This window comes from uncultured Bacteroides sp., from assembly GCF_905207245.1.
Lineage (GTDB): Bacteria > Bacteroidota > Bacteroidia > Bacteroidales > Bacteroidaceae > Bacteroides.
In genome coordinates this window covers 57672-169086 of record NZ_CAJLKP010000003.1, presented here as the reverse complement: position 1 = coordinate 169086, position 111415 = coordinate 57672, and the positions used below count along the sequence as shown (strand labels likewise).

The 111415-nt window shown below is 45.9% G+C and carries 76 protein-coding genes, 1 tRNA gene and 1 pseudogene (1 of these 78 running past the window's edge); 23 read left to right on the top strand and 55 right to left on the bottom strand.

All coding sequences use genetic code 11. The features are described from left to right. The 8 genes from QZ135_RS02145 to QZ135_RS02110 all read right to left on the bottom strand — a co-directional run. Window positions 1–1797 (bottom strand): glycoside hydrolase family 3 N-terminal domain-containing protein (locus QZ135_RS02145; RefSeq protein WP_294605515.1); only part of this gene is annotated, 1797 nt, incomplete at its 3' end. Window positions 1798–1892: 95 nt separating this feature from the next. Beyond that, window positions 1893–3410, bottom strand: coding sequence for a RagB/SusD family nutrient uptake outer membrane protein (locus tag QZ135_RS02140; protein ID WP_294605513.1), 1518 nt, complete (start codon window positions 3408–3410; stop codon window positions 1893–1895). Window positions 3411–3455: 45 nt separating this feature from the next. Then, window positions 3456–6494: a TonB-dependent receptor gene (locus tag QZ135_RS02135; protein WP_294605511.1), complete on the bottom strand. Its 3039-nt coding sequence runs from the start codon at window positions 6492–6494 to the stop codon at window positions 3456–3458. Between the two features lie 221 nt (window positions 6495–6715). After that, window positions 6716–9544, bottom strand: a complete 2829-nt coding sequence (locus tag QZ135_RS02130; protein WP_294605509.1) for a triple tyrosine motif-containing protein — start codon at window positions 9542–9544, stop codon at window positions 6716–6718. 172 nt (window positions 9545–9716) lie between these two features. Beyond that, the gene (locus tag QZ135_RS02125) at window positions 9717–11087 is read right to left on the bottom strand and encodes a glucoamylase family protein (RefSeq protein WP_294605507.1); all 1371 of its coding nucleotides are present in this window, start codon (window positions 11085–11087) and stop codon (window positions 9717–9719) included. Between the two features lie 118 nt (window positions 11088–11205). Further along, window positions 11206–13554 (bottom strand): beta-glucosidase BglX, encoded by a 2349-nt coding sequence (gene bglX, locus QZ135_RS02120; RefSeq protein ID WP_294605505.1) that lies wholly within the window; start codon window positions 13552–13554, stop codon window positions 11206–11208. An 18-nt stretch (window positions 13555–13572) separates the two neighbouring features. Next, window positions 13573–15093 carry a RagB/SusD family nutrient uptake outer membrane protein gene (locus tag QZ135_RS02115; protein WP_294605503.1) on the bottom strand — a complete coding sequence of 507 codons (1521 nt, stop codon included), beginning with the start codon at window positions 15091–15093 and terminating at the stop codon, window positions 13573–13575. A gap of 67 nt (window positions 15094–15160) precedes the next feature. After that, complete coding sequence (locus QZ135_RS02110; RefSeq protein WP_294605502.1) at window positions 15161–18199, bottom strand: TonB-dependent receptor; 3039 nt, start codon at window positions 18197–18199, stop codon at window positions 15161–15163. A gap of 397 nt (window positions 18200–18596) precedes the next feature. On the opposite strand from QZ135_RS02110, the gene QZ135_RS02105 reads away from it, so the two are divergent. After that, a complete protein-coding gene (locus QZ135_RS02105; protein WP_294605501.1) occupies window positions 18597–19916 on the top strand; it encodes an ATP-binding protein in 1320 nt (439 codons plus the stop codon). Window positions 19917–19968: 52 nt separating this feature from the next. Here QZ135_RS02105 and QZ135_RS02100 read toward each other — a convergent pair. The 4 genes from QZ135_RS02100 to QZ135_RS02085 all read right to left on the bottom strand — a co-directional run bounded on the left by QZ135_RS02100 (window position 19969) and on the right by QZ135_RS02085 (window position 24758). Continuing rightward, a tRNA-Leu gene (locus QZ135_RS02100) sits at window positions 19969–20050 on the bottom strand. A 75-nt stretch (window positions 20051–20125) separates the two neighbouring features. After that, complete coding sequence (locus QZ135_RS02095) at window positions 20126–21151, bottom strand: S41 family peptidase (protein WP_294605518.1); 1026 nt, start codon at window positions 21149–21151, stop codon at window positions 20126–20128. Window positions 21152–21175: 24 nt separating this feature from the next. Beyond that, window positions 21176–22039: a DUF3316 domain-containing protein gene (locus QZ135_RS02090; RefSeq protein WP_294605500.1), complete on the bottom strand. Its 864-nt coding sequence runs from the start codon at window positions 22037–22039 to the stop codon at window positions 21176–21178. A 40-nt stretch (window positions 22040–22079) separates the two neighbouring features. Next, window positions 22080–24758 carry a DNA gyrase/topoisomerase IV subunit A gene (locus QZ135_RS02085; RefSeq protein ID WP_294605499.1) on the bottom strand — a complete coding sequence of 893 codons (2679 nt, stop codon included), beginning with the start codon at window positions 24756–24758 and terminating at the stop codon, window positions 22080–22082. A gap of 166 nt (window positions 24759–24924) precedes the next feature. Between QZ135_RS02085 and QZ135_RS02080 the strand changes: the two genes are divergently transcribed. The 4 genes and pseudogenes from QZ135_RS02080 to QZ135_RS02065 all read left to right on the top strand — a co-directional run bounded on the left by QZ135_RS02080 (window position 24925) and on the right by QZ135_RS02065 (window position 28110). Then, a complete protein-coding gene (locus QZ135_RS02080) occupies window positions 24925–25299 on the top strand; it encodes a hypothetical protein (RefSeq protein ID WP_294605498.1) in 375 nt (124 codons plus the stop codon). 49 nt (window positions 25300–25348) lie between these two features. After that, window positions 25349–25824 (top strand): annotated as a pseudogene (locus tag QZ135_RS02075) (ABC transporter ATP-binding protein); the annotation flags it as partial. Between the two features lie 102 nt (window positions 25825–25926). Further along, the gene (locus QZ135_RS02070; RefSeq protein ID WP_294605497.1) at window positions 25927–27468 is read left to right on the top strand and encodes a glycine--tRNA ligase; all 1542 of its coding nucleotides are present in this window, start codon (window positions 25927–25929) and stop codon (window positions 27466–27468) included. A gap of 21 nt (window positions 27469–27489) precedes the next feature. Continuing rightward, window positions 27490–28110 (top strand): FKBP-type peptidyl-prolyl cis-trans isomerase, encoded by a 621-nt coding sequence (locus QZ135_RS02065; RefSeq protein ID WP_294605496.1) that lies wholly within the window; start codon window positions 27490–27492, stop codon window positions 28108–28110. A 127-nt stretch (window positions 28111–28237) separates the two neighbouring features. Here QZ135_RS02065 and QZ135_RS02060 read toward each other — a convergent pair whose 3' ends face one another. The 14 genes from QZ135_RS02060 to QZ135_RS01995 form a co-directional block, all read right to left on the bottom strand. Continuing rightward, on the bottom strand, window positions 28238–30097 hold the full coding sequence (locus tag QZ135_RS02060) for a serine hydrolase (protein WP_294605495.1): 1860 nt from the start codon (window positions 30095–30097) through the stop codon (window positions 28238–28240). 269 nt (window positions 30098–30366) lie between these two features. Next, window positions 30367–31182 carry an N-acetylmuramic acid 6-phosphate etherase gene (gene murQ, locus QZ135_RS02055; RefSeq protein ID WP_009129560.1) on the bottom strand — a complete coding sequence of 272 codons (816 nt, stop codon included), beginning with the start codon at window positions 31180–31182 and terminating at the stop codon, window positions 30367–30369. A 23-nt stretch (window positions 31183–31205) separates the two neighbouring features. Continuing rightward, complete coding sequence (locus QZ135_RS02050; RefSeq protein WP_294605494.1) at window positions 31206–32057, bottom strand: ATPase; 852 nt, start codon at window positions 32055–32057, stop codon at window positions 31206–31208. 49 nt (window positions 32058–32106) lie between these two features. Continuing rightward, window positions 32107–33294 carry a heparan-alpha-glucosaminide N-acetyltransferase domain-containing protein gene (locus tag QZ135_RS02045; RefSeq protein ID WP_294605492.1) on the bottom strand — a complete coding sequence of 396 codons (1188 nt, stop codon included), beginning with the start codon at window positions 33292–33294 and terminating at the stop codon, window positions 32107–32109. Window positions 33295–33345: 51 nt separating this feature from the next. Further along, window positions 33346–36414: an FAD-binding and (Fe-S)-binding domain-containing protein gene (locus QZ135_RS02040; RefSeq protein WP_294605490.1), complete on the bottom strand. Its 3069-nt coding sequence runs from the start codon at window positions 36412–36414 to the stop codon at window positions 33346–33348. Window positions 36415–36583: 169 nt separating this feature from the next. After that, the gene (locus QZ135_RS02035; RefSeq protein ID WP_294605488.1) at window positions 36584–37816 is read right to left on the bottom strand and encodes a DUF1343 domain-containing protein; all 1233 of its coding nucleotides are present in this window, start codon (window positions 37814–37816) and stop codon (window positions 36584–36586) included. A 55-nt stretch (window positions 37817–37871) separates the two neighbouring features. Next, a complete protein-coding gene (locus QZ135_RS02030) occupies window positions 37872–39194 on the bottom strand; it encodes an MFS transporter (RefSeq protein ID WP_294605486.1) in 1323 nt (440 codons plus the stop codon). Window positions 39195–39222: 28 nt separating this feature from the next. Beyond that, window positions 39223–40608 carry a SpoIID/LytB domain-containing protein gene (locus tag QZ135_RS02025; protein ID WP_294605484.1) on the bottom strand — a complete coding sequence of 462 codons (1386 nt, stop codon included), beginning with the start codon at window positions 40606–40608 and terminating at the stop codon, window positions 39223–39225. Between the two features lie 79 nt (window positions 40609–40687). Continuing rightward, a complete protein-coding gene (locus QZ135_RS02020) occupies window positions 40688–41620 on the bottom strand; it encodes a DUF4922 domain-containing protein (RefSeq protein ID WP_294605482.1) in 933 nt (310 codons plus the stop codon). Between the two features lie 2 nt (window positions 41621–41622). Next, window positions 41623–43086 carry a glycosyltransferase family A protein gene (locus tag QZ135_RS02015; protein WP_294605481.1) on the bottom strand — a complete coding sequence of 488 codons (1464 nt, stop codon included), beginning with the start codon at window positions 43084–43086 and terminating at the stop codon, window positions 41623–41625. 33 nt (window positions 43087–43119) lie between these two features. Further along, a complete protein-coding gene (locus QZ135_RS02010; protein ID WP_294605480.1) occupies window positions 43120–44979 on the bottom strand; it encodes a PQQ-binding-like beta-propeller repeat protein in 1860 nt (619 codons plus the stop codon). A gap of 23 nt (window positions 44980–45002) precedes the next feature. Beyond that, window positions 45003–48134: a xanthan lyase gene (locus QZ135_RS02005; protein ID WP_294605478.1), complete on the bottom strand. Its 3132-nt coding sequence runs from the start codon at window positions 48132–48134 to the stop codon at window positions 45003–45005. A gap of 24 nt (window positions 48135–48158) precedes the next feature. Beyond that, the gene (locus QZ135_RS02000) at window positions 48159–49604 is read right to left on the bottom strand and encodes a sodium:solute symporter (protein ID WP_294605477.1); all 1446 of its coding nucleotides are present in this window, start codon (window positions 49602–49604) and stop codon (window positions 48159–48161) included. A gap of 32 nt (window positions 49605–49636) precedes the next feature. Beyond that, window positions 49637–50806, bottom strand: coding sequence for a DUF1343 domain-containing protein (locus QZ135_RS01995; RefSeq protein ID WP_294605475.1), 1170 nt, complete (start codon window positions 50804–50806; stop codon window positions 49637–49639). A gap of 178 nt (window positions 50807–50984) precedes the next feature. On the opposite strand from QZ135_RS01995, the gene QZ135_RS01990 reads away from it, so the two are divergent. Further along, window positions 50985–52091 (top strand): family 10 glycosylhydrolase, encoded by a 1107-nt coding sequence (locus QZ135_RS01990; RefSeq protein WP_294605473.1) that lies wholly within the window; start codon window positions 50985–50987, stop codon window positions 52089–52091. On the opposite strand, the gene QZ135_RS01985 is transcribed toward QZ135_RS01990, so the two are convergent. The 3 genes from QZ135_RS01985 to QZ135_RS01975 all read right to left on the bottom strand — a co-directional run bounded on the left by QZ135_RS01985 (window position 52069) and on the right by QZ135_RS01975 (window position 58763). Then, complete coding sequence (locus QZ135_RS01985; protein ID WP_294605471.1) at window positions 52069–53826, bottom strand: hypothetical protein; 1758 nt, start codon at window positions 53824–53826, stop codon at window positions 52069–52071. The two genes, QZ135_RS01990 and QZ135_RS01985, sit on opposite strands and share 23 nt — an antisense overlap. Window positions 53827–53946: 120 nt before the next feature. Further along, window positions 53947–55599 carry a SusD/RagB family nutrient-binding outer membrane lipoprotein gene (locus QZ135_RS01980; RefSeq protein ID WP_294605469.1) on the bottom strand — a complete coding sequence of 551 codons (1653 nt, stop codon included), beginning with the start codon at window positions 55597–55599 and terminating at the stop codon, window positions 53947–53949. Window positions 55600–55613: 14 nt separating this feature from the next. After that, window positions 55614–58763 carry a SusC/RagA family TonB-linked outer membrane protein gene (locus tag QZ135_RS01975; protein ID WP_294605467.1) on the bottom strand — a complete coding sequence of 1050 codons (3150 nt, stop codon included), beginning with the start codon at window positions 58761–58763 and terminating at the stop codon, window positions 55614–55616. A gap of 959 nt (window positions 58764–59722) precedes the next feature. Between QZ135_RS01975 and QZ135_RS01970 the strand changes: the two genes are divergently transcribed. The 5 genes from QZ135_RS01970 to QZ135_RS01950 all read left to right on the top strand — a co-directional run bounded on the left by QZ135_RS01970 (window position 59723) and on the right by QZ135_RS01950 (window position 72011). Next, the gene (locus tag QZ135_RS01970) at window positions 59723–60571 is read left to right on the top strand and encodes a hypothetical protein (protein ID WP_294605465.1); all 849 of its coding nucleotides are present in this window, start codon (window positions 59723–59725) and stop codon (window positions 60569–60571) included. Window positions 60572–61000: 429 nt separating this feature from the next. Continuing rightward, window positions 61001–64501, top strand: a complete 3501-nt coding sequence (locus tag QZ135_RS01965) for a TonB-dependent receptor (protein WP_294605463.1) — start codon at window positions 61001–61003, stop codon at window positions 64499–64501. Window positions 64502–64512: 11 nt separating this feature from the next. After that, window positions 64513–66393, top strand: a complete 1881-nt coding sequence (locus QZ135_RS01960) for a RagB/SusD family nutrient uptake outer membrane protein (protein ID WP_294605461.1) — start codon at window positions 64513–64515, stop codon at window positions 66391–66393. Between the two features lie 507 nt (window positions 66394–66900). After that, window positions 66901–70290: a TonB-dependent receptor gene (locus tag QZ135_RS01955; RefSeq protein WP_294605459.1), complete on the top strand. Its 3390-nt coding sequence runs from the start codon at window positions 66901–66903 to the stop codon at window positions 70288–70290. A 23-nt stretch (window positions 70291–70313) separates the two neighbouring features. After that, the gene (locus QZ135_RS01950) at window positions 70314–72011 is read left to right on the top strand and encodes a RagB/SusD family nutrient uptake outer membrane protein (protein ID WP_294605516.1); all 1698 of its coding nucleotides are present in this window, start codon (window positions 70314–70316) and stop codon (window positions 72009–72011) included. Between the two features lie 70 nt (window positions 72012–72081). Here QZ135_RS01950 and QZ135_RS01945 read toward each other — a convergent pair whose 3' ends face one another. Continuing rightward, window positions 72082–73089 carry an aspartate-semialdehyde dehydrogenase gene (locus QZ135_RS01945; protein WP_294605457.1) on the bottom strand — a complete coding sequence of 336 codons (1008 nt, stop codon included), beginning with the start codon at window positions 73087–73089 and terminating at the stop codon, window positions 72082–72084. 209 nt (window positions 73090–73298) lie between these two features. Between QZ135_RS01945 and QZ135_RS01940 the strand changes: the two genes are divergently transcribed. The 3 genes from QZ135_RS01940 (at window position 73299) to QZ135_RS01930 (ending at window position 76924) form a co-directional block, all read left to right on the top strand. Then, window positions 73299–75437 carry a cation:proton antiporter gene (locus QZ135_RS01940; protein WP_294605456.1) on the top strand — a complete coding sequence of 713 codons (2139 nt, stop codon included), beginning with the start codon at window positions 73299–73301 and terminating at the stop codon, window positions 75435–75437. Between the two features lie 9 nt (window positions 75438–75446). Further along, complete coding sequence (locus tag QZ135_RS01935) at window positions 75447–76157, top strand: tRNA threonylcarbamoyladenosine dehydratase (RefSeq protein ID WP_294605455.1); 711 nt, start codon at window positions 75447–75449, stop codon at window positions 76155–76157. A 107-nt stretch (window positions 76158–76264) separates the two neighbouring features. Continuing rightward, window positions 76265–76924: an ABC transporter ATP-binding protein gene (locus QZ135_RS01930; RefSeq protein WP_294605454.1), complete on the top strand. Its 660-nt coding sequence runs from the start codon at window positions 76265–76267 to the stop codon at window positions 76922–76924. An 18-nt stretch (window positions 76925–76942) separates the two neighbouring features. Here QZ135_RS01930 and QZ135_RS01925 read toward each other — a convergent pair whose 3' ends face one another. The 3 genes from QZ135_RS01925 to QZ135_RS01915 all read right to left on the bottom strand — a co-directional run bounded on the left by QZ135_RS01925 (window position 76943) and on the right by QZ135_RS01915 (window position 79764). Continuing rightward, window positions 76943–77131, bottom strand: a complete 189-nt coding sequence (locus QZ135_RS01925; protein WP_294605453.1) for a hypothetical protein — start codon at window positions 77129–77131, stop codon at window positions 76943–76945. A gap of 323 nt (window positions 77132–77454) precedes the next feature. Beyond that, window positions 77455–78390, bottom strand: coding sequence for a helix-hairpin-helix domain-containing protein (locus QZ135_RS01920; RefSeq protein WP_294605451.1), 936 nt, complete (start codon window positions 78388–78390; stop codon window positions 77455–77457). A gap of 3 nt (window positions 78391–78393) precedes the next feature. Further along, the gene (locus tag QZ135_RS01915) at window positions 78394–79764 is read right to left on the bottom strand and encodes a sodium-dependent transporter (RefSeq protein WP_294605450.1); all 1371 of its coding nucleotides are present in this window, start codon (window positions 79762–79764) and stop codon (window positions 78394–78396) included. A gap of 104 nt (window positions 79765–79868) precedes the next feature. Between QZ135_RS01915 and QZ135_RS01910 the strand changes: the two genes are divergently transcribed. Then, entirely contained in the window at window positions 79869–80270 is a 402-nt protein-coding gene (locus tag QZ135_RS01910) for a VanZ family protein (RefSeq protein ID WP_294605448.1), read from the top strand. Here QZ135_RS01910 and murF read toward each other — a convergent pair whose 3' ends face one another. The 3 genes from murF to QZ135_RS01895 all read right to left on the bottom strand — a co-directional run bounded on the left by murF (window position 80271) and on the right by QZ135_RS01895 (window position 85729). Beyond that, the gene (gene murF, locus QZ135_RS01905) at window positions 80271–81569 is read right to left on the bottom strand and encodes a UDP-N-acetylmuramoyl-tripeptide--D-alanyl-D-alanine ligase (RefSeq protein WP_294605446.1); all 1299 of its coding nucleotides are present in this window, start codon (window positions 81567–81569) and stop codon (window positions 80271–80273) included. Between the two features lie 101 nt (window positions 81570–81670). After that, window positions 81671–83692 carry a HAMP domain-containing sensor histidine kinase gene (locus tag QZ135_RS01900; protein WP_294605445.1) on the bottom strand — a complete coding sequence of 674 codons (2022 nt, stop codon included), beginning with the start codon at window positions 83690–83692 and terminating at the stop codon, window positions 81671–81673. A gap of 78 nt (window positions 83693–83770) precedes the next feature. After that, on the bottom strand, window positions 83771–85729 hold the full coding sequence (locus tag QZ135_RS01895; RefSeq protein ID WP_294605443.1) for an ATP-binding protein: 1959 nt from the start codon (window positions 85727–85729) through the stop codon (window positions 83771–83773). 125 nt (window positions 85730–85854) lie between these two features. Here QZ135_RS01895 and folP point away from each other — a divergent pair, with 125 nt between their 5' ends. The 4 genes from folP (at window position 85855) to QZ135_RS01875 (ending at window position 90606) form a co-directional block, all read left to right on the top strand. After that, window positions 85855–86748, top strand: a complete 894-nt coding sequence (folP, locus tag QZ135_RS01890) for a dihydropteroate synthase (RefSeq protein ID WP_294605441.1) — start codon at window positions 85855–85857, stop codon at window positions 86746–86748. 26 nt (window positions 86749–86774) lie between these two features. Next, window positions 86775–87539 carry a diadenylate cyclase CdaA gene (gene cdaA, locus QZ135_RS01885; protein WP_294605439.1) on the top strand — a complete coding sequence of 255 codons (765 nt, stop codon included), beginning with the start codon at window positions 86775–86777 and terminating at the stop codon, window positions 87537–87539. A 206-nt stretch (window positions 87540–87745) separates the two neighbouring features. Then, entirely contained in the window at window positions 87746–89287 is a 1542-nt protein-coding gene (locus tag QZ135_RS01880; protein WP_294605437.1) for a TldD/PmbA family protein, read from the top strand. Then, entirely contained in the window at window positions 89287–90606 is a 1320-nt protein-coding gene (locus QZ135_RS01875) for a TldD/PmbA family protein (protein WP_294605435.1), read from the top strand. The genes QZ135_RS01880 and QZ135_RS01875 overlap by 1 nt, the downstream gene beginning before the upstream one ends. A gap of 215 nt (window positions 90607–90821) precedes the next feature. Here QZ135_RS01875 and QZ135_RS01870 read toward each other — a convergent pair whose 3' ends face one another. Genes QZ135_RS01870 through QZ135_RS01855 form a run of 4 tightly spaced genes read right to left on the bottom strand, consistent with a single transcriptional unit; the run spans window position 90822 to window position 93902 of the window. Beyond that, the gene (locus QZ135_RS01870) at window positions 90822–91865 is read right to left on the bottom strand and encodes a GNAT family N-acetyltransferase (RefSeq protein ID WP_294605433.1); all 1044 of its coding nucleotides are present in this window, start codon (window positions 91863–91865) and stop codon (window positions 90822–90824) included. A gap of 37 nt (window positions 91866–91902) precedes the next feature. After that, window positions 91903–92817 carry a DUF2156 domain-containing protein gene (locus QZ135_RS01865; RefSeq protein WP_294605431.1) on the bottom strand — a complete coding sequence of 305 codons (915 nt, stop codon included), beginning with the start codon at window positions 92815–92817 and terminating at the stop codon, window positions 91903–91905. 54 nt (window positions 92818–92871) lie between these two features. Further along, window positions 92872–93567 carry an LrgB family protein gene (locus tag QZ135_RS01860; protein ID WP_294605429.1) on the bottom strand — a complete coding sequence of 232 codons (696 nt, stop codon included), beginning with the start codon at window positions 93565–93567 and terminating at the stop codon, window positions 92872–92874. Then, window positions 93564–93902: a CidA/LrgA family protein gene (locus tag QZ135_RS01855; RefSeq protein ID WP_294605427.1), complete on the bottom strand. Its 339-nt coding sequence runs from the start codon at window positions 93900–93902 to the stop codon at window positions 93564–93566. The genes QZ135_RS01860 and QZ135_RS01855 overlap by 4 nt, the downstream gene beginning before the upstream one ends. Before the next feature lie 321 nt (window positions 93903–94223). On the opposite strand from QZ135_RS01855, the gene pta reads away from it, so the two are divergent. The 3 genes from pta (at window position 94224) to QZ135_RS01840 (ending at window position 98041) form a co-directional block, all read left to right on the top strand. Further along, window positions 94224–95234: a phosphate acetyltransferase gene (pta, locus tag QZ135_RS01850; protein WP_294605426.1), complete on the top strand. Its 1011-nt coding sequence runs from the start codon at window positions 94224–94226 to the stop codon at window positions 95232–95234. 23 nt (window positions 95235–95257) lie between these two features. Then, window positions 95258–96460: an acetate kinase gene (locus QZ135_RS01845; protein ID WP_294605424.1), complete on the top strand. Its 1203-nt coding sequence runs from the start codon at window positions 95258–95260 to the stop codon at window positions 96458–96460. A 180-nt stretch (window positions 96461–96640) separates the two neighbouring features. Then, on the top strand, window positions 96641–98041 hold the full coding sequence (locus QZ135_RS01840) for an alkaline phosphatase (RefSeq protein ID WP_294605422.1): 1401 nt from the start codon (window positions 96641–96643) through the stop codon (window positions 98039–98041). A gap of 87 nt (window positions 98042–98128) precedes the next feature. On the opposite strand, the gene QZ135_RS01835 is transcribed toward QZ135_RS01840, so the two are convergent. The 7 genes from QZ135_RS01835 to efp form a co-directional block, all read right to left on the bottom strand. Further along, complete coding sequence (locus tag QZ135_RS01835) at window positions 98129–98338, bottom strand: hypothetical protein (RefSeq protein ID WP_294605420.1); 210 nt, start codon at window positions 98336–98338, stop codon at window positions 98129–98131. Between the two features lie 115 nt (window positions 98339–98453). Then, window positions 98454–99887: a polysaccharide deacetylase family protein gene (locus QZ135_RS01830; RefSeq protein ID WP_294605418.1), complete on the bottom strand. Its 1434-nt coding sequence runs from the start codon at window positions 99885–99887 to the stop codon at window positions 98454–98456. A 5-nt stretch (window positions 99888–99892) separates the two neighbouring features. After that, entirely contained in the window at window positions 99893–100657 is a 765-nt protein-coding gene (locus QZ135_RS01825; RefSeq protein WP_294605416.1) for a UDP-2,3-diacylglucosamine diphosphatase, read from the bottom strand. A gap of 104 nt (window positions 100658–100761) precedes the next feature. Continuing rightward, window positions 100762–101073: an iron-sulfur cluster assembly protein gene (locus QZ135_RS01820; protein WP_009129509.1), complete on the bottom strand. Its 312-nt coding sequence runs from the start codon at window positions 101071–101073 to the stop codon at window positions 100762–100764. Between the two features lie 73 nt (window positions 101074–101146). Then, entirely contained in the window at window positions 101147–101833 is a 687-nt protein-coding gene (gene radC, locus QZ135_RS01815; RefSeq protein ID WP_294605414.1) for a DNA repair protein RadC, read from the bottom strand. A 26-nt stretch (window positions 101834–101859) separates the two neighbouring features. Further along, window positions 101860–102849, bottom strand: coding sequence for a glycosyltransferase (locus QZ135_RS01810; protein WP_294605412.1), 990 nt, complete (start codon window positions 102847–102849; stop codon window positions 101860–101862). A gap of 235 nt (window positions 102850–103084) precedes the next feature. Continuing rightward, a complete protein-coding gene (gene efp / locus QZ135_RS01805; RefSeq protein WP_009129506.1) occupies window positions 103085–103651 on the bottom strand; it encodes an elongation factor P in 567 nt (188 codons plus the stop codon). A gap of 190 nt (window positions 103652–103841) precedes the next feature. Between efp and rpmH the strand changes: the two genes are divergently transcribed. Further along, complete coding sequence (gene rpmH / locus QZ135_RS01800) at window positions 103842–104003, top strand: 50S ribosomal protein L34 (protein ID WP_009129505.1); 162 nt, start codon at window positions 103842–103844, stop codon at window positions 104001–104003. 97 nt (window positions 104004–104100) lie between these two features. Here rpmH and QZ135_RS01795 read toward each other — a convergent pair whose 3' ends face one another. The 8 genes from QZ135_RS01795 to QZ135_RS01760 all read right to left on the bottom strand — a co-directional run. Continuing rightward, a complete protein-coding gene (locus tag QZ135_RS01795; RefSeq protein ID WP_294605409.1) occupies window positions 104101–104526 on the bottom strand; it encodes a rhodanese-like domain-containing protein in 426 nt (141 codons plus the stop codon). Next, window positions 104501–105190, bottom strand: a complete 690-nt coding sequence (locus QZ135_RS01790) for a NigD-like C-terminal domain-containing protein (protein WP_294605408.1) — start codon at window positions 105188–105190, stop codon at window positions 104501–104503. Before QZ135_RS01790 ends, QZ135_RS01795 begins: the two co-directional genes overlap by 26 nt. Before the next feature lie 8 nt (window positions 105191–105198). Next, on the bottom strand, window positions 105199–106356 hold the full coding sequence (locus QZ135_RS01785; RefSeq protein WP_294605406.1) for an acyltransferase: 1158 nt from the start codon (window positions 106354–106356) through the stop codon (window positions 105199–105201). An 87-nt stretch (window positions 106357–106443) separates the two neighbouring features. Then, a complete protein-coding gene (locus QZ135_RS01780; protein WP_294605404.1) occupies window positions 106444–107418 on the bottom strand; it encodes a D-alanine--D-alanine ligase in 975 nt (324 codons plus the stop codon). Continuing rightward, a complete protein-coding gene (locus QZ135_RS01775) occupies window positions 107415–108488 on the bottom strand; it encodes an RluA family pseudouridine synthase (protein WP_294605402.1) in 1074 nt (357 codons plus the stop codon). Before QZ135_RS01775 ends, QZ135_RS01780 begins: the two co-directional genes overlap by 4 nt. Before the next feature lie 49 nt (window positions 108489–108537). Then, window positions 108538–109179, bottom strand: a complete 642-nt coding sequence (locus tag QZ135_RS01770) for a PASTA domain-containing protein (protein ID WP_294605400.1) — start codon at window positions 109177–109179, stop codon at window positions 108538–108540. Window positions 109180–109366: 187 nt separating this feature from the next. After that, window positions 109367–110320: an acetylornithine carbamoyltransferase gene (locus tag QZ135_RS01765; protein WP_294605397.1), complete on the bottom strand. Its 954-nt coding sequence runs from the start codon at window positions 110318–110320 to the stop codon at window positions 109367–109369. Between the two features lie 76 nt (window positions 110321–110396). Next, a protein-coding gene (locus tag QZ135_RS01760) for a glutamate-5-semialdehyde dehydrogenase (protein WP_294605395.1) crosses the window boundary here: on the bottom strand, window positions 110397–111415 show its 3' portion. The gene runs 229 nt beyond the window's last position; the window shows 1019 of its 1248 coding nt (coding positions 230–1248); its start codon lies beyond the right edge, outside the window — the gene reads right to left on this strand; it ends in the stop codon at window positions 110397–110399.

Here is a 111415-nt window from a genome sequence, read left to right as displayed (position 1 = left end):
GCTCGGATTAACATCACCGAACAATACATCGCCAATCGCATAAGCCGCTTCACTTCCACCAAACCATACATTCAGGATGGCGGGTACGTTTTCCTGTTCCCAGTTCAGCGTTAGCGGGCGACCGGTGAATAGAGTCAGCACTACGGGTTTGCCCGTTTTCAGCAATGCTTCCAGCAGGATGCGCTGCACGTCAGGAAGATCAAGGTTCGTGCGGCTTGAACTTTCGCCGGTCATCTCGGATGATTCGCCCAATGCGGCTACGATTACATCGGCGCCGGCAGCTATTTTCAAGGCTTCATCCAGCAATTCCTTATCCGTGCGGTTGTCGCGGTTCAGCGAACGGCCGAACATGGTGGCGCGTTCTTCGTAAGCTGCGTCACTGATAAGATTGCTACCTTTGGCATAAGTGATGTTCACTTTGCCCGCCATCATTTCTTTCAGCCCTTCGTATACGGACGGATAATCGTTGAGGCGTGCGGCTACGCTCCAGGTGCCCGGCATATTGCTGCGGGTATTTGCCAAAGGACCGATAATGGCAACAGTTCCTTTCTTTGCCAGTGGCAATACGGGGTTCTGACCTGTTCCGGCAGGCTCATTCTTCAAGAGGACGAAGCTTTCGGCAGAAATCTTGCGGGCAACGTCGCGGTGCTCTTTTGTGAAGATGTCGCGTGCAGGACGTTTCAGGTCGCAGTATTTGTAAGGGTCATTAAACAATCCCAATTTATATTTTGCTTCGAGAATGCGGCGGCAGGCAGCATCCAGCGTTTCCATGCTAATCTTGCCTTCATCGAGAGACTTTTTCAGGGTTCCCGAGAAGCCTTCGCTCACCATATCCAAGTCCACCCCTGCGTTGAGAGCACGTGCACTGACGGTTTGCAGGTCACCGATGCCATGCTCCACCATTTCGGCGATGCCGGTGAAGTCGGTAACAACGAAGCCGTTGAAGCCCCATTGTTTACGCAATACATCCGTCATCAACCAACGGTTGGCAGTGGCTGGCACACCGTCCACCTCGTTGAAGGAAGCCATTACACTACCCACACCGGCTTTTACGGCAGCTTCATAAGGATACATATATTCGTTGAACATGCGATTACGGCTCATGTCCACCGTGTTGTAGTCACGTCCGGCTTCGCTGGCTCCGTACAAGGCAAAGTGCTTGACGCATGCCATAATTTCGTCATTACGTTTCAGTTGCTCATTTACATCCGTACCCTGGAAGCCTAATACCATTGCACGTGCGATGGCGCCTCCCAGAAATGGATCTTCGCCGTTGCCTTCACTGACGCGTCCCCAGCGTGGGTCGCGACTGATGTCTACCATCGGACTGAATGTCCACATAATGCCATCGGCTGAGGCTTCGGTGGCTGCAATGCGGGCGGATTTTTCGATGGCCGGCATATCCCAGGTACAGGATAATCCCAGGGGAATGGGGAATATGGTTTCATAGCCATGTATCACGTCCATGCCGAATAGCAAGGGGATGCCGAGGCGTGAATGTTCTATCGCCAGTTTTTGTACGTCGCGGATTTTTTCTACTCCTTTCAGATTGAGCAGTCCTCCTACAAGTCCTTGTTCTACTTTCTTGGCTACATCGCTGTTCTTGGCCTGTCCGGTGACAATCTCTCCGGAAACAGGCAGGTTCAACTGTCCAATTTTCTCTTCCACAGTCATTTTCTTCATCAATGCATCGATGAAACGGTCCATATCCTGCGGAGATTTTTGTGCCTGTACGGCAACGGCGCTAAGAAACGCCGCCGCCAACAGAACACTTGTTCTTCTGAAAACTTTCTTCATACACTTATATAAATTGAGAATTGAAAATTGAAAATTAAAAAATGGGGAGTTGAGCGTTAAGAACCAAAACTCTGAACCCTCGACTCCCGATTTTATTAATAGTTCGGATTCTGTACCAATACGCCTTTCGACTTATCTATCTCTGTTTGTGGAATAGGCAGATAAGCATTCTTATCCTGGTAGGTCTTACCGGCTGCTGCGAGTACTTCTTTGGCAGTGCCCCAACGTACGAGGTCATAGAAACGTCCCGGTTCGAGCGCCAATTCTACACGGCGTTCGTGCATGATGGCTTTGCGCAATTCAACTTTATCATTCGTAGTAACTTCGGGTAAGATGTCTTTATCCAGGCCACGGGCATGTGCGCGCACCATTTCCAGATATGTCTTGGCTTCGCCCGGCAGATTCTTTTCATTGGCAGCTTCGGCAGCCATCAACAATACGTCTGTGTAGCGGATAAGACGGATATTTACCCAGAAACCGCCTTTGGTATATTTCAGACGTAACGACGGCTCGGTGTATGCTTTTTTGTTGAAGTAAGCTCCCATAGCTGTGGAAACAGGCGACTCACCGTAAGGCTTATTGGTATTGGCTTCCGTGATAGGCTCATCGATGCTGCGGCGGAAGTAGAGCAGGGTAGCATCCTTGCGTGGGTCGCCCGGTTCGAAGGCTTTGCCAAGTTCGGTGGTAGCCATGTGCCATCCCCAGCCTAAGTTCCACTCACCGGAGCCACGTACGCCCTGAACTTCGCAGAACTGGCTACCAATGGTAAGGCTGTTTTTCAGTGCATCGGTTGATTCGCATTGCAGTTCGAAGATGCTGGAACCGCAGTTTTCACCTTCCACCGTAAATACCTTGTCCACCGGAGTATCGAGGTTATAAAGTCCCTTGCCGATAACTTCTGTAGAGAGTTTATACATATTGTCCCAATCATTACGTTGCATGTAAGCACGTGCATGCAGAGAGCGCACGGCACCCCATGTGACGCGGCCTGTATAATTGGCATCCCATTGCAACGGCAGGAGTTTTTCTGCTTCGGTCAGGTCATTGTCAATCTGTGAGTAAATCTTGTCGATACTGCTTTTGGCTACATTTGCTTCGGCAGAGTCCACTATTTTAAAGGTAATCAGAGGAACCTCGCCCCAGGCACGCACCAGATTGAAGTAGCAGTAAGCACGGAAGAAAAGGGCTTCTCCTTTGTTACGCATCGTCTCTGTGTCGGTCTTCCCTTCCTTTTCAATATCATCCAGCACCTCGTTGCATTGGAAGATAACCTTATAGTTCTGAGTCCAGTAAGCACCCATGGTTCCGTTGGAAGGAGTATATTCGAAGTCGTCGTACATGGCTGCCACATCAGCGCCGTCGCCTGCCGAACTACCTTTTTCCGAGTCCTCGCTGCGTGCCATTTCTATCATGAAAGAAGGAATGCCGGCAGTAATGTTATAGCTACGCATCAGATAGTACACATTATAAATCTTTCCGCCTAGGAGGGCGTTGGGAGCGTCGTCTTCCGTGAATTGTCCCAGTGGGTCGCGGTCCAGGAAGTCGTTGCATGAACTGAATGAGATGGCTGCGGAGCCAATCAACAGTGACAGGATATATTTTTGTATCTTCATGTTTTCAATGTTTAATGATTAATGTATAATTCTTCATTTTTCATTTTAGAAAGTAAGGTTGAAACCGAACGTATAGATCACCGGCATCGGATAGCTGCCATCGTCTACGCCGAATGCAATAGCCGTACCACCCAATTCGGGAGTATAACCGGTGTTATGCTTCCAGGTCTTCAGGTTCTGAACGTTAGCATACAGTTTGAGTGCCTGTACTCCGATTTTGGAGAGCAAGGTCTTGTCGAAGTTGTAAGCCAACTGTACGTTACGGATGCGGAAGAAACTGCCGTCCTCGATGTAATATTCAGAGTTCAGGTTGTTGATGGTATGCTTCATGTTGAGCAACGGTTGACTGTTGCTGGTGCCTTCGCCGTGCCAACGGTCCAGACGTTGTTTCATGAAGTTGAACTGGCTCCAGTTGTAGTTGTCCCATGTGCGGTAGATTTCATTACCGGCCTGTCCCATCATGTCGATGCCCAGCTCCCAGTTCTTGTACCCTACGTTGAGGTTGATGCCGTAAGTCACGTCCGGAGTCGGATTACCAATCATGGTACGGTCGGCAGGAGTGATTTCACCATTACCATCCACGTCTACGAATTTCAGGTCGCCCGGAGTTACGGTTGCCAGTGTATTTTTCGGTGAGTTGTCTATATCGGTCTGGCTCTGGTAAACACCTTCCACTTTGTAACCATAGAAGTAGCCGATTGGGTAACCGGCCATGGTGTAGCTTTGGCTCTTGTCGCCCGCGATGATGGAGTAACCTTCTTGTACAAGGCTCAATACTTTATTCTTAATGGTAGTCAGGTTACCGCCGATGCTATAGTTCCAGTCACCGATTTGGTCGCGCCAGTTGATAGCAAGTTCGATACCTTTGTTCTCGATAGAACCGAGGTTACCAATACCCGGCACGGTTCCGGAGATACCCGGTACTTCAGCGAGCAGGTCTTTCGTTGTTTTCTTGTAGTATACACCTTCCAGATGTAAGCGGTTGCGGAAGAAGTTGGCTTCTGCACCTACTTCCCATGCTTCCACCTTTTCCCATCTCAGAGAGGCATTGGGTAGGTAAGAAAGCTGATAACCGGGATAAACGGCAGAGGGAGTTCCGAATACAGCAGAGTATGCATTGCTCAGCAGAGGTTCTGCGGGATAGGCTTTGTCCAGATTCTGGTTGCCCAGTGTACCCCATGAACCTTTCAGTTTCAACATATCCAGCCAGGTGATATCTTTCATGAAAGCTTCTTCGCTCATCAGCCAACCGGCACCTACCGAGTAGAAGTTCTGCCATTGGTTACCTGTATAAGAGAAAGCTGAAGAACCGTCACGGCGGAACGAACCATTGAATAAATATCTGCCTTTGTAGTTGTAGAGGATACGTCCCAGCATGGATACGGTGGCGCGTTCCCATTGTGTGCTCTCGTTGGTGGCAGTACCTGCGTCACCAATGCTGACATACCATTTATCAGAATTATCAGGAATTACCAGACCTACACCTTGTGCGCGGGCAGCTCCCAGTTGTTCCAGTTTGTTGAAATAGGTAGTGAAACCTGCGGTAGCCGTCAGGTTGTGTTCACCCCATGTGTTGGTGTAGGTCAACAGATAATCACTTTGCGTTTTCATTTCTGTCTGTTTTGCCTGACTGACACCGGTTTTACCATCGCCCAGCGTAACCACACTTCCTTCTGCACTGGCATCATATACCTGGATGATAGGAGTGTACTTGCGGCTGTTGTTCGATGCGTAATCCATAGAGAACATAGCTTTGAACTGGAAATGTTTCAGGAAGTCCCATTCAGCATATACGTTACCCGAACCACGGTAGTTTTCTGCTTTCGTGGTATTGGCTTTCAGGTCAACATCCACCATCGGGTTGTTCATCTGCGCTTTCTGGAATTCGGGCAGGGTAGTGTAGAGACCATATTGGTCGTTGAACACCGTAGCTACCGGAGTGGCACGAACGGCGGTGGTTACAGTCTTGGTATCGGCGGGTAATATGCGTGCGCCGTTGAACTGGAAACCAACTCTGAAATTATCAGTCAGTTTATATTCATTGCTGACACTCAAAGTGATTTTGCTGTACTTCTCATTCTTGATGTTACCTTGTTCGTAGGCATAACCTGCACCGAGGTAGAAGCTGTGCTTCTCCGAAGCGCCTGTGATGCTGACGTTGTTGTTGGTAATGAATCCTGTTTGGAAGATTTCGTCCTGCCAGTTGGTGTTTCCGTTCCAGCCTGTGAAGTCGAATTCGGGACTGCCTTCATTTCTTAACTGCTCGTTATACAGTTCTTTGAAGCCGGCTGCATCCACCATTTCAATCTGGTTGGGTACACTCTTGAAGCCGAACGAACCGTTGATGTTTACGCGGGTCTGTCCCACTTTGGCCTTTTTGGTGGTGATGATGATAACACCGTTGGCACCACGCACACCGAAGATGGCGAGTGAAGACGGGTCTTTCAGGATTTCCATAGACTCGATGTCCTGCGGGTTCAGGAAATTGATGTTGTCATTAAACAAACCGTCTACTACATACAAAGGCTTGTAACCGTTGATGGAGTTTGTTCCACGTACACGGATTTCGGGGTCTTCACCGGCCTTACCGGAGTTGATGACCTGCACACCGGCCACTTTCCCTTGCAGGGCGGATAGTGGATTCGCAACCGGTTTGTTGGCAATCTCGTCACCTTTAATGTTGGTGATGGAGCCTGTAAGGTCACGCTTCTTGGCACTACCGTAACCGATAACTACTGTTTCGGCAAGCATCTGCGAATCATCTTTCAACTGGACGTTGATGACATTCTGGTTGCCTACTTTGATGCTTTGTTTTTCCATACCTACGTATGAGAATTGGAGGGTGGAACCCGGGGTAGCCTTGATGGAATACTTTCCATTCATATCGGTCACCACACCGTTGCTGGTGCCTTGCACTACAATAGATACTCCGATTAACGGCTCGTTGAATGAATCGGTGACAACACCGGTCACGGTTTTTTCTTGAGCGAATACAGTGGTGCCGGAAAGTAGGAGGCACACTAATAGAAATAAACTTTTAAGCCATGAGGCTTTCTCCAGGGGAAGAAGTGTTTTTTTCTTCATTGCATTAAATTTTTAGTGGATAACTCAGTTCTGATTCAATCCCTCGCATCTGATTTCTGCGAGAATTAAATCTGTGGGCAAAAGTATGAATGGAAATAGACCAGGCACAAAAAAGAGGTTCACCACCAATACATATCCCTATCTTTTAACAAATGAATGACTACACTTTTACTACTCAAAACAAAATAAGCCACTCGTTTTGAGTGGCTTATCGTTTTGTGTCAGTCTATACTTAAGAAGTACTCATTCAGGTTTTGAGTAGGTTGCAAATTGAATTTTTTCCGTAATCGGTATCGGTTATTCTCCACCGCTCGCACTGAAAGGTTCATCAGGGAGGCAATGTCTTTGGTTTCCATGTTCAGTTTGAGGCAGGCACACAGGCGCAGGTCATTGTTTGTGAGCTGCGGGTGCATTTCTTTCAGGCGTTTGAAGAAATTGCGATGCTTCTGTTCGAACTTGATAAGGAACATTTTCCAGTCATCTTCCGTATCGAGGTTATTGGCGAGTAAGGTGTTTATTTTTTGATAGAAAGGTATCAATCCTTTTTGCGTATTCCGGGCGCATATTTCATCAACAATCTCTTTCAGTTTCAGTATCAGTTCATTCTTATGGATGATGAAAGATGTTTGGGTGAAGAGTTCGGCATCCTTTTCCTCAATCTCATTTTGCAGTTGTTCGTTCAGTGAACGCAGGTATGCGGCTTCCTGAGCTTTCATGCGACGCAGATGTTTAATCTGTAAACGCCGTTTCATCAGATAGAAAGTAACACACAGGGTGATGATAATGAATCCGCAGCAGGTGAGGTACCACCAGATGGTATTATACCAGGGAGGAAGAACTTCGAATGTCAGGAGGGTATCGGGTGAATAGTTGTTCAATCCGTCTGTGGTGCGAAGTCGTAGCGTATATGTCCCTTGGGGCAGACGGGCATAGGATATGCTGTTCCGCCGCTCGGAGGCACTCCAGGTACTATCTACTTCTTCCAACTGGTATTGTACGAAGAGATTGCCGGCGAAAGCGGCATTGACGGAGAAGCCCACGGTGACTGTATTGTCTTTGTAGGGAACATGGATAGGTTCGCTAAGGTCTACATAACCTGTGTACGTTCCTGTTCCCGTGTGAACAAACTCCAGGTTGGGTGCAGATAGCTCCACTGTCTGGCGCTTGCTGCGGTAAACATTATGAAGGATAAAGCCTGCATCCAGACAGATCAATGACAAAGAGTCGTTGAGTACAGCGGCATTTTCATAGGCGGTGACCAAGGAAAGATTATCCGCTTCTATTTTATATGCTTCCTTGATACGGGCAATGTAACCGTCATAGAAGAAGAGGTAGACGGAAGAGCCTGTAGTAGCCCAACTTTCTTCGCTGTTGAAGGGGATAATGCGTTTAAGATTGTGTATGTCTTTAAAGCATTGGTTCAGGTGTTGTTCCAACTGCAGGTCGTCATTCCCCTCATTATATATATAGAACCGGTCATCACCCAGGAACAGGATGCGTCCGCCTGATTTGAAGAGTCGCAGGTGTTCGGGTAGCAAATTATCCTCTTTCTTACCATAATACGTATAATAACGGAAGGCGTTCAGCTCATCATTCAGGCGGCATTTATAAACACCCCGGCTGGTAGTCTCTAACCATATATTCCCCAAATGGTCTACTTCGGCATTGGATATGGGGTCGGATATTTGTCCCATGGAATTCAGTTCTCCGGTGGACTGGTTCAGTATGAGAAGGTCTTTGTAGGTGACGATGATTTGTATTTGTTTTCCGTTGATGGTTGCTTCCAGGGTGCGGAAGACCCCGGTATTGATGCGGTAGGGCTGGCGGATGCGCAAGTCGGGGAGGATTTCGATCAGGCCGTTCGTGTGGCCGCAGAATAATCGTCCATCCATTTGCTGGAAAGACCATACTTGTCCCTGGGTGCCTTCTATCAATTTGAGAGAAGAGAACATATCCAGATCGTCAATTTTCTTCTGAGCCGTATAATAGATGCCCTGATTGGTGCCGACAAGCAGATTGCCGTGCCAGATGGTGGCATCGTAGACAGCACCGAATCCGCCGTCGGTAGAGCGGTAATAGCTTAATCCGTCGGTATAGCGGATATAGGCGAGTCCACGGTCCATAGCTGCCCAGACGTTGTTCTGATTGTCTTCATACAAGGACAGAATGGTGTTGTTCTGCAATGAGTTGGCAGAAGAGAAGTGGTTCAAGATATTCCCTTGGGTATCTACTTCATATACGCCACTAAGCTGTGTACCCAGATAATACGTGTTCCGCTTGGAAGAATAGATGCCGCAATTTAATTCTTGCCCTTGCAGTTGGCGTGAGAGGGAAGGGTTCCAGGGGATGAAGGTTTTCTTATCATAGATGTAGATTTCTCCGGTAGAGGTTCCTATCAGGTAGCGGTTTGTACCATAGGGCAGAATGACGCGGGTAATGGTACCGTTTAAAAAATCGCTTCCGGGTATTTTGTTGAGTGACAGATGGTTCAGTTGGTAGAGCGGACCGTACATTTCTTGTATCCAGTATTCATCGCGCACTTTCAGTAATAACAGCAGGTCGGTAGGCCCATCTACAAGGGTGAGCGTTTGATGGTCGTACATATAGACATGGCTGAAAGATTGAAAGTAGACTTTATCCTCCACTATCCAGATGCGCCAGAAACTTTGGTTGTCAAGTGCGTTGTTTTCTTTGAGCAGTCCTTTCAGGGAAGTGTATTTCAGTTGTCCCGACTGGTCACGGTCCCAGCGTCCCAGGTCTTCGGAGCCACCGCTGTAGATGGTCTGATGATCGGCTACGGCTATGGCACGCACAATGTTGGCGTCCGGTGTCTGGAAGAGTCGCCATTCCATACCGTCGGATTCCAGCAGACCGATAGCATTGCCAAAGTACATGATACCTTTTTCATCCTGTCCGATAGACCAGTTCTTGTTGGCTCCGTGATATTTGTCACGTGACAGGTTGGTAACATATGGTTTCTGATTGGCAGTTATCGTGGTGCAAGTGAAGAGGGACACAAAGGTGACGAATATATACTTTAGGATGTCCATAACAGGTTGAATAAAGGTTAGCTAAGGTCACGACCTTACAGTTGTTCTTGCGACAAAGATAATTAATTTCGGGTTTCAATGAAAATAAAATTCTCATTACGATGAGAAAGTTTTCTCACCGTGATGAGAATAACTTCTCATCGTAATGAGAAAACTTTTTCCTAATGGGGTTTTATTGGAATCCCAACTTCTTTAATCCAGCCTGTACATCCGGATGGCTCATGAAAAGTTTCCAGAGTAGTCCGGTGCGATAATTCTCTATCATTACGGCTATCGGGCCTTGGTCGATGGCGAGATACCGTTTGGGATACCAGTTCTCTGTTTCGCTGAAAGCATCGTAGAAACCGTAAGGACCGAAGACTTTGTCGCCCATTCCATAGAGGTGGCGCATCACGGCGAGTGATTGCTCCGGGGTATAGACGATGGACGAGAGGGCGGCAGTGGGGGAGATGACACCGTGGTCGTCCTTCTCATTCGGCATGTGGGCAGCGTAGCCGTTGACGGAGTAGCTGGCGGTCAAGCCCCAGCAGTCAACGCCGAAACCTTTCCAGTGTTTCGGGTTGCGGACACAGTAGGCACGGTTGACGAGCGTCAGGTTACGCATTTCATCAAAGTAGCTGGCGCAGTATTCATCTTTCAATCCTGTGGGATTGAGACCGAGAAAGGAATAGTGGGCCCAGAAGAGGGGACCGGCTTCACAACCTTGGTAACGTAAATGAAGTTCGATGCCTTCCACTTTATGGGGTTCGACGATGGCGCCGTTCTGTGCCCAGCCATCATGATAGACGGCGGCAGGGACTCCGTGAGTAGGTGAGGCGGCGGCAAGGATGTACATGATGAGGCATTCGTTGTAGCCGTGAACGGGGAAGTTCATGGCCCAGCCGTATTCGGGGCTCCAATGCCAGTAGAGCACATTCTGGTCGCCTTGGCGGTAGAAATTCCAGTCTACATCGCGCCAGAGGGTATCTATGCGTTGGGCAAGGGCTTGTTCCTTTGTTGTCAGGATGCTGTCTGCCCGGGAGGAATCTTTTCTATTTCCGATAGCATTGGTGTAATATTGATGTACGGTAAGTAATCCTTGCATGAGGAAAGCGGTTTCTACGAGGTCACCGCCGTTGTCTTTTTGTCCGAAGGGTTTTACTTTTCCGGTATTTCCATACCACCAATGGGGATAGGCTCCGTGGAAGCGGTCGGCTTTTTCGAGGAAAGAGACTATCTTTTCCATGCGGTCGAGACCTTCGGTGCGAGTGATGTAGCCACGGTCGATGCCGGAGAGCAGGGCCATGATGCCGAAGCCGCTACCGCCGGAGGTAACTACGTTCTGGTCTTTTTCGGGATAGATGCCATCCATGTGGATACGTTCGGGAGCAAGACCGCTGTTGGGTTCGGCACCATCCCAGAAATAGTTGAAGGTGGTCCGTTGGACGGTGTCCATAAGGGCATCGTCGGTAAGTTGAACAGTGCTTCCTGTTTTCGGATTCTTACAGGCTCCGGGGAGGAGCAGGAAGAGGAGAAGAGGAAGAAAAGACAGGGTTTGTTTCATATATATAAAGGTATTAAGAATGAAGAACTAAAAATGAAGAATGAAGAATTACCTTGCGGCATGCTTGTATAGCGCAGCCAAATTCTTCATTCTTCATTTTTAGTTCTTCATTTAATTATCATTTAAGCGTCAGCCGTGCCGTCTTCACCGCCTGGCTGTTTCCGCCAATCATGATGTCAAAGTCGCCCGGTTCTGCTATGTAGTTCAGGTCATAATCATAGAAACGGAGCAGGTCACGGGTTATCTTAAAGGATACCGTCTTGCTTTCTCCGGCGCGGAGGAAAATTTTATTGAAACCTTTCAGTTCGCGCACAGGGCGGGTGATGCTTCCTACAAGGTCGCGGATGTAAAGTTGCACCACTTCTGCACCGTCATGCTTTCCGGTATTGGTTACGGTGACTACGGCTGTCACGTAACCATCTTTTCCCAGTGCCGGCATGCTCAGGGCAATGTCGCTATATTGGAAAGTAGTGTACGACAAACCGTAACCGAAAGGATACAATGGCTCATTGTCCACATCCAGATAATTGCTGCGGAACTTTTCGAACCATTTACCTTCCGCCAACGGACGTCCGGTATTCTTATGATTGTAGAACAAAGGTATCTGCCCTACATTCTTCGGGAAAGTCATCGTCAGTTTACCGCTCGGATTAACATCACCGAACAATACATCGCCAATCGCATAAGCCGCTTCACTGCCACCAAACCATACATTCAGAATGGCGGGAACATGCTCCTCTTCCCAAACAAGCGTCAGTGGACGACCGGTGAAGAGTGTCAGCACAACGGGTTTTCCGGTTTTCAGCAAAGCCTCCAGCAGAGTGTGCTGCACGTCGGGCAGACCGAGTTCTGTGCGGCTGGAACTTTCACCGCTCATTTCTGATGATTCTCCCAGTGCGGCTACGATTACATCGGCACCGGCAGCTACCTTCAGGGCTTCATCCAATAATTCTTGGTCAGTGCGATTGTCGCGGTTCAGTGAACGGCCGAACATGGTGGCACGTTCTTCATAAGCTGCATCACCGATAAGGTTGCTTCCTTTGGCATAAGTGATGTTTACTTTGCCTGCCATCATTTCTTTCAGACCTTCATAGAGTGAAGGATAATCGTTGAGGCGGGCTGCTACACTCCAGGTGCCGGGCATATTGCTGCGGCTGTTGCCGAGGGGACCGATGACGGCGACGGTGCCTTGCTTCGCCAGGGGGAGAAGGGGGGAAAGTTGACGAGGAGACGAGGAGACGAGTTGGCGAGGGGCTACGCTGTCATTCTTGAGCAATACAAAGCTTTCGGCAGCTATCTTGCGTGCCTCGTCGCGGTGTTCTTTGGTAAAGATATCCCGCTTCGGACGGTTCACATCACAGTATTTATAAGGATTATCAAATAGTCCCAGTTTGTATTTCGCTTCCAGTATCCGACGGCAGGCAGCGTTCAGTGTAGCCATCCGTACTTTACCTTCTTTGATAGATTTCATCAATGTACCCACGAAACCTTCGCTTACCATATCCATATCCACTCCGGCATTCAGAGCAAGGGCACTAACGGTTTGAAGGTCACCGACGCCATGTTCTATCATTTCAGAAATACCGGTGAAGTCTGTCACCACGAACCCTTGGAAGCCCCATTTGTCGCGGAGTAAGTCAGTCAGCAGCCACTTGTTTCCGGTAGCCGGTATGCCATCTATTTCATTGAATGAGGCCATCACACTGCCCACACCGGCTTCTACGGCTGCCTCATACGGGTACATATATTCGTTGAACATCCGGTTGCGACTCATGTCTACTGTGTTATAGTCCCGTCCGGCCTCTCCGGCACCATACAGGGCAAAGTGCTTGACGCAAGCCATGATTTCATCGTTGCGGCGTAATTGGTCTTGCAGATTGGCACCTTGGTATCCGTATACCATTGCCTGTGCGATAGCTCCTCCCAGGAAAGGGTCTTCTCCCGAACCTTCGGAGACACGTCCCCAGCGTGGGTCGCGACTGATGTCTACCATCGGGCTGAATGTCCAGGAGATGCCGTCGGCACTTGCTTCGACGGCTGCGATGCGGGCGGATTTCTCAATGGCTGCCATATCCCATGTACAGGATAACCCCAGTGGGATAGGGAAGATCGTTTCGTAACCGTGTATCACGTCCATACCGAACAGTAGGGGAATGCCGAGGCGTGATTTCTCTACCGCCAGCTTTTGCACTTCGAGGATGCGGTCCACCCCTTTCAGGTTGAAGAGTCCGCCCACCATTCCTTTTTCAATCTTTGTGGCTACATCGCTGCTCTTTGCCTGTCCTGTGGTGATGTCACCCGTGACAGGTAGGTTCAACTGACCGATTTTCTCTTCCACGGTCATTTTCTTCATCAGTGCATCGATGAAGCGGTCCATGTCCAGTGGAGACTTTTGTGCCTGTGCGGCTGATATGCTCATCAGGGCACTCAGCAGTAACAGGCTTGTTTTTTTGAATATTGCTTTCATATATTTCTATTTATATCATTAATAGTCAGGATTCTGTACCAGTACCCCGTTCGATTTATCTATCTCCGTCTGTGGCAATGGCAACAATGCGTTCTTCGGCTGATAATTCTTCCCGGCAGCCTGAAGCACTTCCTGTGCGATGCCCCAACGTACAAGGTCATAGAAGCGGTCGGGTTCCAAAGCTAACTCTACACGGCGTTCGTGGCGGATGGCTTCGCGCAGTACGTTCTGGTCAAGAGATTCCACTTTCGGCAATACACCTGTCAGCGTGCCGCGGGCATGTGCACGTACTTGTTCCAGATAACTGCTTGCTTCACCCATCAGTCCTTTTTCGTTGGCTGCTTCGGCTGCCATCAGGAGCACGTCCGGATAACGGATGATGCGGATATTTACCCAGAATCCCATGCGGGTATACTTACGGCGCAGTGCGGGGTCTGTGTAAGCCTTCTTGTTGAAGTAAGCACCCATGGCGGTGGATACGGGCGATTCACCGTAAGGTTTATTTGTATTTTCCGGTGTGATAGGGTCTTCATTGTTGCGGCGGAAGTAGAGCAAGCTGGCATCCTTGCGGGGGTCGCCTTCTTCAAATGCTTTCCCCATCAGTGTGGTAGCCATGTGCCAACCCCAGCCCAGATCCCAGTCGCCGGCTCCGCGCACGCCCTGCACCTGGCAGAACTGGCTGCCGATGCTGGCATCTTCTTTCATGGCGTCGGTGGCTTCGCACTGCAACTCGAAGATGCTTTCGCCACAGTTCTCACCTTCTACGGTGAAGACTTTGTCCACCGGAGTATTCAGATTGTAGATACCGGAAGTGATGACCTCGGTGGAAGCTGTGTACATATTCTCCCAATCGTTGCGCATCATGTAAGTGCGTGCATGCAGCGCGCGTGCAGCACCCCAGGTGAGGCGTCCCGTGTAGTCGCTGGTCCACCGCAATGGCAGACACTCTTCGGCTTCGGTCAGGTCTTTGTCAATCTGTTCGTATACCTTCTCTGCAGTGGTCTTGGGCACGTTGGCATCAGAGGCTTCCACTACTTTAATGGTTACCAGAGGCACTTCGCCAAAAGCGCGTACCAGGTTAAAGTAGCAGTAGGCACGGAAGAAGAGTGCTTCGCCACGGTTGCGGATGGACTCTGTGTCACCCTTATTATCGCTTTTGGCAATGTCGTCCAGAATTTCGTTACATTGGTAGATGATTTTATAGTTCTGGCTCCAGTAGGCTTCCAACGGGCCATTGTTGGCTGCGTATTCGAAGTCATCCCACATGGCTGCTTCGTTACCACCGTCGCCGGCGTCACTACCCTTCTCGGAATCCTCGCTTCGCACCATGTGTACCATGAAAGCGGGGATACCGGCGGTGATGTTATACGAGCGCATCAGGTAGTAAACATTGAATATCTTTCCGCCTACAAGGGCGTTGGGATCATCGTCTTCCGTAAATTGTCCCAGTGGGTCGCGGTCCAGGAAGTCATTACAGGAACTGAATGAGAGGACGGTTGCGCCAATCAACAGTGACAGGATATATTTCTTTATCTTCATAATCTTTGTTTTTTTAAGTCTGATTTGAGTGTATGCCGCAAGGAAACCTTGCCGGGGCGCTACGCCCCTAAAAAGTCAGGTTAAAGCCGAACGTATAAATGGCCGGCATCGGATAACTGCCGTCATCCACTCCGAAAGCTATGGCACTTCCGCCCAGCTCCGGCGTATATCCGGTGTTATGCTTCCACGTCTTCAGGTTCTGTATGTTCACGTAGAGCTTCAACGCCTGCATGCCGATTTTAGAAATCAGCGCCTTGTCGAAGTTGTAAGCCAGAGATACATTACGGATGCGGAAGAACGAACCATCCTCTATATAATATTCAGAGTTCATATTGTTGATGGTATGCTTCGTGTTTAGCAACGGCTGGCTGTTGCTTGTACCCTCTCCATGCCAACGATCCATGCGTTGCTCCATGAAGTTGAACTGGCTCCAGTTGTAGTTGTCCCATGTACGGTAAATCTGGTTGCCGCCTTGTCCCATCATATCCACAGCCAATTCCCAATTCTTATAACCTACTCCGAGCGTGATGCCGTAAGTGACATCCGGCGTAGGATTACCAATCATCGTACGGTCTGCCGTAGTGATTTCACCGTCACCGTTCACATCCTTGAACTTTAGGTCGCCCGGAGTGACGGTTGCCAGTTTGTTCTTCGGCGAATGCTCAATCTCTTCCTGGGTCTGATAAACGCCTTCCACCTTGTAGCCGTAGAAGTATCCGATAGGATAGCCCGCCATTGTGTAGCTCTGACTCTTATCCCCAGCTATGATGGAGTAACCTTCCTGCACGAGGCTCAATACTTTATTCTTGATAGTGGTCAGATTGGCTCCGATGTTATAGTTCCAGTCACCAATCTGGTCGCGCCAACTGAGGGCAAGTTCCACACCCAGATTCTCGATAGAACCCAGATTACCGATGCCCGGCACTGTTCCGGAAATACCCGGTACTTCTGCCAGCAAATCTTTCGTTTTCTTCTTGTAGTATACTCCTTCGAAGTGCAGGCGGTTGCGGAAGAAGTTGGCTTCTGCACCTACTTCCCAGGCTTCTACTTTCTCCCAACGGAGATTCGGGTTAGGCAGATATGCCAACTGATATCCCGGATAGATGGCGGAGGGAGTACCGAATACGGCGGAATAGGCATTTGTCAGTAACGGTTCTGCCGGATATGCCCTGTCCAGGTTCTGATTACCCAACGTACCCCATGAACCTTTCAGTTTCAACATATCCAGCCACTCGATACCTTTCATCCATTCTTCCTCGCTCATCAACCAGCCCAGACCTACGGAATAGAAATTCTGCCACTGATTACCTGTGTAAGAAAATGCGGAAGAACCGTCACGACGGTAGGAACCGTTGAACAGATACTTACCTTTATAATTGTAGAGGATACGTGCCAGCACTGACACAGTGGAGCGTTCCCATTGCGTACTCCCGTTGGTTGCCGTAGCTGCATCGCCGATGCTCACATACCATTTATCCGAATTATCCGGAATAACCAGGCCTACACCTTGCGTGCGGGCTCCGTTCAGATTTTCGAGCTTATTATAGTAGGTAGTGAAGCCGGCTGTAGCCGTCAGACTATGATCGCCCCATGAGTTGGTATACGTCAACAGATAGTCGCTTTGTACCTTCATCTCTGTTTCCTTTGCCTGGCTCACTCCGGTCTTCCCGGTGCCCAATGTGGCTATATCTCCTTCGGCACTGGCATCATACACCTGGATAATCGGTGTGTAGGTCCGCGTACTGTTCGATGCATAATCCAATGAGAACATTGCCTTGAACTGGAAATGTTTCAGAAAGTCCCATTGACCGTATATGTTGCCCGAACCACGGTAGTTTTCCGCCTTCGTGGTATTGGCTTTCAATGCAACATCCACCATCGGGTTGTTCATCTGTGCCTTCTGGAAGCCGGGCAATGAAGTATATAATCCATATTCTTCGTTGTAGACCGGAGCTACCGGAGCTGCACGCAAGGCAGTGGCGACACTCTTTGTATCAGCCGGCAATATACGCGCGCCGTTGAACTGGAAACCTACTTTGAAGTTGTCCGTCACTTTGTAGTCGTTGCTGATATTCAATGTGATTTTACTGTATTTCTCATTCTTGATGTTACCTTGTTCGTAAGCATAGCCTGCGCCGAGGTAGAAGCTGTGCTTTTCAGAAGCACCGTTGATGCTGATGTTGTTGTTTGTGATAAATCCTGTCTGGAAGATTTCGTCCTGCCAGTTGGTATTGCCTGTCCAGTCCGAAAAATTATATTCCGGGTTGCCTTCGTTTCTCAACTGTTCGTTATACAACAACTTGAAACCTTCGGCATCCGTCATTGCAATCTTATTCGTGATAGCCTTGAAGCCGAACGAACCGTTGATGTTTACGCGCGTCTGCCCTTCTTTGGCTTTCTTGGTGGTGATGATGATAACACCGTTCGCACCACGTACACCGAAGATGGCGAGTGAGGAAGGGTCTTTCAGGATTTCCATGGATTCAATATCCTGCGGATTCAGGAAGTTGATGTTGTCATTGAACAGCCCGTCTACTACATACAGCGGTTTATAACCGTTGATAGAGTTAGTGCCGCGTACACGGATTTCCGGGTCGGCTCCTGCCTTTCCGGAGTTGATGATTTGTACACCGGCCACTTTGCCTTGCAGGGCGGACAGTGGGTTGGCTACAGGCTTATTGGCAATCTCATCGCCCTTGATGTTGGTGATGGAGCCTGTGAGGTCACGCTTCTTGGCACTACCGTAACCGATGACCACTGTTTCGGCAAGCATCTGCGAGTCTTCTTTCAGTTGTACATTGATAACGCTCCGGTCGCCTACCTTGATACTCTGTTTCTCCATACCTACGTATGAGAAATCGAGGGTGGCACCTGCCGGTACTTGGATAGAGTAATCACCATCCAGTCCGGTTACTACGCCGGTATTGGTGCCTTGTACTACAATAGATACACCTATCAGCGGTTCATTGAATGAATCGGTAACGACACCGGTCACGGTCCGTTCCTGAGAAAAAGCAGTGGTACCTATCAGTAGGAGACACACCGCTAAGAATAGATTTTTAAGCCTTAGGGCTCTCTTCATAGGAGGGTTCAGGTTTCTCTTCATTGCATTAAATTTTTATGTGAATGATTTATTGCATCAGAACAATGAAAATGGAAAAAAGATTTCAAGGGCTTTTAAATCCTGGTTTTTTAACACAATCGGGGAGGATTACTGATAAAAAGGAAGGAAACAAGGGTACGAGTTAACAAGGGGACAAGGGGCTGCGCAATGCTTCTATGCCGCATGGAACCTTGTTTCTTTGTCAACTCGTCCCCTCGTCAACTAATTCAAAACCGTTCGGTAATGAACCAAATGATAAGCTACATTATTAATATCTTATATCCTTGGATGTAGGCATAAAAAATAATACCTTTGTATTATAGTAATAACTGTTACGGTAATGTCCATTACTATAATTATAGAAAATGTAGTGTGTTTATTGACTAAAAAATGGTGTATTATGAAGTTTTATGATCGTGAAGAAGAACAGGAATTATTAGATAATATTCGTGAAGCGTCTCTGCAAGAGTCGCAAATGACTGTCCTATTCGGACGAAGACGAATTGGAAAAACCCAATTGGCACTGCAAAGTACGGCAGGTAGTCTGACTCTTTATTTCTTTGTTGCACGTAAAGCGGAAACCTTGCTCTGCCAAGACTTTGTGGATGAAGCGGAGAGAAAGTTAGGATTGCCTATTGGTAATTATATATCCTTTGCCAAGCTGTTTCACCATTTACTTGTCATCTCTCGTGAACGTCCTTTTAATCTTATTATTGATGAATTTCAAGACTTTCAGCGTACTAATCCCTCTGTTTTCAGTGAGATACAGAGAGAGTGGGACTTGAATAGGGGAATGTCGAGAATGAACCTCATAGTCAGTGGCTCTATTTATTCGTTAATGCACCAGATTTTTGAAGACCGGAAAGAACCCCTCTTTTCTCGTGCCGGGCAAATGATACATCTGAAACCATTCAAGGTAGAAGTACTGAAAGAAATATTAGCCGATCACAATCCTTCGTATCAACCAGAAGACCTTCTGGCACTTTATGCCTTTACAGGAGGAGTAGCTTGGTATGTTAGCCTGTTTATGACGAATAAGGCATATACCAAAGATAAAATGATTGGTCTGTTGACACGTTCCAATTCTCCTTTTCTGAATGAAGGGAAGAATTTGTTGATTGAAGAATTTGGACCGGATTATTCTATCTATTTTTCTATATTAGAATGCATAGCTGGCGGAGATTATACTCGTGGAGAGATAGAGAATCGTTTAGGAAAAGCTGAAATAGGTGGTTATTTGGCTAAGTTGGAAAACTATTATTCATTGATAAGTAAGAAGCGTCCTATTTTTGCCAAAGAGAACTCAAAGCAAGTACGATACTGCATAGCTGATAATTTTCTTACTTTCTGGTTCCGTTTTATTTATCGTTATCAAGGGTATATAGAATCTGGTGCATTGAAGTTGGTGGAGAATGTAATTCGTAGAGATTATAATACTTTTTCAGGAGGTATGTTGGAGCGCTACTTCCGTGATAAATTTATGCAGTCTGGTCTATATACTAATGTGGGGATGTATTGGAACCGAAAAGGCGAAAATGAGATAGATCTTATTGTATTGAATGATTTGGATAAGACAGGTGCCATTTATGAAATAAAAAAAGATGAAGCCCGATATAGTGGTACTGTATTGGGAGAGAAAGTTGCGAATCTGATGGAGGCAGAAAAAGAGTTGAAGAAATACAACTGTAGTTTAGGAAAGCTTTCATTGTTAGATATGTAGGTATTTAAAAAGCCTCCGGAAAACTTAATTCCGAAGGCTTTTTTAATCTATGTGCGGGTGATAGGACTCGAACCTACACGCCTCTCGGCACCAGATCCTAAGTCTGGCGCGGCTGCCAATTACGCCACACCCGCAGTGGCTTTTTTGTTAAGCGTCGGCAAAGATAGAAAGATTTTTCTTTCCAGCAAACACTTTGGTGCAGAAAGTAATTATTGGGTAACTTTTAAGAGTTCTCGTGCCCGTTCAATGATAGCATCCTTTTCAAGATCGTTTTCATCCATATCTACTTTTTCATCCGGGTCAATACCAAATTCGATATGTTGCTTCTTGGCATCCAGATGTGGGCTGGCAGAGAAACGCACTCCCCAACCATTAGGCAACTCTGACGAGAAAGGCAGTCCCGATCCGCCACCGGTTTTGTCCCCTACCAGCGTGACATTAGGAAAATAGCGCATGGCATTCACAAAATCATTCGTAGCACTATATGAATGGCGGTTAGTGAGAAGCATCACCTTCTTTTGCCAGCGGATACTATTGGATGGTTCCAGATAAATGGGTTCAGGCTCGGAGAAATCACTGTGCCCTTTTCCGGTCTTATGCTGAATGTATCCCGTCAATACTTTCTCGTTTGTGAAACGGGAGGCAATGCGCGTAGAATAAGTCAGGTTTCCTCCACCATTGTTGCGTACGTCGAAAATCAATCCGTTGCATGGAGCCAGATAGGAGAGTGCCTCATCCAGGTTGCCGTTTCCCACACCATCGGAGAATGACTCATAATAAATATACCCGATGTTATCTTCAAGAATCTTGTATTTAAGGCCACCGGCAATGCGGTAAGTCTTTCCAAGATATTTCCGCTCGATGATGCCTTCGTTGAAATTGCGTGGATAATCCAGATACCAATCCCAGTAGCGGGCCATATTTGAGGAACTGTAGAGGTTGACGTGTCCGTCTTTCAGTTCTGCCAGCATACTGTCGAGCACTTGGAATAACCCGTCATTGGGCATATTGGGCGTAATGAGTGGCTGATATTTATCATGGATTGCATCCCAGTCTACCTGTTTGTAGTCCAGAAAACAATATTTCTCGTCGATAATCTTCCATAAAGCTTCGAAGTTGCCTTGCGGGGAATTGTTATACTCTTCTTCCCGGATACAACTCGATAGTAAAGGCAGCAACATGAAAAGTATTCCAAGCCACCCTAATTTAATATGATATGTTCCTTTTCTTTTCATCATTCTATCACTTCCTCCCGATAGTCACTTTTTTCTTTTGTCGCGAATGAGAAACAATTCCTTTACGAACCCTACCATGAACACATGCGAATAGGTATGCGTCTTTATGTCATTTACCTTGGATTGCTGTGCATCCCACAGGTAGGCAAGGCGCATTTTTGCTCTTCCTACCGGGAAATCTACGGTTAGCATCTGCCGCAAGGAGGGCTGGTTATGCAGGGAAGTGAAGTTTATCACTCCGTTCCAATTGCCTAGCGTAAATATTTCGTAGTACGATTGCCCGTAATTGGGAGAGAACATGACGCCCATGAAAGGCAGGTTAATCTGATAACGCAAAGAAATCGGATAGTTCTTAATTCGCAAATCCCATATTGCCATTCCCGATGCATCCAGGTTGATGTAAGCACGCGCCTGTGCCGGGTTGTTACCGTTGCGCAGACTGTATACAAAACCACCGTTCAGATCAATAAGTCCTCCGGCAAGTAATTTAAAGTTTGGAGTAATAGGGAAATTGTAATGTAATCCGTAGTTCCAGTTGGCCAGCCCGGAGAACATATTGTTATTGTCCACACGGTTATGGGTATAACCAATGTCTGCCTGGAAGAAACTTTGCAAGGATACATTGCCATTCATCCACTTGGTCATGCGCATGCTTTCACGGGAAATACGGAAGTCGATACCCTTGTATTCCTGTGGTGACAGATAAGTGTCGAATACATTGGCATAGCCTACGCCATACATGGTGGCCCGGGTTACAAAGCGTGTTCTTGCCGAAGAGTCGGCCCTCAGTTCCTGTAGCGCCCTTTCTTCAACGCTTTGCGCTTTTACGCTTCCGCCCGGTCCGAACAGCAGGCATGCGGCTATTATACCTATTCTATATAAACTCATTAATATAGTTGCTTATCACTAATCACTAATCGTTAATCACTTAGAACAGTTTCATCTGCCCCGTTATTTCATCCCGGATGTCGTCTTCGCTCTTGCCATGATCGGGGTCCAGGATTTCGGGTTCTTCCTCTTCCTGTTCCTCCGTTTCTTCCGGAGCTTCGGGCTGTCGTGTCGGTTCCAGTTCATTCACAGTCTCCAGTGTAAAGGTAGTAATACGCTTACCTTTTGCCTTGAAGCCTTTCACGGCAATAAATTCGTCTGCTTCTATAATTAGCGGCTCACGGAAACTGTCATGACCACCGAATATGACTTCCAGACGCGGATAACATTCGTCTGTCAATAAAATCAGCCTGCTGTTTTTATTTTCTCCCAGATAGTTCTGCTTACGGTTGGTTGCTTCCATGCAGAAACGCTTGATGTAGGGCAGATTCTGCTGGTCCGCATCATAAAGCACGGCAGTCCATATCTTGTTCGCGTCAAACTTTTCCAGTATGCGGATATTGGGCTCATAATGGTTGCTGAGGTCGAAGTTGGTGATGTAGAAATCGCCGTTGTCATGTACCACCAGGATGCTGTCTTCACTTTGGAATTCTCCCAGATATTCACCACGTCCGTCGTAGTTGAGGCGAAGCACATCACGGTCGAACCATACTTTGCGTCCGCCCAATGTGGAGCCACCGCGTTGTTTCAGGGCAATCTTATGCACCGGCAGCTTGGTCAGGATATTACCCCTTGCCTGGCGACCCTTGATGCTGACTGCACTGAAGTCTTCTTCAAAAATAATGCGGCGCACGCGGGGATTGGGTTTCAGTGTCACCTTGATGACTTCCGCTTCACCGTTGGGATTGGCGGTGAAATACATGATGCGTGAGTCGGGTGTGCCTTGCGTCACATCATATTCGCGGTCGCGGATAATACTTGTTACGGCAAACCGTTTGATGTATTGTGTCCCTTCTTTTCCGTCGCGATAAACCACATTGTATATGGTGCGCTTATCGTTCTTCTTGAATACATTGGCATAGAGAATATTCTTTCCAACGAATTTCTTGTCGGATACGGGAGTAACCAAATAACGTCCGTCGCGGAAGAAGATGATGACATCATCAAGGCTTGAACAGTTGCAGAGGAATTCATCTTTCTTCAAAGCTGTGCCGATAAATCCTTCTTCGCGGTTGATATATAATTTCTCGTTGGCTTCCACTACCTTGCTTGCCTCGATAGTATCGAAGTTGCGCAACTCCGTACGGCGCGGGAAGTTTTTGCCGTATTTGTTTTTCAACATCAGATACCAGTCCACCGTGTACTCTATGATGTTTGCCAGATGGTGGTTTATCTCCTCTATATCTGTTTTCATGCGGGCAATGAGCTCTTCCGCCCTGTCGGAGTTGAACTTGAGGATACGTCCCATCTTTATTTCCATCAGCTTAAGGATATCCTCTTTGGTCACTTCGCGGATGAATAGAGGGTAGAAAGGTGTCAGGCGCTCATCAATGTGCTCGCAGGCTGCATCCATGTTCTTGGCTTGTTCAAATCCCTCGTCCTTATAGATGCGTTCTTCGATGAATATCTTTTCCAGTGAAGCGAAGTGTAGGCTTTCCAGTATCTCGTCTTTACGTATCTCCAGTTCGCGGCGTAGAAGAGCCAAGGTATTGTCTACCGATTTTCTCAGCACATCACTCACAGTGAGGAAGTGCGGTTTCTGGTCATCGATGACGCAGCAGTTGGGCGATATGCTTACTTCGCAGTCCGTAAAGGCATATAAGGCGTCGATTGTCTTATCCGAAGATACGCCGGGAGCAAGGTGAACCAGTATCTCTACATTGCCGGACGTCAGGTCTTCTACCTTCTTTATCTTGATTTTGCCTTTCTCGCTTGCTTTCACGATGGAATCGCAAACACTGGCTACCGTCTTACCATAGGGAATTTCCTTGATGGCAAGCGTCTTGTTATCAATCTTTTCTATCTTGGCACGTACGCGTACAGCTCCGCCTCGTTCGCCATCGTTGTATTTGGATACGTCGATGCTGCCGCCCGTCTGGAAATCCGGATAGAGTTTGAATTCCTCTTCGTGCAGATAGTTGATGGATGCATCACAAAGTTCATTGAAATTGTGGGGAAGTATCTTGGATGAAAGACCTACCGCAATACCTTCTACGCCCTGTGCCAATAGCAAAGGGAATTTTACAGGCTGGGTTACCGGTTCTTTGTTTCGTCCGTCATAAGAAAGTTTCCATTCGGTGGTTTTCGGGTTGAACACTACATCGAGGGCAAACTTCGACAGGCGCGCTTCAATATAACGGGGAGCGGCGGCGCCGTCACCCGTAAGTATGTTACCCCAGTTTCCCTGGCAATCAATGAGCAAATCTTTTTGTCCCAATTGCACCAGTGCATCACCAATGGAGGCATCACCGTGCGGGTGAAACTGCATAGTGTGCCCCACGATGTTTGCCACCTTATTGTAGCGCCCATCTTCCATTCGCCTCATGGAGTGCAGGATACGTCTCTGCACAGGCTTCAAACCATCATTGATGTGGGGTACGGCACGCTCTAGAATAACATACGACGCATAATCCAGAAACCAATTCTGGTACATACCGCTAAGCTGGTATTTTGCTTTTACGTCCTTCGTGTCAGCGGGTTTATAATCCGAATGTCCTTCGCTCCCTGCCGGGAGTTCCTTTTCCAAATCGTCTTTCGGTGCTTCAAAGTCTTCGCTCATATCTGTTTTGGGAATATCTATTCTGAATAATCACTGTATTTCTCAGTCGAACGCAAAAATACAAATTTTCTCGGTAAATCCTGCAAATGAAGGTCTTTTAATTATTGGAGGATGATAGTGTGTGCCGCGATGAATACTGTCATTCGGCTTTTTTCCGGCATTCCGGATGACGCAGTTCGGTATTCTGATAGCTTGCCCGATAGCTTACATCTTCCTGTATAATTGGCTGGATGGCTTTGTAGTAAAAACGTCTCCGAGTCCTTGGGTATTTCTAATGGCCGGTGTCATATCCGCATTGGTTGCACTGTTAACGGTGAGCTATCAAAACCTGGAGAACGGCAACGGCAAATCCTATAGAATTATTAAAAACAGAATAGGTACCTGCACCGTACCCGGAATGTATCTGAGACGTACTTGCTCCGTACTTTCTTCGGTTAGGAGTACCTCTGAGCGAAGAAAGTACGGAGTATGTACGGAGCAAGTGCATCTTGGGTGCGGTGTGGATAGGGTAAAAACAGGAATTAGCAGTTGTACAGATTAAACGCCAGAATCCGATGTACTTGTAGCTCTCATGGGGCCTTTGGACTGTGATGAAAGAAAGTGAGCGCACCGATATCCGTAAAGGAAAAATAGGTTTCGTTTTCCAGAGTTTCAACCTTATCGAAGAGATGAATGTATTTGAGAACGTTGAACTGCCGCTTACTTACATGAAAATCAAACCTTCCGAGCGTAAACGCAGGGTAGAGGAAACTCTGAAACGGATGAGCATAGACCATCGTGCCGGCACTTTCCCACCCAGCTATCCGGTGGACAGCAGCAACGTGTAGCTATTGCCCGCGCCGTAGTAATTAACCCCATGTTGATACTTGCCGATGAGCCGACCGGTAACCTCGACTCCCGCAACGGAAAGGATGTCATGGAGCTTCTTCTTGAACTGAACCGTCAGGGAACTACGATTATCATGGTGACCCATTCACGTCACGATGCTTCGTATGCCCACCGGGTTATCAATCTGTTCGACGGGCAGATTGTGACGGAAGTGCAGAGCGAGAGTTTATTGCGATAAGATAAATTAATACCCCGCCTGCCCGACTTATGATATAAATCCCTATCTTTGTGGCGTTTTTTAATAAAGAACAGGATTAAAATTAATAGATATAACAAAAAAATGGCACAAGAAGACGTTTTTAAGAAACTCGTATCACACTGTAAGGAATACGGTTTCGTATTCCCCTCCAGCGACATCTACGACGGATTGGGAGCAGTGTATGACTACGGTCAGATGGGTGTGGAACTGAAAAACAACATTAAACAATATTGGTGGCAGAGTATGGTGTTGCTGCACGAAAACATTGTCGGCATCGACTCCGCTATCTTCATGCACCCCACTATCTGGAAGGCTTCCGGACACGTAGACGCATTCAATGACCCATTGATTGACAACCGTGACTCTAAAAAACGTTATCGTGCCGATGTGCTGATTGAAGACCAACTGGCTAAGTACGACGATAAAATCAATAAGGAAGTAGCTAAAGCTGCTAAACGCTTCGGAGAATCTTTTGACGAAGCACAGTTCCGCAGTACAAACGGCCGCGTATTGGAACATCAGGCTAAACGTGATGCTTTGCACGAACGTTTTGCCAAGGCGCTTAATGATAATAACCTTGATGAGCTTCGCCAGATTATTCTGGATGAAGAAATCGTTTGCCCCATCAGCGGTACAAAGAACTGGACGGAGGTTCGTCAGTTCAACCTGATGTTCTCTACTGAAATGGGGTCTACTTCTGATGGTGCCATGAAGATTTATCTGCGTCCGGAAACAGCTCAGGGTATCTTTGTAAACTACTTGAATGTACAGAAGACCGGTCGTATGAAGATACCTTTCGGTATTGCACAGATCGGTAAGGCTTTCCGTAACGAAATTGTTGCCCGTCAGTTCATCTTCCGCATGCGTGAGTTCGAGCAGATGGAGATGCAGTTCTTCGTGAAGCCGGGCACTGAACTGGATTGGTTCAAGAAGTGGAAAGAAATCCGCCTGAAATGGCATAAGGCACTGGGCTTTGGTGACGACCATTATCGTTATCATGACCATGATAAATTGGCTCATTACGCCAATGCTGCTACAGATATCGAGTTCCTGATGCCTTTCGGCTTCAAAGAAGTGGAAGGTATCCATAGCCGTACGAACTTCGACTTATCTCAGCATGAAAAGTTCTCCGGTAAGAATATTAAATACTTTGATCCTGAAACGAATGAAAGTTATACTCCGTATGTTATTGAGACTTCTATTGGGGTGGACCGTATGTTCCTCAGCATCATGTCTGCTTCTTATTGTGAAGAACAACTGGAGAATGGAGAAAGCCGCATCGTATTGAAATTACCTGCTGCGCTTGCTCCCGTGAAGTTGGCTGTGATGCCGTTGATAAAGAAAGACGGTCTGCCCGAAAAGGCCCGTGAAATCATCGACTCATTGAAGTTCCACTTCCACTGCCAGTATGATGAAAAAGATAGTATCGGTAAGCGTTACCGCCGTCAGGATGCCATCGGTACTCCGTTCTGCGTGACTGTTGACCATCAAACTCTGGAAGATAACTGCGTGACACTGCGTAACCGTGATACGATGCAGCAGGAACGCGTAGCTATTGCTGAACTGAATAACATCATTGCAGACCGTGTCAGCCTTACGTCATTGCTGAAGACATTGCAATAAGTAATACAATAAATTATCAGAATGAAAAAAAGACTCTTAGTATTTCTGCCTTTCCTGTTGCTCACCATGGGTGTGTTCATCTCTTGTGAAGAGGTGGAAGAAGAAGGGAAGTATTCGAATTGGCAAGAACGTAATCAGGCATTCATCGATTCAATCAAAGTGGTTGCAGGAGATAATTATGTTGTTACTCTGGAGCAATTGGAGAAGATCCAGGTGGGTGAGATGTTCTATATAAAAAATGAGTTTATCAGTACAGATAATCATCCTCAATACATATATTGCAAAAAACTTGTGAAAGATATGTCTGGGCAGCGTCCGCTATATTTAGAGCCAATTAGCGTCCAATATTATGGTACACTAATTAATGGCACTAAGTTTGATGGTACTTTTACCGGTTATAGTGCAATAGATCAAAATATCCCTAACCCGCCAAAGAACGAACCAACAGATTTTGATTCGCCAGTTACATTTAACTTGGCTTCATACACTACTGGATGGAAACAATTCCCGCAGTATATGCATACTGGTGAGCGTTGGATGGTTTATATTCCATGGGATTCAGCATATGGCTCTGGTGGCTCTGGAAGTGTTCCGGGATACTCCTTATTAGCTTTTGATGTGATATTGGTGGGTGTAGAATAAATTAGTTTTTAGTAATTCTTATATAATGAGAGGTTATTGCTTACTGGCAATAACCTCTTTTTTCTTTTAGGAATACTCTTTTCAATTGAAAATGTGTTTCATTATGTTTGAAAGCTAATCAGAATTATCACATTTTCTTCTTTAACGCCTTCACCCAAATCTTATATCCTTCTTCATTCAGATGCAATCCGTCACTGGTCAACTCAGTGCGCAGTACATTCGTCCCTTTCTCCGTGAATAGAGGGAAGAGGTTGATGAATGTAATCTTGTGTTCTTTGGCTAAAGCTTCCAGTTGTGCATTGATTTCGGGAACCATATCGGTTTTTCCGGCAAGTCTCTTGTATCGCCCGAAACTTTCATTGAAAGGCAGGAGACTTTGCAGATAGAGTTTTGTGTCGGGAGATTCACGCTGGATACGCTCTATGGTCATACGTATCATGTTGACAATGCTGTCGGTAGTGAGGTCGTGTGAAATGTCGTTGACACCGGCAAGGAGGAAAAGCTTTGCGGGATGTCCCGGGAGTATCTGATGCAGACGGTCGTAGATGCCCATCACTTCATCGCCGATAATTCCACGGTTGCGGATATTCTTTTTGTTGAGGCGGGCGTTCCAGTCACCACCACCTTCTGTAAGGCTGTTGCCTACCATAACGATGTCTTTGGAAGTGATGGTGGGTTCATCCATGAATTGGAGGAAACGCTTGTAATAATGCTCCGTATAGATACGTGGGATGGGGTAGATGGATGCAGCCACGGCATTGGATACCAGCGAACGCAGGCGTACTACGCTGTGTCCGTCCTCGGGATGCACGGCGTTGATGAGCAGGATAACCGAAGTGTCATTGTCCGGGTCTATTACGATGGATGTGCCGGTATATCCGGTATGACCGTAGGTGTTAGGACCGAAGTAATCTCCGTTGTTGGAAGCATAAGCAGTGAAATTGTCCCAACCTAAAGTGCGGCCTAATGAGGCGGTGGCACGGGGAACGGTACTTAGGGCTTTCACACCCAGCGGGCTGAGGATACGGTGTCCGTTCCACTCTCCGCCGTTTTGCAGGGCGGCACAGAGGAGTGCGATGTCTTCGGCACAGGAGAATACGCCGGCATTACCGGAGATGCCACCATTCATGATGCGGGCTAGCGGGTCGTGTACTTGTCCGCAGAGGACACTGCCGTCGGGTTGCTTCTCGGTGGGGGCGATGGGGCTATGCCAGTCTCCATTGGTAGAGGAGGCCCAATGGGCATCTGCTGTATTTATCCATTTCCCATCTTTATCACGTTTGCAGGGCAGGTAATCGGTATGGTTCATACCCAGAACATCAAATAGATTTTCGCGGGCGAAGTCACGCAAGGACTGTCCGCTAACGGTTTCGATGATACGTTGCAGGGTGATGTAGTTGAGGCAACTGTATTGAAAGTCGGTCTGAGGCTTGAAGTCGCGGCGGCAGTTGGCAATGTATTCTATTAATCCATCGGGATTGGGGGAACTGTATTGCTTTTCCAACTCGGATGTCGGAGCATAAGGAGGAAGACCGGAAGTATGCGTCAACAGGTCGGCGATGCGGATGACTTTTTTATCTTTTCCATCTTCGCTTACCCAATTCTTGAAGCCGGGAATGTAAAGGCTGACGGGGTCCAGGAGGCGGAGCTTTCCACGTTCTGCCAGGATGTGGGTACAGATGGCGGTGGACATGGATTTGCTGCATGAGGCCATATCGAAAATGGTGTTTACGGTCATAGGCTCGGTGTTGGGATACACACACTTGTTACCATATGCTTTGAGGTAAGCCATTTTTCCGTTGCGTACCACGGCTAGTACGGCACCGGGAATGTCCTTATTGGCGATGGCGGTTTCTATAGCTTCATCAGCATACATCAAATGACGGGAATCCATGCCGACTTGTTCGGGGGCAACACGTTGCAAGGTTTGTGCATTGGCTTGCAGGGCAAGCAATGCAAGGAAAAGGAAGGAGGGGATTAGTTTCATAATATTGGGTGTTATCAATGAATCAGAGAGTTAATGATATTGAATGATTTGGAAGACTAACTTCATTCCCCTCCTCCAGTCGGAGGAGGGGTACCCGAAGGGTGGGGTGGTAGGCGAGAAAAGAATTCCTTATTTTATGATTAATAGGTATTTTATTGTTTACCTACCACCTCCCCCTACGGGTACTCCTCCTCCCAGGAGGAGGAGAATTAAGTTACTTCTTTAAACAGTTTTCTTTAAGTTACTTCTTTAAGTTATCTTTTTAGGATTCATTTTCCTCTGTAGGCATCTACCGCCTTCTTCACCGAGCCGTGCATCAGCAGCAGTGCTTTCGCCTTACCATAGTCCAGACCAAGTTCTTCTACAATCATGCGTGTGCCACGGTCCACTAACTTTTGATTGCTCAATTGCATATTCACCATTTTGTTGCCTTTCACACGGCCCAGTTGTATCATGACGGAAGTGGTAATCATGTTCAGTATCATCTTCTGTCCTGTACCCGATTTCATGCGTGAACTCCCTGTCACATATTCCGGACCGACTACCATTTCGATAGGCACATCTGCTTCGGCCGCCATTGGCGAGTCGGGGTTACTGGTGATGCACCCTGTGAGAATGCCGTGCTCACGAGCTTTCTGCATGGCGCCAATCACGTAGGGAGTGGTGCCGGATGCTGCAATACCGATGACGGTGTCTTTGTCGGTAATGTTACGCTCAATGAGTTCTTCCCAACCTCGGCGAGTGTCGTCTTCCGCATTTTCCACCGGGTTGCGCAAGGCGGTGTCACCACCTGCTATCAGTCCGATAACAAGAGTCGGTGGCATACCGAATGTAGGTGGTATCTCCGATGCGTCCAATACTCCCAGGCGTCCGCTGGTGCCGGCGCCCATATAGAAGATGCGTCCACCCTGTTTCATGCGCGGAACGATCAGGTTTACCAGTTTCTCAATCTGCGGAATAGCTTTCTGTACAGCCAATGCCACTTTCTGGTCTTCTGTGTTGATGTCCTCTAATATTTCGCGGACAGATTTCTTCTCTAAGTCGTTGTAGAGCGAAGGTTGCTCTGATATCTTTATGAATGCCATGATGATGATTTAATTTTTAATTTTTAATTGTCAATTGTGCTGTGATATTTAATCAGGCCTTCCATCGGACTTTTGAGGATGGTGCCCAATTGAATGCCCATTTCTTGTGCTGCTTCGGCAAGCACTTCTTTGTAATGGAATGCTACGGAACCGATGAAATGCACTTTGCTATGTTCATAGTCATACTGCATGACATTTCTTTTCAGGAAAGCCTTGAAGCTATTCAGTACAAGCATGCGCACACAAGGTTCGTCCAGATTCTGTGCAAGGAAGGGGGATAGGCTTGCAAGGAAACGATTGGGGAACGGCTTGCGGTATACACGGTCGATGATGTCCCCCGGTTCCAGATTGAACTGCTTGAGAAACTTCTCTTTCAGTTCCGGCGTCATCTGGTTCTTTAGAATGTCGCCTACCAGCAATTTGCCCAGACAGGCGCCACTACCTTCGTCACCGAGGATAAAACCCAGGGGAGAAACATTGGCTCCTATATGTTTGCCGTCATAATAACACGAGTTGGAACCTGTGCCCATGATGCAGGCTATGCCCGGTTCATGTCCGCAAAGTCCGCGGGCGGCGGCAAGCATGTCTGTATTCACTTCTACTTCGTCGCCGGATACCCGGATATGCCGGGTGATGGCACGGTGCACCATTGCAATTTTGTCGGGGAAGCCACAGCCGGCGCCATAAAAGTACACAGCGTCGAAGGCATTAGTTGTTAACTGGGGCAGCAGCGCTGTCGCAATTTCATTACTGATTTCCTCTTCCGACTGAAAGAAAGGATTGGTACCTTTCGTGAAAATCTGCTGGATGAGTTTACCATTCTCTACAACGCACCAATCGGTTTTTGTAGAGCCACTGTCTGCTATTAATATCATATCGTTCAATTTTAGTTGTTTACTATGTTGGTAACTCCGCTACTCCTTCTTATATCTTGATGTATATTTTCCGTTTATACAATTGATAGCCGATGCACCAGTTGATGGCTACGAAGAGCAATGCGTAAGCCAGTGAGCCGCCGGTTTCACCAAATACGGGCATAAGTACTATCTTATATAAGAATCCGTGTATGCTGATGCTGGCTTCACCCCAGGGGAACCTGATGCTGCCAAACAGGATGCCGAGCACTCCGCCCAGAACATACATGAATAGCGGGTTGACGCCGAAAGCTTCGAAGAAGGTGCACCATTTCTTATATCCTTTCACGTCGATGATCCAGATGAGTAGTGCAAGGAAGCTGGAGGCCAGTCCGCAAGTGGTGAGGACGAAAGTAGGAGACCAGATTTTCTTGTTGATGGGGCAGCCGTAGCTCAGCAGGAAGCCTGCAAAGGTAAGGATGGTGCCTATCAGGAATAACTTGATGAGATGCGAATTGAGCAACTCCTCACGGCTTTGTGCCTTGTTGCCGTCCAGCATCATCCGGCCTACGCAGAAGCCCAGTAATACGTGGGCGATGGAAGGAATGGTGCTTAAAAGTCCTTCGGGGTCGATGCCGTTATCTTTGTACATGTGGGCGGGGGTGAGGATGGCACGGTCCACTATGGAGAGTATGTTGGTTTCGTTATAGGCGAAGCCGTTGCCGCACATCAGCAAGATAAAATAACCTATCAGCAAGGTGGCAATAAGGTAGGGGATATGCCGGTGCTTCATGGTCAGGGCAATGATGGCGGTGGCGCCGTAGCATAAAGCGAGGCGTTGCATGACACCCAGAATGCGGATGCGGTCGAATGTCCATACAGCTTCCCAGAGTTGGGCGCCGAAGCCGATACCTTCACTGGGGTTCGTCCAGTAGTAACAGAACTTGGAGAACCAGCCGATGGCAAGGCCGATGAGGAAGATGATAATAGTACGTTTCAGTATCTTCATGGCGGCGGCGTGGCTGAACTCGAAGTTGTACTTCTTCAAGGAGATATAGGTGGAGATACCCATAATGAACATGAAGAAGGGGAAGACAAGGTCGGTTGGGGTGAGACCGTTCCATTCAGCATGGCGCAGAGGGGCATATATATGTCCCCAGGTGCCGGGGTTGTTTACCATTATCATGCCCGCGATGGTGACACCGCGAAGGATGTCGAGGGCAAGAATGCGTTTGTTGGTTTTTGTTTGACTGCTCATGATAATAAGTGTGTTAAGTTATTAGTTATCGATTATCTGTTGGTAATGGGGTTATTCTTTGTTTTCCGCTTTCTTCGTGCATTGGTCTACAAGGTAGGCAATGGAGACGTAAGGAATGCCGGAGTTAGTCGTCAGCCCTATTTCGCAGGTACGGCTGTTGGAGTAACCGATGGCAACACCGGAGGCTTCTATCTGCGGACGGAGCTTGCGCAGAGCATATGAGTTCAATTCGGGATGGGTGAAGCCACGGTCACCGGCAAAGCCACAGCAACCCACTTCTTCGGGAATGATGACATGTGTGGAGCAAAGCTTGGCCAGAGAGATGATGGTGTCTGCCAGTCCCATCTTGCGCATGGAACAGGTGATGTGCAGGGCTACGGGGCGGTCGGTCTGAGTGAAGACCAGACGGTCTCGCAGAAAGGTGTAGATGAACTCGGCGGGTTCATAGAGTCTCATCTTTTTGATGGTTTCGCGCATGCGGTGCAGGCAGGGACTTTGGTCGCAAAGCACAGGGTATTTGCCTTGCTCACTGGCTTCCCAAAGGGAGGCTTCAAGTTCGGCGGCTTTACGGTCGGCGATGTCGAGCATGCCTTTGCTTTCCCAGATGGTACCGCAACAGAGCTTGTCCATATCTTTGGGGAAGATAACTTCATAACCGCCTTTTTGGAGGAGGGAAATCATCTTGTTGACCAGAGGTTGCTCTACAGGGGAGCGCTTAGGGAGGCCCATGGTTTGGTTGATGCAACTGGGGAAATAAACTACTTTATCAGCTACGAGTGACGAGCTACCAGCTACAAGTGCTGCGCTGTCATTCTGCATAGCACTCGTAGCTTGTAGCTCGTAGCTTGTAACTTTATAGCTTTTTGGCATGGCAGGCGTCCACAAAGGTATTCCCAATACATTATGCATACCTTTCGTGATGCTGCTCATGGCTTTTGTTCCTAATACGGAATGTCCGAAATTAGCTAATGACAGCACAGGGCGTAACGCACTTTTCACACCTGCGAAATGATTGGCAACGAAATCGCCTGCTTTATATCCGAGACTGCCTTTCGGCAGTAATTCCTGACGGATGATATGAGTCAGGTCGCCTGTATTGATATTCATCGGGCAGGACATGGAACAAAGACCATCTCCTGCACAGGTCTGGTTGCCCGGATAGCGATATTGCTTTTCGAGTAATGCCAGACGTTCCTGATTTTCTCCGCTTTGTTTCAGACGCGATATTTCCCGTTGTAATACGATACGCTGGCGGGAAGACAGGGTAAAGCCGCAAGATAAACAATTCACCTCGCAGAAACCGCATTCGATGCACTTGTCAGCTGAAAGAGCTACGAGTGACGAGCTACCAGCTACAAGTGCTGCGCTATCATCCTGCATAGTACTCGTAGTTTGTAGCTCGTAGCTCGTAGCTCGTAACAGCGGTAGCGGCTTGAAATTCTTGATATGACATTGCGGGTCATCATTGAAGATGACACCCGGATTGAGTAGGCATTTCGGGTCGAACAACTGCTTCACAGCCTTCATAGCCTCAAAGGCTGCTTCCCCCCATTCATATTTCACAAAGGGGGCCATATTACGCCCGGTTCCATGTTCGGCTTTCAGCGAACCGTCGTATTTATCGACTACCAGTGATTTTACGTCATTCATCAATTCTTCATACCGCTTCACTTCGGCATCGGTACTGAAGGACTGGTTGAGGATGAAGTGATAGTTTCCTTCCAAGGCATGGCCATAGATGCAGGCATCATCATAGCCGTGGCGGGCGATGAGTTGCTGCAAGTCGGCGGTAGCTTCGGGCAGGTCTTCGATGTGGAAAGCTACGTCTTCGATGAGACAGGTAGTTCCCGGCTGGCGCGTGCCACCTACGGAGGGGAATATGCCCGAGCGGATAGCCCAATACTTGGAATATTCTTCCGGACGGTCGGTGAAGTGTACGGGGACGTAGGTGCTGAAAGCTCCCAGACATGCTTCGATAGCCGATATGTTTTGTTCCAGTTCTTCACGGGTGCGGGCTTTGGTCTCGGTCAGCACAGCGGTGAGCCCAGAGGGGTCGGAGACCTCTTGCTTATACTTTATATATATGGGGTCGTCTACAGAAGAAAGACTCTTATAGTCCAGCAATTCGGCACCCTTCACAATCAATGAAGAATGAGGTATGAAGAATGAAGAATTACCTTGCGGCGTAATTGCGCAGCCTAATTCTTCATTCTTCATTCTTACTTCTTCATTAGAATGAAGTTCTTTCATCGCTACTACAGCCCGGCAGGCATCTTTTATACTCTTGAAGTAGAGCATTGCACTTGCCTTGTGCGGATAGTCGTACTCTGTGCGCATGGTGACTTGCGAGAGGAATGCAAGCGTACCTTCCGACCCCACCATCAGATGGGCGATTATATCGAACGGGTCGTCGAAGCGGACGAACGGCAGCAGGTTCAGTCCGGTTACGTTCTTGATGGAATATTTGTATCGGATGCGTGCCGAGAGTTCTTCGTTGGCACGTATCTCATCACGCAGTTCGCAAATGCGGTTGAGGAAATCGGTATGTGTGGCTTCGAAGGAGGCACGGGAGATGTCATCCCCTGTGTCCAATATGGTGCCGTCAGCCAGTACGATGCGGGCGGAAAGCAACACTTTGTCACTGTTGGCATGTGTGCCGCAGTTCATGCCCGAGGCGTTGTTCATGACGATGCCGCCCACCATGGCCGATTGCACTGAGGCGGGGTCCGGAGCAAACTTGCGCCCGTAGGGTGCGAGAATCTCATTGACCCGCTGACCGATGATGCCCGGTTGCAGCGTAATCTGTTCGTGGTCGGGAGAGATGCTGTACTTTTCCCAGTGTTTTCCGGCTACTATCAGGATAGAGTCACTAATGGCTTGACCGGACAAGCTGGTTCCTGCGGCACGAAACGTCACAGGCAAGCCGTAGCGGTTTGCCAATCTCAACAGGTCGGAGATTTCTCCTTCGCTGTTGGAACGAATCACGATTTGAGGAATGAGACGGTAGAAACCCGCATCCGTTCCCCATGCCAACCGGCGCAGTTCGTCGGTATATATCCTTTCTTGCGGGATGACCTGGGAGGCATCGTGCAGAAAGGCCATGTAGTTGCTCTTTGCCATATTGTATATTAATTTAACTTTCCTTTGTCCCCTGCCAGAATATACTGTGGAAGGGGATGAAATGAGTATACGACCGAACCCCATTAAGTATACGACTGAACCCTATTGACTATACGACTGAATAGGGTTCAATCCTATCCTTTTTCGGTACTACATCTTTCTTGTCCTGTTATTTGTATAAGTAGTATTGCTTCGACAGCTTGCGGAAGTCTTCTGCATCCTTATACCAATAATCGCGTACATCTTCCCAACGGTTGCGCTGTGAGAACCGCTTGCGTATCTCCTCCGAACCACTCACCATGTCGAACATCCGGAAACGTCCCTTGTCGGCATGGTCAAATACGGCGCGGTCAGGATAGAGTGCTGCTATCTCTTGCATCACCAGGAACTGGATGTCGCTCAACGGTGCTTTCTGCACATCCATGATATGTACCTGTACGCCTTGCAACAATTCGCCTTTTCCTACAGAGTAGAAAGGTTTCAGGTACATCGGCCTGAATATAACACCCGGCACGTTCAATGCGTTCAGGTTCCGCGCCAGTTTTTCAGCCTCCACCCACTGGACGGCGAACATCTGGAACGGTATGGTATAACCTACACCGATAGACATATATCCCAACTCACCCAAAATACCGCTTACGGGATAGAATATCGCCGAGTGCGGATGCGGGATGTGCGGGGAAGAGGGTACCCACTGCAGGCCTGTCTGCACATAGTCCATCTTGCGTTTCCAGCCTTTCATCTTCACAACGTGCAGGTTGCATTGTGCTTTCATCATTTTCTCTCCGTTCAGCATCAGTGCCAGTTCGCCGCAAGTGAGCCCGTAAAGGTACGGAATTTTAAACTGGCTGACAAAAGAAATGCAATTGTCTTCTACAAGATTGCCTTCTATCTTCAATCCGCCTACGGGATTGGGGCGGTCCAGAACGATGAATTCTTTACCATTTTCGGCAGCAGCCTCCATAGCCAGTCCCATCGTGCTGATATAGGTGAATGAACGGCAACCTATATCCTGGATGTCGTATACCAATACGTCAATGTCTTTCAGCATTTCCGGTGTAGCCTTGCGGGTTTTGCCGTAAAGGGAATATACGGGGAGCCCGGTGTTGGCATCCTTGATGTCCGTCACATGGTCGCCTGCATGCACGTCGCCGCGTACGCCATGTTCCGGTCCGTAGAGGGCTACCAGGTTCACATTGGGGGCTTCGTGCAAGATGTCGATGGTGGATTTCATCTGGTTATCCACTCCGGTAGGGTTGGTAATCAGACCTACGCGTTTGCCTTCCAGACACTTGAAGTTTTGTTCTTTCAGTACTTCAATGCCGGTCTTTATCTTAATCTTTTGCGCCTTCATTGCACCACAGAGGACGCAGAGGACACAGAGGAGAATATACTTTTTCATGATTTATGATTTGTAATTTATAATTTCTTGCTTATCACTTACCGCTTATTACTTATCACTTCTTCCCGTATGCCGGGTCAATCTTCCTATCGGCAAACACTGTAACCACGATGGTGGCGGCACAGCAGACAATTACTATCCAGAAGAAGTTGATGTAGCCGACTGCTTCCTGAAGGTAACCTGCAAACATGCCCGGAATCATCATACTCAAGGCCATGAAAGCAGTGCAGATGGCATAGTGCGACGTTTTGAACTCACCTTCGGAGAAGTACATCATGTAGAGCATATAAGCAGTGAAGCCGAATCCATAGCCGAACTGCTCGATGGCAATGGCTGTGGAGATGGCAAACAGATTGTCGGGTTGGATGATGGCGAGATAGACGAATGTCAGGCAAGGCAACGTCATGCATGCTGCCATCCACCAGATGGATTTCTTCAGTCCGATGCGCGATGCAAACAATCCGCCCAGAATACCGCCTACGGTGAGGAATATCACTCCGATAGTGCCGTATACAATACCTACTTCCGCCGTGGAAAGTTCCAGGCCTCCCGCTTCTTTGGAAGCTACCAGGAAAGGCATACACATCTTGATGAGGAATGCTTCGGGCAAGCGGTAGAGCAGCATAAAGGCGATGGCCAGCCATACTCCGGATTTAGTGAAGTAGGTGGCAAATGTGCGCCCGAATTCTTTGAATATGGCTTTTGCGCTGGCTGTGCCCGGTGTCAGGACGGACTTGTCGGTAGCAGGCTTGGGTATTGCAAAGAGGTGATAGAAAGTCACCAGACTGAAGATGACGGCTGTAACCAGCATCGTGATAGTCCACGACAGTGGGATGTTTTTGTACTTCAGCTCGATGGCACCGGCAATGGCTACGAGCACTCCTTGCCCGAAGATGGATGCAAGGCGATAGAAAGTGCTTCGGATGCCGACGAATGCCGCCTGGTCGCTCTGCTTCAATGCCAGCATATAGAAGCCGTCGGCGGCAATATCGTGTGTGGCGGAGGCGAATGCCGTAATGATGAAAAGAAACAATGTAATAGTGAACATACTGATGGGAGTTGTTCCGGCTGCTATCATTGCTTCATCCGGTTTCGGAATGGACAGTGTCAACAGAATGAATGCTATCGACATCAGGATTTGCATGGAGACAATCCACCATCGCTTGGTCTTGATGATGTCGATGAACGGGCTCCAGAAGGGCTTGATGGTCCAGGGTAGATACAGCAAACTCGTAAACAAGGCCATCTCTCCATTGGGAACGCCCATCTTGGCAAACATCAGTACCGAGATGTTATTGACAATGAAGTAGGGGATGCCTTGTGCAAAGTATAAGGTAGGTACCCATGCCCACGGTGATATTCTTTTTGTACTGTTCATGATATTAATAGGTTATTGTTTTGTTAGATTATTCATATAGTTTGTCGATACTTGCACCGATGTAGTAGTGCAGCAGTATCGCGTCATACTTATAGCCTTGTTCACCCATAACGGCAGCTCCTATCTGGCAAAGACCTACGCCGTGTCCCCAGCCGGCTCCGGTGAGGATGAAGCGTCCCGGGATGCCTTCTTTGCTGATATCTTCTTTATCTACAACAAATGCGGAACTGTACAGGTGTGAAGTAGACAATGTGCGACGTATTTCCAGCTCCTTGCCGATGGTAAGCGTTTTCTTAGTCCCTACGATTTTCAGTTTCCAGAGACGGCCGGAGGTACCACGGGCTACAGGGATGAGGTCGATGATTTGCCCGTAGTCCACGCCGGAGCGTTTCAGTATCAGGGCGGATAATTCATCCTGGGTGTATTCCACTCGCCAACGATAGAAGTCGGTAGTCTCCTGGTCGTAGTTATTCAGTACCTGGGAGAGGACTTTCTTGTCTGTGGTGTTGCAGAAGGCTGGCGGTGAGGTGCGAATCCACGTTTCAGCTTCCTGTTCATTTGTCAGATCGGCTACGAGTGACGGGCTACCATCTACCAGTGCTGCGCTATCATTTTGCATAGCACTTGTAGCTTGTAGCTCGTAGCTCGTAGCTATCCTGTCGCGTTGTTTGGTGAGATAGGGATACTTCACATTTTCCCAGCAATACTGAAACTCTTCGAATGCACCGCCGCAGCATTTGGAGAAGCGGGCATCGCATATCTTGCCGTCGAACGTCAGAAGTTGTCCACGGGTGGCGGCAATGGCTTGCTTTACGATTTCAGTGGAAGCGCGGGTAATGCCCTGGTAACGTTGACAATGATCGTCGGCACAAACATCGAAGCGGGTATGGGCATCGCGCTCATACCATTTGATGAATTCCTCTGTGCACGCGGGCGAATCATTATTCGCTTCTACAGTGTTGTGGGGACCTTGATTGGTCTGCATGTTTGCCAGCAACCAACTGCGCGAAATGACTGCATGGGCTTTTAGTAATTCCAGCGAAGCTGTTGCACTCATTTCACTGGAGATTACGCTTGTCAGGTAGTCTTCCACGTGGATGACGTTGATACCTGTCAGCTTATTATCTTCTACGATAATCTTTAGGGCACCCAGGAAACGCTGGTCTTCCTTGCGTTCCCAGTGGAAATTGATACCGATGGTGACATCCAGCAATTCAAAGGCATCGGTAGCTTCGTTCACCGGTTCGAACAGGAGTTCTTCATAAAGGCGTCCGTTCCACAGTATCTTGCCTTCGTTGTAGGTCACCACTTGTTTACCGCTGATTTCCATGCCGTTGATGCGGTATGGATTCAGCAGGATAAACTCTATCTGCGGTTCGAACAATATGCCTACGTGTACTTTGGGCTCTTTCATATATAATCGTATTTTAGTTGACAAGTTAACAAGATACAAGGACAGTGCCTTGTCAACTTGTTAACTGAGGTCTTGTTAACTATATTTTCTCCTTGATGCGTTGCCGTACCCGGTGGAAATCATCGGCAGAAAGACATACCTCACTCAGAATTTGTACCACATCTTCGGCTGTTATCTTCAGAAAATCCTTTTCCACCGGAGTGATAAATACTCCACCAAGATCAACGGAAGCGGGGCTGCTTAATAAGTTTGCCTCTCCCTCAGCCGTATAACAAGCCGGACGATGCTTTTCACGCGGGAATACACATACTATCCATTTCCCGTCTTCATACCATGCCAATACGTTCATCATCGGTTCATCATCTTCCGGTTTGATGTCCAGTGAATGATAAATGATATCGAACAGCGCAGCAGCATGTTTTTTATTGGCAGACTCGATGACAAGCGTGGTTCGTGGTGCATCGTTCAGATACCAGAGGGTGGCTTCGCCGTAATCCACTACTTTACCCGCCACTTGTCCGCGCCAGTCCTTTTCAATGGGCATGAAGCCCTTGTTGCCGGCCTGGAAGTGTGCATGGTCGGGAGCGGATGCACCGCATTTAGGACCGTTATAAAATATCGTGTAATCTGTCAGCGCCTGCGCCAATGCCAGCATATCATTGAAACGGACAGCTATTCGCTGGTCTACGTGTGCCACTTCCGGTATCGTCAAGTGGCGGGGAAAGATGGGGAACGGATTGACCAGAACATTGTAGTGTCCTTCGAACGGGATGCCTTTCTGTACCGGAGGCAAATTGGCAGGACATAGGAAGCATTTACGCTCCTTGATGGACTTGGCGTCTACTTTTGCTCTTGAAGAAACGATGCGTGCAGGGTTGAACTGTACCTTGTAGGGGATACCGTTTACGTCCAGTTCCTTCACTTGCACACCGCTAAGGGCGGCATAGTTGTTATGCGCCGTTTCCCAAGTGTCAAGTTGGCTGGTCAGGAGATCGTTTATCGTCTGGTTCATAATTATTGCTTCTTATTCATTGCTACACGTGCCTGGAGTTCCCATGTGCGGATACGGTCTTTGTACAGATTGTGACCGTTCATCTTCACAATGTCCAGTGAAGCATCCGAGTTATCGTCCCAGCGGCGGCACAGATAAACTACATCGTACACACGACCGATTTGATACTGACGGGAGAAGTTCAACCCCAGTGCATAGTCTTCACCATAGCTGGTATTCGGAACTTTCACTTCGCGCAGCACCGGAGTATAGAAAGCGCGTGGAGCACCCAGGCCGTTGATGCGCAGTGCATTGTTGCGTCCGTTCTCCGGTGTCCATTCTTTGTGGTCGATGATGCCCGGGGCAATCATATTCATATTGAAGTCTGTCATCATATATGTACCCACCACCATGGCACAATTCTGTTCGTAGAAGGCGCGAACCATGGTTGTCAGTGTATTTTCATCCTTATAAACATCGTCACTGTCCAGTTGTACGGCAAACTTGCCGCACTTGGGATGATGCACCCCCATGTTCCAGCAACCGCCGATACCCAGGTCATTGCGTTCGGGAATGATGTGGATGAGGCGTTCGTCACTCTTGAATTCGTCGATGGCTTCCGTCGTTCCGTCCGTTGAATGATTGTCAATGATAATCAGATTGAATTTGAAGTCTGTTTTTTGTTTCAGCACTGAATTGATGGCATCACGAATGGTGCGGATGCGGTTGCGTACGGGGATAATAACCGAGGCTTCATATTCGAAGTTGTCCGCAGAGAACTCTATCTGTTTGAATTCGGGGGGCAGATAGCCACCTATTTCTTTCAAGTGTTGTGTACACGCCTGTTCCATTTCAATCTGACGGGCACGGTTTCTCGGGTCTACATAGTCGAATATCTTTTCACCACTCTTGCGGGTGTCGTCTTCGATTTCGCTGTACAGGTATTCGTTGATGTGTACCAGGCTTTCTTGCTGGCTCAGCTTCAGGCGCAAGTCATAGAGTCCGGCAAATTTATATTGTCCTTCCTTCATGCGGGAAGCTGCTTCCTTGAAAGCATCCGTACGGAACAGGAGCACAGAGCCGAAGTCGAAATCATCACGCAGTGAACCGAACTGATAATCGATGACCGGAGCATTGGTTTGCTTGCCTTCCTTCACTTGGTAGCGGTCGGCATAGACCATGCCTGCGCCACTGTCTTCGGCAATGTGCATCATACGTTCCAGGGCAAACAGCCCCAGTTCGAGCGTAGTGTATTTAGTATAGATCAGCGTATACTCTGCATCGGTATGTGCGGCAATCTCCCTCATGGCGTCGCTGGACTGCATTGACTGCGTATGCAATGTGCTGCATCCAGGCAGATTCTCCGTAACGTCCGGCATAGCAAGCAAATAAATATTATTCACTAAACCGGTTGCTTGCAGACTCTTCACTGTATTTTCCGCCTGAATAATTCCCGCGAAAGGAACAAAACAATTAATCTTATTCATATTCTGTCAGTATTATTTTTTAATTTTTAATTCTCAATTTTTAATTTTAATAAGTCCCACTTCCCCGCTGGTAGCTGTGAACAACACCTGTCGGGCATTCAGTGGTACTACGGTGCTGATAAGCGAGTTGCCTATCTTATGTTTCCACAGCACTTTGCCTGTCTTGGCTTCCAGAGCGAATATCAACCCCTCTTTAGTACCGCCGAACATGGTACCGTCTTTTTCCACTTGCATGGACGGAGCATGTTCGTAGCCGAAGCCGACATTGCTTGCCCACAACTTGCGGGGTTGGTCGCCTTTGGTTGCATAGCACACAATGCTGTCGTTCATGGTCTTGCTATACACCTGTTCACCATCTTCCGATAAACCGATGGTTTCGCGTACCATAGACTGGAAGGTACGCCATACGGTTTCTCCGTTTTCTATGTTAATAGCTGTCATTGCGCGTTGCGGGTCGGTAATGAACACTTTGCCATCTGCAGCTACGGGCCATACGGCAGCAGGAGAGAAGTGCATACGGGTCAGACCGCCTGTCCATTTCCATAATTCCCTGCCATCTGCCTTGTTCAGTGCATAGAGGGTATTGTCCCATGCTCCGAAGATAATTTTATTCGCAGTTACCAGTGGTTTCGTTTCAATGTATCCCTTCACGCCGGTGTATGCCCATATCACTTTGCCTGTATGGATATTGATGGCTCGGAAAGTGTGGTCGCTGGCACCGATATAGGCAATGCCGTTCTCAATGGCTACCGCCCCCAATACAGGCTCTTCGGCTTTTACGGTCCATAGCAGGCTACCGTCTTTACTGTTCAGACCATAGATGTTACGGTCGGCAGAACCAAATACAACGATACCGTCTGTTACTGCCGGAGTGCCTACAATGCGTTTACCGGACTGGAAGTCCCACAGTTTCTTTCCATTCTTCAAAGCGTAGCAAGTCAGATAGCCCATATCGTCTCCCACAAATACCTTATCTTTTTCTACAGCCGGTGAGCAATAGATGCCTGCACCGGTTTGCACTACCCATTGTTCCTTAGCGTTTGGATATTCCTTGTTTACTGAAAAATCAGGGTACTTTTCTGCCTTTCCATTGCGGTCGTAGTATTGCTTGGCCAGTGAGAAGGAAGCCCATTGTTGTTTCGGTTCGCCGATGCGTTGGGTATGGACGAGGATAGAATCTTGGGTTATGTCGTAGATGCCATATCCCGGCTTTCCGTCTTTGTCACGCAGGTTGCTACGCATCAGGATACCCGGAATGCCGTCGTAACGCAGATCGCGGTTACGGTGATAGTGTCCGCCGATAAACAGACGAATGTTGTAGGGGCGTACAGCGTCAGTTACTTCATACCAATTGTCCACATCTCCCTCTATCAGCGGGTAGTGGGTGACAAGTATCACGGGCTTATCCTTCCCGAATTTATCCATTTCTTCCGTCATCCAGCGGATGTCCTGCGGAACTACATGTCCGTTAGCCATGCGCATCAGCGGGCCGGAGTTGAAACCGAGGAACAGGATCCCTTTGTGCTCAAACTCAAAGCGTTCGCCACCAAAGATTTCTTCGAAGGCGGTGCAACCGGAATCGCTCCATTTTGTTTCGTGGTTGCCGAGGACGATGTAGTACTTGGCTTTCAGCAAATCCAGTGTTTCTTTTACTCTCAGCATAGTGGCACGGTCGCCTTCTTCGGCGATGTCACCTGTTATTAAAACAAAGTCTATACTGTCTGTCGCATTAATTTGCGCCACGGAGCGCAACAGGTCTTCTGTCGGGTTGGGGTTGTTGGGGCTGAAATGGATGTCCGTTATTTGTGCAAAACGGAATGTGCCATGTTGTGCCTGCATCGCAAACGGTAGCAGACACAGCAACAGGAACATTATTAAAAGTCTTCGTTTCATAGATGATGATTGGTTTTAGTGTATTATTGGTTTGATGGGATTGTTCCTTCATTAAAGAATGTCAGGATGGCATTCATCAATGTTTCTCTTTCAGCAGTGGTGCGCAGAGCTTCGAATGGGAAGCCCAGTACACACGTTTTATAGTCACCTTTGTAGGCTACACCGGCACTCAGGTTGTTCTCTGAGTAACGCATTACGGTGTATGCATCTTTTGTGGCAGGTTCGATAGCATCCGGTGATTCTACCACGTAGCTATCGGCATTCAGTTCGTTGTGGTATGTATAGTTGCCTGAAAGGGCGGGGAACGGGGAAGCTACACATTTCACCTTACCCTCTGTAGCTGCCTGCCCCACACGCCATTTATATTTCAGGACTTCTGTTGCAAATTTCTTATCGACTTCCTGAGCCGGAGTGAGACGGTTATCCCAGAGGTCGGTGCCTACATAAGCTCCCGAGACGAAGATGTTTCCGCCTTGCCTGCAATAAGCAGCGATGGCTGCCTGCATTGGCTGACTGAATGTCTTGAACTCCAGCGGCTTCACTCCGCCACGTCCCATTTTGGTCTGGCACTCCTTACCAAGTATCAGGTCTACATATTTGTAATCGGTCAGATTCATTGTTTTGTTCTCTACGCTTTCATCGCTGCAAGATATGAAAGAATATCCGGCTTTCAAAATGGCGGCTCCGTGAACAGCAGGATAATCGAATGTATTTCCGGCAATTACTTTGTCTTCATAATTACCGTAGCTGTCGCCGAAACCGGAAGCATCATCATCCATCCAAGGGATGGAACGGCGATACTCTTTCATTTTACCAATGTAGCTGATATCTTTGAGATAAGGTACTCCGTGATCTAAGTCGTCCAGAAAACCTGCAAGCAAGGTGTCAGCCGGAGCGGGAGCGGCAAAATCTGCCGGAGCGCTGATTCGGTCGAAGCCATTTACTACCAGTACAGTGCCCTTCTCGTTGAACGCACGTCCGGCAGAAAGAATTTCCGACGGGAAGCTTTCACCACCTTTATTGACGGCAGTCACTTTATAGCTGCATACCATTCCGGCGGGGAGGGCGGTGCGGTAGGTATTCTTATCCACCAGTACACCGTTATCAAAATCACCGTCTCCGATGCGGGTGTAGACAATATATTTCTCCGCATTTGCGGTTGGTTCCAGTGGGTCGGCAACGGGTTGCCAGGTCAGTTCTATCTCATTTTCGCCTATCATGCGCAGTGCCATATGGTCTACGGGTAGGGGTTGAACAACATAGTCCATATGGTATTGTGAACAGATGAACTGTAACATACCTTTATAGATGGCGCGGCTTACTGTGAAGCGGAAGCGGGGATCCAAGCCATAACGCATATCTGCAAAGTTCTGATGAGACAGTAACTCCAGCAACATGGTCGGTACGCGGGGAACACGTGCTTCGTAGTATGATTGGTTCCACATACCACGGCGCGTCCAGTTCGGTTCATATAGAGTGCGGATATCGCGCACGATATTTGATTGGATGAGATCCGTCATATCGTGCCCCAGATATCGGGATGCTCCGTTGGCATATTCTTCATTGTAGACATTAGTATAATAGATACCCAGTGTTCCGATGATGGAGTCATTCAATGTAGTTCCTGCGTCGGAGTGGAAAGCAAAAGCCATATCCACCGGAATATTCAGTCCTTGTTCCGTAGGATTGACGGAAGAACCTCCGGCCAGATAATTCACCCAGATGCCACGACTTTTGTAATCATCGGTATAGTCATTCTTTCCATGACTGTCGGAATAAATACTGTCGGGAATTCCTGCCCATTGGAGCCAATAACGCGCTGCCTCGCAGAAGCGGGGGTAACCGCTTACTTCAGGAAGTGACAAGTTACGAACTACAAGAGACGAGTGTGCTGCGCTTTCATTCCGCACGGCACTTGTAGCCTGTAGCTTGTAGCTCGTAGCTTCCGAGTCCTGGGAACTCTTTATATTTTCCGTAGCACCTTCATCAGAGATGCGGCGGGCGATGTTTCCCATACCACCGCCAATTTTCACGGCATCAGCAGTGACGATACGGCCGGCTTTATCCGAACGATTACTTAAAACAACTTTGCAGGCATCATTTCTTCCTGCATCAAGGCCGAATGTTCCCAGATAAATCCAGGTGCCGCCTCCCATTTGCTGGTTGACTTTGAATTGAGATACCCCACCTTTATGGTAAACGGTGTAAAGAGCATCGTCCGTACTGTTAGGCAATGATTTATAAGAAACATATACGGCATACTGTCCGGTAGCCGGAAGTTCCGGTATCCATTCGGCAGTGCTTTCTTTGTCTTTTTTCCCTTTGACGGTTTCAATAGTGCGGAAAGTACCTTCGCGGAACGGATTCTCAAAATCAACATACTGGTTGCGCAAGTGTGCAAAGCCTTCGCCTGTACCTTGTATCCAGTTCTTGTCGCCTATCTTTTCCGTATACACGGAACGACTGTTGAGGCAACCGTCGTTATCCACAATTATTTCAGCCGTCTGGCTATCTCGTTCGCGGGGCATCAGTACATTGGCACCTGCATTTTCCAGCATAGGGACCAGGAAGGGGAGTACATAACTTTGTGTGTATAAATCCTCTACAGTCTGGAAGATGCGGGCACGTTGCCATTCCCAGCGTGTCAGTTTGGACTCATAATAGAAGCCGTGGCTTTGCCACAAAGCGATGTGACGGTTCCTTAGCCCATTCGTGGGGGGGTAAGGTGCAGAAAGATCCGTCACTAAAGGCTTTGTCCCGGCGGGATTGAATGTTTTGGCTTTTTTGTCCTTTTTACTGCGTAGCGCTTGGGGAATAAGTTCTTCAATGCTACGTTTGTTTGTGCGGATTTGCAGGTCGTATTTGGAATACTCTGCCGGAAGTAGTGCTTTCACACCTTGATAAATCTCTGTTACGTTATTTTCCCGGAAAGGAATATAAGAACAGTTCATGTTAGCAAACAGTTGCAGGGTATTCCCTTCAACAGCAACAGAGTCAATCCGGATACGTCCAACGGAAACTTCTTTCCGTGCGGTGGCATCCAGGAATCTACCGATTTCCTGGCGGACATCCGTTGGAAGCTCTTGCGCGCCTCCCATCAGGGGGATGAGGGAGGCGGTGAGCAAAGTGAACAAAAAATGAAGTCTTACATTCATGATGATGTATTAAGTTAATTGTTACTACTTATCTTTTTTTATCAACAAGCAGAGTCCGATGAATGTGAACAGAGCGTTGAATATCAGCAGCTCGTAACTGAACTGATAGCCATTGAACCAGGCTTCCGAATTCTTATGCAGAATGAAGCAAAGGACAGGGGAGAGGATTGCTACCAATGGGATATATTTGTCACGAACTTGTTGTTTCATGAAGATGCCGAATGCGAACAAACCAAGAATTGGACCGTAGGTGTAGCTTGCAAGGATATATACGGCGTCGATTACGCTGGTATTATTCAATAGATTGAACACGAATATAGTGATACCCATAATTACCGCCATGCCCACATGCACGCGTTTACGTACTTTTACGATTTCTTCTTCTGTTTTCCCCTTTGTGCCCAGAATATCCACGGTGAATGAGGTGGTCAAAGCTGTCAATGCTGAACCTGCCGCGGAATAGGCGGAAGATATCAATCCGACAATGAACAGGATGCCTACGATGGCTGGGAAATAATCACCGGTAGCTATTATCGGGAAGAGTTCATCGCTCTTTTCTACTTGAATGCCTTGATTGCTTGCGAAGATATAAAGCAATACGCCCAGCATCAGGAACAACAGGATTACGAAGAACTGGGAGATAACGCTCGTAATCATATTCTTTTGCGAGTCCTTGAAGTTCTTGCAACTGAGGTTACGTTGCATCATGTCCTGGTCCAGCCCTGTCATAGCAATCATAGTGAATGCTCCGGCAAAGAATTGCTTGAAGAAATATTGTTTACTGTTTACATCGTCGAAGAAGAAGATACGTGACATATCACTGTCTGTGATGGTACTAATCATGCTGCTGAAGGATAGGTCCAGGTCGGAAGCAATATAACAGATGCAGAGTACTACAGATACCACCAGACAGAATGTTTTCAGCGAATCTGTCCAGATCAGGGATTTTACTCCGCCCCGGAAAGTATAGAGCCATACTAATGCTACCGTGATTGCTACATTCAATATGAAAGGTAATCCGAAAGGTTCGAATACCAGCAGTTGTAGCGTCAGACACACAAGGAACAAGCGTACTGCGGCACCCAGCATCTTGGAGATGAAGAAAAACCATGCTCCCGTCCGGTAAGAAGACATACCGAAACGGTCTTCCAGATATTCGTAGATGGACACCAGATTCATCCGGTAAAATAGTGGTGTCAGTACGAATGCAATAATTAATTGTCCTGCAACGAATCCTAATACCATTTGCAGATAACCGAAACTGCTGGCGGCCACCATACCCGGTACGGATACGTACGTCACTCCGGAGATACTGGAACCGATCATGGCAAATGCCACAACATACCAGGCTGATTTACGGTTACCGACAAAGAAGCCGGCATTGTCGGCTTTTCTGCCGGCGATGTAAGATATGGTGAACAATATCACGAAGTAAGCGGCAATGGTGATGATTACGGATATCGGGCTCATGCTAATTTATAGATTAATTATTACTGGTGAATTTAATTCTCGTCGTAGAGCAGATACGGTTTACGTTGTACCTTAAATTTCTCTACATCGTCTTTCCACATCGCTTTGATTTCATCGGCGCTTTTTCCCGCCTTAATCATTTTCCGTACATAATCTCTTCCTACCAATAACTCAAAGAATGGACGGAAGAAGTGGTCGTCCAGATTCAGATTACGGTATGCGTCGATAACATAGCTCAAATCTACTCCCCGTTTCCAAATTTCTTCATCACTCATGTTACTCAGATTTACTCCATGACATAGCTTGTTCAGTTGGGGTGGATTCTTAGCTCCCGGAATACTCTTGGGGGTGAAACTATAACTGTACCCGGTCATGTTGGGATGTCCATACACCTGGAATGGGAGTGAAGTGCCTCTGCCCAGACTGACAGGAGTTGCCTCGAAAAAACAAGTGGATGGATACAAGTATATCGACTTCATGTCCGGCAAGTTGGGAGACGGGGGAATCGGTAGCCGATACTTCGTCTGGTGTGTATAATTCTTACATTTGGTAACAGTCAGGTCACATTTGCGTGCACCGGGTAACCAACCTTCTCCATTCACCATTGATGCAAGCTCTCCCAAAGTCATTCCATGTACTATAGGAATCGGTAACCAGCCTACACCTGATTTATATTTCATATCCAGAATTGGACCATCTACATAATGTCCGTTTGGGTTGGGCCGGTCTAATATCAAAACCTTCTTGTTATATTCCGCACACGCGTCCATCAGCCTGCACATGGTAATATAGTAAGTGTAGAAGCGCAACCCGACATCTTGAATATCTACAATCAGTATATCGAACTTCTGCATGGAAGTTTTGCTTGGCTTTTTATCCTTACCATCGTAAAGGGAAAGGATAGATACACCTGTTTTTGAATCTACTGAGCTGGATACATGTTCGCCTGCATCTGCATCTCCGCGAAAACCATGTTCCGGTGAAAAGATGGCAACGATATTAAACTTGTTCTCCATGAGGATATCCAGCAGATGTTTATCTCCTATCATTCCTGTATGATTGGAGAATATTGCAACTCGTTTGTCCTTCAGGAGAGGAAAATACTCGGAAGTTTGTTCGTCACCTAAAATGACGCGGTCTTTTTGCGCTTGGCACAATAGGGCACTGCATAGTAAAAAAATAAATAGCGGAAGTTTCTTCATAATAGTACTATTGTTAAGGAGGACATTCGTTGCAACAAAGATAGATTTTATTTTAATATCAAAAACACTTATTTTATTATTTTTAGCATTATAATTAATAATTTGCAAATAATAAGTTATTCACCTTATTTATATAGAAGAAGTGCTATCTTTGTTGAAAACCTAAAAAATCATCATCATGAAGTTTACTTATTTATTTGTAGCACTTGCGTGCTTTTTCAGCTTGGCTGTTCAGCCGTTATCAGCTGGTAAAAAGAAGAAAGTTCAAAACCTGGAACAAAAGATTGCTTTGGGAGTATGGGACGATGTGGACAAGAATGCCTCGGTGGAATCTCTGATTCTCTGGATGAAGCCTTTCGATGAGGCTGGTATCAAACATTACTATATGTGTGGCTCTCCGCAGGAGGTGGCACGTTATATTGAGGCCGCCAAATCTTATAAGGGGGTAAAGGTACATGCCTGGATATTTACGGTGAATGCTCCGGGGGATTCTGTGGCGTTGGCACATCCCGAATGGTTTGATGTGAACCGGATAGGGTATAACAGTCATGAGTACGATCCTTATGTGAAGCATTATAAGTGGTTAAGTCCTTCGGTGCCGGAAGCCCGGCGGTTTATGAAAAATAAGGCTGCTTCTTATGCTGCCCTGGACGGGCTGGCCTCTGTGCATCTGGACTTTATCCGTTATAATGATGCTGTGCTGGGGCGGCGTTTGCAACAACATAAGTTCAAGATTCAGCAAGATACCTATCGGGCTGAGTATGATTTTGGTTATCATCCGGTGGCAATAGAAAAATTCAAAAAAATATTCGGTTATTCTCCATTGGATTTGCAGGCTCCGTGGATGAGTCCGGAATGGTTACAGTTCCGTTTGAATGAGGTTACTTCCCTGGTGAATGAAATAGTGGAAGCTACCCATGCCGAAGGAAAATTGGTTTCGGCGGCTGTATTTCCTTATCCTACCCGTGCCCGCATGACGGTTTATCAGGACTGGCCCACTTGGAAGATAGATATTGTCTGCCCAATGAATTATCAATCGTTTTATTCTGAAAATTTGGAATGGATACCGTTCAGCATTGAAAACGGTTTGCGCGAGACTTTCCATAAAAATAAATATGTATCAGGATTATTTGTTCCCGATATTACTGCCGAAGAGTTATATAGGGCTGCAAAGCTGTCTATTGAGGCTGGTGCAGACGGAGTGAACTTCTTCAATGCGCGCTCCTTGTTGAAAGATGGCAAGTTGGAAGTGGTAAGTAGGATTAATCAGGAATATAATTTGTGATTGTCATCGGGCTAGCTTCATCACTGAATAATTTGTAAAATACGGGGTCCTGGAGTAAGGTTTTCAATGAATATAGTTTGCCATCTACTAGGACCTCGTCACGTATTAATCTGACGCCGTGACTGTAGTCCACATAGCCAATATTATGTGCTGCGCTCAATGGTTGAATGGGGGTGCCATCAGGATAATGCCATCCGTAGATAAACAACCTGCCTGGTTCATTAGCTATTCGGTTAGTGATGACGATATCTTTTTTATGTCCGGCAATTAGTGTTCCCGGAGTTTCACCGACTATTTGACGAGTTATTTCAATAATAGAATCATGACGGGCAAATATAGGGATAGTCATCATCGTAGAATCCGGAATCATAGGATGAGGTTCTACTTTCAACGTGCTATGGTGATGAATCAAATCAGATAATTTCCGTGTAGGTAATATTGCTCCATATAAATTTGCCAATTTCTGGGCTGTAAGCGGCAGTATCGGAATACGAAGAAAATCTGTATCTGTACCTATCGCCAGAAAATCCGGTAACATACAAAATGTAACTTCATGCCAAATACCTCTAGAATCTTGTAAACTATCTGTCAGATATATGGGTTGGCGGAATAAAGTCGGAATATTCCCTTCTGAAATCTCTTTATAGACTACTGAATCACGTTCTTCCGCTGTCATGCCTATGGTCTGGCGGACAAATTCCTTTCCTGTGGCAGCTTCTTTTCTCCGAGGAGGAAACTGAAAAATATGAGGCTTCACTATTGAATCCTGACGATAGGAGTCATAAGCTCTTTCTTTCATAAACTGGTATCCTGCACTTTCATACTTGGTACCGGAAAAGACAGATTGGATATATCCGTTCCGTTCTACGAGTATCGTATGATAAATCTGGCGTTCCGGATTCTTTCTGGAATAAAACTGGATTCTCCGGTTATCTGCGGTAAAATAGATGATGCTGTCATTTTCTATCTTGTTCCATATCAGCCGTTTCATATTCTTTTTCAGGTATCGTTGCATCAGATATGTTCTGTGCCAGGTTCCGCCTTTTCTGGAGACGAATGGTTTTCCATCCAGCAATGCGTTGGCGTCATCGTAGCAAGCTACAAATAACTTGTTGTCTGGAGAAGTTTCCAACCATTTTTTTAGTTTGTGTCCATATCGCTCGTTATCCCAATTATAATTACTGTCGATGAATGAGATTTTCTTTACATAGTTGGGGATTTCCGAATTAGCATCCATAAAACCGAAGATAAAATTACCTCCTCCGCTATGGCTGTTTAGCTCTATATGCGGATGATATTCGGAGAAAAGAGAAAGGAGGTATTCTACTGTTTTCTTGATTTTTTCGTCTCGCATCGGTTCTACTTTTCTCCAACTTCCCCAACTTTTAGTATTGGCTTCCAGGTAAACGGTTACGAAGTTGTATTCTTGGTTTGTGGCTCTTATAAACCGTGTTTGTGCTCCTATGTGTTGTATGTGATAATGCCAATCATCACTTTTTGCCGGCATTTTTCCTATGGTCCAGTCCGTACTGTTGCCATTTGGCAAGGCATATAGCACAAGTTTTGTTGGCTTGTTCTTGTCAAATTCTGCTTCTGAAGGGGCATTGATATGAATTTTGATTCCCGGAGTATATACAAAAGATATTTCCTGCTCCCGAAAGTAAGGGCTCGTCACGAATCCCAGGTCAGAAAGTGAGGAACACCATATAAAGATTGCGAGAAGAATGTTTTCCATGTTGTTTCAGAATAAGAAATTATATGTGCAACAAAGTTAGATGAAGTTTTGACATTCACAATAAGTACATAAAAAATGCGTAGTTGAGCGACTCAACTACGCATTTATGAGGTTCAGGTTTTAGTTAACATCCCACCATACATTGTTTTGTATGCTGTTATTTCCACCCATGCGACTTTCAGCTTCTTTCACGTTAGTTGCATTCACTGTATACTCTGAAGAAGGATAATATATACGCTTGATATAAGCGTTTGGCGTATTATTAGCTTGGTCGGAAGGGTTCATGTTGAATACACTTGAACTTACACTTGCGAATGGCATGAGCGTAGGTTTGTGGAACTGGCGATGGTCGGCCCAAGTCTCAAAGGAACATTCCTGGAACTGAGCGATATATTTCTGGGTAAGAATCTTATCCAAGGCTGTATTATTACTTCCTGTAATATCGTCATACTTGGCTGTGGTTCCATAATAATTCGGAGAAGTTGAAGCCAGATAGTTTGTAATATTACTTTCCGGAACGCCGAGCTCTGTCATGCTTGAACGTACGCCTGCTTCATAATCGTTTTTTGCATCACCGCTAATAAGTCCCAGTTCAATAGCAATAGCCTTCAGGAAGCATAGTTCGCTGTACTTAAACAAAGGATACTTTCTATCAATAGTTTCATAATACCAAGGGCCGATTTTAGAGAAATCGCTTACAAACTGACCGTTATCCATAGCAGCGCCTACACCGGAAGCCACATGTCCCGGGTCTGTACCGTCCCAATTGCCGTCCATGCTTGCCGTTGCAGTAGCTTCAATAATACCTGCAGGTTCAAAGTGAATAGGAGCACGAGGGTCAACAACAGCCGGGGCATTTTTGGCAGCAAGAATATTTTCAGTAATGTTTTTGTTAGCCTCACGGTCGGCTACAGTCGGCCATGCCAGTCCGCCTATGCCTTGCACGAGACGCTTATAAGCTGTTGACATGTGAAGTACGGAAGAACCTTTATGATAATAAATAGGGTTTTGGGCAAATTTATCTTCACCTTGTGTCAGATAAGCAGCATCAGCGTCACTGCTGAATACACCTGCCGAGATGGCGGCAGCAGCTTCCGTTTTTGCCTTAGCGGCATCTACATCAGAGATGCGGACAGCCATGCGCAACCGGATAGAGTTGGCAAACTTCTTCCATTTGGCAGCGTCACCGCCATAAATGAGATCATAAGAGCCCACATTATTAGCGGCTGACTCATCCAATTTGCTTACAGCGTCTTTCAATTCGTCAAATATAGCATAGTAGATCTCTTTTTGAGTATCATACTTAGGCTGATCGATGTCGTTGGCTGCTTCAGAGTAAGGTACATCACCCATACAGTTGGTTAAACGCAGAATGGCATAAGCTTTCCAGATACGTGCCATTTGAACGACATTGGTATGAACCGGATTGCTTTCATTGGCTCGAATCAGAGAGTTGGCATTGGTCAGTACAGTATAGGTCAACTCCCATATATTGTCCACATAGCGCGAGTCTATGTTATAGTCGGAAGCTGAAAGCCCATCGTTAGCCGAGTATTCACAGAAAGTGCTGATCATCAACTGATCTATCTGTTGCCACTGGTTAGCATAAGGAATACCACGCCCTTGTATGAATATCAATTGGAATTTGGGGTCTACTGAACCCGGAGTAGGATTGTTGGGATCGGTATTCATATCATCAAAATCGCTGACACAGCCCATGAGAGTCATTGAAAGACCGACAATGCTTATAATAGATTTAAATAACTTATTCATATTCTTTCCTTTTTTTAGAATGTAACGTTAAGATTGAAGCCAAATGAACGGGTAGAAGGCAAAGCTGCCGTTTCAATACCCTGTCCGTTACCGGTAGAGTATGTACATTCAGGATCGAATCCCGGGAGATTATTGTACAAGAAGCATACGTTGTTGGCTACAGCACTTACTTTAATACCGCTGATTATTGTCTTGTTGAACCATCTGTCCGGCAGTGTCCAAGAGAAGTTCAGTTCGCGAAGGCGTACATTGGTTGCGTCGTAAATGTAGTTCCCGATATTTCCATAGAATTGTCCCCAATAAGCGGTAGGACTAAGTTCTACAGTATTAGCAGCTCCTGTATTCACATTCACACCCTGAGAAATTAATCCTTTACCTGTTGAATAATATTCTTCACGTCCGGCAACGGTTTCTTTTGTCTGGCCATTGGATTGCAGACGCATCATGGATTGCAGATATACATCACCACCATAACGTACATCAATCAGGAAGCCGAAAGAGAAGTTTTTCCATCTCAGTGAAGAACCGATACCTGCAGTCCAGTCCGGATTCATATTACCGGAAACACGGAGGGTAGGATCTACTATGTACTTACCATCATCGCCCACAAGACGGTTCCCTTTGTTATCATATTTGTAACCATTCGTATATATCTGTCCATAAGGTTCGCCTACCTTGGCCATCACATAGCAGTTCTGACCCATAGGACGGGCTAATGTAATGGATTCTACTCCTTCGTAAAGTTCTACTACTTCAGAAGAGTTCTTGGCAAAGTTAACCCAAAGATTCCAGTTCCAGTCGCGTGTGCGAACAGGTGTAGCGTTCATCTGAAGTTCCCATCCCCAGTTGTCAACACGTCCGGCATTGATATACTTAGCGCTATATCCTGAGGTAATAGATGATGGCATAGATATAATCTGGTTATATGCACGTTTGTTATAATACGTAACGTCGAATCCTAAGCGGTTATCAAGGAATCGGATGTCAGCACCGAACTCTGTTGATTTGATAATTTCCGGTTTAAGGTTGGCGTTTGCTTTGGTAGAAGGCTCGGCTACTCCCATCTGTCCTCCTGCCATGTTCGAAACTGTAGATAATACAGATAATAGCTGATATGGGTCGGTGTCATTTCCTGCTTCTGCATAGGAAGCGCGTAGTTTAGCAAATGAAATCCAACTGGGCACATCCACTTTAAATTTGGTCAGCATGTCGGTTACCACCCAGCCTAGAGAAAAGGAGGGATAGAAGAAAGAACGGTTGTCTTTCGGCAATGTGGAAGACCAGTCGTTGCGTACAGTTACATCAAAGAACAGATAGTTGTCCCATGCCAATTGCCCTAATGCATAAAGGGATTGAACTTCCTTTTCCGATTTATAGGTAGATGTCGTTTTGGACTGTCCATTCTGAATGGTGTAAAGCTCAGGGATATTCAAGCCTTCGGCTGTAGCATGAAAACTATTATATTGACGGTTCATCAAGTTGCCACCAACGGAGAGCATTCCAGAAAACTTGGAACTTGCAATATTTTCTTTCTGAGCTGTGACCAGGAAGTCGGCATTGTATTCAGCCATGTTGTATTGGCCGGTTGAGAAGCGCCCGTCTTTGTAACCTGCACTTGAAATCAAATCATGGCGTATCCATTTTTCTGTTTTTTTTCCGTAAGTGTCACCACCGAAGCGGATCATGGCTTTCAGCCAACTACTAACCTCATAAGACAGTGATGCGAAACCATTAATACGGTTGGTAACATCCTTATTACCGCTAAGGGAGGTCAGTGCATACGGGTTGTTAACCACTGTAAGCATACTGGGGTACCAGTCGATGATCTTTCCGTCCTTGTCAAAAACGTCTTTCATCTCATGTAGATTGATGCTACGAGGTGTATAAATGAGGGCGAATATAGGATTGAAACCGGATGCCGATAGCTCGGGGCGACCTTCACCTTTTTGATAAGTATAATTCAATTTAGCATCAAGAGTCAGGTTTTTAATGATTTCGCCGCCAGCACGGACAGAAAAGTTTGTCTTATTTAACTTGTTATTCGGAATAACTCCTTTACGTGTCGTATTAGACAGACCTACGCGATAGTTCATTTTACCGGCAGAACTCGTTATGTCAAGGGAGTTACTCCAGGATGTACCTGTATCCATGAAGTCGGAGAAATCATTGTTTTTAGCTTCCATGGGGCGGGTTTGGCCTGTCCAGTCAGTAACAACAGTACCCATTTTGGGACCCCAGGAGTTACGAGAGGTGGCAACATAAGCACCGTCTGTACCTTGTCCATATTCATTCTGGAACTCTGGCTGAATCATTACATTTTCAAAAGTCAGGTTACTGTTGTAAGAAACTTTAGTTTTTCCTCCTTGTCCTTGCTTCGTAGTAACGAGGATTACGCCGTTACCACCACGTGATCCATAAAGGGCTGTAGCTGAGGGACCTTTCAATACAGAAATTGATTCAACATCGTCCGGATTCAGCATGGATAGTCCATCGCCGGTATCCGAATATCCTGCGCCCCAAGAATTTGTATTTACGTCGTCAACACCCTGTGAATTATCAAACGGAACACCATCTACTACAACCAGTGGCATGTTGTTGCCGGATATGGAGTTGTTACCTCGGATGACAATGCGGTTTGAACCACCGGGAATAGAGGTCGAAGAGATGTTCATACCGGCAATCTTGCCATTCAGAGACGTGGCGATGTTTGCAGTACGGTTTTCAATAAGGGCATCGCCTTTTACATCTTGTACCGAATAACCGAGTGCTTTCTTTTCACGTTTCATACCTAGTGCAGTAACCACCACTTCATCGAGAGCATAGTCTGTACCGCTTAATTGTATTTTATAGGTTGTATTGTTCGTAACGGGAATTTCTTGTGCATCAAATCCTATAAAGGAGACGATAAGAGTTTTCCCATTGGATGGAACGTCGAGAGAGAATTTTCCGTCTATATCAGTTGCTGTGCCGATACCTGTGCCTTGCACAAGAACTGTTGCTCCGATAATAGGTTCGCCTTGAGTATCAGTAACAACTCCGGTAATCCTTTTTGAATTCTGTGTACTTGACGAAGTGGTATTTTGTGCACTTACACTCATTCCAGGAAAGTAACCGCCACTCATAAGCATTAGGCTGGTTACTGATAGAATAAAAAGTTTTTTCATTAACATAGATTTAATAAACAATAATGGTTAATAGTCTAGAATTACATCATACTTTTGAGTGATTCACTTTGCAATGTCTCATTTTGAAATGTAACAGTTTAGTTGTCACTCAAAGTAGAGTCAGAGGCCGTTTACACAGCTATCACATTACCAATATCTAGGAACAGTACACTAATTGTTAGCGTGGTGAGGAGCTTGTTGTTTGTTAATCCTCGTCTTTTGTGATCTTCATTCATAAAAATAGTTGATGATTTTGTTATTACTTAAAATGGTATTCTCAGAAATAAGGTGGAAATGGACAGTTGGAATAGCTGAGACTATTTTTCTGTCAGGTAAGTCTTTGTTTCATAGGCTCTTTTTTTATTTTACAGGTTTAACTTATTTTATGCCTCTCTTTCTTAAATTACGTGTTGGATAAGTTCCAAGAGGACTTGGTGTGGATATGATTAAAAAATAGCCATACTGTGGCTTTGATTTATCTAAAACTTATCTGGGATGCACTTGCTCCGTAGCTTCTCCGTACATTCTCCACTCAGAAGTACCTCTGAGTGGAGAATGTACGGAGCAAGTATAGCCCAGGTAAGAATCGGGTAGAAATCAGATGATGAGAGAGTGTCTTTTTTCGAGTAGTAAAAACGAACTCTTAATGTAGCTCGTTTTATACGGAAAAAAATCTTTTATCCCTCCTGAAGGCATTTCTTGAGGCAATTATCCAAGGCTACACCCTTTCCCCTGGATGACTACACCATATGGACGTGATAGCTATACCCTTTATAGCAAAAGGTGTAGCCTCAGATAATGGATGTTTATCACGTCAGAATACAAGTAGCATTTGTCGGTATCCAACTCTGCAACCAGCTCAACCAGGAAAGGAGCTATAAATTGAAGTTTTGAGAGCTTTTATCTTGATATATAAAAAAAAACTATATATTTGTATCCAATTCTAAATCCAGCTGCGTATGAAACTGATTGCAGAAAGTGGTTCGACAAGAACTGAATGGGCCTTGGTTGAAGATAATCATTTGATACAACGTGTTTTTACTGAGGGCCTTAATCCTTTCTTCCAAACCCGAAGAGAGATCAGCCGAAGTGTGCGTTTAGGTTTACCTGAAACTTTTTTCAAAAGAAAACTGGAACAAGTATATTATTATGGAGCCGGTTGTACTTCTTATGAGAAAAAGAATGTATTGGGTGCCTCTTTAGTAGCACAGTTTAAAACCCCAATCCAAGTAGAGAGTGATTTACTTGCGGCTGCTCGTGGGCTATTTAAATGTGAAGCTGGAATTGCCTGTATTTTAGGTACCGGATCTAATTCTTGTTTTTACAACGGAAAGATTATTGCAAAAAATGTAAGGGCAGGCGGGTATATATTAGGTGATGAAGGTAGTGGGGCTGTGCTAGGCAAACACTTCCTATCAGATGTTTTGAAAGGTTTAGCTCCTAAAGAAGTGATGGCTGACTTCTTTGAAAAGTTCCGTATTAGTCCCAATGAAGTAATGGAGTCAGTTTACAATCGTCCATTCCCTAATCGTTTCCTTTCTACTATCTCTTATTTCTTAGCGGACTATACAGATGACAATTATGTATATGGGTTGATAACAACCAATTTACGTAATTTCTTCACAAGAAATGTGTGTCAATACGATTATATGAGTTATCCTATCCGCTTCGTTGGTTCATTAGCCTATAGCTATGCTACAATTCTCAGAGAGGTAGCTCATGAATTTGGCATCGAACTGGATGTAATTGAAGAAACTCCTATGAGTGGCTTAATCGAATTCCACTCATTAAATATTGAAGAACCTTAATATATGTATATAAAGCATATTAAAAGAGGCCTTGCCTCCTTTGAATAGCAAACATATAAATATAAAGTTAAATAAATGCAAAGGAATGTTCTTGATATTAAATTATAATATATCTTTGCTAAGAAGAAACGAAGAAATTGTGTTTCATCACCTTTGTTAATAACGAGTTTATCTCTTAAAACAACCAGCTAAAGTATAACAGTCTTTAGTGTATTTTAATTTTTGACCAGTGACTAATTTGCTAAGTTCTCTTGGAACCGTAGTTAAAATGAAGTAGAGATAATATATAAGTTAAACCTAAAATTGAGAAAACGCCTATGGAACAGAAACTTACCTGACAGAAGCAATAGCTCTGGCTATTACTGACTAATCCTTACCCTTAATTTTCGAGAAAACTATTTTAATTAACAACAAAATCATCAATCTTTTATGAATGAAGATCGCAAAAAACGAGGACTAACAAATGGCAAATTCCTCACGGCAGTAGCAATAAGTGCACTGTTTTTGGGTAGCGGCAATGCTATGGCCACCCAAACTGCGGAAAATAACTCTCATGGAGTAACAGAACAACTACAATCAATAACTATTACCGGTTTGGTTGTAGATGCAAAAGGTGAACCGATCATTGGTGCCAGTGTAGTGGAAAAAGGCACCACAAATGGCGGTATCACAAATCTTGACGGTAAATTCTCATTAACGGTAAAGACCGGAGCAACTTTAAAAGTATCTTATGTTGGTTATCAGACGCAAGAAATAAAGGCGGCCAGAACAATGAAAATTGTGCTGAAAGAAGATGCAGAATTGTTACAGGAAGTCGTTGTTGTTGGTTATGGCGTGCAGAAAAAGGAAAATCTAACCGGTGCAGTTGCATCAGTAGATGTAAACAAAACATTGTCCGGTCGTCCTATTGCTGACGTGGGACGTGGTTTACAAGGTACAACTCCTGGTTTATCAGTGGTAATTCCAAGTGGTGAAGTTGGTTCTGACCCAACAATTAAAGTACGTGGACAAATAGGTTCTTTGGATGGTGGCTCAGCCCCACTTATTTTGTTGGATAACGTAGAAATTCCTTCTATCCAGATGGTTAATCCAGATGATATAGAAAGTATCTCAGTTCTGAAAGATGCTGCTTCCGCTTCTATTTATGGTGCAAAGGGGGCATTCGGTGTTGTATTGATTACAACCAAAAAGGGTGCCAGACAAGAAAGTGTCAACGTGTCTTATCAAGGAAATTTCTCCTGGCAAAACATTTCCAAGAAGATGGAAATGGCTGGTATAGATGGCATGGAATATACAGTAGAAGCTTTTGAACGCGTAGGTGGAACAAAGGCTGGTGCATTCTGGCTGGTAGATCGCACAAGTTTTGAAAGGGCTAAAGAATGGCAGCAGAAGTATGGCGGCAAGATTGGCTCGAATGATCCCTTCGTTTATGGACGAGACTGGTACAGAGGTGCCGATAAAGGTAAATATAGTATGAGAACATTCGACCCGTATGACTATATGATTAAGGAATGGACGCCATCTATGACGCACAACTTGTCAGTAAACGGAAAGAGTGGAAAGACTACATTTAATATTGGTTTAGGCTATTTGTCGCAAGATGGCTTGATGAAGCCGGCCAAGCATGATGATTTTCGTCGTTGGAATGCTTCCGTACGCTTGAGTACAGAATTTAATAAATACGTAACTCTACGTGCCGGCGCCATTTACTCCAAACGTGATAAGAGATATGCTTATGCGACTTCTTCTACTACAGCCGACCCTTGGTTATATCTTTACCGCTGGGGACCTTCAGTTCCGATGGGATACAATGAAGATGGTCTGGAACTTCGCAGTCCTGCATCAGAAACCCGTCAGGCTAACACTGCCAATATCGAAAACAGTTATTCGAATATAAACATCGGTGCAACTCTTAATTTAACTAAAGACTGGAAATTTGATATTGATTATACGTATGCTAACGAGCAGGAAATCATTAATCGTCCCGGTACCCGCTATACAGCATTGAACACTTGGGGATCCGCCATTGAAAAACTGGATAGTAATGGGAATCAAATCTATGTGGATGAAAACGGAAATCCGGTATCAGTTGGTGCAGCAGGAGCAATGCCAGCTTACACTTTGAGTAATTTTGAATATACAAGTTCCGGCGCGAACCCCGACCATATTTATCGGAAGACTACTAATGCGAACCGTAATACTTTAAATATCAATACCAACTATAACTGGCAAATTGATGACAACAATAACCTGAAAGTATTGCTCGGTATGAACCGTGTGACATGGGATGAAAAATACAGTTGGAACCAGACTACTAAATTGATGGACTTGGATAATCCTCAGTATGATTTGGCCTATGGCACTCAAACCGGAAGCGGTGGTAGCGCTTGGGATGGTCAACTTGGTTTTTATGGTCGTGTTAACTATGCATTGTATGATAAATATCTGTTGGAAGCAAACTTGCGTTATGACGGTACATCCAAATTCCCAACAGATCTGCAATGGCGTTGGTTCCCCTCATTCTCTCTGGGATGGCGTGCCAGTGAAGAAGCATTCATGCAGTGGGCGAAACCAGCTTTGTCTTCTTTAAAATTCCGCGGTTCCTGGGGTACTATCGGCGACCAGACTGTAAGCAATAAACTATATGTTTCCACAATGTCTACCGGGCAGAGCGCATGGATTGGCGGCGACGGCAGTAAGGTAGGATATGTTGGAACTCCAACAGCTATCATCCCGACTATTACATGGCAGGATATCACTACACTCGATATTGGTTTGGATGCACGCTTTTTCAACGGTGAATTAGGGTTTACATTCGATTGGTACCAGCGTGACACTGAGAACATGATTGTGCCGAGAGGAAATGTTTCTCTTGCATTTGGAGCCGGAGCTCCGAAAGGTAACTTTGGTTCATTGAGAACAAAAGGTTGGGAAATTGCAGTTGACTACAATCATAGATTTAAGAATGGCATTGGTGTCAATGCAATGTTTACTTTGTCCGATGCTATCACAGAAATTACTGCTTACGGTGATACCAAGAGCGTAGATAGCTGGTATGTTGGTAAGAAATACGGTGAAATTTGGGGTTATGAGACAGAAAGATTGTATCAGAAAGATGATTTCGTATACAACCCTGATGGCACTCATCAGAAAGTATGGCTGAAAGGTGGCAAAGTTTACGATACCGAGCAGGCCGGAGCTAAGAAAATGAATAAACTCAGTGACCCGAATGCAGCTTACCAGGATTATCTGCAAGGTGGCGACTTCGTATTCGGTCCTGGTGACGTGAAGTATAAAGACCGTAATGGCGATGGTGCTATTAACGATGGTAGTCGTACTACCGACGATCATGGTGACTTGAAGGTGATTGGTAACTCTACACCGCGCTTTGAATATGGTTTTCGTGTAGGAGCCGACTATAAAGGTTTCGACTTCTCCATGTTCTTCCAAGGCGTAGGTAAACGTGAAATCTGGGGTGCAGGCTTCCTTGCAATACCAGGCTACAATTCTGCCGATGGTGCTATGCCTCAGGCCATTGCCGGAAATTTCTGGAAAGAAGACCGCACGGATGCTTTTTATCCGCGTGCATGGAATTTAGGTGGACCGTCGCTGGGTAACGCAGGATATAGCTATAATATGCTGAAACAATCCCGCTATCTGCTGGACATGTCTTATCTCAGAATTAAGAATATTACATTCGGATATACTCTTCCTGTAAATATCAGCAAGAAGGCTTGGTTGCAGAAAGCACGTATTTACGTTGCGCTTGAAAACTTCTTCACCTTTGACCACTTGAATGATCTTCCTATTGACCCGGAAGAAATCTCCGGTTACTCAATGTTTAATGCAGATAACTATAACTCTGGTCGTACTGGTGTAGGAACTCCGACATTCAAGAGTATGTCATTTGGTATTCAGTTGAACTTCTAAAACTATTAAATATGAAAAAATATATATTTGCATTATTCTCAGCTGCGGCACTAATGTTTGCCAGTTGTGACGATGTGTTGGATCGTCCGCAGTTGAACAACCCGCAGGATGACAATTATTGGAGAAATGAAACGGACCTTCGTTTGTTTGGAAACGGTTTTTATACTAACTATTTTGTCGGATACAACAGTAGCTGGGGTACCGCTTATGCTCCTTTGCGTGGTTACAACTTCTCTGACGACGTAGCTACCACAGGTAAGCAAAGTTCATTTGAGAATGCAATTCCTTCCAGCCGTGGCGGTAGCGCGGAGGAGGTAGCATGGTTAGGTTCTGCCTTTGCCGGTTCAAGTTGGAACTTCGCCTGGGTTCGCAAAGCCAATCTTTTCCTCGACCGCATTGAAACGGTTGCTAAACCGAAAATAACCGAAGACACTTATAAACATTGGAGTGCAGTAGCACGCTTTTTCCGCGGCTTCGAGTATTGTCGTTTGGTATGTGTATTTGGCGATGTTCCTTATTATGACAAGGTGTTCAGCGAGTCCGATGAAAAAGAAATGTTCAAGAATCGCTCTCCTCGTGCAGAAGTAATGGACAAAGTATATTCAGACTTTGAATATGCGTTGCAGAATCTGCGTCTGGATGATGGTGCTCAATACTTGAACCGCTATATTGCTGCCGGTTTCATCAGTCGTCTGATGTTGTTTGAGGGAACTTGGCAGAAATACCACAATGGCGACCAGGCTTTAGCAAAGAAGTATCTGGAAATGGCACGTGATGCCGCTGACTTGATTATAGCTTCCGGTAAGTGGGAGATAAGCAGCGAGTTCCGCGGTTTGTTTGGTGCGCAAGACTTGAAAGGACACAAGGAAGTGTTAATGTATCGCCATTATGATGCAGCTTTGAGTGTAACACACCATGTTGCTTCATATTCTAACGGACAAGAAAGTCAATCACCAGCTTCTAATTTGGCATTGGCAAAATCATTCCTTTGCAATGATGGTAAACCTTACTTGGCATCCGACGTGGAAGATGCTGATGTGTTGGACATTGCACACATGATTAAAACACGTGATCCACGCTTTGAAGCAACTTTTGCCAATAAGGCCAAGATCGAGTCTGCCACATTGCTGTATGCAACTAAGTTCATCGACCGTGTAGGTCCTTCACTGGCCGATCCTAGTTCTGTTGCAATTTATGCAAGTATGACTAATACGAATGATTATCCGGTGATGCGTTATTCAGAAGTTCTGTTGAACTGGCTGGAAGCTAAAGCAGAATTGGCTTTGAGCTATGGCGGTGAGAAGGTAACGCAGGGTGATATTGATATATCGGTAAATAAATTGCGTAGCCGTCCTTTGGATAAACCTGCTGTAGATAATGGTGTCGAGCAAACTGCTCCTATGAAATTGGCAGATATTACAGCAGACTTTGACCCGGCTAGAGATAAGGGAAGTGTTAAGGTTACCGGAGATTATGAAGTTGATCCGTTGATTTGGGAAATCCGCCGCGAACGTCGTATGGAATTTGTTTTTGAGCATTCACGTATATTAGATTTGAAACGCTGGAAAAAACTCCATTACATGGATAATGCAACTTATCCTGATACGAAGTTAGGATTGTGGGTAAACATCAAGGAAGAAGTTCCCAGTTATCTGGACAAAAATAAGGATGGTACATGGCCCAAGAGACAAGTAATGAAAGAAGATGGTACAATTATTACTTATGATGGAACAAATGGTGATGCATTGGTAGGTTTTTATTTGCCGCTAAATGCTTCTAATCGTGATGGATTTACGGAACGTTCTTATTTGGCACCGATTGGACGTGCTCAGATTAACCAGTATAAGGAAAAAGGCTATACATTGAGCCAAACAAAAGGCTGGGAAGAATAGTACATTTTATTAGTTAACTGGCAAGCGCCCGCTTTTCACAAAACAGAGTGAAAGGTGGGCGCTTTTTATTCAAACTTCACTTGGCTTTAGCAATAAACTCCTTCTTTCCGAAACCATTCAAAGCAAAGCCTATCATGTTTTTTTCAACATTGCAAATAATATGATTATAGCTAATTAGGTGATCATTAATTAAATGGTCATCTAATTAGCATCAGCATTTTCTGCCCGATTCATCCGTCTCATCTTATTATTTAAGTAAAGAATGAAAGCCTTTTAAGTTGCATATTATTACCATTGGAAACTCAGCAATGTTCTCTTGGAACTTGGTATATATCTAAAAAGAACAAGAGAGATAAAATATAAGTTAAACCTATAAATATAGAAAACGCCTATGGAACAGAAACTTGTCTAACAGAAGAAATAGCTAAAGCTATTCCTATACTGACTATCCTTGCCCTAATTTTTAGAGAGAACTATTTAATTAATAACAAAATCATCAATCTTTTTATGAATGAAGATCGCAAAAAACGAGGACTAACTAACAATAGGTTCCTCACGGCAGTAGCAATAAGTGCACTGTTCTTAAGTAGCGGTAACGTAATGGCTGCTCCAACTGCCTCGGACAATGTTTCAGAAGTAACAGAGCAAATGCAATCTATTACCGTTACTGGTTTGGTTGTAGATGTGGCAGGCGAGCCTATTATCGGTGCCAGTGTGGTGGAAAAAGGTACTACTAATGGAATTGTAACCAACGTTGACGGTAAGTTTACTTTGAGTGTTAAGTCGGGCGCTACTTTAAAAATATCATTTATTGGCTACCAATCACAAGAAGTAAAGGCAACCTCAACTATGAGAATCATCTTAAAAGAAGATACTGAATTATTAGATGAAGTGGTAGTGGTTGGTTATGGTGTACAGAAGAAAGCTAACTTGACAGGGGCAGTGACCACTGTAGACTTGAATAAGACTATGGCAGGCCGTCCTCAACAAGATGTATCCAAAGCATTGCAAGGTGCGGTTCCCGGTTTGAGTATCACCACGGAAAATGGTGATATCAATGGAAGCGCCTCGATGCGTATTCGTGGTGTGGGTACGTTGAGTAACTCCGAAAAGAGTAATCCGTTGATTGTGGTGGATGGCGTTCCGATGGATGATATATCTTTCTTGAATACGCAGGATATTGAAAGTATTTCTGTATTGAAAGATGCTGCTTCTACCTCTATTTATGGTACGCGCGCGGCTTTTGGTGTTATCTTGATTAACACAAAGAGTGCCAAACCGACGGAAAAGGTTACCATTAATTATAGCAATAACTTCGCTTGGGATCAGGCAACTTACTTGCCCAATTTCCCGGATGTTCCCACTCAGCTTCTTTCCGCACTGGAGGCCAAAGCTAATGCCAATCAATATGAAGTTGAACTCTTCGGTATGTATTTCGATAAATTGTTACCTTATGCTCAAAGATGGGCACAGCAGAACCGTGGAAAACTGAAATATGGTGAAATGAGGCCTTATCAGAGTGACAGTAATGTTGGTGATTATGCAATAATCGACGGAACTCCTTACTATTATGCCGACTGGGATGTTCAGGATATCTATTATAGCAAAGCTGCTCCTTCGCAGAGCCACAACATTTCTGTTCAGGGAACTTCCGGAAAGACTAATTACTATCTTTCTTTTGGTTATGACGAGAAAGAAGGTATCATGAAAGTACGTCCCGATGAACTGAAAAAGTATAATGTATCGGTGAATGTAACTACCAACCTGTACGATTGGTTGCAAGTAGGTGCACGTGTCAACTACTCTCGTAAGGCTTATCAGCGTCCTGATGTCTACAGTAGTACTTACCAGACTCTTTGGCGCTGGGGTTCGTTCTTTATTCCTTCAGGTACTATCGATGGTTATGACACCCGTCTTATGGCCATGCGTAAGCAGGCGTCCGACCGTCGGGAAATCACTGATCTCACCCGTATGAATGCATTCCTGAAAGCTGAGATTGTGAAGGGTTTAACTCTGAATGCAGATTTCACTTATGCTATTCAGAACCTGAATAGTGGTTCGGAAGATTTCTCGGTTTATGGTGTTGACTGGTCGGGAATGCCTACTCCTAAATACATTGTAACTAAGAGCAACTCGGCAATCTGGCGGGATAATTCCAAGCAGAATACCTGGACGCTGAATGTGTATGCCAACTACGCCAAGACTTTTGCCAAGGCTCACAATCTGAATGTAATGGTTGGTGCCAATGCGGAAGAGGTAGATTATACTTATCTGTATGGATACCGCAAAGGGCTGTATGATGAAGCATATCCCGAATTGAACTTGGCGAGCCAGGATGGACAACAAATAAACTGGTCGCACACTTCCCGTGCATCAGCCGGTTACTTCGGGCGTATTAATTATGACTACAAGGGCATCTACTTGTTGGAGTTGAACGGACGTTACGACGGTTCTTCCAGATTCCCGCATACTGATCAGTGGGCTTTCTTTCCTTCTGCTTCTATCGGTTACCGTTTCTCTGAAGAAGCTTTCTTTGCACCGCTGAAAAAAGTTATCAGCAATGGTAAGTTGCGTGCATCTTATGGTGAAATCGGAAATGAAGCCATCGGCGACTATATGTTCGAAGCAATGATTACCCAACGTGAAAATACATCTGCTTCAGGATATATTTATTGGGTAGACGGCAATGGGGCTAACGCCAATAGACTGACTCAATACAATATGCCTAAACTGGTGTCGAAATCTCTCACTTGGGAACGTATCCGCACCACTGATATTGGTATCGATTTGGGTTTCCTGAACAATGAACTTACCGTAGGATTCGATTGGTATCAACGTGAAAACCGTGATATGCTTGCTCCTGCTCAGGTTCTGCCAAACAGTGTAGGCGCTACTGCTCCTTACGATAATGCCGGTACTCTGCGCACACGTGGATGGGAGTTGAACCTCGATTGGCATCGTAAATTCGGTGAATTCAATGTGTATGCCAACTTCAATCTTAGTGACTCCAAGACAAAAGTGACGAAGTGGAGTGATGACTCTAAACTGCTCAGTTCTTATTATTCGGGTAAGAATTATGGGGACATCTGGGGATTCGAAACAGACCGTTACTTTGAAGAATCAGACTTTGCCGGTCAGAATGCAGATGGTAGCTGGAACTATAAATCGGGTATTGCCAATCAGAGTGCACTTGAACGGGCTCCATTCCACTATGGTCCGGGCGATATTAAGTTCAAAGATTTGGATGGAAGCGGTGCAATTGACGGTGGAAAAGGAACCGCTGACGACCACGGTGACTTGAAGGTTATCGGTAATTCACTTCCTCGTTACGAATATGCTTTCCACCTTGGTGGCAGTTGGAAAGGCATCGACTTGGACTTGTTCTTCCAAGGCGTGGGTAAACGTTCCGATTGGACTATTTCTTCTCTGAATTTCCCGATGATGCGTGCAGCCGACTTGGCTATTTATGATAACCAGACAAGCTATAACAGAGTGCTCTATACTGATGATTGGAAAACGATTACCGGTTATGAAATCAACCAGAATAATACCTATCCCCGTTTATATCCGGGTAATGAAGCAAAAGGTACCGTATCGGGCATTGCAAACGGTTCTAACAACTACTATCCGCAAAGCCGTTACTTGACCGACATGTCCTATCTTCGTCTAAAGAATGTAACCCTCGGTTATACTTTGCCGAAGGAATGGACCCGCAAAGCTTTCATCGAAAAGGCGCGCATCTACTTTAGCGGTAGTAACCTCTTCTTGCTTTACAAGGGTAGTGACCTCCCCGTTGACCCGGAAATCAGCACTGGTGACGGTCTCTCTTATGGTGGCTGGGGACGTACGACTCCTATCACCCGTACCTTCTCATTCGGTATTCAGGTAACCTTATAATAACCATTAAAACAATAAGAATGATGAAAAAAATATTCATATACGCAACAATAGTATTGATGGGCTTGACGAGTTGTAATGACTTTCTCGACAAGGCACCTCTGGATGCCTTTACCAATACTTCTGCATATTGGAGCAATACAAGCAACCTTGACAACCAATGCAATACGTTCTATAACAATTACTCGGGTTATGGAAATGGCAGCGGTGGCGGTTGGTTCTATTTTAAGACGCTGAGCGATGACCAGGTGGACTATCAGTCAACCGTCTGGACTTACACAAGTGTAGTTGCTACTTCTACAAACTGGTCTGCTCCTTTTACTGAAATCCGCCGTGCTAATTATATCATCGAAGGATTGCAAACATCTACGCTTGATGATGCAGTGAAAGCTAATTATGAAGGTCTGGCACGCTTAAACCGGGCATGGCAATATTATCAATTGGTTCGCATGTATGGTGATGTACAGTGGATAACTACAGTTGTAGACCCGGCAGACAAAGATGTAGTTTATGGACCACGTACGGATCGTGATGTTGTAATGGACAATGTGCTTGAAGATTTGAACTATGCTACCACTACAATTACGGGTACCAATAAGCAACGCTTCACTGCCGACATGGCACTGGCCATGAAAGCTGACATCACGTTGTATGAAGGCACCTATTGTAAGTATCGCAATGCCAATGACAATGCCGGTAAAGCAGCCGACAACACTCGTGCTGAGAAGTACTTGCGTGAGTGCGTATCAGCTTGTGAGGCATTGATGGCGAAAGGATATTCGTTGAATCCGAGCTATCAGGAAAATTACAATTCTGTGTCGCTGGCTTCTAATCCTGAGATGATTTTCTACAAGCCTTATTCACAGAATACCTTTATGCATTCCACCATTGACTACACTGTCAATACAAGTGGAACCAGCGGTATGACTAAGAATGCCTTCGACAGTTATCTGTTCCTTGACGGCAAACCTAAAGCAACCACTACAATGGATACTAATGATGCTGCAGTCAAAGATGCAGATGGTAAATATAGTCTTGAATCTGTTCTTGCTGTTCGCGACAAACGATTGGCGGTTACCCTCGACCCTGTATTGTGTTTCAAAGGTAGTGCTTATAGCCGTGCCGGAGTTGCAGCGTTTACCTCCACTACCGGTTATGGTATAGCTAAATACGATAATACGACTGAGCTAAGCGTAAGCGACCGTAACAGTATTAATAAGCAGTACACAGACTGTCCACTCTATTGGCTGTCTGTGGTCTATCTGAACTTTGCTGAGGCTAAGGCTGAACTTGGAACATTGACACAGGCTGACCTGGACAACTCCATCAATAAATTGCAGGCTCGTGCCGGATTGCCCGCTATGACTACTCAACCGGAAGCCGATCCGGCCAATAATATGGGTGTTAGCAATTTGATTTGGGAAATCCGCCGTTGTCGCCGTTGTGAATTGATGTGTGATAATTGGACACGCTACTGGGATTTGATTCGTTGGCATAAGCTCGATTTGCTTGATTCTTCCAAGAATCCTACTATCTATCTCGGAGCTAACATGAAAAATGTAGAAAATCCGGAAATTGACATTAATAGTGATGGATATATGATTGGTTCAAACACTCTTAACCAACCACGTACGTATGAAGCCAAACATTATTTCTATCCGATACCTACAACACAGTTGACTCTGAACCCTAATATGCAACAGAATCCTAACTGGAAATAAATAAAAAGGGGGCTGCTCATTCACTGAAGCAGTCCCCTTTTTTATTTATTGTAATATGAATGATTGTTTTTTAAACCGCATTCTCCTTTACCAGATATTCTGCAATCTGTACTGCATTCAGTGCAGCGCCCTTCTTGATTTGGTCGCCCACAATCCAGAAAGTCAGCCCGTTCTCATTAGTCAGGTCCTTACGGATACGCCCCACGTAAACGGGATCTTTGCCTGCAAGGAACAACGGCATCGGGTATTCCTTTTCTGCCGGATTATCCTGCAACACCAGACCGTCACCTTTTGCGAAAGCTTCACGCGCTTCTTCCACCGAGATAGGACGCTCTGTTTCTACCCAGATGCTTTCAGAGTGGGAGCGAAGGGCAGGAACACGTACACAAGTAGCACTTACCTTAATGTCGGTGTGCATAATCTTGCGCGTTTCGTGATACATCTTCATTTCTTCCTTGGTGTATCCGTTTTCGGTGAATACATCAATTTGGGGAATGAGGTTGAATGCCAACTGGTAAGCAAACTTCTCGACAGTGACAGGTTCACCTGCCAATACCTGACGGTATTGCGTGTACAGCTCGTCCATAGCAGCAGCACCGGCACCGCTGGCAGCCTGATATGTAGAAACGTGTACGGTCTTTATATGAGAAAGCTGTTCGATGGCTTTCAGCGCCACTACCATTTGGATAGTGGTACAGTTAGGGTTGGCAATGATGCCGCGCGGACGGTCTTTGGCGTCGGCTGCATTTACCTCGGGCACTACCAAAGGCACATCATTATCCATGCGGAAAGCACTGGAGTTGTCAATCATCACAGCACCATATTTGGTGATGGTCTCGGCATACTCTTTAGAGGTACCAGCGCCTGCGGAAGTGAAAGCGATATCAACCCCTTTAAAGTCATCGTTGTGTTGCAAGAGTTTTACCTCGATCTGTTTACCGCGGAAGGTGTATTTTGTTCCGGCACTGCGTTTAGAACCGAACAACACTAACTCATCCAACGGGAAATTCCTTTCATCGAGCACACGCAGGAATTCTTGTCCCACGGCTCCGCTTGCTCCAACAATAGCTACTTTCATTTTCTTTTGTTTTTAGTTTATAAATTAAATTGACGAGTTGACGAGGAAAAAGAAAGGGAACGAGGCAGCCTTGTCAACCTGTATCTCTAATCCTTGTTAACTCACATTTGATAGAATTGGCTGCAAATTTATAACAATTTGCTGTATGACAACGCATAAAATGAAAAGTTTTTTGTTATTTTGCATCGTAAACCTAAAACTTGAAGCCCATGGACTTATTTGACTTCAGTCTGAAACTTCCGATTACTGACCCTACATGGATATTTCTCCTTGTACTCCTCATCATACTCTTTGCTCCCATTTTGTTGAACAGGCTCCGTATTCCACATATCATCGGCATGATACTGGCGGGATTGGTGATTGGTGAGCATGGGTTCAATATTCTGGCAAGGGATAGCAGTTTCGAGTTGTTCGGTAAGGTAGGACTATATTATATTATGTTTCTGGCTGGCCTCGAAATGAATATGTCGGACTTCAAACAGAATCGTGGAAAGGCCGTAGTGCTGGGATTACTGGCATTCATCATTCCGATAGGGATTGGTTTGGTGACAAATATGGCCTATCTGAAATATAGCTTCATAACTTCTGTTCTGTTGGCGAGTATGTACGCGTCGCATACGTTGGTGGCGTATCCTATTGTTATCCGGTATGGCGTGTCCCGGCACCGCAGTGTGAGTATTGCGGTAGGTGGCACGGCTGTAACGGATACGCTTACGTTGTTGGTACTGGCAGTAGTAGGGGGTATGTTTAAGGGTGAATCCGGTGGGTTGTTCTGGCTATGGCTGGTTGTCAAGGTCATCTTCCTGGGCGGGCTGATTATGTATTTCTTCCCTCGCATCGGTCGTTGGTTCTTCCGTCGTTATGATGACAATGTGATGCAATTCATCTTTGTGCTTGCCATGGTGTTCCTGGGAGCGGGGTTGATGGAATTTGTCGGGATGGAAGGTATTCTTGGTGCTTTCCTTGCCGGTCTGGTACTGAACCGGCTTATTCCGCATGTCTCTCCGTTAATGAACCATCTGGAGTTTGTGGGCAATGCGCTTTTCATTCCCTATTTCCTGATTGGGGTGGGAATGATGATTGACATACATGTGATTTTCGGTCATGGCAATGCGTTGAAAGTGGCGGGGGTGATGATTGTAGTTGCGTTGACGGGTAAGTGGATAGCGTGCTGGCTGACGCAGAAAATATATAAGATGGGAGCCATTGAACGAGAGTTGATGTATGGGTTGAGTAATGCACAAGCTGCGGCTACGCTGGCGGCGGTGTTGGTCGGATATAACATTATACTGCCTAATGGTGAACGTTTGCTGAATGACGATGTCCTGAACGGCACGGTGCTGCTGATTCTTGTTACCTGTGTGGTGAGTTCGTTCATTACTGAGCGTGCCGCCCGTAAAATAGCCATTGATGAGGCGCACTTGGAGGAAGAGAATCGTCCGGCGGAGTTAGAGAAGATTCTGATACCGGTTGCTAATCCGGATACGATTGAAGACCTCATAAACTTGTCGCTGGTGATACGTGACCCGAAGCAAAGGGATAATATGTTGGCTTTGAACGTGATTAATGATAATAATGCTTCGGAAGCTCTGGAGATTCGCGGAAAGCGCAATCTGGAGAAGGCGGCGATGATAGCGGCATCAGCAGATGTCCCGTTGAAACTGATTAGCCGTTATGACTTGAACATTGCCTCAGGTATTATCCATACGGCTAAAGAACACGAGGTGACGGATGTTATTATAGGTCTGCACCGGAAAGTGAATATCGTGGACTCTTTCTTTGGTATGCTGGCGGAGAACTTGCTGAAAGGCTTGCACCGGGAAGTGATGATTGCCAAACTCCTGATGCCGATTAATACGATACGAAGGATTAATATTGCCGTTCCACCGAAAGCGGAATATGAGGCAGGTTTCCAGAAGTGGGTGGAACACTTCTGCCGTATGGGAAATATGTTAGGATGCCGGGTGCATTTCTTTGCCAATGAAGAAACAACCGGACTTCTGCAAATGCTGATGAAGAAACGGTATAGTACAACATTGACAGATTTCTCCCGCCTGGATGATTGGGGCGACCTGCTGTTGCTGACCGGACAAGTGAATTACGATCACTTATTGGTAATAATAAGTGCTCGTCGTGGTTCTATTTCCTATGACCCGACGTTTGAAAGACTTCCTGCCCAATTAGGAAAATATTTTGCCAACAATAGTTTGATAGTGCTTTATCCCGACCAGTTGGGAGAGCCGCAGGATATGTTATCTTTCTCCAACCCTCGTGGAAACAATGAGGATCAGCACTACGAAAAGGTGGGTAAGTGGTTCTATAAGTGGTTCAGAAAAAGTGATAAGTAATTAGTAAGGATGGAAGATTGGAGGCAGAGGACACAACTCCTGTTGGGGGATGAGAAGATGGAACGGCTGCGGCAAGCGCATGTGCTTGTTGTCGGTCTGGGTGGAGTAGGGGCATATGCGGCGGAAATGCTTTGCCGTGCCGGAGTGGGACATATGACAATTGTGGATGCGGATACGGTGCAACCTACAAATATCAACCGCCAGCTTCCGGCTTTACATTCCACATTGGGGCAAAGCAAGGCGGAGATATTGGAGAAACGTTTTCGGGATATTAATCCGGAGATTGAACTGACGGTGCTACCTGTATTTCTGAAAGATGAAAATATTCCCGAACTGCTGGATACGGCGTCTTATGATTTTGTAGTGGATGCCATCGATACGTTGGCTCCGAAGTGCCATTTGATAGCGGAAACCTTGCAACGCCGCATGAAGATAGTTTCCAGCATGGGGGCCGGTGCAAAGAGTGATATTACTCAGGTTCGTTTTGCCGATATATGGGACACTTACCACTGCGGATTAAGTAAAGCCGTAAGGAAACGGTTACAAAAAATGGGGATTAAGCGTAAACTGCCGGTGGTGTTCAGCACGGAGCAGGCAGACCCGAAGGCGGTGTTGCTGACGGAGGATGAAATGAATAAGAAATCGACGTGCGGAACAGTCAGTTATATGCCGGCGGTTTTCGGATGTTATCTTGCGGAATATGTGTTGAAGAAATTATAAATAGGATGAAGAACTAAAAATGAAGAATGAAGAATTTGGCTGCGCTGTAAAAGTGTGCTGAAAGGTTATTCTTCATTTTTAGTTCTTCATTCTTCATTAAAATAGGTATGATACAGTTAGAAGGAATAACCAAGAGTTTCGGTAGCCTGCAAGTTCTGCGGGGGATTGACCTGGATATAGATAAAGGAGAGATTGTCAGTATTGTCGGGCCGAGTGGTGCCGGGAAGACTACTTTGCTTCAGATAATGGGAACATTGGATGCTCCCGATAGCGGAACGGTAACCATTGACGGCACTCTGGTGAGCCGAATGAAGGAAAAAGAATTATCTGCCTTTCGCAACAAGCATATCGGCTTCGTATTCCAGTTTCATCAACTCTTGCCGGAATTTACCGCATTGGAGAATGTGATGATTCCTGCTTTCATTGCCGGTGCGGGGCAGAAAGAGGCTACAGCCTCCGCATTGGAATTACTTGAGTTCATGGGGCTGTCAGACCGTGCCGAACATAAGCCAAACGAACTTTCCGGTGGAGAGAAGCAACGTGTGGCTGTAGCCCGTGCTCTTATCAATCATCCGGCTGTGGTATTGGCTGACGAACCTTCGGGTAGCCTGGATACACATAATAAGGAAGAACTGCATCAGCTTTTCTTCGACCTTCGCAACCGTTTGGGACAAACGTTTGTCATTGTCACCCACGATGAAGGATTGGCACAGATTACAGACCGCACGGTGCACATGGTGGACGGGGAAATCAACAAGGAAATGTAGAAGAGGATTTGTATCCTCTTATTTCCCTGTGCTCATCACTCCCGAATCATTCTCACTGTTATCCACCTTCCTCTGTATTCCTTTAAATGTACGTCCGAAGGAGAAATTATAGGATAGGTTGGCAAGGAACATCTGCCAGTCTTTCTGGTTGTTCCACGTCTGTACTATCTTGTTGCTTTCCCGGAACTTAAGCTGCTGTATCGCCACTTTTATCTCTTTTTGCTGCGATGGCTAAGGAAAATCGTAGCAAGCATTTATTCTTTCCACCATGGTGGAAAGAATAAGTATCCGGATGGAAAAGACTTACTGTTGGAAGGAAAAAAGCATAGGAATGCCTGAGAAAGGAGTTAGTTGTTGAGGGAAATTCATATCCGTGCAGAAGAGAAGGAAACAAGGATACGAGTTGACAAGGGGACAAGGGGCTGCGCAATGCCTCTGTGCCGCATGGAACCTTGTTCCCTTGTTAACTTGTCCCCTCGTCAACTAATTCATAACCGTACAGAAACGGGCAAATTATTTCATTCAATGCGTTACTCAAAGCAAACATAATGACTGATTCTTTCTAAATCGGCTTCTGTAAATTCCTCATAAAGGGTGAAAGGTTTGAGGCTCGTTAGCGAGCCCTTTTTCTTGCGGTATTCTATTATTGCTTTGGCTTGGTAAAAGTTGATATACGGATGGGAGCGTAGTCTGTCCACACTGCTGCGGTTCAGATTGATGTGATGAATGTCCGTCGATTTGATGCTGAACCATGCTTGTAATTGCCGGGTATCAAGGTGTATGTCCTTTAACTGCTCTATCTGATAGAACCCACCTAACCGCTGTCTGTAGCCAACAATTAGCCGGGCTATGCCACTCCCGATACCAGGTATCTTCTTTAGTTCGGTGGTGTCGGCAAGGTTCAGGTCGATTACAGTGCCGGAGGCATACTTCATATTTTCTACCTGTGCAGGTTGGGGAATGTATAACTGCGGTGCGTTGCGTGCCGTATCTTCCGGAGCAATATATATATAAGGTGAAAGACTGGAATATTGCTCTTCCGTCATGCCATATATCTTTTTGAAATCTTCCGGTTTCCGGAACTTACCACCTTTGGAACGGTAGTGCAGGATGTTTTTAACCATCCAGGCAGGCAAACCCAAATGCCGGAATGCCATTGAATCTGCTCTGTTGGGGTTGAAGGGAGCCAAGACTACAGGTATTTCTGCTTCTTTTTGTTCATAAGATGTGTGTGTCCATCTTCTTTTGGGGTGTTCCTTTTCTTCCAGTGAGGCTATGAATTCTTCGTATTCCTGCCGGGCAGCAGCTTGTTCGGCTATATCAGCCGGAGAGACATTGTCTCTATGTTGCCAGGCAGATATAAGATACCCGGAGAGAAGAACGATGCCTGTTGCTGCTATGAGTATCAGGATGCCTCGCCTTTCTCCCCGGGAGAAGTAAAAGAAATCTTTAAGTGGATTTTGCATCTCCTACAATTTCAGGAAGCCCAGTTCTTTGATGAAGATGAGGGAAATTGCTATCGGAGCTATAAACTTCAATATGAATATCAACACTTTGTAGAACGTCACTTTCAGCGTTCCGTTGTTGCTGACTTCTTCCCAAACTATCTTCTTATTCAGATACCAACCGGTGAATATGGAAATACATAAACCACCTAACGGCAACATAATCTTGGCCGTGACAAAGTCGAACAGGTTAAATAAGTTCAAACCGAATATAGTGTAGTCTTTGCCCACTCCCAATGAGAGCGAACATAAGATACCCAGAAACATACAACCGCCTGTCACGAAACTTGCCGCACGCTTCCGGCTCAGATGGAATTCTTCATGCAGATAAGCTGTCACCACTTCGTGCATGGAGATGGTAGAAGTAAGTGCAGCAACCGCCAGAAGAACGTAGAACATTACAGAGAATATATATGCCAATAGAGGTATACCGCTAAATGCCTGCTGGAATACATTCGGCAATGTAATGAAAATGAGGCTCGGACCTGCATCGGGCTGGATGCCTACCGAGAAGGCTGCCGGGAAGATGATGAGCCCTGCCAATATTGCAACGAATGTATCGATGATGCTGACGCTGAAAGCTGTCTTTGTCAGATTCGTGTCTTTTTTGAAGTAAGATGCATAGGTACAAAGGCATCCCATTCCCAGACTTAAAGAGAAAAAGGCTTGTCCCATGGCACTTAAGAATACGTTCGCATTCACCTTATCCCATTCCGGTTTCAGAAGAAACTCTAAACCTGCGCCCGAGCCTGGCAGTGATATGGAACATGCCGCCAATATGATTAACAGAATAAACAGCATCGGCATCATAATCTTGGCAGATTTCTCAATACCCTTTTCCACTCCTTTCACGATGATGAAGTGGGTGGCAAGGAGGAAGAGTACGAGCCAGATAACCGGTCGCCAGGAGTTCGTAGAAAAAGAATCGAATGTATGGATATAATCGGCTGCCGTTTTTCCGGCAAAGTTGTCGGTGACGGCTTCTCCAATGAATTCCAACGTCCAGCCTGCCACTACGGAATAATAACTCAGAATCAGAAATCCCGCCAATACACCCATACGCCCTACCCAACGCCAATGCGTGCCCGGTGCCAGTTTTTGGTAAGCTCCCGCTGTGTTGGCGCGTGAGTGACGTCCGATGAGGAATTCGGATACCATGATGGGGATTCCTAAAATAAGTACGCATGCTAAGTAGATGAGAATAAACGCAGCACCGCCGTGATTGCCTGTCTCGTAGGGAAACCGCCATATGTTACCCAAACCGACTGCGGAACCTGCTGAAGCAAGTATGACGCCTAATTTACTTCCAAAGTTGGCTCTGTCATTTTTAGTCATAAAAAAGTTGATTATTCTTTCATTTCGTTATTATTCTCTACTAAAACATGCAAATATAGAAAATGTTCTGTACTTTTGCCCACAAATCGTTCATAAATTGAAATATGCTATACTATATTAAGAAATATCCGGTGTCGTTGCTGATTATACTGACGGTGATTTATTTGTCGTTTTTTAAGCCGCCGACGACTGAACTGAACACGATTCCTAATATTGATAAAATTGTACATATTTGTATGTATATGGGTATGTCCGGCATGTTATGGCTGGAGTTTCTCAGGGCACACCGGAAAAGTGATTCTCCTTTGTGGCATGCATGGGTGGGAGCTTTTGTATGTCCTGTGCTGTTCAGCGGAATAGTAGAGCTGTTGCAGGAATATTGCACCACTTACCGTGGCGGTGACTGGTTGGATTTTGCTGCGAATACTACAGGAGCGATTATCGCTTCGCTGATAGGCTACTTTGTGTTGCGTCCGTGGATGATGAAGAGGGTTAGTGGTGATTGATTATAAATAATCAACCACCGTATTCAGTTTAATTCCATTGGAGCCTTTGATAAGGATGGTTTTCCCGTGAGGCCTGCTTTTCTGTAAGACCTCAATGACTGCCCGTGCATCCGGGTAAGTTGGGAAATGATGTTTGGCAGCAGCAAACTGGTCGCCTACCAGCATCACGTCTTCAAAACCGCATTGCGTGAGGAAATCTGCAATCTTCTGATGTTCTTCGGGACCCTCTTTCCCTAATTCCCTCATATCTCCCAATATCAGCATTTTATTTTCCACTTTCATGTTATGGAAGTTACTGATGGAAGCCTGCATACTGGTGGGGTTAGCATTGTATGCATCAATAATCAGCGTATTATCTGCGGTTCGTTTCAACTGCGAACGATTATTCTGTGGGGCATAGTCTGCTAAAGCAATATTTATCTTTTCAGGGGCTACATCGAAGAAACGACCGATGGTGACGGCAACCAGTGCATTCGGGAAGTTATATTCACCAATCAGTTGGGTCTGCACTTCATGACATTCACCATCCTTGCCCGCTTTCCATTCAAAAGACAGATAAGGAGAATTGCCCGTCACATGTCCGCTGATATACAATCCGTCTTCGCTTCCATAAGAAATCAGGTTTAATCCTCCGGCAATCTCTTTCAGGTATGCGTTGTCGTGATGAATGAAAACTGTAGAGCTTTTCCGCTCGCGGAGGTAATCGTACAGTTCACCTTTGGTTTTAATGACTCCTTCGAAAGAACCGAAACCTTCCAGGTGTGCCTTGCCTACATTGGTGATGATGCCATAATCCGGTTCAGCTATATCTACTAATTCTTTGATGTCTCCCGGATGGCTGGCACCCATTTCTATGATACCGAGTTCATGCTCCGGCTTCAGGCGTAGCAAAGTGAGGGGGACACCGATATGGTTATTCAGGTTTCCCAGCGTATAAAGTAGATTGTATTTTTGCAGAAGAACAGCGGCCATCAATTCTTTGGTGGTGGTTTTTCCATTGGTACCTGTGATGCCGATGAGGCGTGTGCCCAGTTGGCGACGATGGTGATTGGCTAGTTGTTGCAGCGTATGCAGGCAATTGTCTACTAATATGTAATGTGAATCTCCTGCCGGAGCGTGTTCAGCTTCGTCTACTACTGCGTATGCACTTCCTGATTCCAATGCTTTGGCTGCAAAGGCATTCCCATTGAAACTGTCGCCTTTTAGGGCAATGAATAAAGAACCTTCAGGGCAGTTGCGGCTGTCGGTTGTTACACTGGTGCATTCCAGAAATATCTTGTAAAGAGCGGTGATATCCATAACTATCTCCTTTTTGAAACGTTGTTATATTCTGTTATTTTAAAACGTTGCAAAGATAGATATTCTCCGTTACGGTGATACGCTTACGGCAAAAATGTTTTTTATTCTTTCAAAGGTAAAGTTAGGATAAAGCGGCAACCTGTTGTATAGGTTGAGTCTATAAGGAGAGTGCCTCCCATCTTTTCGGCAATCATGCGGCTGATGGATAAACCTAATCCTGTGCCGGGAACAAATGAATCCAGTTTGGTGAAACGCTCAAACACGGCTTCCTGCTTCTCTGTCGGGATGCCGATGCCCGTGTCGGCTACACTGAACAGGATTATCTTCTCTTCTTCGCGGATATGGTATGTAAGGGTGACACTGCCTTCCTGCGTGAACTTTGCTGCATTTTGCAGAAGATTCATTAATATCTGCGAGATACGGTCGGGATTTGTCTGCATGATGAAGTTTTCCCGTTCAGGAGTGAATATCAGTTGCACATCCGGTTTGAGTTTGAACCGTATCTGGTCTATGCAGGTTTGGCAGACACCTGTGATATCTGCAATGGTGTGTGCTGGTATCTCCCGTTCGCCATCCAGATAGGAAAGGTCGAGTACGTCATTGACAAGTTGCAGAAGGTTGGTGCTGTTCTGCTCAATGATATGGGCATACTCTTTCGTATCGTCGTTGCCACTAAAGTAACTACTGAGAATTTGTGAGAAGCCTACAATGGAATTGAGCGGTGTACGTATTTCGTGACTCATGTTCTGAATGAATTCCGATTTCATGCGGCTGCCGTCTTCTGCCTGTTCTTTAGCGTATTTCAATGCTTCTTGGGAAAGGAGCAGTTCTCTGTTCTTTTCGCTAAGTTGCTTCTGGGATAAGCGCAAGCGTCCGTTAAGGAGATGCTCGCGGTAGAAAATAATGAAACCGAGGCTCAGTAATACTATCAGGAAAATGATAATGCGTTGTTTGTTTACCAGGTCACGTTGCTGCATTTGCTGTTGCAATTCGCTTTTTTCCAACTTCAATCCTTCCACGCCGAGCATAGCGGAAAATTCTCCCGATGTGATGTCTTCATTATGTATCTGAGCTGAATCATTCAGAAAATAATATTCCATGAAATATTTGGCGGCATTGGCCATGTCACCCATATTATAATATATTGAAGCGCAATTGAGCGTTGCGTCCATATTGTCCTTCATACTCTGTCCAAAGGTAGAGAGGGAATAGTTTAGGGTTTTCAGTGCCTTTTCGTATTGTTTCGTCTGCGTATAATATCTCTTTAGGACTTCATAATATTCCTGAAGATTTTTCCTTACTTCTTTTTTAGTATCGGACAGGCTCTTTGCCTTCTCCATATATTCCCAAGCTTTGGAATAGTCTTCAATGACAAGATAATACTGGGCGGCACGGACGTAATGATAAAACTCTTGTGTACTGCTATAAAGGCATGAAGCGCTTTTTTGCAGGTTTTCATAGGCTTTCCCGGTTTCTCCCAATTCACAATAAAGATTGGTCAATACTGAATAGGAAGTGGTTAGGTTGTATGTGTCTAGGTTGTATTTCAGAATAATTTCTATCTCTTTCTTTTTATTGTCAACAGCCAGGTTGAATAATCTCTTGCACTGGTAAATTGTACTGAGAACATTGTAGGCGCCGGCTATGCCGTCCATATACTTTTCCTGTTCAGCTTCTTTCATCATCTTGTTCGCTTCATACAGGGCAATATTATATTGGTATTGCTTGATATGGAAGTTGATGAGCCGCTTGCTCCATACGAAATAGTAATATTTGGGTTGTTGGGTTTTTCGGGCGAAGTCCTTTACTACGTCTACGTAGTGGAAAATGCTGTCTCCTTGCGTTCTTTGGTAGTAGTAGAAGTCCAGCTTATTGCATAATGCTACAGCCTGCATGCGTCGATCATTTCTCTGAACTGCCATCTGAAAGAGAGTGTCTGACATCTGTATGACAATAGGAGAACTCATTTCAGCTTTGCAATGCAGATAATAAGCATATAATGTGCTATCTACATTGTATTCTTTCTGCGTGTCTCTTTGCTGTCCTTGTGCTGGAAGGTTGCATAATGTAATGAGGCAGAGCAAAACGGTAAGGAGATATAAATCTATCCTTGTTGCGTTCATGATTATTTATTAATGCGCTTGCCGCAAAGTTAATTTATCTTTTTTGAAATAAAAAGGCTTTGTGCTATTTTATTTATATCATTTTAAAGGTAAAGTTATTACAAAGCGGCATCCTTCGGTATATTTGCTGTCGAGTATCAGACTGCCACCCATCTTTTCCATAATGAGACGTCCAAGTGCTAACCCCAGCCCGGTTCCTGTGGAGAATGTATCTATTTTGGCAAAACGTTCGAATACAAAATCTTGTTTATCTTGAGGAATACCGATTCCGGTGTCTGTGACACAAATCATTAATGACCGTTGTTTCGGATGGATATGCCAACTGAGTGTGATGCTGCCTTTTTCTGTGAATCGGGCTGAATTGTGAAGCAGGTGTGATAGTACCTGAGTGAGACGTCCGGGATTGGTGTGCAGGTGGAGCTCTTCCTGCTCCGGTTGGTAAACCAGTTCTACATCAGGTTTAAGTGAATTTTTAGCCTCTTCCACACATTGACGGCACAATGCGTTTATCTCTACTTTAGTGTCGATGGGGATAGGTGTGCCACTATCGAGGTTCGCCAGTTCGAGTACATTGTCCACCAGTTGTAGCAGATGGTTGCTGCCTTGTTCTATGATGTCGGTATATTCTTTCGACTCTTCATTTTCTTCGGAGATGCTGCCGAGTAATTGCGAGAAGCCGACAATAGAGTTCAACGGAGTGCGTATTTCGTGACTCATATTCTGGATAAACTCCGTTTTCATGCGGCTGGCGCTTTGCTCTGCATCCTTGGCGCGGCGCAGAGTCTTGTTTAAGCGGACTTCGCGGAAGAACATGAATGCAAAACTTGCTATAATGATACATAAGAGGATAATGAGACGTCGCCGGTTTTCTAGTAGTATTTCCTGATTTTTCTGTATCAGCTCTTTGTTTTCCTGATTGAGATGCTCCATTCCTAGAATAGTGGCGAATTCTCCTACCGATATATCTTCCTGGGCACTACTTAGCGAATCGTTGAGTGCAAAAGCGTGCTCTAAATTCTCAATTGCTTTTGAATACTCTTTTTGGGCAGCATAAATGAGGCCAAGTTTGCGGTATAAGGATGGAGTGGCAAAATCATTTATTTCAAGAATCTCAAGGTGGGCAGCCAGAGCCTTGTCATACTCTCCAGTCTTCATATAGTAATCTGTGGCAACTTCCAGCAGATTGCTTTTGCGTTTAGTGAGCAATTCAATATTATTATTGTAATATTGTATAGCCTCTTCCAATAACTGCCGGGCTTTTGTCATGTCGTTTGTCTGCACATAGTAGCGGAGAGCGCCACACAGGAAATATCCTTGCTGAACGTCATTGAGTACGTACTTTTTAGCTTCTTCGAGAGCTTTCCATGCTTTTTCTATTTCATGAGTTTGAAGATAGCAGTTACTCAATTCAAGATATTTGTTTGTCAGGTTGTACTGATTCAGATTGTATTTTAGTGTGAGGTCTATCAATTTCTGACCATATGTGGCAGCTTGTTTATACAGTTCTTTGGCCTGATAGATGCGGGCCAGTGCCTGATAACAATTTTGCATACCATCAATTTCTTTCCGGTCCTCGGCCTCCTGCTGCATCTTATTAGCTTCGTAGAGGGCTAAGTTTAATTTCTTTTGTTTGGTGTAGTAAGTAATGAGACGGTTTGCCCACGCAAAATAGTAATATTGAGGTTGGTTAGTCCTCTGAGCGAAGTCTTTGACTTTATTGGTGTAGAAAATCAAGCTGTCTTCCTGACCATCGGTAGCAGGACTGAAATAGAAATGGTCTATTTTAGTGGAGAGGGCTACAGCTTGCATTCGTATATCTCCCTTCTCTGCTGCCATTTGGAAGAGGGTATCCAACTTTTGCATGACGGAAGGAGAGGTCACTTCTGCCTTGCAACGCTGGTAGTAGACAAATAACGTACTGTCTACGTGATATTTTTCTTGTTCGTTTGTTTCTTGTCCGCAAACTCGCCCGGGAGTAAGCAACCAGAAAAATAGTAGGAAAAAAAATGCCGCTCCGGCACTCCTGCATACCTTCATAGTTTACTACTTCTTTCGATTAGTTGTCAATCCTGAGCAAAGTTAATTTGTTTTTTTAGATTTTATGCATTTATGATAATCTTTTTTGGTTACATTTGCAAAGTATAAACGAAAAAGGGCTAACCATGGAAATATCATCCTCTAAATACATCAATATCAACGGTTCTTTGCTCGACCTTTCCACTCCCCGTGTCATGGGGATATTGAATGTCACTCCCGACTCTTTTTATGCCGGTTCCCGCATGCAGACCGAGGCTGAAATAGCCGGACGGGCACAACAGATATTGGATGAAGGTGGCACAATCATAGATATCGGTGCATACTCTTCCCGCCCGAATGCGGAAAACGTTTCTCCCCGTGAAGAGATGGTGCGTCTGCGCATGGGATTGGAAATTCTGAGTAAAACACATCCCGAAGCCGTTATTTCTGTCGATACTTTCCGCGCGGATGTGGCACGGATGTGTGTGGAGGAGTATGGGGTGGCAATCATCAATGATATTGCTGCCGGAGAGATGGATGCGGATATGTTTCGTACAGTGGCAGAATTGAATGTGCCTTATATCATGATGCACATGCAGGGTACTCCGCAAAGTATGCAGCAACATCCGCATTATGATAATCTTTTGAAAGACGTTTTTCTGTATTTCGCAGAGAAGGTGCAACAATTGCGCGATTTGGGTGTAAAGGATATTATCCTCGACCCCGGTTTCGGTTTCGGCAAGACGGTGGAACATAACTACGAACTCCTGGCACATATGGAGGAATTTCGTATTTTTGAGTTACCTTTGCTGGTGGGCGTTTCTCGTAAATCCATGATATACCGTCTGCTGGGCAATACTCCGCAGGATGCATTGAACGGAACAACTGTACTCGATACCATCTGCCTGCTGAAAGGAGCTGATATCCTCCGGGTGCACGATGTGCGCGAAGCTGTGGAAACGGTGAAGATTGTGGAAGCGATGCGGGAATATAGTGATAAAGTGATAAGTGGAAGTCACCTCGTTCATATTAATAATTAATAGTTCATAATTAATAGCTAACTACCGTGTTTTTTGATATTGGCGTAAAAGATATTATCGATGTTTTGTTGGTTGCATTCCTGCTTTACTATACGTATAAGCTGATGAAGGCTTCCGGTTCCATCAATGTGTTTACGGGTATTCTGATATTCATATTGATATGGTTGGTGGTATCTCAGGTTTTGGAGATGAAGTTGCTCGGTTCCATCTTCGACAAGTTGGTGAGCGTAGGAGTGGTTGCACTGATTATTCTGTTTCAGGATGAAATACGGCGTTTCCTGCTGACGCTTGGTTCGCACCAGCATGCCAGCGCATTGATAAGGTTCTTCACCGGAAATAAGAAAGAAAGTATGCAACATGATGAGATTATGCCGGTGGTTATGGCGTGCATCAGTATGGGCAAACAGAAGGTGGGGGCTTTGATTGTTATAGAACATAACTTCCCGTTGGACGATGTGGTGCGTACGGGAGAGATTATCAATGCTGATATAAATCAGCGCCTGATAGAGAATATTTTCTTCAAGAACAGTCCTCTGCATGATGGGGCAATGGTTATCAGCAAAGGCCGCATTAAAGCTGCGGGATGTATATTGCCGGTGTCGCACAATCTGGACATACCGAAGGAATTGGGACTGCGCCATCGCGCGGCAATGGGTATCTCTCAGGAGTCCGATGCAATGGCCATTATTGTTTCTGAGGAAACCGGCTCTATTTCCGTGGCTTACAAGGGGCAATTTCACCTGCGCTTGAATGCGGAAGAACTTGAAAGCCTGTTGACGAAAGAAAATTAGTATGGGCTGTGACAAAATGATAGTAAAAGCGTCTAATGGTATGGAAAGGAAGGAAATTCAGTTGACAAGGTAACTAGTTGACGAGGGGACAAGGGGCTGCGCAATGCTTCTATGCCGCAGGAACCTTGTCCCCTCGTCAACTAGTTACCTCGTCAATAGAAATAGTATAACATAGATAAATATTAGCAATCTTAAAGAATAAAAAGATGGATAGACGGAATTTCTTACGGATGGGGAGTCTGGCGGTATTAGGTTCGCTGGCTGCTCCGTCGCTAGCCTTACCGGATACGGTGCGGGGAGCTTTAGGAGGAGGAACGGATAATAAGTCTGCCGTGGATGCGGCAATGAACCATTTCGGTGTGACGGAAGCTGACTTGAAGAAAGTGCTGACCGTTGCCCTCGAAAAAGGTGGAGACTATGCTGACCTCTATTTTGAGCATTCTTTCAATAACAACGTTAGTCTGATGGACGGCAAGGTAAATAATTGCAGTTCGAATATTGACTTTGGTATGGGAGTGCGTGTATTGGCAGGCGATCAGAGCGGTTATGCTTATGTAGAAGGCGTGACTCTGGAAGAAATGCTGCGTGCGGCACGTACTGCTGCCCGTATTGCCTCTTCGGGTAAAGCCGGCAAACCGGTGGCATTCAAGGAGAAGACGATTGAAAGAGACCGTTACTCTGTAGTGACTCCTTGGGAAGAAGTGAATCTGAAAGCTAAGATGCCTTATTTACAGAAACTGAATGACAAAGTGTTCTCATTGGATAAACGCGTGCGTAAAGTACAGGCGGGTTTGAGTGACAACACCACCCATGTATTGTTCTGCAATTCCGAAGGTGTTACTTATTATGATTATCGCCCGATGGTATCCTATATGGCTTTCTGCGTGATGGAAGAAGATGGGCGTATGGAAAATAACTATGCCACCCGTTCTTACCGTAAAGGATTTGAATTTCTGTCGGATGATATTATCGAAGTGCTGGCTCGTGAAGTGGTGGACCATACGGCAATCATGTTCAAGGCCATTAAGCCTAAAGGTGGTGAACTGCCTGTGGTGATGGCTGCCGGTGGTTCGGGCATCTTGTTGCACGAAGCCATAGGACATGCCTTCGAAGCTGACTTCAATCGCAAGAATACTTCTATCTTTGCTGACCAACTGAATAAGAAGGTATGCAACGAACACATCAGTGTGGTAGATGACGGTACCATTCCTTTCAACCGCGGTTCTGTGAACTTCGATGATGAAGGTGTGGAAGGCCAGAAGACGTATATTGTGAAAGAAGGCGTGCTGACCAGTTATCTGCACGACCGCATCAGTTCCAAACATTATGGCGTGGCTCCCACTGGAAACGGTCGCCGCGATACTTTCCGCAATGTGCCTATTCCGCGTATGCGTGCCACTTATATGGAAGCCGGAAACATGAAAGAGGAAGATATTATCTCTACTGTAAAGAATGGTATCTATGCCTATCAGTTCACCAACGGACAGGTACAAATCGGTGCAGGTGACTTTACTTTCTTCGTGAAGTTCGGTTATCTTATCGAAGATGGCAAGCTGACGCAACCCATCAAAGACATCAATATTATCGGCAACGGACCGAAGGCATTGGCAGACATCACTATGGTAGCAAGCAATGACCAGATAGATAACGGTACGTGGACATGCGGTAAGGACGGACAGTCTTGTCCTGTAACCTGCGGCATGCCGTCGGCCTTAGTAAGTAAATTAACGGTAGGAGGAGAAAACTGATGATTACAGACGATAATAAAAAACTGGCTCAATGGGCGATGGACTTCGCTCTGAAGAATGGTTGCCAGGCAGCCAAAGTGATATTGTATGCCAATTCAAATACTTCTTTCGAATTGCGTGATGCTAAGATGGATCGTTTGCAGCAGGCTTCCGAAAGTGGTTTGGGAATAAACCTCTATGTTGATGGACGTTATGGTAATTACTCTACTAACCGTCTAAATAAAAAGGAGCTGGAAAGCTTCATTAAGAATGGTATCGAGTCTACCCGTTATCTGGCCGAAGATGAATTTCGTGTACTGGCAGACCCTGCCCGTTATTATAAAGGTGGCAAGCCCGACTTGAAGATGTTTGATGATAAAATCTTCGGTATCAATCCGGATGATAAAGTAGCTCGTGCCCGTGCTGCTGCAGAGGAAGCATTGGGTAAGAATGATCGCATCATCTCTGTAGAGACTTCTTATAGTGATGGTGAAAATGCTTCTTACCGCTTGATGAGCAATGGTTTTGAAGGAGAGTCCAAGTCAACGTGGTATTCGGTAAGCGCCAGTGTGGCAGTTAGAGGTGAAGGGGAAGCCCGCCCGTCAGACTACTGGTATGAGAGCACGCTGTTCTATGATGCATTGCCGAAGACGAATATTGGTGGCAAGGCGTTGGAACGGGTTTTGCGTAAGTTGGGACAGAAGAAGGCGAAGTCGGGTAAATACACCATGGTGGTTGATCCGATGAGTTCCGGAAGTATGTTGAGTCCTCTGCTGAGTGCTCTCTACGGTTCGTCTTTGCAGCAAAAGAATTCTTTCCTGATAGATAAACTGGATCAGAAGGTTGCTTCCGACAAGCTGACGCTGATGGATGATCCGCACGTTATCGGTGCCAATGGTTCGCGTTACTTTGACGGTGAGGGTGTGGCTACGGAACGTCGCCCGATTTTTGAAAATGGTGTGCTGAAGACTTACTTCTTCGATACATATAATGCCAAGAAGATGGGGGTAGCTCCCACTATCAGTGGTCCGTCACGCCTGGTGCTGACCCCTGGGGATAAAGACCTTAACGGGCTGATTGCTGATGTAAGTAACGGTATCCTTGTAACTGGCTTGAATGGTGGTAACAGTAATAGTAATACCGGTGATTTCTCTTATGGTATCGAAGGTTTCCTCATTGAAAACGGTAAACTGACACAACCTGTCAATGAGATGAATGTTACCGGAAACTTCCTCACGCTGTGGAATTCGCTGGTAGCTATCGGAAATGATGCCCGTAAAGACCGTAGCTGGTTGGTTCCTTCATTAGTGTTTGAAGGGGTAGATTTCAGCGGTCTCTAAAGAAATAATCTTTTAAGATTAACATCCCGTTCTTCCATGATTGAGGTCAGGAAGGACGGGATGTTTGCTTTTGTGTAGAAAGGAGGAAATTTAGTTGACGAAAGGATGCTTTCCTTCTTCTCTCTCTATTGCTTATGAACAGAGTGATACGGAGAATTGCTGAAACGATGAACCGGGAAATAAAAACATTAGGGTAGCAAGATTCTCAATGGATATTAATTCAGCATCAAACTCATATATGCTTTTTCGCCAGAGAAAACTTTCTCTGTCAGTTGCCCGATAGTCAGTCGTTCGTGAGCTCCCGGAATGCGCCTGTGACTATACATACACTTTCCTTTGTTCAGATAATAATAACCGTTATTGGCAGACAGTTGGTCGTCCACAAGGTCAATATTCATTTCTTCTTCCGGATGTGCAGCTGCATAGAGCTGAAGGACGGGCTTAGCTTGAATGATACGTATCATCCCCAAATTGGAAGTTGGCTGATTCTCTATAAGAGGTACAATGATATGGAGAGTTTCTGCTTGCATCCTCCGGCAAATATGGGTCAGTAGCAGATGTTCCGTTTCGGGAGTATCAGAAAACAATTCACCAATGTGCAAGATGGAAGGATTCTCATCCGGGTAAGCAACGGCAAGAGCGGAAATGCCTGACTCGTTCGAGAAGCTGAATATGTACCCCCTGCTTAAAGCCAGATCGGCAAGTATGACACGAAAATCTGCTTCCGTATGTTGTAGGCAGCAAGGACGTTCATGCATTTTACGATTCAGATACTGGTAGGCGTCTTCGTTATAGTCAGTGAATGTCCGGAATTCCCAGCCAATACTGATAGATGAAGTGGGAGAGGAGGCCTCTTTCTCGTCAGTAGACAAATGGAACGTGCGTTGCCCGTAACGGAAAGCCGTTACATAGCCCATACGCGCATAATAATCAAATAACCACGGTTCGGCAGGAATCAGAGTGCTGAAAGCGACATCATTGTGGTACATGCGTCCGAATGCTTGTGACAGCAGTTCGCGCATCACGCCCCGGCTGCGGTAATCGGGATGGGTGCAGGCACCTGAAACATAGGCTATAGATATTTCGCTTTCACAAAAGGTCATGGGATAGGGAAGCATTTGCAAAGCAGCAATGACTTCATTGCCACTTTCGATAGCGACGTTGACCTCACTGTTGTAACGGAGATGAAAATACATATCCACAAACTCTCTGCTGTCATTGAAACAAAGTTTCCACAGTTTCCTTACTTTCTCACGCATTTCTCTACTGGCTGTTTTTTGCTTACTACTCAATGAATTACCATTTCAGGGGCTCTACGGGAGTCTCTTTCAGACAAGCTACATACTTCTCCAGGATGATAGCAGGCTGGTAGGATAGTTTGGCTTTGCGCAACCCTTCGATGCCCAGATCTTCTTCGCGGTTGATATAAATATATTGTTCGGGGATATGGTTGGCGAACTCATTGTTTATCATGGCATAGGCACCGTCAATGCTGGTATCGGCCTTTTCCACATGCACGCCGAAGGTGTCCTGGTTGATGGGCATGCCGAAGGTGAAAGCTACAATCTTGCCGTCTACGTGGAGAATGCCACCTGTCAGGCCGAGGGCTTCGAAGTTGTGCAATGCGTAGATAAGTGCGCGGCGTTCGTTGCCGGTACCTTCATGCTGGTCGCAGTTGTTCACTTTGCACCATTCGGCTTCCAGGTCAAGACATTCTTGAATACGATCGGGGGTGAGGGGGACGTACTCGTAATTGTAAGTCCGGCGGAATTTGTTGAGATGGTTTCGTTTAGCTTGAAACTTCTTACCTGCCAGCGTGGCAAGGTCGGTGCGCAGATATAGGTAATCGGCATAATCTCTGTCTGCCTCAAAGTGAAACTTGTCCGGCATAATAGCTTCCAGGTCTGCACGCATACCAGCACATACGCCAAGCATACAGAAACGTTCGCCTTCTTGCGTAGCGTCTTCTATCATGTCATCCAATACTTTCTTTAAATCTCCGTTTCCTACAGGCATCATATATACCAGTTTCCCTCCCGCCCAGAATTTCAGAATAAGGAAACCGTCTTGCACCGCAAACTGGGTGTCGTAAAGAAAGCGCCAGCTACAGAGATTGGAAAATGAAAGGTCACAGTTGCGCCGGGGGCTGTTCTGTGTATAGGATGTGATAACTTCTTTGTCTTTAAGTTCGATGTCTTTAAATGAAATCATATAGTCGTTTTCGTTAAGTTGATTACTTAGAATAACAAAGATAAGGAGAAATTGTTATAGCAAGCCTAATAATCGCAAAATAGTTGGTGTGAGCAGGGCGGTAAAGATGCCATTCAGCGTTAGGCCGAGACTGGCATATGCTCCGTATTTGCTGCTGATGTCCATTGCGGTGGAAGTTCCTACGGCATGGGCGGCAGCTCCCAGAGATAATCCCTGGGCAATGGGACTGCCTACACGGGTCATTTTCAGCGTTTTTACACCTACAATGCTACCCAGCAAACCTACGCAAACCACTACGGCGGCCGTCAATGACGGGATGCCGCCTAATGTCTTGGCCACCTCCATGGCAATAGGAGTGGTGACGGATTTGGGAGCAAGTGAATAGATAATTTCTTGCGGTGCTCCCATCAACTTGGCAATTACTACTACGGAAACTACTCCGATGATGCAACCTGCCAGTTGGGAAAGCAGGATGGGAACCAGTTGTTTCTTGATAGCTTCCAACTGCAGATAGAGAGGTACTCCAAGGGCCACTACTGCCGGTTTCAGCCAGAACTCTATGAGATGTCCGCCTTTATTATAGGTGTCATAACTGATATGCGTCATTTTCAGGAAGATAATCAGAATGGCAATGGTCAGCAGAATGGGGTTGAGCAACAGGATACCCGTCTTCTTCTGCAACACTTTAGATAAGAAAAACACGCCGAAGGTGACGGCCAATAGGAAAAACTCGTTGTCTAAGTAACTCATTTGATTTTACGTGCTAATTGATGAACCCATCCTGTCACTACCAATACCAACAGGGTGCTGACTAAAGAAGCAATGACTATCGGCCAGAACTGGGCGGCGATAATGTCGAAATAGAGCATGAGGGCTACGCCGGGCGGGATGAAGAAAAATCCCAGATTAGCAACCAGAAAGTCGGATAATCCCTGCACCCATTGCAGCTTAATCCAACCTAATTTCAGGAAAAGGGTGAGCAACAGCATTCCTACGATGCTGGACGGAAGTTTGATATCCGTAAGAAAAACAACCAATTCACCCAAAGCCAGGCATCCGAAAAGGATGGCGCATTGACGGACCATAATACTATTACCTATTTTTATTATTATTAAATTCAACTTTCTTCTGTCCGAAAGGAGTTGTCATTTCATAGAAAGCCCTTCTAATAACTTATCGGAAGCTGAATTGTTTATTGAAAACGCTGCAAAGTTAGGTATTTTGTAGTTTGGTTATCACTGTCCGCTGTGATATATGTCCGAAAATCATTCGTTAGTGTTAAATATTATAATAATTGTGCTCTGGACTATAAAAATACCCCGAATTGCAATGTTGATATTGCAAAATTGTGTACTTTTGCGGCGTGAATAACACGTCTACCGGATAATTATACACAATTTATATATATGCAGAGATTAATTAATGAAATCGTTGAGCGCGCGAAAGCCGACCGCCAACGTATTGTTCTTCCCGAAGGTACGGAAGAACGTACTTTGAAAGCTGCCAATCAAATTTTGACAGATGGAGTTGCTGACCTGATTCTTCTGGGCAATCCGGATGAAATCAATGCTTGTGCAACAGAATGGGGACTTGGAAACATCAGCAAAGCTACAATCATCGATCCGGAGAATCATCCGAAGAAAGAAGAGTATGCACAATTGCTGTGTGAACTCCGCAAGAAAAAGGGTATGACTATTGAGGAAGCCCGTAAACTGGTGGTTAATCCGCTTTACCTGGGCTGTCTGATTATTAAGAATGGTGATGCTGACGGTCAATTGGCTGGTGCACGCAATACGACTGGCGATGTGCTTCGTCCGGCTTTGCAAATCATTAAGACGACTCCGGGCATCACTTGTGTATCCGGTGCGATGCTGCTGTTGACACACGCTCCCGAATATGGAAAGAACGGTATTTTGGTAATGGGTGACGTTGCTGTTACTCCGGTTCCTGATGCAGAACAGTTGGCACAGATTGCTGTTTGCACGGCTCGAACAGCTAAAGCCGTGGTGGGTATGGAGCCCAAAGTGGCAATGCTCAGTTTCTCAACCAAAGGCTCTGCTAAACATGAAGTTGTGGATAAAGTTGTTGAGGCTTTGAGAATTGCTAAGGAAATGGATCCGGTTCTCGCTATCGATGGTGAGTTGCAGGCTGACGCCGCATTGGTTCCGGAAGTAGGAGCCAGCAAAGCACCGGGTTCTGCTATTGCAGGTAATGCAAATGTGCTGATTGTGCCGAGTCTTGAGGTGGGGAACATCTCTTATAAACTGGTCCAACGCTTAGGCCATGCTGATGCGGTAGGCCCGATTTTGCAGGGTATTGCCCGTCCGGTGAACGACCTGTCACGCGGTTGCTCCATCGAAGATATTTATCGCATGATTGCCATTACTGCTAACCAAGCCATTGGGGCAAAAAAATAACCATTAAATCTGATATATAAAAAATGAAAGTCTTAGTTTTGAACTGCGGTAGCTCGTCCATCAAGTATAAGTTGTTTGATATGGACCATAAGGAAGTTATCGCACAAGGTGGTATTGAAAAAATCGGTCTGCAAGGCTCTTTCCTGAAACTGACTTTGCCTAACGGTGACAAGAAAGTGCTGGAAAAAGATATTCCCGAACATACCGTTGGTGTGGAGTTTATTCTGGATACATTGATTAGCCCTGAATATGGTGCCATTAAATCTTTGAATGAAATTAATGCAGTAGGTCACCGCATGGTGCATGGCGGCGAGAAGTTCAGCGAATCTGTATTGTTGACGCAAGAAGTCTTGGATGCTTTCACGGCTTGTAATGACTTGGCTCCGCTTCACAATCCTGCTAACTTGAAAGGTGTGAACGCTATCTCTGCGATTCTGCCGAATGTACCGCAGATCGGTGTGTTCGATACAGCATTTCACCAGACAATGCCCGACTACGCTTATTTGTATGCTATTCCTTATGAACTTTATAAGAAATACGGTGTGCGCCGTTATGGTTTCCACGGAACCTCTCACCGCTACGTTTCAAAACGCGTGTGCGAGTATCTGGGTGTGAATCCGGAAGGAAAGAAAATCATTACTTGCCATATTGGTAACGGTGGCTCTATTACTGCTGTCAAAGATGGCAAGAGCATGGATACCAGCATGGGATTGACTCCGTTGGAAGGTTTGATGATGGGTACCCGTAGCGGTGACATTGATGCCGGTGCTGTGACTTTCATCATGGAAAAAGAGAACCTGACTGCTGCCGGTGTATCCGACCTGCTGAACAAGAAGAGCGGTGTAATGGGTATCTTTGGTGTATCTAGTGATATGCGTGAGTTGGAGTCTGCTGTAGCTGCGGGCAACAACGATATGGCTATCCTTACCGAGAAAATGTATTTCTATCGCATCAAGAAGTATATCGGTGCTTATGCTGCTGCTTTGGGTGGCGTAGACATCATTGTGTTTACCGGTGGTGTAGGCGAGAACCAGGCTTCTTGTCGTTCGGGTGCTTGCGAAGGTTTGGAATTTATGGGTGTGAAACTGGACTTGGAAAAGAACAAAGTTCGCGGTGAAGAAGCTGTGATTTCTGCCGACGACTCCAAAGTGAAAGTAGTAGTTATTCCGACTGATGAAGAGTTGATGATTGCCTCGGATACGATGGACATTCTGAACAAGAAATAATCCTTGAAAAGTAGATAACATCGCAACGACGATGTAACAATAATGCCGGAAGCAGTGCAGATTGCCTTCCGGCTTTATTTTTTTAGCAATATCTGCTCCGCCAGTGGTTTAAATTCCTTATCTTTGGAGGAGATAAGAGGATAGCAACGTTTATTCAAACTACTTTAAATATATCAATTTATGAAAAGATTCACGTATTTATTGCTCTTTGTCCTGTTGACAGGTATGACGTATGCGCAACAGGCAAAGTATGTATTTTATTTCATCGGTGATGGAATGGGAGTTAATCAGGTAAATGGCACAGAAATGTATCTGGCCGAACAAGAAGGACGTATCGGTGTGACGCCGTTGTTGTTTACCCAGTTTCCGGCTGTAGGTGTTGCCACCACTTTCTCTGCCACCAACTCTGTTACAGACTCTTCCGCTGCCGGAACCGCCCTTGCCACCGGAGTGAAAACCTATAACGGTGCCATCGGTATGGACGACCAGAAGAATGTAATTCAGACAGTTGCCGAAAAAGCAAAGAAAGCCGGAAAGAAAGTTGGTGTAACCACCAGTGTTAGTGTGGATCATGCCACTCCTGCAGCGTTCTATGCGCACCAGCCTAATCGTAACATGTATTATGAAATTGCTCTCGACTTGCCGAAAGCAGGCTTCGATTTCTATGCAGGCGGCGGCTTCCTGAAGCCAACCACTACTGCCGATAAGAAAGAGGCTCCGAGTATTTTCCCTATCATTGAGGAGGCCGGTTATACTATTGCAAAAGGAGTAAATGATTTCAAATCTAAGGCTGCCCAGGCTGACAAAATGGTCCTGATTCAGGAAGATGGTGCCACTCCTTCTTGTTTGCCATATTCTATTGACCGCAAAGCCGGTGACCTGACTCTTGCTGAAATTACTGAAAGCGCTATCTCCTTTCTCACTAAAGGTAAGAATAAAGGTTTTTTTCTGATGGTAGAAGGTGGAAAGATCGACTGGTCTTGTCACTCCAACGACCCTGCCACTACTTTCGAAGAAGTGATTGATATGGATAATGCTATCAAAGTAGCTTATGAATTCTATAAGAAGCACCCGAAAGAAACTCTGATTGTAGTAACTGCTGACCATGAAACTGGTGGTTTGGGTTTGGGTACAGGCAAATATGAATTGCACCTGAAAGCTTTGAAGAACCAAAAACAGTCTCAGGATTTACTTTCTATCGCCATCACTGACTTGCGTAAAGCGAAGGGACATGATGTGACTTGGGAAGATGCCAAGGCTTTATTAACTGAGAAGATGGGCTTCTGGAAAGAACTGCCTTTGACTTGGGAACAGGAAAAAATGTTGCGTGATGAATTTGAACAGTCGTTCGTAAAGAATAAAGTGGTATTCGAAGAAACGCTCTATTCGAAGACTGAACCACTGGCTGCTTCTGCAAGAAAAGTCATGAGCCAGATTGCTATGGTAGGCTGGACAAGTGGTAGCCATACTGCGGGATATGTTCCGGTATATGCAGTGGGAGCAGGCTCCAAAGAATTTGCAGGTAAGTATGATAATACGGAAATTCCGAAACGTATAGCCAAGGTAGCGGGATACAAATAATGTAGTTACAAGTTACGAGCTACAAGCTACAAGTACTATGCAGTGTAATTGCGCAGTCACTTGTAGCTTGTAGCTCGTAACTTGTAACTACTTTAAGTCTTCTTTAATCACTTCGTCTATTTCCTCCAGGCGTTCTTTTTGTTCCTTTTTAGATTTCACTTTTTGGTCTTTGTATCCGAGGTCTGTATGCTCGGAAATTTCCTCACTGAACTCTTCAAATTTATCCTTTGCCGGACGACCATGCGGGTCAATATTTTCCTCGGCAATCGCATCATTTCTGTAAATCATATCATCCATAACAATTAAGCTTTAATGGTTTATGATGTTATTACAAGATTGCCCGCAGAAAAGTTCCGAAGAATCATACTTTCCCATATCTATTTACAGAAGATTAAAACGGCGAAGTATCTGTTTACAGTGCCGGAAGCAGGTATTTCCGAATCAAATTCGGTTGGATTTGTCCGTTTTCGGGCCGCGTTGTTACTGCAATTACAGCATCTTTTTCTGGAATAACAAGAATATATTGTCCATTTCTTCCGTCGGCACAGTAAGCCGGTGCTTTGGCAATCCATTCTTCTGGCAGTATTTGTTGACCGTTCCATTTCCCTTTCTGCAAGAAGAGTTGTCCCAGCTTGGCAAGATCTTCCGTTTTGAAGAACAATCCCCAGCCGTCGCTGTTGATGCCTTGCGGGTTTTTCTGAAGCTTCACATCGACAATGCCCAACGGACGGAACAGGCGCGGATATAAATACTCCATGAGTTTCTCTTCATTTGCTTTTGGTATAGTGGCGGAGTCTACCCATGTGTAACTTGTGGATTCTGTATCTTGTCCGCCAAACCATTCTTCGGCAATGACCTTGCCATGCTGCACAATCATGATGCTATGCAGTTCTTGATTAGCTTTCTGCATCACATCCAGATATCTCTGCATTGCTTTTTTCAGTGTCCCGGGAGTGGTGGCGCGAGGAAGACCTTTCGTTAGTTGATTGATAGAAATCAGCTTGATGCCTTTATCTTCAATGGTTTGTTTTACGCGTGGACTGGTGAGTAAGTCTGTTACCCCCTGCCGATCGAGTGCTACGTTCTCATAACCGATATGGAAGACAGGGCGCATTTCTTCATTGTCCAGTGCCGGATGGTCAAGAAACAGGTAGCGTTTACCTGCCTCCAACTTGTTTAGTGAACGGATAAAACTTTCTTCCTTTTCGGCACTTGTTCGGCTGGGACCGTCGTAACCAATATAGGTGAATTGGTAATCTTCCGGTGAATCCATACGGTCGATAGAGGGAAGATGATATTCTTTAGCCAGGCGCAGCACCATTTCATTTACTTCTTTAGTGAAGCTGGTGGACAACATATGCCCCGTCAGGTGGCTGAGCTGTGGGATATTCTTCAACGCCATTTCTATCTGTGCACGAAATTCCTGCTCTACTTCCTTCAAGTCCCATTTATTTTCCATAACTGACTGTCCGGGATATGCCGGATTAGGTCCCATCATCGGATAAAAGTATCCGTTCTCATCCGTCAGACTGGGGCAGTGTGTCAATGGGCGCCACTTTACATTTTCCCATTCGCTGGTAATAACTAAGTGTAATCCGGCATCCAACCCCGGGTTTTCTTTCAGCAGGCGGACGGCTTCCGGATACCAACTGGCTACGGGCATTACTTCTACTGAACGGGCTATTCCGGACTGATACGTCTGGATACAGGCTTCGTTGACAGAGTGGAAAGCGCCGAGGTCATCAATGCGGACGGCGAGGGTAGGGGCGGATTGTCCCCATGCTGGAAAAATACTTGTGGCAAACAGGCATACGCTGAAAAGATGCTTCAGTTTTGAGAAGTTCATATAGACTACATTTTGGTTTCTCCTTCGATAAAGTTTTCAAGGAAAAAGTTTTCGCCATCGAAGACAGCATACGAGAAGAAATTTATCCAGTCTCCCAGTATTGTGATGCGGGCTGTGGCACTCAACGTCAGGTCCAGTTCGATGTGGCGGTGGCCGTAGATGAAGAAGTTGATGTTCGGATGACTTTTCAGGTACTCTTTTGTGTAGAGTATCAGGAACTCTTTGTCTTCGCCCATATAATCGGGTTCTTTGCCGTCAATGCGTTTCTGGCGGCTGTGCTTTGCCCAGTTCAGCCCCCATTCCATACTCCAACGGGGGTGGATGGCAGAGAACAGGACTTGCAGGAATTCGCTGTGAAACATGGAGCGCAGCAGTTTGAACTTTTTGTCCGGGTCGCCCAGACCATCACCGTGTGCAAGATAGAATTCCTTGCCGTATATTTCTGTAGTGAGTGGTTCGCGGTGCATGATGACGCCACACTCTGTGGTCAGATAGTCGGCACACCAGATATCATGATTGCCTGTGAAGAAGTGTACCTCCACTCCCATGTCTGTCAATTCGGAGAGTTTGCCCAGAAAGCGGGTATAGCCCTTTGGAACAACGGTTTTGAACTCATACCAGAAGTCGAACATATCTCCAAGCAAATACACGGCGGATGCTTTATGTTTGATGCTGTCGAGGAAATTCACAAGGCGTCGTTCCTGGGTGCGTCCGTGTTCAATGGCGCGTGAGCCGAGGTGTGCATCCGAAAGGAAATATACGTTCTTCATACTTCTGAGTTTTAAATTTGTTTTGAACACAGAAACACGGAGGTACAGAGAGAATGTTTTCTTTCCGAGGCTTCTTTTCTGTGCCTTTGTGTTTAAGGTTTATATTACAAGAAACCTAATTCCAATTTGGCTTCTTCGCTCATCATGTCTTTATCCCATTCCGGCTCAAAAACCAGATTGATGGTGGCGGCAGTGACGCCGTCAACCGATTCAACTCTTTGGCGCACATCTTCCATGATGAAATCGGCAGCCGGGCAGTTGGGAGCTGTTAAGGTCATGTCAATACTTACTTCCCCGTTGTCGGCGAGGTCTATCTTGTAGATAAGTCCCAGGTCGTATACGTTTACCGGGATTTCCGGATCGAATACGGTCTTGAGCATCTCTACTATTTTTTCTTCTATTTCAAACTTGGTCATATTCGTATGGTTTAGTTAGGCAAAGCTAAAGAAATTAATTGAAACTACAAAAGAACGGGTTTTGAAAAAGCCGCTAAATCATTCCTTCATCATTGAAACTGTAGTACTTTCCGTCTGTTACAATAACATGGTCGATGAGGCGGATGTTCATAGTCTGTGTTCCTTTTTGCACGAGTTGCGTCAGGCGTTGGTCGTCTGTGCTTGGGCGAGGACTGCCGGAAGGATGGTTGTGTATCAGGGCTATTTGCGTGGCGCGTTGTATTAGGGCTTCGCGCAGAATGCTGCGTACATCGGCAGTGGTCTGGTCGATGCCGCCGCGACTGATACGGGTTTTGTCAATGACGCGGGAAGACTGGTTGAGTAGCAATACCCAGAATTCTTCGTAAGCAAGGTCGCAGAGCAGGGGGTGGAAAAGCTCGTAGATGTCTTTGGAACAACGGACCGTGGTGCGTTCCGGTCGTTCCTGTAGTTTGCGGCGTTTGCCCAATTCCAGTGCCGCCATGATAGTGATACTTTTGGCCGGGCCGAAACCCTTGAAGCGGGAGAAGTTCCGTACTTCCCATTTCCCTAATTGATTCAGGTCATTGCCACATTCGGAGAGTACCCGTTGCATCAAAGTCACTGCGCTTTCTTCTGTGTTTCCTGAACCAATAAGGATGGCAAGCAATTCGGCATCGCTCAGAGCTTCTGCACCTTTCAGCATCATCTTTTCCCGCGGACGGTCTTCTGCCGCCCACTGGTTGATATTTAGTTTTTCCATGCTACTCACTAAACGCTAATCGTTCGTCACTTATAAAAGTTCTTTTTGAATGCCTCAAATTCATCTTTTCCCCGTATGCAACGGTTCCACCATGCCCGCCAGAAACCGGTCCCGTATCCGATGAGCTGGATGAAAGAAGCGGCGATGGAGTAAATGCCAATAGGCAAACTCCGGTTTTGGATGGTGGAGTCAATGCATATCAATAGTGCATATAACGCAATGGGCGTCAGGCTATAAAGGCAGAAAGGAGCACCAAGCAACAATATTACCACTCCAAGCGTGAATGCTGCCGGTAATAGGTGGACAATCTTTAACGATTCCGGGTACTTCTTATACAGATTGATACGTGCAATCCCCGAATTGTGCACTTGCTTGAAGAACTTTTTCAGGTCTGTGCGCCGTTTATGATATACCCATGCATCCGGGAACAGCCGGCACTGATAACCGCCCTTGAATATCCGGATGCTAAAGTCAATATCTTCTCCGAATCGCATTTTGGAGAAACCTCCGAGTGCAGTGTATACATCCCGTCTGACTCCCATATTGAAGCTTCGTGGATAGAATTTATCCATTTTCTTTTTTCCACCGCGGATGCCGCCGGTAGTGAAGAAGGAAGTCATGGAGTAATTAATGGCTTTCTGTATATTCGTGAAGAACTTATGTGCCCGGTCCGGTCCGCCAAAGGCATCGGCAGGAGAGGTTTGGAGTTCTTTCTCAATAGCGGTGAAGTAGTCTTTGGGCAGTATGCAGTCGGAGTCCAGTATAATCAGATATTCTCCGGCACTTCGTTCGGCACCGTAGTTCCGGCTTTGTCCGGGGCCGGAATTGGGCTTGTTGTAATAATGTATATTCAGGTCTTCCTGATAGTATTTCACTGCTTCAGTGCAAGGAACGGATGACCCGTCTTCTACAACCACTACTTCAAAGTCTTTGAAGCTTTGTCGCGTCAGACTGTGTAGTAGTTCGTCTAACTCGTCGGGACGGTTGTATACGGGGATGATGACGGAGTATTTCATAAATGCATTAATCTTTTAATTCATCACCAACTTGGTGACTGTTATATTCGTTGTCTGTCTTTATCAGTTTACTCATGGTTGCAATTGAGGTTACTTGTTGCTTACAAAGATAAACCATTATTTTCCGATAATTACTCCGATTGCATATTCTTTTACTGGCTATATAGAAAAACTGCCTGTCGGAAGTGTTTAATTCTCCTGGCAGGCAGCTTATATATGTATGAAATGGACAGTCTTATACTTTCACGCGGCTTACGTAAGAACCGTCACGAGTGTCAATTTCAATTGTTTCGCCTTCGCTGATGAATAAAGGAACACGTACGGTGGCACCCGACTCAACAGTTGCAGGTTTCAGAGTGTTGGTAGCTGTATCACCTTTTACACCCGGTTCGGTATAAGTAATCTTCTGCTGAACCTTGATAGGCATGTCAGCGTAAAGAACAGTTTCGGTAGAGGCGTCCGATACAACTTCCAAAACTGAACCTTCCATCAGGAAGTCAACACCGTTGATGAGGTCGTGAGCGATAGGATGTTGGTCGAAAGTTTCCTGGTTCATGAAGATATAATCTTCACCTTCTTTATATAAGTACTGATAAGGACGACGCTCTACACGTACATCTTCCAGCTTTTCGCCGATATTGAAGCGACGTTCGAGTACGTAGCCGTTTACCACGTCTTTCAGTTTAACACGCATGAAAGTGTTACCTTTTCCCGGTTTTACATGCAGGAATTCGATACAGAAATACAGCTTGCCATCCATGCGGATGCAAGTTCCATTTTTAATGTCTTGGGCATTAATCATACTAATATTTTTTATTTTAGATGTTATATAATTTGTCTCCAGTGAGCTTTGCGGGTGCAAAAGTAATGGAAATCAGTAAAAAACGCAAAAAGTTTTGAGAGAAAAAGACTTAACTCTTGGTTATTTTGAAAAAAGTCCCTATTTTTGCAGCCCGATTACGTGAAATAATAACATAAAACAATATACAGTAATGAAAAGAACATTTCAACCCTCTAACAGAAAGAGAAAAAACAAACACGGTTTCCGTGAAAGAATGGCTTCCGCTAACGGTCGCAGAGTATTGGCTTCACGTCGTGCAAAAGGCCGCAAGAAACTGACTGTTTCTGACGAATACAACGGAGTGAAAGGATAATTCGCTCTTTGTTTAAAGAGATAAGAAAGCCGCAAAGGACTGATAACAGTGCTTTGCGGCTTTTCTCTTTTTTATATGAACGTAGTGCAAAACTATCTTATTTCTCTGTTTCCTTTCCGGCTTTCTTCCAGCCTTCAAAACCTTCGTCAAGGTCGTAGACTATATATCCTTTCGCGCTGAGTATAGCGGCTGCCTTTTTGCTGCGCTTACCACTACGGCAGTAAAGGGCTACAGGCTTTTCTTTTTGCAGTGTGGAGTCTGCCATTGCCGGAAACTCTTTATCCAGTACATTGATATTGATACTGCCCGGTATGTGGTCCTCAGAATATTCAGCAACGGTACGTACGTCCAGGCGCTGGACATCCGGATTAGCAATAATTGAAGAGAACTCTTCTGCTGAAACGGACTTGAAATCTCCTTTTTGCTGACAGGAAAAAAGGGAAGTGAAGAACAGGCAGATGCCTGCGATAACGGAATTTATCTTCATCTGGATTGTTTTATTGGGGATTATATTCAAATTCATAACTCTTTTCTTTACCGGAGTAGGTTTGCAGAGAGAAACGTACTGTTACCTTTTCTATCCCTTCTGTAGCATATTGCCGCAGGGGGATGGAAAGATAGGCACGCTTGTTATAAGCCTGTACATCTCCGTCGCTATGATACAATGAAAGGTGCACAAACCGGTGCCCGACCTCTTCGTCCGTGCTGACTTCCTCTTCCACAAAGTGGAATAAATGTTTTCCGTTTTGTGCTTTGATGTCCAGTATCATATTCAGATAATCAAGTCCCATCCAGATACTGGTCACATCAGCCGGATCGCGTTTCACGCCATCTTTGAACTCCGATGCAGGTCTCGGCACAGGGGATACAGCATTCAACGAGGCATACAATTTCACTCCGGATGTGCCATCAGCAGCCACTGCCATTCCATAATTACTGACTATGCGGACTGACGCATTCGCATCTATGTGCGTATTCGATGCGTCTTCCACTACTGCGTAGGTTTTTCCTTCATCCGTCAAAACGGATTTTAAACTGCCATTGGCATCTGCCTGTGCAGTCAGAAATTCCAGTTTTACGGGTGGATAATGATACTCGTCATCATCGCCACAGGAAGAAACCAATACACATAGCAGTATGGGCAAGAACCAGCGTAAAGAAGCGGAGGATTGTAGCTTACCTTTCATATCTTACTTTATTTCGGAGTCTCAGTTTTTGCAACCAGATAATTCGTCAGAGGATTGGCATACATCAACAGTATCTTTTCGCGCAGGAACGGTACGTCTTTGTTTGCCAGTTCTATGCGGCCGAGTTGCTGGTCGATATATTTCAGGAAACGTTGTTTCTCTTCGATGGTGTAATGGGAGGAGAAAGTTTCGGTACCCGACAAACAATCGTGAGCTATATAATTACCGGGGTATATACGATAGTTCGCATGGATTTTCCGGTCTATAAGGGCGGAAATCTGTGAGAAGAGTTCGGGTTTGGGGAGAGAACGGTCCAGCTTTGCCAGTTCCTCATTGATGCAGGGCGACACTTGGAAGTGTACATAGCCTTTAAATCCGAATAATCCGGTCTGCATATTCTTCAGGTCGTCCGCCTGCGTTTTCTTGTAGTCCGGTATGTCACGTTTCAACTGGAACTCTTGTGCTTTCAGGTAGTCGCAAGGGTCATATTCATACGAGATAGCCAGCGGAGCAATGTTCATTTCTGTCAGTCGGTCGATGATGTCGCCTTCCCCGCCTATGGCAAGCATTTTGAGAACGCTTTCCTGTGTGCGGTCGTTCGAGTCTTTCGCACGTCCTTCGCGTTGGGCTATCCAGATGGATTGATTCTTGTCTTTGATGGTATGGTGCATATAGCGCGACATACGTGCCGAAGATTCCAGCATCTGTCGCATAGTCAGGGCACGCTGCACAATGAATGATTTGTTGACGCGCACGAATTTCTTAATCCAGGGATAGATTAATAAGTTGTCTCCGATGGCAATCTCTACCGTGTCTATGCCCTGGTCTATCAATTCTACGGACAGGAAGCCTGAGTCGAGGAGGATGTCACGGTGATTGGATATATAGGTATAAGCAGACTCCTTATCCGGTAGTGCCGTGCGGTCCATAGTCACTCCCAGAGTCGTATCTTTGGCAAACTTTTTCAGAATTACGTAACAGAATGCTTTCTGAAACTCCAACTTCGTCTTGCATGAACGCATTTTCTGTGCAAGTGCCTCAAAAGGAACTTCCGGAAAAACAGCAGTTGCCACCTGCCGGAAAGCCGGATCGGCAATCAATTCCTCAAAAATTTGAGGAAGTTCCTCGTCATGATAAGGGCGGATTTCATCAAATTCCATGTTCATAATGATTAACGTTTAGTGATTAGCGATTAGTTGGTTGTGAATAGTGAATTGCCTGAATGCTAATCACTAATCACTAACCTTTCATCACTAAAATTGATTCTCGATAATATCTGTCATTACATCTTTGATATCCAGTCCCGCAGCACGCACCTGCTGGGGTATGAAACTGGTAGTCGTCATTCCGGGTGTGGTGTTTACTTCCAGCAGGTTGATTTTGTCTCCGGCTGTGATGATATAATCCACACGGATGATGCCGGAAGCACCCAGAATATCATATATGGCGGAAGTCAACGCTTGTACCCGGCGAGTCAGGTCGTCGGAGATGCGGGCAGGAGTGATTTCGGAAACCTGTCCGTTGTACTTGGCGTCGTAGTCGAAGAATTCGTTGTCCGTCACCACTTCCGTGATGGGGAACACTACCGACTTTTCTTTGGTCTTGTAGCAGCCACAGGTGATTTCTGTTCCTTCCATGAAGGCTTCCACCAGGACTTCTTGTGCTTCGTCGAATGCCTTAACAATGGCAGGCTGTATTTGTTCTTTCGTCTTAACCTTTGTTACACCGAAACTCGACCCCCCCAGACTGGGCTTGATGAAGCAAGGCAAGCCAATCTTCTCTATCACATCTTCGTCGGAAATGGACTGTCCCTGCCGGAGCACTAAAGACTCTGAAATGCGGACGCCAAATACTTTCAGGTATTGGTTGCAGGCAAACTTATCGTAAGTAAGTGCGGCTGCCAGCACTCCGCAACAGGAGTAGGGGATGTGGAGCAAGTCGAAGTAACCTTGCAAACGTCCGTCCTCGCCCGGGGTGCCGTGAATGGTGATGTAGGCAAAGTCGAAGGTAACCTTCCTGCCATCCAGTTGGAAGCTGAAGTCATTCCGGTCGATGGGCGCTTTGCCGCCGTCGGGGAGTTGTGCATGCCAGTCCAGTCCTCGCATTTCCACTATATATAATGTGTACTTCTCCTTATCAATAAAGGAATAGATGCCCTGTGCACTGCGCAGGGAAACCTGGAATTCGGAGGTATCACCTCCGCAAATGATAGCAATCGTGCGTTTCATTCTAAATCTCTGTTACTAATGTAGCCTCTCCATTTGTCTATCAGCCGAGTCATGTCGTCGGGCATTTCTGAGGTGAAATACATCTCTTCGCCGGTGGCGGGATGCACAAACCCCAGCGTCATGGCGTGCAGTGCCTGCCGTGGACAAGTGTCGAAGCAATTGTTTACAAATTGTTTGTATTTACTAAAATGAGTACCTTTCAGAATCTCATGGCCACCATAGCGTTCATCATTAAAGAGCACGTGCCCGATGTGTTTCATATGTACACGTATCTGATGGGTACGTCCTGTTTCGAGGATACACTCTACAAGGGTGACATAGCCCAAGCGTTCCAGTACCCGGTAATGTGTTACGGCATGTTTTCCCTGGTCGTCGGGCAGGACGGTCATTTGCATACGGTCTCTGGGGTTTCGGCCGATGTTGCCTGTGACGGTTCCTTCGTCCTGTTCCATAACTCCCCATACCAGCGCACGGTAGCGGCGTTTGGTGGTTTTATTGAAGAACTGTATGCCGAGATTGGTTTTGGCATCCGGTGTTTTTGCTATGACGAGCAGACCGGATGTGTCTTTGTCGATGCGATGCACCAATCCCACGTGAGGGTCGTTGGCATCGTAATCGGGATTATCTTTCATGTGCCAGGCGAGGGCATTCACTAAAGTACCCTGATAGTTTCCGTGTCCCGGATGTACAACCAGTCCGGCGGGCTTGTTCACTACCATGAGATATTTATCCTCATAAACGATATTAAGCGGAATATCTTCGGGGATGATTTCGTTTTCATAACGCGGACGGTCCATCATGATGGTGATGACGTCCATTGGCTTCACCTTGTAGCTGCTCTTGACAGGTTTGTTGTTGGCCATCACAAAGCCGGCTTCCGCAGACTTCTGAATACGGTTACGTGAAGCGTTCGTCAGGCGGTCGAACAGGTATTTATCTATGCGCACCATCTCCTGTCCCTTGTCCACTACCACACGGAAGTGTTCATAGAGTTGCGCCTCATCGCCGACGGGTTCTACATCGTCCAGGTCGTCATCAATCGTTATGTCGTCCGGCAATTCTTCTGTCATCTCTTGTTTTTCTATGTGTTATTATAATGAAAACTCCCCGTGTATATCTTTAGAACCAGGATTCATCTGCGGCAGAATCTCCGGAAGAAACGGGCGTGCCGGTTTCTACTCCTGTGGAATCCCCTTCCTGGGGCAAGTCTCCGCCATCTCCCACTATCAGGGTCAGCGTGGCGCCTACGGGCACTTGTTCACCGTTGGTCAGTGTGTGTCCTTTATATTTCACGCCATATACCCAATCCTTCTCACCGGGTATGTACTGGTTTTCGGCCAGTTTGAAGCCGGATGCCAGCAGACGTGCTTGCGCCTGACGCATGGAACTGTTGTCCGCTACATTGGGAACGGCTTGCAGGGGTGTACTGAGTGTGTTTATTGTCAGATAGATGGTGCGTCCTTCTTTCACCTTCTGTCCGGCAGAAGGATTGTAGTCGAGGATGCATCCGGCTGGTAAGTTTTTTACGTAGCTGGAGTCGGAAACAATGCAACTCAAGCCTTGGTTGCGGAATAGCTTTTCGGCTTCTGCAACTCCCATGCCTTTTACATTGGGCACCACTACAGCTTCACCATGACGGGTATATATATCCAGTCCCTTCAATACTCCAAACAGTGCAAGGGCAACCACAATAATCATTGCAATCAGGTTTGCCCAGAAGTATTTATTCTGTCGGAAAGAAAAAAACTCTTTTATAGTCATAATCCTTAGCGTTGTTTGGGGCAAAGATAATGCAAACCGAGAGCAGTACAAAATAAGCTCGCTTATTTTTAACGTTGAGATGTTGCTAATCTTCGCTTTTGGATTAAAGGAAAGGTATGTCAGAAGTCTTTTAGTGTATTCCGGGCACATAATGATTCGTCCGGAATACACAAAGACTTTCTCTTTTTTAGAGTGATTGGAGCAGTCTCTTCAATACTACCGTAGCTGATATTTCGCGATTGGCGGCTTCGGGAATAACGATGGACTGAGGGCTTTCGATGACGTCGTCCGTCACAATCATGTTGCGGCGTACGGGCAGGCAGTGCATGAAACGGGCATTGTTGGTCACAGCCATCTGGCGGTTGCTGACGGTCCATTCGCGGTCTTTACTCAGAATCTGTCCGTAATTATCGCCTGCATAGGCTGCCCAGTTCTTGGCATAGATGAAGTCGGCACCTTCAAAGGCTTTCATCTGGTCGTATTCCACGCGGGCATTTCCCACGAATTGCGGGGCAAGTTCGTAGCCCTCGGGATGGGTGATGACGAAATCATAATCCGTAGCATTCATCCACTCTGCGAATGAGTTGGGCACGGCTTGGGGCAACGGGCGAGGGTGCGGAGCCCAGGTCATTACTACTTTGGGGCGTGCCGTCTTCTTGTATTCCTCGATAGTGATGAGGTCGGCAAAACTCTGCAACGGGTGGCGTGTGGCAGCTTCCATTGAGAACACCGGACGTCCGGAATGTTGGATGAATTGGTTGATGATGATTTCGTTGTAGTCATCTTCCTTATTCTCGAAGCGGGCAAAGGAGCGTACACCGATGATGTCGCAATAGCAACCCATCACGGGGATGGCTTCCAGCAGGTGTTCGGGTTTGTCACCGTCCATGATGACACCGCGTTCTGTTTCCAGTTTCCAGGCACCTTGGTTGATGTCGAGTACAATGACGTTCATACCCAGATTCATAGCAGCTTTCTGGGTGCTGAGACGGGTGCGCAGGCTGGAGTTGAAGAAAATCATCATCAACGTCTTGTTGCGTCCCAACTCTACATATTTAAAACGGTCTTTCTTAATCTCAAATGCTTCGTCCAGTGCAGTCTTCAGATTGCCGATATCCTGCACACAAGTAAATTTCTTCATCTTACTATATTTATGATTTATAATTTATGCGAATCAGTGGTTGAATTTCATCGATTTTTGTAGTGGTTATGAATTATCACTCCCTCACCTGTCCTTCTCCTTCAATAATCCACTTATAGGTAGTGAGCTCTTCCAGTGCCATGGGACCGCGGGCATGCAGCTTCTGCGTGCTGATACCAATCTCGGCACCCAGTCCGAACTGCGCTCCGTCTGTAAAGGAAGTCGGTACGTTGACGTATACGCAGGCGGCGTCCACATCACGGCAGAACCATTCGGCACGGGATTCATCTTCGGTCACAATACATTCGCTATGCTTGGAGCCATATTTCCGGATATGGGCGATGGCTTCGCGGATGGATTGAACGGTTTTGACGGACATTTTGTAGTCCAGGAATTCGGTGCCGAAATCTTCTTCTGTGGCCTCTTTCAGCAGCTCGTCGGGATAGCTGCCTTTCAGGGCATTGTAGGCATAAGGGTCTACATAGATCACCACATGGCTTTGGGACAACGGCTGGCAAAGGGTGGGGAGGTCATTGAGGCGGTCTCCGTCAATCAGTACGCAGTCCAAAGCATTGCAGACGCTGACGCGGCGAGTTTTGGCATTGTTGATGATAGCGGCACCTTTCTTTACGTCACCATATCGGTCGAAGAAGGTGTGGCAGATGCCTGCTCCGGTTTCAATTACCGGGATGGTGGCGTTCTGGCGCACAAAGTTGATGAGGTTGCTGCTTCCACGGGGAATGAGCAAATCCACATAACCTCGGGCATTCAGCAGTTCGGCGGTTGCTTCACGGTCGGCGGGAAGTAACTCTACAATATGCGGGTTGACGTTGAAACGTTCCAGTACTTCGTGTATCACGCTGATGATGGCACGATTGGAGTAGTCGGCATCGCTTCCGCCCTTCAGGATGCAGGCGTTTCCGCTTTTCAGGCAGAGGGAAAACACATCGAAACTGACGTTCGGGCGTGCTTCGTATATGATGCCGATGACACCAAAGGGAACGCTTACTTTTTTGATTCTCATTCCTTTCGGGTGTGTGCTGTCCTTTAATATGCGTCCCAGTGGAGAGGGGAGGATCGCCACATTGCGTGTGT

Bases quoted from the DNA above. Each gene is read 5' to 3' on its own strand.
- QZ135_RS01780 (WP_294605404.1), bottom strand. From the start codon at position 107,418: ATGAAACGCACGATTGCTATCATTTGCGGAGGTGATACCTCCGAATTC.
- QZ135_RS01965 (WP_294605463.1), top strand. From the start codon at position 61,001: ATGAATGAAGATCGCAAAAAACGAGGACTAACAAATGGCAAATTCCTC.
- QZ135_RS02060 (WP_294605495.1), bottom strand. From the start codon at position 30,097: ATGAAACTAATCCCCTCCTTCCTTTTCCTTGCATTGCTTGCCCTGCAA.
- QZ135_RS01930 (WP_294605454.1), top strand. From the start codon at position 76,265: ATGATACAGTTAGAAGGAATAACCAAGAGTTTCGGTAGCCTGCAAGTT.
- QZ135_RS02080 (WP_294605498.1), top strand. From the start codon at position 24,925: ATGACGCAGTTCGGTATTCTGATAGCTTGCCCGATAGCTTACATCTTC.
- QZ135_RS01835 (WP_294605420.1), bottom strand. From the start codon at position 98,338: ATGGATGATATGATTTACAGAAATGATGCGATTGCCGAGGAAAATATT.
- QZ135_RS01790 (WP_294605408.1), bottom strand. From the start codon at position 105,190: ATGAAAGGTAAGCTACAATCCTCCGCTTCTTTACGCTGGTTCTTGCCC.
- QZ135_RS01920 (WP_294605451.1), bottom strand. From the start codon at position 78,390: ATGCAAAATCCACTTAAAGATTTCTTTTACTTCTCCCGGGGAGAAAGG.
- radC (WP_294605414.1), bottom strand. From the start codon at position 101,833: ATGGAAAAACTAAATATCAACCAGTGGGCGGCAGAAGACCGTCCGCGG.
- QZ135_RS01775 (WP_294605402.1), bottom strand. From the start codon at position 108,488: ATGACAGAAGAATTGCCGGACGACATAACGATTGATGACGACCTGGAC.
- QZ135_RS02140 (WP_294605513.1), bottom strand. From the start codon at position 3,410: ATGAAGATACAAAAATATATCCTGTCACTGTTGATTGGCTCCGCAGCC.
- QZ135_RS01765 (WP_294605397.1), bottom strand. From the start codon at position 110,320: ATGAAGAAATTTACTTGTGTGCAGGATATCGGCAATCTGAAGACTGCA.
- QZ135_RS02035 (WP_294605488.1), bottom strand. From the start codon at position 37,816: ATGAAAAAGTATATTCTCCTCTGTGTCCTCTGCGTCCTCTGTGGTGCA.
- QZ135_RS01845 (WP_294605424.1), top strand. From the start codon at position 95,258: ATGAAAGTCTTAGTTTTGAACTGCGGTAGCTCGTCCATCAAGTATAAG.
- QZ135_RS01795 (WP_294605409.1), bottom strand. From the start codon at position 104,526: ATGAATTTGAATATAATCCCCAATAAAACAATCCAGATGAAGATAAAT.
- QZ135_RS02115 (WP_294605503.1), bottom strand. From the start codon at position 15,093: ATGAAGATAAAGAAATATATCCTGTCACTGTTGATTGGCGCAACCGTC.
- QZ135_RS01960 (WP_294605461.1), top strand. From the start codon at position 64,513: ATGAAAAAATATATATTTGCATTATTCTCAGCTGCGGCACTAATGTTT.
- QZ135_RS02015 (WP_294605481.1), bottom strand. From the start codon at position 43,086: ATGAATAAGATTAATTGTTTTGTTCCTTTCGCGGGAATTATTCAGGCG.
- QZ135_RS01940 (WP_294605456.1), top strand. From the start codon at position 73,299: ATGGACTTATTTGACTTCAGTCTGAAACTTCCGATTACTGACCCTACA.
- QZ135_RS01900 (WP_294605445.1), bottom strand. From the start codon at position 83,692: ATGAACGCAACAAGGATAGATTTATATCTCCTTACCGTTTTGCTCTGC.
- QZ135_RS02125 (WP_294605507.1), bottom strand. From the start codon at position 11,087: ATGAAACAAACCCTGTCTTTTCTTCCTCTTCTCCTCTTCCTGCTCCTC.
- QZ135_RS01785 (WP_294605406.1), bottom strand. From the start codon at position 106,356: ATGAACATGGAATTTGATGAAATCCGCCCTTATCATGACGAGGAACTT.
- QZ135_RS01855 (WP_294605427.1), bottom strand. From the start codon at position 93,902: ATGGTCCGTCAATGCGCCATCCTTTTCGGATGCCTGGCTTTGGGTGAA.
- QZ135_RS01910 (WP_294605448.1), top strand. From the start codon at position 79,869: ATGCTATACTATATTAAGAAATATCCGGTGTCGTTGCTGATTATACTG.
- QZ135_RS02045 (WP_294605492.1), bottom strand. From the start codon at position 33,294: ATGAGCAGTCAAACAAAAACCAACAAACGCATTCTTGCCCTCGACATC.
- QZ135_RS01950 (WP_294605516.1), top strand. From the start codon at position 70,314: ATGAAAAAAATATTCATATACGCAACAATAGTATTGATGGGCTTGACG.
- rpmH (WP_009129505.1), top strand. From the start codon at position 103,842: ATGAAAAGAACATTTCAACCCTCTAACAGAAAGAGAAAAAACAAACAC.
- QZ135_RS01830 (WP_294605418.1), bottom strand. From the start codon at position 99,887: ATGAACTTCTCAAAACTGAAGCATCTTTTCAGCGTATGCCTGTTTGCC.
- QZ135_RS01865 (WP_294605431.1), bottom strand. From the start codon at position 92,817: ATGATTTCATTTAAAGACATCGAACTTAAAGACAAAGAAGTTATCACA.
- QZ135_RS01895 (WP_294605443.1), bottom strand. From the start codon at position 85,729: ATGAAGGTATGCAGGAGTGCCGGAGCGGCATTTTTTTTCCTACTATTT.
- QZ135_RS01980 (WP_294605469.1), bottom strand. From the start codon at position 55,599: ATGAATAAGTTATTTAAATCTATTATAAGCATTGTCGGTCTTTCAATG.
- bglX (WP_294605505.1), bottom strand. From the start codon at position 13,554: ATGAAAGCAATATTCAAAAAAACAAGCCTGTTACTGCTGAGTGCCCTG.
- folP (WP_294605441.1), top strand. From the start codon at position 85,855: ATGGAAATATCATCCTCTAAATACATCAATATCAACGGTTCTTTGCTC.
- QZ135_RS01955 (WP_294605459.1), top strand. From the start codon at position 66,901: ATGAATGAAGATCGCAAAAAACGAGGACTAACTAACAATAGGTTCCTC.
- QZ135_RS01990 (WP_294605473.1), top strand. From the start codon at position 50,985: ATGAAGTTTACTTATTTATTTGTAGCACTTGCGTGCTTTTTCAGCTTG.
- murF (WP_294605446.1), bottom strand. From the start codon at position 81,569: ATGGATATCACCGCTCTTTACAAGATATTTCTGGAATGCACCAGTGTA.
- QZ135_RS01995 (WP_294605475.1), bottom strand. From the start codon at position 50,806: ATGAAGAAACTTCCGCTATTTATTTTTTTACTATGCAGTGCCCTATTG.
- QZ135_RS01915 (WP_294605450.1), bottom strand. From the start codon at position 79,764: ATGACTAAAAATGACAGAGCCAACTTTGGAAGTAAATTAGGCGTCATA.
- QZ135_RS01840 (WP_294605422.1), top strand. From the start codon at position 96,641: ATGAAAAGATTCACGTATTTATTGCTCTTTGTCCTGTTGACAGGTATG.
- QZ135_RS02110 (WP_294605502.1), bottom strand. From the start codon at position 18,199: ATGAAGAGAAACCTGAACCCTCCTATGAAGAGAGCCCTAAGGCTTAAA.
- efp (WP_009129506.1), bottom strand. From the start codon at position 103,651: ATGATTAATGCCCAAGACATTAAAAATGGAACTTGCATCCGCATGGAT.
- QZ135_RS01975 (WP_294605467.1), bottom strand. From the start codon at position 58,763: ATGAAAAAACTTTTTATTCTATCAGTAACCAGCCTAATGCTTATGAGT.
- QZ135_RS02065 (WP_294605496.1), top strand. From the start codon at position 27,490: ATGAAAAAAAGACTCTTAGTATTTCTGCCTTTCCTGTTGCTCACCATG.
- QZ135_RS02105 (WP_294605501.1), top strand. From the start codon at position 18,597: ATGAAGTTTTATGATCGTGAAGAAGAACAGGAATTATTAGATAATATT.
- QZ135_RS02000 (WP_294605477.1), bottom strand. From the start codon at position 49,604: ATGAGCCCGATATCCGTAATCATCACCATTGCCGCTTACTTCGTGATA.
- QZ135_RS01870 (WP_294605433.1), bottom strand. From the start codon at position 91,865: ATGCGTGAGAAAGTAAGGAAACTGTGGAAACTTTGTTTCAATGACAGC.
- QZ135_RS02085 (WP_294605499.1), bottom strand. From the start codon at position 24,758: ATGAGCGAAGACTTTGAAGCACCGAAAGACGATTTGGAAAAGGAACTC.
- QZ135_RS02025 (WP_294605484.1), bottom strand. From the start codon at position 40,608: ATGAAAGAGCCCAAAGTACACGTAGGCATATTGTTCGAACCGCAGATA.
- QZ135_RS02070 (WP_294605497.1), top strand. From the start codon at position 25,927: ATGGCACAAGAAGACGTTTTTAAGAAACTCGTATCACACTGTAAGGAA.
- QZ135_RS02130 (WP_294605509.1), bottom strand. From the start codon at position 9,544: ATGGACATCCTAAAGTATATATTCGTCACCTTTGTGTCCCTCTTCACT.
- QZ135_RS01825 (WP_294605416.1), bottom strand. From the start codon at position 100,657: ATGAAGAACGTATATTTCCTTTCGGATGCACACCTCGGCTCACGCGCC.
- murQ (WP_009129560.1), bottom strand. From the start codon at position 31,182: ATGGCATTCATAAAGATATCAGAGCAACCTTCGCTCTACAACGACTTA.
- QZ135_RS01860 (WP_294605429.1), bottom strand. From the start codon at position 93,567: ATGAGTTACTTAGACAACGAGTTTTTCCTATTGGCCGTCACCTTCGGC.
- QZ135_RS02040 (WP_294605490.1), bottom strand. From the start codon at position 36,414: ATGGCAAAGAGCAACTACATGGCCTTTCTGCACGATGCCTCCCAGGTC.
- pta (WP_294605426.1), top strand. From the start codon at position 94,224: ATGCAGAGATTAATTAATGAAATCGTTGAGCGCGCGAAAGCCGACCGC.
- QZ135_RS02010 (WP_294605480.1), bottom strand. From the start codon at position 44,979: ATGAAACGAAGACTTTTAATAATGTTCCTGTTGCTGTGTCTGCTACCG.
- QZ135_RS01945 (WP_294605457.1), bottom strand. From the start codon at position 73,089: ATGAAAGTAGCTATTGTTGGAGCAAGCGGAGCCGTGGGACAAGAATTC.
- QZ135_RS02050 (WP_294605494.1), bottom strand. From the start codon at position 32,057: ATGATATTAATAGCAGACAGTGGCTCTACAAAAACCGATTGGTGCGTT.
- QZ135_RS01820 (WP_009129509.1), bottom strand. From the start codon at position 101,073: ATGACCAAGTTTGAAATAGAAGAAAAAATAGTAGAGATGCTCAAGACC.
- QZ135_RS01770 (WP_294605400.1), bottom strand. From the start codon at position 109,179: ATGACTATAAAAGAGTTTTTTTCTTTCCGACAGAATAAATACTTCTGG.
- QZ135_RS02020 (WP_294605482.1), bottom strand. From the start codon at position 41,620: ATGAACCAGACGATAAACGATCTCCTGACCAGCCAACTTGACACTTGG.
- QZ135_RS02095 (WP_294605518.1), bottom strand. From the start codon at position 21,151: ATGAAAAGAAAAGGAACATATCATATTAAATTAGGGTGGCTTGGAATA.
- QZ135_RS02005 (WP_294605478.1), bottom strand. From the start codon at position 48,134: ATGAATGTAAGACTTCATTTTTTGTTCACTTTGCTCACCGCCTCCCTC.
- QZ135_RS01985 (WP_294605471.1), bottom strand. From the start codon at position 53,826: ATGGAAAACATTCTTCTCGCAATCTTTATATGGTGTTCCTCACTTTCT.
- QZ135_RS01970 (WP_294605465.1), top strand. From the start codon at position 59,723: ATGAAACTGATTGCAGAAAGTGGTTCGACAAGAACTGAATGGGCCTTG.
- QZ135_RS02135 (WP_294605511.1), bottom strand. From the start codon at position 6,494: ATGAAGAAAAAAACACTTCTTCCCCTGGAGAAAGCCTCATGGCTTAAA.
- QZ135_RS01880 (WP_294605437.1), top strand. From the start codon at position 87,746: ATGGATAGACGGAATTTCTTACGGATGGGGAGTCTGGCGGTATTAGGT.
- QZ135_RS02090 (WP_294605500.1), bottom strand. From the start codon at position 22,039: ATGAGTTTATATAGAATAGGTATAATAGCCGCATGCCTGCTGTTCGGA.
- QZ135_RS02030 (WP_294605486.1), bottom strand. From the start codon at position 39,194: ATGAACAGTACAAAAAGAATATCACCGTGGGCATGGGTACCTACCTTA.
- QZ135_RS01810 (WP_294605412.1), bottom strand. From the start codon at position 102,849: ATGAAATACTCCGTCATCATCCCCGTATACAACCGTCCCGACGAGTTA.
- QZ135_RS01935 (WP_294605455.1), top strand. From the start codon at position 75,447: ATGGAAGATTGGAGGCAGAGGACACAACTCCTGTTGGGGGATGAGAAG.
- QZ135_RS01875 (WP_294605435.1), top strand. From the start codon at position 89,287: ATGATTACAGACGATAATAAAAAACTGGCTCAATGGGCGATGGACTTC.